Raw genomic sequence first — 115,343 nt, 5'->3', positions numbered from 1 at the left:
GATACGTCCTCAATGGTCTCTTCTCCTGTATCCCCCAACTCTGAGGTAAACACACTTAGATTGAGCGCAAGGTGTTCAATAAGTGCTTGATAGCCGTCAGTATCTACAACCACGACTGCTCTCCTAGCAATGACAATAATGACAAGATCTTCACCATAGCAAACCTAAGTCACGTTTGTAAGAACACAAAGGAAAATTCGGGTGTCACGTCAATGATTCTGTGCGCTGACAGTATGTTATGTAAGCAATATTGTTCTACACTAGCCATAGTGTTGGCAGGTGGGAGACGTTTATGTGGCAAGCAATTTCAGATCAGCTTTCAGAAACTCTAATGTTTGAGTTCAATATCTCCGAGCGCATTAAAATGAGCGGCGGGGACATTAATCAGTGTTACATGATCAGCGATGGTGATCAGCGTTACTTCGTCAAAATCAATGACAAAGACTTTATCGCGAAATTTGAAATCGAAGCCGACAATCTCACTGCCCTAAGAGAAACCAACACGGTTCATGTACCTGAACTGGTTCACATTGGTAAAACCAAAGAGTGTGCCTTTATCGTACTCAATTACATACCTGTAAAACCCTTAGATACTGGCCCTGCTAGTTACCAGCTTGGAGAGGAACTTGCCAAACTACACAAGTGGGGCGAGCAAAAGGAGTTTGGGTTCGATCAAGACAACTATATTGGCACCACACTGCAACCTAATCAGTGGCACAAAAAGTGGTCACGATTCTTCTCTGAGCAGCGAATTGGCTGGCAACTTCAGCTTCTAAAAGAAAAACAAATCACATTCACAGATATCGATGAATTTGTTGAACTGGTTAACGAACAGCTTTCCGGGCACAATCCCAAACCGTCTTTACTACACGGTGACCTTTGGTATGGCAATGCGGCTAATACCGCGTTTGGACCAATATGCTATGACCCAGCGAGCTATTGGGGTGATAGAGAATGTGATTTAGCAATGACAGAGCTTTTCGGCGGGTTTAGGCAGGAGTTCTACGACGGATACGAAAGTATTTTGGCGATCGAGCCTATGTACGAGTACCGCAAGCACATCTACAACTTGTATCATTTGCTCAATCACTGCAATTTGTTTGGTGGTGAATATTTGGATCAAGCAGAGAAGCTTATCACCACCATCCAATCATCGTAATAGCCACCTTTTAGTCGAGGTCAACCAAAGACATGCGGCTTTGCTCCCGATAGAGAATATCTTCTAATCGAACAAAGCCGTTTTCATTATGTGAAATAGAACTCACATTAAGCCAGTTCGTTCTCAATCCCGCACGCCTTGCTGGCAGTATATCTCGTTCAAGTTGATCTCCAGTCATTACGAGTTGACTGGTATCTGTATTGAGCTTAAAGGCAATGCGTGGGTAAAAATCCTCATCATCTTTGCCGACACCAAGGTTGCTGAAACAGAAGTACCCAGATAAGTATTCAGCAAGCTGCGCTCTTTCAAAGGCTCTTTTTACATCCTCTTCTGCAGAATCTTTGGCATTGGTTGCGACATAAATGGGGCAGTATTTTGCGAGCCCACTTAATAGCGCTTTCGCCCCCTCCACCTGCTGAATTTTTTGCCAATCGCACATCTTGCCACTTTGGCTGGGGTCATCGACCATGAGTGTATCGCCCCAATCAAACAAGTAAATATGATCACGTTGACGCCAAAGCTTTTCTAGTTCACGCCACTCCTCTCGCAGCACGCCATACTTAACGCTGTCGTAATAGTGCCCTTGATAGTAACGAACCTTGCGCAGGCGCGCTTCCTGGGTCATACCAAGTTTTAGCGCACACTTCATCATTCGCGGATTGCCGCTCCATGTAGTCAGCCCTACTCGCTCTATATCTAGAGTATTGAACAGATAACTCACCCATGGGATCAGCGCTTTCATGCCAATGCCACAGCCCCAAAGTCGGGAGTCATAAACCAGTACTCCAACTTCAAGCCAACGGGTTTTTTGGTCTTCCCAGTAACAACTTACCGTTCCGACGACTCTTTGATGATACTCAATAACAAGCGCTTCATTACCCAACATGAGTTTGGAGAAGTAACCCTCGCTAAACTGCTCACGCGTTGGACGCTGATAACCAAAGTAAGGACCATTAAGCTTCGTCCAAGCTTCATCCTCTGTCATAAGTTGATAGAGCGGTTCAAAGTCTTGCTCTGTAGCGACCCGAAGCGTGATATCTTGAAAACTCAACCTCTCTTGATTCATACCTTGCGCACCTCACTTTCATCAAGAAAACACCAAGACTCAGCTCCATCGAAATATTTAACCTGGGTAGATTTAAGGCCATCCGCCATTCTAAAGTTGATGGCCGTTCTCGGGGTCGATGAGCTATCAGCAGACTCATAATGAGTAACGCAACCACACACAGCGCAGTGATGAAAATCGATACAGCCATCCCCCCAGCGATAAGCTACTGTCTCTTTCGCTATTTCAACCATCACGTCTTTTGGTTGAAAATAACCCCAAAGCGCGGCATAGCGTCGACAAATTGAGCAATTACAGCAGGTGACCGATTCAGGCCAATGGTCAAAAGAAAGCTGCACATTTCCACAATGACAACTGAGCGCTTGTTGTTTCATACATTTGTTTCCTTACTTTCCGCCAGATACATCCACGAATGTGCCCGTCACAAAAGAAGCCTCTTCTGATATCAGCCATGAAATTGCATTGGCAACTTCCTCCGCTTCACCTCCCCGGCCGAGTGGGATCTGCGACTCTAATCGTTTAACTCTTTCTGGCTCTCCGCCATCGGCATGCATTTCCGTATTAATCAGTCCCGGGCGCACCCCGTTTACACGAATATTTCTACCGGCTAGTTCGGACGCTAACCCTCTAGTAAGAGTATCCACCGCTCCTTTACTGGCGGCATAATCCAGGTACTCAAATGGTGACCCGGTAACCGATGCGCGAGAAGAAACATTCACTATGCTTCCCCCATTCATGTATTTAATTGCTTCACGGGCGCATAGTAGTGTTCCAGTCACATTAGTCGCTAAGATTTGAGTAATACGCTCCGCGGTAATCTGCTCAAGGGTGCACTGCGTACTTAAGATCCCTGCATTATTCACTAACCCATAAATCTCGCCATGCTCTGCATAGATGGAGTCAAACATGGAAACAACTGAATCCTCACTGGCAATATTCACCTGATAACTACACGCTTCTCCACCATCTCGTCGTATATCACTAACCACCTGCTCTGCTCGCTTGGCGTTTGATAAGAAGTTAACGACCACTCTATAGCCTTTAGCCGCTAACAGTTTGGATGTAGCAGCGCCAATGCCTCTGCTTCCACCGGTAACCACAATTAATTTACTCATTTCCACCTAACCTGAAATCAAAGACAATGCAATCGCGAGCATGATAAAGCCCACTAGCCCCTCCAAAATCTTCCATGAAATAGGCTTATGAAAAATTGGAGTGAGGAGCCTGGCGCCATATCCTAGCGAAAAGAAAAAGACGAATGAGGCCGTTACCGCACCAAGGCCGAACGAGAATTGCTGAGGGGCATATTGCGTTGAGATAGAACCTAGAAGAACGACGGTGTCTAGGTAAACATGAGGGTTGAGCCATGTTAATGCTAAACAAATAAGCACTGTTTTCATCAGACTGGCGTTGCTATCCCCTTCAGGATCTAGCTGATGGTTGCTTGAAATTGCAGAGCGAAAACTCTGAAAGCTGTAGATAAAGAGAAATGCCGCGCCTGCATATCGAGCAACCGTTTCGACAGAAGGATAGGCTTCAATCACTGCTCCAAAGCCACTCACACCGGCGGTAATCAGCAAAGCATCAGAAACCGCACAGACCGCGCAAACTGCAAATACATAATGGCGTTTTAACCCTTGCTTTAAGACAAATGCGTTTTGTGCTCCGATCGCGAGAATTAACGATAAACCTAACGAAAAACCGGTAAAAAAGACCCCAATATCCAAACCAACTCCGAGTTACATCCATATAACAATCTGATGTTTTAGCGCGTAATTAGTTGAATTTCAATCTAAACCTCGTTCTCATGCCGTACAGTCACAAACACGTCTTCACTTTCTAGGGTAACTTCAAACAAAATTGGGCGACAGCAGACATAGCAGTCTTCAATATACTCCTGATTGTCCAACGTGCAATCAATAGAGGTCTCAAACGCCTCCCCGCAATAAGGGCAGTTCACCCGCCATTCTCTGATCGCTTCCATATTCCAATCCTGTTGCTTTTTATCAAGTTTAGAATTTTAACGAGACATTAACAAATCTTGTCCTAGCCTCTATGTGCACAAGCACATATAAGGAGATCACTGTGAATGTTCTAATCGACACCGACGTCGACTTCGATGACTACATGGCAATGCTGTATCTACTGCTACACCCCGAAGTCAATGTGGTTGGGATTTCCGTCACTGGTACAGGTGATGCACACCTCAGTCATGGGCTACACAACGTTAGCAACATGCTCTCGCTAACTGGAAAAGCGGCAGACTTACATATACCAGTCGTCAAAGGGTTTAATGCCCCCATGCGATACAGCAACACCTTTCCCGGAGAAGAACGAGAGGCTGCCGATAACCACTACGACACTCCGTTTCCACATCAAAACATGCATCGTGATTACATAGATGCGATTCCTTTTTTAGAAGAATACATCTTAAGTGCCTCAGAACCCGTTTCGCTACTATGTATCGGTGGTGGAACCACATGGGGGCGATTTCTTGAATACGCAAAAGACAAGCCTAGTTTGTCCAAAGCGTTAAAAGACAAAATCTCTCAAATCATAATGATGGGAGGCAACCTAACGAGTGAGTTCGTCGAGCCTGGTGCTGAAGGGAACATTCAACCAACCTTGTCAGAGCCACCTTGCTATTCCAACAAAGTGGCTGAATGGAACATTTTTGTCGACCCCTTAGGCGCTCAGACAATCATTGAAAGTGATTTGAATCTTACGCTCGTCGCACTCAATGCAACCCAGCAAGTTCCAATTACTCAAGCTTTTGTCGATGAGCTGAATCAAATAGAAAACAACAGTGCACGCTTTCTCACTCAGGTACTCAACAGCCAGTCTATTAAAAAAGGCATTGGCAAGTACCTCGACTTTTGGGACCCCCTCGCCGCTTCAGTCATCACTAATCCTCAATTGATTCAAACTCAATCTTTTCGAATTCGAGTCGAGCAAACCTTAAATGAAGAAAACGATACTTCGGGACAGATTTTGGTCGATCACAACAATGGTTCGTCAGTAAACATTGCCCTTTCGGCCGATGCTGACGCTACCTATTGCAATTATCTAAATACTATAAATAGTGACACCGTCACAAAATGAACCACATTTACGTCAGAACACTAGGAAGCATTATGATACAGATAAACATAAATCGCCTATTACTCACTCTGTGGCTAGCGACCACATCTTTCATAGCGTTTGCAGAATCCCCAGCATGGAATAATGCTGTAAACAAACCACCCACAAATTGGCAGGGGCCTACTTTCAAGCTTAGCGATCAATACCCCACTGAAATGCCAGCAGCCTGCACAGATGTCACGTGCCCTTGGCTAAACATCGACCTTTTCTCTGAGTCGAAAGGTGTCGACTTTAGCGACTCTAGTATTCCAGACTGGTCTAAAGAACCCAAATACAAGGATTATATAACCAGCATCCTCGACTACATCAAACAAGGTCAAACCCGCGACCTCAACAATGACCAAGGATTGATCGTCGACGTAGACGGTCAAACACGATGGTTTCACATACCATGGATGGCTTATGCAAAAGAAACCGGACGTGAATTTGTTCATGGACTCACTAATGAGCGTACCGCTCATTTAAGCGACTTTTATGGTGTAGGTGGCCCTAGCGATGGCGAAGGACGTGGCTTTGAAACGTGGGCTGTGGGTATGTACAACGATATCGGTGCGTACACAATTGGCCAAAGTTTTGATAAAAATGGCCAGCCTATCTTAGAGACAGTTAACGGAATCACCTCGACTAAAGGTATGCCGTTCAAAGAAGGCACTGTGGTCGTCAAATTCCTGTTTTCTAGTGTTACGCCTACTGATGTGGAGTACCTCAAAGGCTCTCCTAAATGGCAGGCTAACCGTCATAAAGAAACAAGTGACAATTATGATAAGTGCAGCCGCACAATTCAAGATGTTCACCTCGTTCAGGTTGATGTCGCGGTTGTCGATAGCCGCTCGCCTACCCGATGGGTCTACGGCACATACGCATACATCAACAACGGCGGAACGACGGTTTGGGATAATCTTCAACCAGTTGGGCTCCAATGGGGTATGGATCCTTGGACATTCCCAGCCGTACCAAAATCTGAATCCATTACTGCGCGTCAAAGCGTCCTCAACAAATCCATTGAGAAGTATGAGCACTTTGGTTGCGAAGACCGCTTAGCAGGCCCCGTAGATAACAAACTCAGCTCTTGCTTATCATGTCATGCTGGCGCATTTGCCAATGTAGATGATACCAACCCTCAAATGGGTGTCACTATTCCCCCTATTTTTGGTTTTGACGGTCTATGTAACCAATACAGCCAAGAGAACGTTAACTACTTCCAAACGACACAGTTCCCGCAAGCTTATAGCGGTGGAAACTATCCAAACCTACTTAATCTAGATACGTCTTTGCAAATGCAAATCGCCGTTCAACAGCATGCGATGTTCGCTGCTAACATGCCAAGAGAGTGTGAGGACAAGTAATGAAAGCGAACCTTATTGCATTAACTCTCTTTACATTGTGTGCAAGTCAAGCACTTGCAGAGAGTCAGGACGAGCTATACCACCATCTTGAACCCAAACTCTCTGGGCACTTGCTTGCCGAAGTGCCCTCGCAACCTTTTGCCGCTTCTGGTGTCGTCAAGAGACCATTCTTCGACTACTTCAACTGGCAAAACTTTATTGCGTTAATGTGGCCATCGAAAGCCAACTCCCATGGTGAACCATTTGAACCCAACAATACGGCCGTTTTTGGTCATTACTCTGATGGGAAGCTTCCCGTATGGCTTGGGTGGAAATCCGCATTTAACCTATTTCCACAAAATGGTGATAAGCCCGTAGCGTGGACAGCTCGCAATGGTACGGCTATTTGCAAAAGTGGAGATTACGAAGGACAACCGGTTTTGGTTAGCGGTTCCAAATTCAGTACGGTTGCAGATGAGTTAGACCAAGCCTTTGGAGGGCCTTTGGTCGATCAAACTGGTCTATTTACCCGCTACGAAGTAAGAGTAAACAAAGTTGAATACGACTTTATTCGAGAAAACGGCTATTACAATCGTAGCGAGTGGCCTAACGAGGCCATCATCATGCCATCAGGTAACGGAAAGGATAAAGAGGGTGTTATAGAGGTCAAAGCCGCATGGCGCGATCTCAGCAAAGTAAACCCGAAGTTCCATTCTCGTTTCTTTACGCTTGATAACGCTGTCGTATCCGTACCAGGTACCTGTGATGACGATAAAAATGCGATGATGCGCTGTGATTGTACTACGACCAAGGTTGGTCTTGTTGGTTTTCATATCGCCCAGAAGACGCCCAACTTCCCACAATGGGTCTGGGCGACCTTCGAACAAGTCGATAACCTAGGCGAAGACCCGTCCACACCCGCAGAGATGACGCCATCCTACTACGACCCTACCTTGTATCAGCGTGAAGCCTCAGTTTTAAGAGCCAATCCCGCGCAACACCCCGGAGCAAGCCGAGTACCAGAACCTGGAGACTTTTCTAATACGACACCCATCAATGTGGTTCGCCTTAGCCAAATTCCTGATACTCCTTTGCGCGAAGACCCTAACAAGCTTGGCTATTCGACCACTGATATGAATACTCGATACCGCAACCTGCTAAAAGGCACCGTTTGGGAGCATTATCAACTAATTGGTTCACAATGGCCTCAATTACCCTCTATTTCTGCCAAAACACCCACCGATGGAGACTTTGGATGTGAAGACGGTACACCCGTTCAAGCGGGCGGCATGCCATTTCCTGAGTGCCAATTGGCCAACATTACTATGGAGACGTATCACCAATACGATAGCTGTATGAACTGCCACCAAGGTGCACAAAGAGCTGGAGCTGATTTTAGCTGGATCCTCGCTACTCGAGCCTATGACGACACTAATTCAAAAGGAAATGACAATGACTGACAAGACAAAAACCAATAGCCCATCCTTAGCCAGTAGTACCGATTTTAGCCACACCAAAAAGCTAGAAAAGGAACTCATTGTCAGAGGGCAAGGTGTTGTCGCCGTAGCGGCGAGTACTGATTGTGAACTCAACTTCTTAGAATTTTGCTTTGGTGAAGGAAAGCGAGCAATGAAGCTCTCTGTAACCAGTATTTCGACAACGATACAAGGGTTAGATGGTTCTGGAGATTGGGTAATACTGGCTGCGAATCATCATGGCATCGATCGCGATCCGCAATGTCAATATTGGCTCAGTATCGATGGTAACAACGCCGTCGTTCGCTATGGTAAAGGTGAGATACGCGGTAATACCGTCTTGTTGGAATACGGGCTTAAACAAGATGAACAATATCTTCGTGCCAATGATATTGATAGCGAAGCTGAAAGCTGGCTTAAAGAAGTGAAAGACGTCGATATTCTGGCTTCAGATAACCGCCTTACCGATAAGGTTCTCATTGACCCCGTAACCATCGACCCTCCGCTGTTTGTCGCCAAAACAGACGATATCAGTATGGATGACATCGCCTTCCAGCACAAAACCGTTGCAGAGAACTTAACCCCAGCCTGTCAGCAGCTGTACGCCAACATCTCAGGTAAGCAATTTACCCTCAATACACAAGCCTTCCCGCAGTTTGAGCAGGCTATTAACGAGAGTATCAATGACGTCAATGGATGGTGTTATCAAACGCTAAAAGCCAAGGCAAACGAGTTTGGCTCCGATGCACCGGAAGAAACCTATTTGCGAATCACAATGGGGGTAAACCTCGGAGAATCACCGGGTATCCCTTTCGTTATGGAGATATGGCCAAGCGAGCATTACTCTCCTATCCACAACCACGGTGATGCTAATGCCATTATCAGGGTGCTGTCTGGTGAAATAACAGTGAAATTATTTGCGATGCTGTCTAAATTTCACGACGATCCGACACCGTTTGCCACTCAAGTGTTTAAACAAGGCGAAGTCACTTGGCTATCACCGGGTCTAAACCAAATTCACCAACTTAAAAACAAAGCGAGCGATGGTAAAGCTTGCATTACTATTCAATGCTACCAGTACAATCGTGATAATACTCAGCATTACGAGTATTTTGATTACCTTAACCCAGAAAAACGCACCATCGAGCAGTTTGCGCCTAACAGCGATATGGGTTTCTTAGAGTTTAAAGCGCGTATGTGGCAAGAATGGCGTGAGCGCCATGGAAGTGAGATTGATTAAGATAAACATGGTTAACCAGTGATGTGCAGGCATCACTGGTTCTTTTCCTGTAAACAAATTGAACTAAGAAAAAATCGACAGTGCAATCGCCATCAACATTGGCATCCCACCTGCAATAAACAGCGATAAACCAAAGCTGTAATTTTGACGATAGTGCTGGTGCTTTTCGCCTTGCAAGTCATGCCCAGTGACCATGCCCTTCATTTTATGCGTTACTATGTCTACATCGTAAGTACGACTGACCTTTCCACCATCCCAAACGAGAGCGGTGACACACCATATTGAAGCGGCATTAAAAAACGCCCCATCCATCAAGTTGGTGACTTTAAAAAACGGGATAAACAAACCTAGCCCAAAGACAGCTAACGCAGCAACGACTATAAGACAAATTAGGTTGAGCATCGTTTCTCCTAAAGCTGTTTGGTCATGAACACACTATTGGGATCGAGCACGTAATCAGCAAAAGGGTCGCATTCAACAAAACCATGGCCGGAATAAAGTGTGCGAGCCGCTGTAAAGTAGTCCTCTGTGCCCGTTTCTAAGCTTAAACGAGAAAAACCCCGCGCAGATGCCTGACTCACAAGATGATTGAGCAGTGTTTTCGCCACCCCTTTGCCTCTCGCATTATGAGCAGTGCGCATCGACTTAATTTCCGCGTGCTCACTGTCCAAAGCTTTCAACGCAATACACCCTAACAACTCTTGCTCGTTCCACGCCGTCCAAAATTCTACGTTAGATTGACGTAGAGCCTCTATATCAAGAGCGTGAACACTTTCCGCCGGTGACGTGGCATACATATCATCTAAGTGCTCTTGAAGTAGAGCTTTAATTTGGTGGCTTTGCAAATCGTCCTTAACAATATCCAACTATCTTTCCTTCGGTTACTAGCTTCAAGCTAACAATATACGACCCCGTATCATGAAATCCATATCTCGTTGAAAATTAACAGCCTTTGCTATGCTTTGTGAGGTTTAGATCTCAAAACTAGACCAGCATACAATCGTTGAAAGTATTGTAAGTCTTAAATACACCTAGGCAGGGATAAGGAGGGTTACAACATTGAATTTACTGTACTCTTCCTCGAAGCGATTTTGTTTGGCTCTTACGCTTTTTGCTATCAACACGTCGCTTTTGGGATGCTCTTGTCGGCTTAGTCGCTCTCCGCGCTTTTTGAACGACTGTCGCAGAAAGTATTATTTTCTTGAGCCGCTCGAGAGCATCTTCACGATTCTGCTCCTGAGTTCTAAATTGTTGAGCCTTTATGATGATGACGCCTTCTTTTGTAATCCTCGAATCGGTTAACGACAGGAGTCTTTCTTTGTAAAAGTCAGGCAATGTAGAACGTTTAATGTCGAAGCGCAGGTGTATCGCAGAGCTGGTTTTATTAACCTTTTGACCACCAGCGCCCATAGAGCGAATGGCTGTGAGCTCAATCTCCCAATCGGCAATCGTAACGGTATTTGAAATATGTAACATGATAGTTTAAAGAGAGTAGTCAAAGACAATAATGTCTTCGAGTAGTGGTCGAAACACGGCTTTGAGCGCGTCATGCTCTGGGTGCGGTAAGTAGTTTTGACGGCCTTGCTCATCGCGAAACGTCATCAACACAGAGTGAGTATACTGTTTATTTTTTCCTTCAAGGCTATCGTTGATGCCCCACTCCACCGCTTCTACTCCGTCAACTTTTGATGGTATTGCCTCAAATAATGACATAAGTGCCTCAACGTCAGCTTCCGTCGCCGTGGATTTGAATTGGATGAGTAATATGTGACGTATCATACCAAGTCCCTATTAATGAATTAACTTTAACGTAATGAATTCATTAGATAGTAACCAAGAAATGGAACCAGTACCACCTAGCATTACCTCTGACGCATCAGTGCTATGGCGAACCCTGAACCAAGAAAAGTAAGGCCAGCGCCGACATTAAGCCCAGACACCACCTTAGGTTTATTCTTGAGCCAAGTTACCAAACGGGATGCAAATACACCCATCAAAGCAAAGCCGACCGAGGTAAGTAATGCGAACCAGCAGCCATAAACGACCATTTGCCATGTCACTGAACCCAGCAATGGATTTACAAACTGAGGCACAAACGCGAGTACAAATAAGCCTGGCTTTGGATTGAGTGCTGCCGATAGAAAACCAGTCGAGAAAATGGATTTTAACGGTGTTGGCTTGGCCGGTTCTAGAGTAAATAAACTTCGCGATCTAAGCACCTTTATTCCTAACCAAATCAGGTACGTTGCGCCAATCAGTTTCACAGCGTAAAAGACCAACTCCGACGTTTGAATAAGTAAGGTCAGCCCAAATGTTGCCGACATCACATGAAACAAGATCCCACAACCAGAAGCAAGGCCAGACACCAAAGCCGCAAGCTTGCCTTGACTGAGTCCCCTGCCTATAGCAAGCAAGTTGTCTGGACCAGGAGATAACACCAGCAACACACATGCGGTGGTATACGCAATAAAGACTTCTATAGGGAACATCATCAACTCCATTTGTGCATCAGAAGCCCAACCGACAATCGGTTGAGAACTTTAATCATAGTCATCTAGTGAAATGTTGTACTTCGTCAGTACTTCTTGCATTTGCAATTTCTTCTGACCAGCAGCGACGGCCATCACTTTCGCTGTTACATCCGAAATCTCACCTTTGGTAATCCCTGCTTTCTTTGCCTCATGTAAATAGTAACGAGTACAAGGCAAACAGTTCATGGCCATTGCGGCGGATAGCCCAACCAAAAGCTCCGTTCTAGTATCGAGATGTTTGTTGTCGTGAGTGGAGCGATAAAAAGCGCTATAGGGTTCCTGATGTTTACCTAACATAATATGATTCCTTTCTATTGAAAATTTAATTCATTCAATACATTAAGAATGAATAAAGCCCAAGAGACGAGCTAAACATCCAACCGTTATGGTCGCACTTTAGCAGCTCTCTTGGGCTAGAAGTTTTGTGAATACAATCGCAATTCACTGTGTGAGTGAAAATACTAAACTCAGCTTATCAATCCGTTAGCTTGTCTTTAATCATATGCAAATGCACATCTTGTTGTGGGAATGGGATCGAAATACCTTCTTTATCAAAACGAAGCTTCACTTCCTTAGTAATGTCCCAATACACATCCCAATAATCGTCTGTTTTTACCCAAGGTCGGACAATAAAATCGACAGATGAAGTATTCAGCGTGTGCACCTTAATCATTGGTTCCGGTGATTTAAGTGTCGCAGGATGAGCCTGAACAATCTCAGTCAGAACCGTTTCTGCTTTTAGCAAGTCATCCCCATAACCGATACCAAAAACCATATCGACTCGTCGTGTGCGCTCATGGGTCACGTTCTTTATCACATCGCCCCAAATCTTGCTATTCGGCACTATGATAATTTGGTTATCAAACGTTCGAATCGTGGTATTCACCAGACTCATGTGGCTTACTTTGCCGTCTACACCTCCTGCAAATACAAAGTCACCAACATCAAACGGACGATAAATAAGTAGCATCATCCCAGCGGCAAAGTTTGACAGTGTATCTTGCAATGCGAAACCGATGATTACACCCGCAATACCGAAACCGGTTAGGATAGGCGCAAGGTTTAAGCCAATCTGAGACAAGCCAACCATAATACCGATCACCCAGACAATATTGCCTGACATCGATACAAAGAAGTTCTGCATTAGGTGGGACAGTTTGAGGTTTTTATTGATCACCGCTTTAGAAACCACTTTCCTCACTAGTTTAACGATAGCGCGAGTTACAAACAGGATTAATAGGAAAATCAACACTTGGAATAACTGTTGCGGCGCATTGTCAGCAAGCCAATCTACCGCCTGACTCCACCAATGGCTAATGAGTGACAGCATCACTTTTCCATCGAGAATGTCTTGGGTAATGTTCCCCGTTATCGAAAAGACTTGGCGCTTATATTCTGATGTGTCTATCCCGACTGCATCACCAAGTACAATAAGATTTCGTAGGCTTTTAGTCTCAATGTTCAAACGTTGCTTTAAAATGAGCTGGCTGGTTTGTAAACCCGCTTTATCCGCTTCTGGTGCGGAAGCAATTTGCGCGCTGATCGCTGTGGCTTGTTGACCAAAATATTCAATTGACGCCGAGGTTAGGCGTAATTTATTGCCAATTAGAAGCTTAAACTCTGCTTCCGCCTCTTCGTCTCGCACATCCAGTTTGTCGAGCCACTCCAAATTTTGCCAGCTAGCATCGTAGCTTGAATTCAAATAGTCTTGAAGCTCACTGTAGGAATTCAAAATTGAAAGCTTATTCTCCTCTTTCGCTCCGTTAAACTCCTCAGAGACGGCGTCGATTTTCTTCTCAAGGTACTCTTTTGCCCCAATAGTATATTGCTGTTGGACTCTCACTTGCTCAATCAACATCTCTTTGGGAAGTGATCCTGCATCAATGGCATTGCCTATTACTTCACGCAACTCATTGTTCTTGTTAAACAAACGAAACTGAATGGCATCTTTTTGATCGCCAGTTGTGACTTTTAATTGCTCAGATAAATCACGAATTTCGCCGTTGACACGTGTTAGAGCGGCTTCCGCTCTCGTTGCCGCGGGAGATGTTGTTTGCGCCGATTCACTCTCTGCAAAGAGAGCTCCACTAAAACAAAGCAAAAATAGCGATAGAAAAATGGCTGACCATCTGCTCTGTAAAGACGAGGCAGAAATAACCGAGGAAAAGGAAACACACATTCAAAACTCCTTGATGGTGCTAAGTTTTTTATTCGTTCCCTAATAATAGAACACTATCGCTTACTGCCCACCATCTCTAAATTGAGATTGTCTATAAGATCACCGTCTGCAACCAATAGCCAACCGTTGAAAATCTACCGATCGTCTATGCTTAAGAAAATTCTCACTTCAAAGGAGGTACACATGGGCATTTTCTCGTGGATTATTCTCGGGCTTATTGCAGGTGCTTTAGCGAAATGGCTGATGCCAGGGAATGACGGTGGTGGTTGGATAAAAACAATGCTCCTCGGAATTGCTGGCGCGTTTGTAGGCGGGTTTATCGGTGGTTTTTTGGGATTTGGCGGTGCAAGTGGAGTAAACATCGGCAGTATAATTACAGCGACGCTCGGTGCGTTCATCCTACTGTTCGTATACAACCGCTTCCTTAAAAACTAAACCGACAAAAACGGATATCAAATACTAACGAGGTAACCAACGCTGGCGTTGGTTACCTTTTATATGTTGGTTAAAGCTTCTTGGTGTTCTTAGAAAACGTAGTAAGGTTTGTGGTTATTACTTGCCCAGACTCCAACTGACAAATTGTGCCAGGTGCTCCACCATTTTCCGCTAAGCTGGAAAATGTTGCCAACATCAGACCTACAGCGATAAGTAGTGACTTCACTCTTCCTCTCCTTGATCATTAGAATGAATTACGGAAACACCGCTTTACTAGATCCCGCTCGCGTATGCTAGTAAGAGGATTGTCACTTTCAAATATGTTTATCAATAGGAGGAATGAGTTTGGCCGATCACATTCAGCAAAAGAGTGCATTAACTCCTATAGACACAGCCCGTTTATGTGTAGTCTCCAAACCCCTACAAGAATCGGTGCCTAATTAAGTACTCTACGAGAAAACTCAAAGGACTGATATCACGTTAAATATCCAGATTGGCTGATGAGTTAAACGAATACATCTTCACTTCCTGACGCACCTCCCACCCCATGGACTTATAAAACATCTGAGCTTGTTCATTTTCAGTGTTCACGAATAGATGGGTTTTACTGATGCCAATATGAGCGAAGGCGTCGGTTACTTTTTCAACCAACGTTTTTCCAATCCGTTGACCTCGATACCCTTCATCAACTGCGAGATGTTGAAGATAGCCCCGACGACCATCTGTTCCAGCAAGGACTGCCCCAACAACTTTGCTATGAACCGTCGCAACAAAACTCATGTTTGGGTTCTTGTCGAGATAAGCCGTCACATTTTCTCGGCTATCCGCTTCACGGATTAACATATGCTCTGTTTCATTCCACAATGCCATCACAGCATCATAGTCCGCGACCTGCATTTCACGATACGACACGTTCATTTGAGTAACTCCTTTATACCTCAACGACTTCAACGGTGTAATTTACATACCACTTCTCTTTACCTAGCAGTTGATTGGCGATGACATGCTTGCGTGATGCTAGCGTAACCCCTCAGAGTTTAAACGTTTTTGTATCTGTGGTCATAGAAATTAAAGATGTGTTTTAGAGTCCAATCTCGATAACGGTCAGCTTCTATCAAAATATCATGCCGAGCATGAGGGACACTCAATATTCGAGAAGTTAGACAGCGCTCGTTAAACAAGTCCTGAGCAGGATTGGATACTACGTTGTCCGCTTCTGGTTGGATGATGAGTATCGGTGTGGTGATCGATTTGGCGTAGTGCAAACATTGCTTTCCGGCTGCCATCGCTTCAGTGATCCATTTTGGGCTGACTCCGCCTAGCCGCAAGTGTGGATTACTGGTTAACAAGTTGCTGTACGCCTGAAAACGGACTTTACTCGTCGTATGGTCATTGTTTTCAAACGACTTAGTCACAAACGCTGTTTGTGTGGGTGCGTAGTGAGGTGTTTTTTGTAGCTGGCTGATGACTTTAATGGTTGCAGAATGAAGTCCACCAACAACTTTGGGTAACTTTAAACCAAACATAGGGCTTGTTAGCACACATGACTTTACCTTATTTGGTTTTGTAGCTAAGTATTGAGTCGCGACAGCACCGCCCATCGAATGAGCCAACATTTCAATGTCATCATGACCGCCTTGCTTATGAACAGCCGTTTCAATGAAGGTCGCTAAGTCTTCTACGTAGCGGCGAAAATCATCAATATGACCAAGCTCTGATTCCTCAACCAAGCGCTCAGACTCACCCTGACCGCGATGATCGTATGTGTACACACTGAAGTACTGGCTAAGCTCGTGAATTAACTCTTGATACTTCCAGAACGTTTCATTTCTCCCTTGTACCAACACAATCGCTCTTTGGTGACGATTGGGGTTGACGTTAATCCACTCTATATTGACACCAACCTCACCCTCAAATTGCCCTGTCGTGCGGGATGCCCATGTTGTTTCTATCCGTTCGCTGTTTTGCGCCTGTGATGCAAACTCTGAGGTCTGTATCTTATAGCGCTGATAAGGTTTGTAAGGGATATCAAGCTTTCTTCCCACGCTTTCAACAAAGAGACGGCCAAGGCGCACGCCATGCATATAATCAGAATCCAATTGCTTTTTGGTGCTACCAATGACAGAGGACTGCAGAGCTCTATCAGGGGAAATCTCATAGATTTCTACATCGTCCGGTGGAGAAGCAAGAAAACGTTGAGTCTGGCGATAGCTCTCTTCATGCTTAATCAGCATTGCCGACAACTCAGTAAGCGTTTTCGATGGTGCTCGTTTCAAAAACGCTTCGACCATGGGGTGATGATCTTCAAAGTCTATCGGCATGGTTCTGACAACGACAATATGCTTATAGCCTCGTCGGTAGGCTTCTTCCACCGGAATGGGCGCAGCGATACCGCCATCAAACCAGCGAGTGTCGTCAAAGACAATGGGGCGTTTGTGAAGCGCAGGGATCGCGCAAGAAGCGCTTAACACATGCTTCCAGTTCTCCCGAGTGACATCAAAACAAGCGCTAGTGAGTTCGGTTCCATGAGTCGCAACTGCAACGACTTGTTTGGTTCTAAGAAAGTCCGCACCTATATCCCAGTTAAGAGGTATTGTTGATTCGGCACTATCGACGAGGTAGTCCAGATCGAGTCCTTCACCGCTCAGCAGATACTTCGCTAAGGTGAAGAACTCTGGGTGGCGAGTGGCTTCTGCGATCATCTTGTAAGCATGACCTTGGTGACCGCAAATATAAGAGGCGAGATTCAACGACCCTGCTGACGTTCCAATAAGTAGGTCGAAAGGATTAAACTCCGCTCGTAAGAAAGCATCCAGCACTCCTGCGGTGAATATTCCGCGCTGTCCACCACCTTCAGTCACCAACGCAATCTTGTCGACGTGACGCTGTGCTAGCATGAAATTGTCATGATGCTTATTGCTTATTGCTTATTGCTTATAATGTATCGCTTGCCCATTTCGTTTCCACTTTCTTGATTCTATCGAGCTTCCCCGATTCCCCCATAGGTCTAAGGATAATATGGGGGCTACGGGGAAATAAATTCAAGAAAATTTAAGGCGCGTTAATGAACTCGAAACAATGAATCGATCGCAGTCATAGGTGGCTTATACGCAGTGGATAGAGAAAAATCGACCGTTTTAAATACTCGAAATAATGTTATAACATAACAATTATTTCAAACGATCCAGGAGCGAAATTTCATGTTACGCGACTCAATTGCCCCACTCACTTCGCCGACAGGCAGTATACAAACTCCCACTACCCAACAAACCACAGTGCGATTAAGTGCTTCTGGCGACCACCCAACCGTGTTAACCGATATCTATAAAGAATCAGTGAATATCGCTATCTGGAAACGTGAACTCGACGCCGATTTACAACATTTAACCAATGAGTTTCTTGCTAATAACCCTAAGTTTCAAAAATCTGTTTCAGTATCACCAAGTGACGCTTTTGCAGCATTGGAATACGCCACCGATGGCTTGGCTCCAAAAGCGCTGCTCCAAAATATCGCTGAACTGGTCGATATGTTTTGCTGCCTGTTTGAGCTTGATTACGCAGGGCTTCGGCTCGCCACACTAGAAAGCGCCATGTGCCCGCGCTTCCATACTGACAAAGTGCCTTGCCGCTTGGTAACCACCTACAGCGGTGTCGCCACTGACTGGTTAGAGCACGATGTCGTAGATCGCTCTAAACTCGGACATGGCAGCAATGGTCTTCCAGATTCAGAATCTGGGCTGCATCAAAGTGAAACGGATATTCAACGTCTGACTTGTGGAGATGTCGCATTACTCAAAGGAGAAAAATGGATCGGCAACGAAGGTGGCGGTCTGGTTCATCGCTCGCCCTCCGTTGCTTCTGGGGAGAACAGACTATTACTGACGTTAGATTTTGGTTAGCAGTAGCCACAGATACTCCTCTGGCTTAGAGTGTTTTCTGCCAATATCCAACATCGAGCCAGCGGTCAAACTTGTAGCCAATTTGTTTGAAATGCCCTACTTGCTCCATGCCCATTTTATGATGGAATCTGGTGCTCTGATCATTCGGCAGTGTAATGACACTCATGACGTTCCTAATTCCATCGTCACGTAATCGGCTAAACAATTGCTCGTAGAGTCTACTGCCCACCCCTTTTAACGGACACTCAGGCGAGAGGTAAACAGAGGACTCGGCCGTAAACCGATAAGCGCTTCTCGCGTTCCATTGCTTAGCATAACAATAACCGACCACTTGCCCTTGATGCTCATACACAAGCCAAGGCATCTTCGAGTCAATCAGCGTCTCAATACGCTCAGCTATTTGCTTCGCTGACACGATCTCTTCTTCAAATGTGCAAGTTGAATGGACTATATAGTGGTTGTATATCGTTGCGATAGCTTCCGCATCCGCTACGGTGACATTACGAATCAAAGGGCACTCCTCGTGACATTATCCACGATGAAAAATATGGTCATCAAATGTTTGACCACCTATTTGGTAGGCGTCTTTCTCTACCTTGGTCAGCACAAAACCGCATTTTTCTAACACACGCTCTGAGCCTCTGTTTCCTTTTGTCACAATCGCGGAAAACCTGTTGAGATCGAGATCGCGCTCCGCCCATTTGACTAAACCTTCTAACGACTCAGTGCCAATTCCACAGCCATGGAATTCTGGAAGCAACAAATAGCCAACTTCCGCATAGCCATTTGAGACTTTGAAGCCCGTCACACCAACGGCTTCACCAGTATGCTTGAGTGAAACAACCAAACAGAGCCACTCTTCTGAACATTTACACCATGTGGGTAGGCGTTCATCAAATCGCGCTTGAATGTCTTCATCGCTAGGTTTATCAAAGCAAAGCTCAATAACCTCATGCTCGGTCTGTAAGCGCTTAAACAAGTCAAAATCGACGTGAGTGATCTGCGCCATTGAGAGACGCTCTGTTTGGATTGCGATACTTTTCATTTAGCTTGGATACACCTTTTTAAAACGCTCTAGTACTAATTCACTTTCGGGCGAAAATACCACACCGATCTCATTGGCGTACCATTCGAAAAACTTAATATGTGCTTCTTTCCACCATGCGTATGTGCGATCGCCCTCGCCCTCTGCATAGGCGAACTCGTCACTCACTTGATCGAACGGACATACTTCAACAGACGTTAATTGAATCACACATACCGGATTTTGCTGCCAATCTAGGACAAGCGAATAGCTGCCTACTTGAGACAAGGGTTCATCTTCGATATCCCAACCCGCTTTTAATCCGCATGATGCGGTCTTGATACCTTCGTTAATCAGTCTGGCGCACTCGTTGGCATTGTATTCATCAGCGCAGTAATGCTCAGCAATGACGTTGTCGATATTGATGCTTTCAGGCGCCGACAACGTATTAAGAAACCGTTGGAAAAACTCTCGTTGGATAGGTGTCATATTATAGTTCCTTGACCATGACTATCACCTCACAGCCTTTATTATTAATTTGATGAAGCTTTCTCCATCCGAGTTCCGCATACAACCCACCAGATAGATCTTCCGTTTGCAAATAAAGCGCCTTAATGCGACGGGACTTTGCTTCTTCAATCACACCATTGACGACTGTTTTTGCGACGCCTTGACCTCTATATTCGGAGTCAACATAGACACCGCCAAGCCACATCTCATAATCCACGTAACTCGGAATTTCATGCTTTCGAATATGCGCCGTGGCAACTAGCCGTTCACCATCGCAAATAACAACGTGTGCCGGGATAGAGCCATCTTGCAAAAAGCTCTCGAGTTTTTCGGAATAGCTTTCTAGAGTGTTGTTAGGATCGCGCTTGCCCCAAGCATCAAAATACCAATCGATGACTGTGGACTTATGCTGAGGCGCATCTGTCAAAAGTGAATAGCCGCTTTCCTCGCTGCTAAGGCCTTTAAAGTTAGACATAGGCTTCAATTCCCTTTTTCTGCATCAAGAACTCCGGCTGTTGAATCGATTCAAACCCAAATTGCTGGTAGAGCGAATGCGCGTCAACAGTACCCAGCATGGTTCGTCTCAAGCCTTGCAGATCAGGGTGCTTTTCTATGGTGCTTAATATGAGCTTGGCAATGCCTTCACCTTGTTTTTCGTCGATGACAAAGACATCACTCAGATAGGCAAACGTCGCACGGTCAGTAATAATGCGTGCAAAGCCCACTTGGTTACCGCCACTGTCATAGGCGCCGAAACACAAAGAGTGTTCCATCGATTTTTCAACCACAGATAAAGGAACGCCCTTCGCCCAATAGCTGTTTGAGAGATAGCGGTGTATGAGTGTGATATCGAGGTGTTGTTTATCAGTAGATACCGAATACGGCATAGCGGCTTATCTCCATCATCCTTGAACTTGTTATAGAGATAAACAATTTAGGCTTTAATATCAATAGTCTATTTACATCGCAACAGGCTATTTGCGGTAATTTCGACGGATAGTCACAACCATCAAACCACCGAGTGATAAGGCGAAGACTATGGGCATTCCCCATAGGAGCATGTTTTTGCCGGTCAGTGCGGGTTGATAAAGGACGTGCTCTCCATAGCGATCGACCATGTAGTCTTTTACTTGCTGATTGCTTTTCCCTGATTTGACCAGTTCAAACACTCGTAATCGGATATCCTTTGCGACTGGAGAGTTAGACTCGATCAGATTTTGATTTTGGCACATGGGACAACGAAGCGTTTTGGCAAGTTCAATAGCTTGCTTCTGCTGTTTGGGAGTATCAAACTCAAACAGGTCAACAGAGTGGGCTTGTGTCGCGAATGCATGACTTGAGCATAGCAAGAGTGCAAACAACAGCTTGATTGGAGAGAAAGCCAAACGCAATTTATCAATCATTCGCAGTCTCCCTCAATGACGATATCAGTGACGCATTTTTTGAAGCTGCCACATTATTGGACGATCTCAGCAATACGGTACATGCAGAGATACACACCAATAGTGCACCGAACCAAATCCAACGAACAAACGCTTTGAATTGAATACGCACGGCGTAATCCGTTGTATCGACTTTATCACCCAAAGAGATATAAATATCACCGTGCCACAGTGGTGTCATGGAAGGCTCTGTCATGGTCATAACTCGCACCGAATAGTGACGTTTTTCGGGCGTGGCGGTTCTAGTATGTGGGTCGTTGTCTTTATCGGTGATCTCAATAACGGCTTGCTCGGCGGTAAAGTTTCGACCTACGTATAAATGGGTATCAACGTAGGTAACTTGGTAATCCCCAAACTCTGCTTGACTGCCAGGGCCAAGCCTTTTGGTAATTTCATAAGAATACTCAGCATTCATCACACAACCAAACGCCGCGATCGCAATACCAACGTGCGCAATACATGCCGACAGCGATGTCTGCTTAGTCTTGGCGAAGACTGTAGCAATATGTGACATTAACACCCAAAGGCTTGCCCAAACTGTAAAGAGCGCCCAGTTCGACCACTGCGCGCCGACTGGCTCATAGTGCATGGTGCAATAGATCACGATAACAAAAGCCAACATCAGTGAAACAACCAACAACATAACGGGCAGTCCAATTCTCAGCTTCTGGCTGGTACGCGACCAGCTAAGAAACGGTACAGCTCCCATGACAAATAAGCTCACTATCGCGATGGGACCAAACAACAAGTTAAAGTACGGAGCACCAACCGAAATATTCCCAAGTCCTGCAAGTTCGTAAACCATCGGGTAAAAGGTACCAAACACAACCACAGCGGTAGCCAATACAAACAAATTAGCTGAAATCAGAACTAGAAATGGCTTAGTCGCCAAGTTTGTAATACTGAGCGACTTGATAGAATCGACCCTGGCAATTAAAGCGACAAAGGCGAGAACAAACACTAAGGTTAGAATCGCCAGCAGGCTAAAGCCTTTGGTCGGATCGACGGCAAACGCATGCACCGATGTCAGCACCCCAGAGCGTACAATGAAGGTGCCAAGAATACTCAAACAGAAAGTGATAAACGCGAGAGCGTAGGTCCAAAAAACAAGCTGTTTGCTGCGAGCAACCATCATGGTATGCAGTAACGCAGTAGAGGTGAGCCATGGAAGCAAAGAGGCATTTTCAACCGGATCCCAAAACCACCACCCTCCCCAGCCTAACTCGTAGTATGCCCACCAAGAACCTAAAGCGATGCCTGCTGTCAAAAACAGCCAAGCCACCAGAGTGAAGATGCGTGCACGTGGGATCCAGTCTAGATCAACGTGCTTTGACAGTAGTGCCCCCAAAGCCATCGCGAGTACTGACGCAAATCCAACATAACCGACATACAGTAGTGGTGGATGGATAATAAGCCCAATATCTTGCAACATGGGATTCAAATCACGACCTTGTAATGGCATGACCGTGTTTAACTCGAACGGGTTCGATGCGAGCAGTGTAAACCAAGCGAAGATAGCGACTATAGACTGCATGACCAAGCTTGCATGACTCGTTGAATAGCTCGTTGAACGGTTTTTCGGCTTTGACCAAGCAATAATCGCACCCCAAAGTGACAATGTCACTACCCAAAATAGCATCGAGCCTTGGTGTCCACCCCAAGTGGCGGCGAGTTTGTAACCTAAATGGAGTTGTTGATTGGAGTTGTCTGAAACGTAACGAATAGAGAAATCGTCAACTGCGAATGCGTAAGCCAATACTAGAATAGAGCTTAACGAGAACAAGAAAGATATTGTGCTGAAGAATCGGCTTAGGCTAATTTCACTCGCAGCGAAACGCTGAGGCTTAGCGTAACAAATCAGGCCATGCAAAACTGCGCATGAGCTCGTCACTGCAACTGTGATTAATGTAAATAATCCTATGTAGCCGATCATGTAATGATTTGGTTCCTATTAAAAGCGTGCACCAAGCCTCCAGTAGATTCCTGTCTGCACAGGAATGACGGTTGTTGAGAGTCTTGTACTCTCTACTCATTCCTACTAAAGAAGCCGTCACCCCTGCGTAGGCAGGGGGCTACTCAAAGCGTGCACCAAGCCTCCGGTAGATTCCTGTCTGCACAGGAGTGACGGTTGTTGAGAGTCTTGTGCTCTCTACTCATTCCTATTAAAGAAGCCGTCACCCCTGCGTAGGCAGGGGGCTACTCAAAGCGTGCACCAAGCCTCCAGTAGATTCCTGTCTGCACAGGAATGACGGTTGTTGAAAGTCTTGTACTCTCTACTCATTCGTATTAAAGAAGTCGTCACCCCTGCGTAGGCAGGGGTCTACTCAAAGCGTGCACCAAGCCTCCAGAAAATTCCTGTCTGCACAGGAATGACGGTTGTTGAGAGTCTTGTGCTCTCTACTCATTCCTATTAAAGAAGCCGTCACCCCTGCGTAGGCAGGGGGCTACTCAAAGCGTGCACCAAGCCCTCAGAAGATTCCTGTCTGCACAGGAATGACGGTTGTTGAGAGTCATGTGCTCTCTACTCATTCGTATTAAAGAACCCGTCACCCCTGCGTAGGCAGGGGTCTACTTAAAGCATGCACCAAGCCTCCAGTAGATTCCTGTCTGCACAGGAATGACGGTTGTTGAGAGTCTTGTGCTCTCTACTCATTCCTATTAAAGAAGCCGTCACCCCTGCGTAGGCAGGGGTCTACTCAAAGCGTGCACCATGCCTCCAGAAGATTCCTGTCTGCACAGGAATGACGGTTGTTGAGAGTCTTGTGCTCTCTACTCATTCCTATTAAAGAAGCCGTCACCCCTGCGTAGGCAGGGGTCTACTCAAAGCGTGCACCAAGCCTCCAGAAGATTCCTGCCTGCGCAGGAATGACGGGGGTTAGGAGTCCGCATTAAACATCCCCCCCTAAACCACCGTCATCTGCCCCGCATACAAAACAAACGTACGCAGCATCAACACCCCAATCAAACTCAAAGTAGTGACCACAAGAATAAATCCGTGATTCAACTTCACTTCTCCTGGGCTAAAGTAGTTTAGCGCCAATGGCAACAACATCCCGATACCAATCACGCCATACCAGAACCAGCTAGACCAAAAACCACCGCCGATGGCACTCCATGCAGCGACTTCGTTTTGACCACCGCTGAAGATAAGGCCAGTAAAGAAGGTCACTATCACAAACAGCTCAAACAACACCACTGGACGCTCAAAGCTGTGCACCCACTTCACGCTTGGGCTATGTGAATCTTCTTTGAACACTAGAATGCCGAACAGCAAACTCGCTGCAGCACCCGAAGACAAGCTCGAGAACAAGAACAAGATTGGCAGTACTGGGTTATTTAGCATCGGGTACGTTTTTAGTGCGGACAGTAAGAAGCCCGTATACGCCGCCAATACGATAGCCAGAAAACCCAAAAACAGCTCTAGTCCGTTTTCAATTTTCTCAAGCTTGAGCAAAATGGTTTCAACAAAATCGAATTTGCTTCCCAACACATCCATGATTGGCTTTCTGAAGATCATACCAATCCAGACAAACAACACCGCCATATAAACTTGGAATAAGATGACACCCATCGACATCACCGAGGATGGGTTGTAGTAAATCATGATTTTCCAGAACTCTAACGGTTTGGTCAGGTGGAATACCAAAATAAGCAAACCAACAATGATGCCAAAAGGCGCGAGCCAAGCCATCGCCTTCATAATGCCGTTTTGCGCTGGGTCGCCTTCGATAACCTTACGCTTGAGGTAAATGGCAATTAGAGCGGAGCCTGCAGACATGCCTGCCAAGAAAAGATAGATCGCAATGATCCAGTCCCAAACAAGGGAGTCGAAATGAAAGGCTGTTTCCCACGTACTCATACTACACCTCCCTTATGGAATGCGGCTTTGAACAACTTAGGTTTCGTGCCTAGATGCTCCTTATCGCGATAAATCACTTTAATGCTCAGCATTTTGTTGATATCGCTATTGGGATCATTCAAATCACCGAACACCAATGCCTTGGTTGGACAGCTCTCTACACATGCCGGCAGTTTGCCCTGCGCCAAATTAGTATCACGGCAGAAATTACATTTGTCTGCAGAGTGATCCTCAGGGTGGAAAAAGCGCACTTGATAAGGGCAAGCTGCTAAACAGTAACCACAACCCACGCACTTCTCTTTGTGTACGTCGATAATGCCTGTCTTCTCATCTTTGTATGCAGCGCCCGTTGGACACACATAAACACAAGGAGGGTTCTCACAATGCTGGCAGGACTCACGAGTGAATCGGTACTCCACATCAGGGTACTCGCCGATAGGCTCTGAGCGGTGGATTTCCAGTCTGGATACCCCTTCAGGCACTTTATTGACCTCACGACAGGCATCGGTACAAGCAGTACAGCCAATACAAGCATTTTCGTCATGAAGCATGCCATAACGCACTGCTTTCTCAGTTTCTTCACTTGCCACTGAACTACGTGCAGTGATGACTGAAGTTGTTGCCACACCCGTGGTGAATATCACTGCGCCCGTGCCGGCAAGGAAATTTCGTCTTGAACAACTCATATTACTTGCCCTCCTCTTCACGTTTTTCGTTGAAGTCTTTATGGCAATCGACACACATCTTAATTTTTGCTTTGTGGTCGTAAGAGAGCACTTTGGCTTTCTCAGCATGAACTGAATGACAATTGGTACAGGTTAGATTCTTTGCGTGAACGTCATGCGTCCAACTATCTTTTTGTAGATATTGCGGTTGATGACAATCCGTACATCGACTGTTTGCTTTGAGAATGGCTTCTGGATCTAACCAGGTTTTATCTGTGCCAGGTTGAGACTGTGCAGCATGATATTTAATCACCGTCGACGCGCCATCACGATGGTCTGGGCCGATATTACTATGACAGTCTGTACAGCTTGGCGCCGTACCTCTGATCTCGATAACATTCTCTCCATGAGAGCCTGCCAGAGTTTGTTTCGAGTCTTTGTGACATTGGATACATTTGTAATCCTTATCACGTATCAACTCCACCTTATGCCGTGTAGAGTCCCCTTCTTGCACGAGGGCTGCATCGTCGGCAAAGGCATTGAGTGAATAACCACAGAGAGTAAATGCTAGGAGAGCCTGAAGCATTATCACCATGGTCAATTTAACATTGCCCATTTTATCCTTTCCTTAAACCCAATATTGCGAACCTAAACATTCACTTATCGGATTAATAACCAATGACTTTTCCTTTCAATCAGCGAACTATTTAAAATAAGTCCGAAATTACTCAGAAATGAAATCAATTCTTATTTAGGATGAGCCACAACGCTTCACGAATATATAATAGTACGACTATCTGTATTCCCCTAACAGCCAACGTTTAATTAGTGAGCAATATCACTATTATTGCTGTGTGAATTTTTACATAACCCATTGTTTTTAATGGATATGAAATTCATCCCCGAACCAAAAAACACTAACCCTTTAGGGTTAGATGGATATAGATGTGAGCTTCATCACCTAGTTAAATTGATCTAAAACAGTAAATAGGTCGAGCTGTAATAAAATATTTCTATCTATGAGTTAATATGAATACGTCTATCATTAGACATCTCCAAATCTTGTTTAGGAAATTTGCCCCACAACGCATTTCAAAAATTAGAATATGGAGATACCATCGTGAACAAGCACTGGATTATAAGTTCCGTTGCTGCATTAGCAATATTAGGCACCGCAAGTGTGCCCGCTTTTGCTGCCTCTGAAAAAGAGTTAATGGATCCAAGAAATCAGGCCTACGAACAAGACCATCCTGACCAATACCATTCTTGGAAACAAACGAGCGAGAGTGTCGAAATCGAAGACGCCCTTGCCCACGATCCTAACATGGTGATCTTATGGGCAGGCTACGGCTTTGCCAAAGATTACAACAAAGCTCGTGGACACTTCTATGCACTTGATGATGTACGTCAAACACTTAGAACGGGTGGCCCAACCGACCCTAAATCAGGCCCAATGCCAATGGCCTGTTGGAGCTGTAAAAGCCCGGATGTTGCGCGTGTTATCGATGAGCGCGGCGAAGACGGATACTTTGAAGGAAAATGGGCACGTTTAGGCGCTGAAATTTCAAACCCTATCGGCTGTGCAGATTGCCACGACACCCGCAGTGAAAAATTCAAGAACGGCGAACCTGAACTCGCGCTGACCCGCCCTTACGTTGAACGCGCCTTTGAAGCAATTGGTAAAAAATTTGATGAGCAATCGCGTTTAGATAAACAAGCTTCGGTTTGTGCTCAGTGCCACGTTGAGTATTACTTCACAGGGCCAACGAAAGCCGTGAAATTCCCTTGGGATATGGGCACCACCGTTGGAGAGATGGAACAGTACTACGACGCGCTCAACTTTAAAGACTGGCAACACGCCGTCTCTAAAGCGCCTATGCTAAAAGCTCAGCACCCGGGCTATGAAACTTGGCGTGACGGCATCCATGGCAAAAACGGCGTTGTTTGTGTCGACTGCCATATGCCGAAAGTAACCAAAGAAGATGGTACTGTTTATACTGATCATAAAGTTGGTAACCCGTTTGACCGCTTCGAAGACACCTGTGCAAACTGCCATACTCAGAGCAAAGATCAGCTACAAGGCATCGTATCGACTCGCAAAGCACAAGTACTGAACATGAAACTCACAGCAGAAAAGCAAATCGTAGCCGCTCACTTTGAAGCTGGAGCTGCATGGGATGCAGGTGCAACCGAGGAAGAAATGAAGCCAATCCTAACGGATATTCGTCATGCGCAGTGGCGTTGGGACTACGCAATCGCATCTCACGGCGTGCACATGCATGCACCGGAAATGGCGCTAGAAATTCTAGGTACATCAGTCGACAAAGCGGCTGACGCTCGTGCAAAACTGATTCGCTTACTCGCGAAAAAAGGCATCACCGACCCTGTCGAGATCCCAGACATTTCCACTAAAGAGAAAGCGCAAGCGGCGTTAGGGATGGATATGGATAAGATGAACGCAGAGAAAAAGCACTTCTTAGAAACAGTAGTGCCAGAATGGGATAAAGAAGCGGCTGAGCGTGAGGCGAACTACTAGGTTTACTCACTATTGAATGTGTGATCCATTCGAGATTAACGTAAGCCCCAACCCATCGGTTGGGGCTTTTTGCTAGAATCGTAAGTAGCTGAAACTACATTGTGTTTCCAAAAAACACAAACGGCACACATACACAAAAGGGATCTCATGAAAAAACGTCTTCTGCTTGGTCTATGTTTAGCCTCTACTTTCTCATTCGCCGGTACCTACAATAGTGTTTCGGTCGGTACCACCAGCGAAGGTGGCTTTGGTGTGGGCCTGTATTACGATAGAAATCTTAGTTATGGTTTCTACGCTAACTTGGCTGGAGGGACTGGGCCGAATAATGATGATTTTGGCCTTAATGTTGGATTGGTTAAATCGCTCAGCGATAACTTTGTTGGTTATGCTGGTATAGGCTTAGCGAATCGAAGTGAAGAAAAAATTACAGACGCGCCATTTAGAACCTATGAATCGGATTTGCGATTCAACGGTAATGTAGGCTTGCTGTTTAAAACTGGCGTTACAGGCTTCACCGCAGATATCGGTTACAACACCGGCTTAGAAGCGGCCTACTTTGGCCTTGGTTATACCTACTAGTTGTCACCAACAATTAATTATCACCAATAGTTTTCACTTGAAAAATGCCCTGGTTTTCTTCGCAAATGTTTTGTTAAACCAAGCTCTGTTAGCGCAGAGCTTGTGTCTTTTACCATGGCAGGGTTACCACACATAAAGACAAAGCTATGAGGTGCATTAAGTTCCATCTCCACATGCTTTTGTAACCGACCTTCCAGCAACAATTGAGGAATGCGCCCAGACAAGCTGGTTTGGTGATTTTCTCTGGAAACTACCGAGACAAACTCAAACTGCTTTCCCATCCGAGCCTGTGCACCTTGAACGGTCTTAGCATAAACAAGCTCTTCCGCTCGTCTCACTGCATGAACCAATACAATCTTATCAAACCGATCTACCAAACTGTCATCATCTAACATCGATAGAAATGGGCCAACGGCAGTGCCCGTCGACAACATCCACAAGTCACGCGCGTGCTCCGGTACCTCTTCGAGTGTCATAAAGCCGGAAGGTTGTTTACCTACATAAATAGTGTCTCCTGAAACAAGCTGATTAAGCTTCGGTGATAACTGACCATCACTATCTGCAATAATCAAAAACTCCAAATGTTGATGACCATAATCATGATTGGGATGATTGACCATCGAATAGGCTCGGCGTACCCACTCCCCGTTAGCATTGAGCAAACCGAGTTTAGTAAATTGCCCAGCCACGTACTCCTCAATTGGAGCGGTTACTTCAAGACTGAACAAGTTCTGAGTCCACTGCTTCTTTGCCAAAACTCGTCCTTCTACCAATCCATTTGGAACGTCTGTCATGTCTCATCTCCGATAAGTAATGCAATTTGACACTTTCAGCATAGAAGTAAATTCATCAGGATATAAACTAAGATTTAGATAAGAAGAATATGAATTTCGTAAAAAACTTTACGTAAAAGAAAGGAATTCGGCTTTACCTCGGTCTTGGTATGGTGTGTGTTGTAAAAGGATTTTGAGAGTGCCCATGAAACCATGTTTTCCCGCTGTTCCTTTTGAAGGTGTCAGTGAAAGTCCGGTTAAATACTGGCTTCACGAATATCGAAATACGATATTCGAATTTACACAGCCACAGAAAATTGCGCTATCTAGACTACTCCCTTTATTGGTGTGTGGAGAACAAAGCTCGCAATGGGTGTTCTACAACGAGTCACAACGTGAACTTCCACAAACACTCTCGTCAGCCCAAAGTGACTTTGAACGCATTGTCGCTGATGAGCAATACCATGAAGATGCACTTGAGTTTGTGCAATCTCAGCTAGAGCAACCTTCTGATGTCGTTGCGATAAAACGCCGCAGTCAGCGCTTTTTTGCTTCACTGGGTTCCAGAAACACTTTCGAAGAGCATTTTGCTCAAATCGCATGTCTTGACGCTTTGGTTTGTAAAATCATGCTGAACCTGGAGAAAGGTCGACTTGACCCGCATCATCCGTTTGTTTTGTTATGCCGCTCCATCAAACAAGACGAAGCACGTCATGTTACTGCCGCAAAAAAGCATGCTCTCGCTCTAGGATACGACCGTGCAAGATGGCAAGCACTCAACACACTGATTTCACAAAAGCTGTTTAAATTACTCAATACTGAACGAGAAGCGTTTGAAACGCTTGGTATTACGCTTGAGCACATCTTTGAAGCCAGGGAGAGCTAGTATGAGTGCAACGTTTCTGCCCGGTAGCGTATCACTGCTCGCCGCACACCATTTATTCCCAGAACAACATCTGAACAACGCACAACTGTTAGATGCGTTGGAAAGATTAGCAGGAAAACGCTACGCAAAAATCGCGTCTCGAATCGCACCATTTTTAGGTATTGAGGGACGCCATTTCTCGCGCAGCATCTATTCCCATACCAGCGCACCGACGCCAAGTAACTCTGATCTTGTGGTTAGTGTGGCGACACAACTGCTTGAACAATCGAACACTAGTTTAGACGCCGTCGACTACTTAATTGGCCACACCACGACACCGGACACTCAACTCCCCCCTAGCATCGCTTGGGTAGCAGAGAAGCTTCGCTATCACGGTCCTTTCATGGAGTTAAGACAAGCCTGTACTGGGTTTTCAAGCGGCTTACAAATCGCCATCCCACGAATGGCGATGCTAAACAAGCCTGTAATGATTGTCGGCAGTGAAACAGGGTCCGTGTACTTTGATTATCACCCAGAGTTTCTCGACCAATCACAGTTGGTCAATTACATGCAAATGGGTGATGGTGCCGGCGGGGTCATCATCGCTCCAGAAGACGTACCGGGAGTAGGTAAGATTTCAGACTGTTTTACAGGTCAAATTGGGGTTGAACAGTCACCGGGGTTATCGCTAGATGGCGGCTCAATGTCAGTATATACCCAAGACGGTAAAGCACGTTTTCACCATGATGCCAGCAACGTCAGAAAAAGCGGCGAAGCGTTATTTCAAGCCAGTATTCTAACTTTGAGAAGCCGTGGCTATGAGCTCAACGACTTTGACTACATCATTCCCCATCAAGCAAGCGGCCACATCGACACCATGCTGGCCGAAGCACTAGACATTGATCCAGCCAAGATCATTAACGACGCCAAACACTGGGGAAACCTAGGTTCTGCTGCTATTTGGTGCAGTTTTTCTAAACTCGTTAATAGCGGAGCGCTATCAAAAGGAAGCAAGGTGGTAATTCTCGGCGCCGAAGCAACCAAGTACATGTATGGTGGGTTTGTATATACGCACGCTTAGAAACGAAACCAACTTTATTAGCCGCTAGCGCCTTTAGCGGCTGTCGTTTATGGCCTTAAGTGATGAACTATCACATGCCTTTAGCTTGGTTAATTTTTTCAATAATCGCCGCTCTATCTATCCCCACTCTATTCGAATCTAAGATTTGAGTCCAAACGCGAATCGCCTCATCGTATTCTGCATTTAAAAAGTAGTCCGAAGCGATAAGTTGCAATGCCGTGTCATTGTCACTGTCGAGCTCTAGCGCTTTGTCTAGGTAACGCTGAATGTCAGGCGTTATCGTTTGTGAGGATTGATAGTAAAGCGCCGTAGCCAAAGCGGCATACTGCCCAGCATAAGGCATGCTAGAGAGGCGAATCGAGTAATTGAAACACGTTGCGGCGGAATCAAACTCCAGACTCTGCATATACAGCTGACCTAGCTTAAACCAAGACTCGGCATCGTTTGGAGATTCTGCTAGTGAATTTTGAAGATCAAGCATGACGCTTTGATGGTCTTGTACATTACTGAGAGGGGCTGGCTCTGGTAACGGTGTGCGAAACTGGCTCCATAGCAATAATGATATGCCAACAATGCTCGCACTCAACGCCGTGGAGTATCCAACTCTTTTTTTAAGTTCAGATACTTTGTTCAAACTCGCATAAGCGACAACAAAAACGACAGTGATGCTTAGCAACACGAAAATCAACATAGTAGGGCTGGGTTCTTATTCGAATGAGGTTAAGCACTATTGTAGCGGCTAGCCGCAAACAGCGCTGTGAGTCAGAGCGCTGTTTGAAGTCTTGTCATCGGTAACTTTTGGGGTTGGAAATGGGTCCTCTATTCCTAGAACACCCGGCGCTTCAATCCCGCTCGCTCTAATACCCGTGTTGAGATCTCCTCCACCGACAGTGACGTCGTATTGATATAAGGGATCGCTTCGCGTCTAAACAGCGCTTCTACACTCGCAAGTTCCTGCAAGCACTGTTCAGTACTAGCGTATTCACTGCCTGCTAAACGGTTTTCACGAATCTCAGTTAGGCGCTCTGGGTTGATAGTCAGGCCAAACAACTTATGACGGTGGATTTCAAACTCCGGCATTAGACGCAAGCGTTTAATATCGTCATCGATAAATGGATAGTTCACGACTCGCAAACCAAACTGCATAGCGAGATATAGGCTGGTTGGCGTTTTTCCACTGCGAGACACGCCGAGTAAAATTAGGTCGGCTTCCTCAAGGTTTTTGAGCGAGACGCCATCATCATGCGCAAGGGTATATTCAACCGCCGCGATACGATCAAAGTACTTCGCAGAATCTTTGCCAACACTGTGTGATCGCTGAAGTTTTGGCTTAGGTTCCAATTGTAAATCCGTTTTAACCTGAGCCACTAAACTTTCTAACACATCGTAACAAAACGCTTGTGACTCCAGTAATCCTGCACGAATTTCAGGCACAACAATGGAGAAAAAAACCAAAGGTTTTACTCCATTACGTTCATAGGATTGATTAATTTCCCTAATGAGTTCATCGAGCTTATGAGCGCTCTCTACAAAGGGAAATGTCTTTTCTTTGGCTTTGAATGGAAATTGACCGAGCACCACGTGCCCCAATGTCTCACAAGTAATCGCTGTACCGTCAGAAACGTAGAATACGTCACGACTTTGACCTAAAATATTCATTTTCTATTTAATTTTTCAAATTAATTTAAGTAGGATGCTTTACATAATATCGATAACAAACCCTAGCATTCAATCACGTTCCCCCACAGTTTGTAAAAATAGTTAAATATTTTTTCACTGAATACGTAATCGTTTGCTATATCCTACAGCTGCAATGTTTCTGGAGAAAGACATGCAAAACAACACCCTTTGGTTCAATGGTCTGTCAATGGACGATGTCGATAAGGTCGGCGGCAAAAATGCTTCGCTTGGCGAGATGGTATCTAATCTTGCTAACGCGGGTGTTTCCGTGCCAAACGGCTTTGCGACAACATCCCATGCCTTCAACCAATTCCTCGATTTCGAAGGATTGGATGAGCGCATTCACGGGCTATTAGACGAACTTGATGTTGATGATGTTGACGCACTGCGTAAGACAGGCGCGACCATCCGTCAATGGGTATTACAAGCCCCCTTCCCTGCTGATTTAGAGCAGGACATTCGAACTAACTATCTAGAACTCATTGAAGGCAATGAAGAGCTTTCTGTGGCAGTGCGCTCCTCCGCAACTGCTGAAGATCTTCCTGATGCCTCCTTTGCGGGTCAACAAGAAACCTTTTTGAACGTAAAAGGCATCGATGCGGTTCTAGAAGCTACTAAGCATGTCTACGCGTCTCTGTTCAATGACAGAGCGATTTCCTATCGTGTGCACCAAGGGTTTGACCATCGCGGTATCTCGCTATCTGCGGGCATTCAACGTATGGTTCGATCGGACAAAGCGTCTTCAGGCGTTATGTTTACTCTGGACACGGAATCTGGCTTCGACCAAGTGGTATTTATCACTTCGGCTTGGGGTCTAGGTGAGATGGTAGTACAAGGTGCCGTGAACCCAGACGAGTTCTATGTTCACAAGCCACTACTAGAACAAGGTCAAGCGCCTATCGTTAAGAAGACGTTTGGTTCTAAGCAAATCAAGATGGTTTACTCTGACAACCAAGAGATTGGCAAACAGGTAGATATCATTGATACGTCTGATGAGGAGCGCAACCAGTTCTCTCTAAACGACGAAGAAATCAAAGAGCTTGCGAAACAGGCGATGATCATCGAGAAGCACTATCAACGTCCAATGGACATTGAGTGGGCAAAAGATGGCATCGACGGCAAGCTGTACATTGTTCAGGCTCGTCCTGAAACCGTGTGCTCTCAAAGCGAACAAAACGTCATTGAACGCTTCCAACTGAACAACAAAGCAGATGTGTTGGTTGAAGGCCGTGCTATCGGTCAACGCATTGGTACTGGTAAAGTGCGTCTTGTTGATTCATTGGATCAAATGTCGCTTGTTCAAGAAGGTGACGTACTGGTTACTGATATGACTGACCCAGATTGGGAACCAGTAATGAAGAAAGCGGCGGCGATTGTTACCAATCGTGGCGGCCGTACTTGTCACGCAGCGATCATCGCTCGTGAACTTGGTATTCCAGCTATTGTAGGCTGTGGTAACGCAACCGACAGCTTGGAAGATGGCGCTGTTGTTACTGTGTCGTGTTCTGAAGGTGAAACGGGCTATGTGTATCAAGGTGAGTTAGACTTTGAGATCCGCCGCTCTGCTGTCGATGAACTGCCACTGTTACCAACGAAAGTGATGATGAACGTGGGTAACCCAGATCGTGCGTTCGACTTTGCTCAAATTCCTAACGAAGGTGTGGGTCTTGCACGTCTTGAGTTCATCATTAACAAGATGATTGGTATTCACCCGAAAGCGCTACTGAACTTTGACCAGCAGTCTCCGGAGCTGCAAGCCGAAATCACTCAGCGTATTCGTGGCTATAAAGATCCAATCGACTTCTATGTGAGCAAGCTTACTGAAGGTATTTCAACCATCGCTGCAGCATTCTGGCCTAAGCGTGTAATTGTTCGTATGTCGGACTTTAAATCAAACGAGTACAGTAACCTAGTGGGCGGTAAAGAGTTTGAACCACACGAGGAAAACCCAATGCTTGGTTTCCGTGGTGCGTCTCGTTACATCTCACCGGTGTTTGAAGACTGTTTTGAACTTGAAACGCAAGCGATTAAGCGCGTTCGTGATGAAATGGGTCTGAAAAACGTTGAAATTATGATCCCGTTTGTTCGTACGCCAAGCGAAGCGGCACAAGTTATCGACCTACTTGCTAAGTTCGACCTTCGTCGTGGTGAGCAAGGCCTTAAGGTCATCATGATGTGTGAACTGCCATCAAACGCCGTTCTTGCCGAAGAGTTCTTGAAGTACTTCGATGGATTCTCGATTGGCTCAAACGACATGACTCAGCTAACGCTTGGTCTTGACCGTGACTCTGGCGACGTAGCTCACCTATTTGATGAGCGTAACCCTGCTGTGAAAGCGATGCTGAAAATGGCGATAGACGCTGCAACCAAAGCCGGCAAATACGTTGGTATATGTGGTCAAGGACCATCGGATCACGATGATCTAGCAGAATGGCTGATGGAGCAAGGCATTAGCTCTGTATCACTTAACCCAGACACAGTGATCGATACATGGCTGAAGCTTGGTAACGTCGCTAAGTAACGACTGAATATCACCACTGTGGTAAAGAAAATGCCAGAGCACTCGCTCTGGCATTTTTATATTCATTTATTGGAATGACATCCCGTGTCCACTTTTATTAACCTTTATGGCTAATAAGCCAAGCTTCTTCTGCAAAACGAGTTAACCCTTGCTGAATTCGGCGGTGATTGCTGTCTGCATCATCACGCTCTAACAGGGTTACATCAAAGTCCTCTCCAAAATACTTTATCACTTCTGTGCTCGGAACGCTGTATGGTGGTCCAGTCATCTCACTTTGAACGTAATCCAACGTGATAAGAAGAATACGGCCGCCCGGTTTCAGCGTTTGTTTTAGCTTTTCAACGTAGAGCTCTCTCACCTCTTTAGGCATGGCAATCATCGCCGCGCGATCGTAAATCAACTCTACGGGCTGAATTGGCGCGGTAAAATAGTCACCGACATAAATGTTCAGCTCATCAAATTGATACAACTCAAACTGACCATTGATTGGAGTGACCATTGGCGTGTAAAAATGCTCTGAGAAAAATGAACGCACCGCGATTTGACTAAGCTCGACGCCTTGTACGTCATCGTGACGCTGCGCCAACCAAACTAGATCTTCTGACTTACCACAAAGGGGCACAAAGACCTTCTCGTCACGGCTTGGAGATATTCGCTCCCAATACTTAATAAGCAACGGGTTCACATCTTCCAAGTGAAAACCTATTTTGTTTGCAGCCCACTTATCGTGCCAAAGTTCAAAATCGTTCATTTATCGTTCATATTCGCTGTGGATAATGGTTAACGTAGAGTTTACAGAGTGCAGACAAAATGTCACACCTATTCACGTAGATTTTATTACGCGATAGGTATCACAGTTTACAAACTCTGTTACACAGTTTTTGTTGGGTTTTCCATAAGGAACCCCATATCATTGTTAGCAACACTCCTGCGCGTTAACGCCTTTTTTGTACCCGTTTTTATAACGTAACTAGGAGAGAGAATGAGCACGTTTCTTCGTACTGCAGCACTAATGCTATTGGTACTCAGCCGCGCACCTGCATTTGCGGCCACGCTTAATCAATCCGATTCCACCCCAACAAAAGGAAAGCAAGAGCAAAACGAAGTTTGTCCATCTGTATTCAAACACAGTCTTAGTGGCTTGTACGGTATTGATGCTGTTCAAGGCGCTGCCTTCCAACCCCATAACGATTTTGACATCTTGTACAGCAAAGCCCACCAGGCTCAACATGAGCTAGAAGCGCTTTGTAAAACCACCACCCTACTGACTGACACCGATGCGTACTTTGCAGGCGTAAAATCTGCTGAGCGAGCGAAAGTGAAGATTGACACCGAGCTCAACGGTCAGGTTAATCAGATCACAGACCTAGCTCGAGGCACTATCGTCGCCAAGGACGTAGAGAGCCTTGTAGGCGCTTATGAAGCGCTTAGCCGTGAAGCTCAGGTAGTAAGGGTTAAAAACCGCTTTAAAAGCCCAGCAGCGTCTGGATATCGTGACCTAAACATCTTGGTTAAATTACCTAAGACCGGAATTATCGCTGAAGTACAACTGCACCTTAAAGACATCGCAGATGTTAAGAGTGGACCTGAACACGATTTGTATGAAATTGTTCAGGGAATTGAGCGCAGAGCAGCCGCTGAAAACCGTGCTCTTAACGAGTTTGAGACAGCACAAATTGCCAGTCTGCGACGTCAGTCAATGGAGCTGTATCAAAACGCTTGGCAACCTTACATTACCACCAACATTCGAGCGGCCTAGGTCGCTCTATAAGGACAATGGCTTAGCATTCGATACCCTCTAACACCTAGCCCCTAAAACACAAAAAGACCACACTAGGTGGTCTTTTTGTTTAACAGTAGGACATTAATCCACTTTGATATTTTCGACTCGAGCCTTCAGTTTCTGACCCGGACGGAATGTCACTACGCGTCGAGCGGAAATGGGAATGTCTTCACCAGTTTTGGGGTTTCGACCCGGGCGTTCATTTTTGTCACGCAAGTCAAAATTACCAAAACCCGACAGTTTTACCTGTTCGCCACTTTCAAGTGATTTTCTAATTTCTTCGAAAAACACTTCTACCGTTTCCTTGGCATCCCTTTTACTGAATCCGAGTTTCTCAAATAGGTTCTCAGCCAGATCGGCTTTTGTGAGCGCCATAAAACTCCCCTCAAAGCTAATTCATACCTTGTTATCACAGTGATAACGCTTAAGATTTCGTTCGACCAATCAACAACATAACAGGCCAACTTTGAAAAGTGTAAGCCAACCTTCTGATTTTCGCCAACTTTTTTATTTCAGAACTATGTCAGGATTTTGCTTTAAGTTTTAGCAAGTTATCGTGTTTTTAGCATAATTTAGAGATATAGATTACCCAAAAACGATCGAGTAGAGTATTATTCTAAAAATTAAAACAAAAGCAGGTTTTAATAAAATTACAAACAAAATTGAAAATAGTGACCTTGATGCAGATGAGTTGTAATTTATTGTGTAAAAACAGAGAGTTGCAATATACATTCGATATGAAACTGGGTTTTTCTTCCCCATTATATCGAGGTATAAAAAAAGCGAGTTACTTTTCAGCAACTCGCTTTTTCAGGTAATTCACGTTGATACGCTAATCGCGATTAGTCACGCAGTGATGCACCAAATTTCTCAGAAATATGAGCAACAATTGCATCTACCGCACCTGCGATATCAGCATCTTCAAGCGTGCGCTCTAGAGACTGTAGAGTCAGAGCAATTGCTAGGCTCTTCTTGCCTTCTTCAACGCCCTTACCAACGTATACGTCGAATAGCTTCGCGTCTTTTAGGAACTCGCCCCCTTGCTCTAGGCAAGCAGCAACGATGTCACCAGAAGCTACCGCTTCATCAACAACAACGGCGATGTCACGACGGTTTGCAGGGAACTTAGAAAGCCCTGCCGCTTCTGGAATCACTTTCGTGTTGATCGCAGACCATTCAACTTCGAATACGATAGTACGACCGTTTAGACCGAACTTACGCTCTAGCTCTGGGTGAATAGTACCAATGACACCAACCTCTTTGCCATCTACAACGATTGCTGCAGATTGACCTGGGTGAAGTGCTGGATGTTTCGCCGCAGCAAATGAGTATGCTTTCTCGTTTGCAGACAGTTCTAGAATTGCTTCTAGGTCGCCTTTAAGGTCAAAGAAGTCAACCGTATTGGTTTCAATATCCCAATGCTCTTCGCTGCGAGTACCCGCAATCACACCAGCAAGCATAGGGTCTTGGCGCATGCCATTTTCAGCGCTCTCGCATGGAATGAAACGCAAACCGTATTCGAATAAACGAACGCGTGGTTGCTGACGCTTCTGGTTGTGAACAACCGTGTTTAGAAGACCTTGGATAAGACCAAGACGCATTGCTGACATGTCCGCAGAGATTGGGAATGGCAGAATCAGCGGCTCAACGTCTGGCACAACAAGCTTTTGCTGTTCTGGCTCAACGAAGCTGTATGTAATCGCTTCATGGTAGCCACGATCAACAAGTAGGTCACGTACGCGTTTAAGCGGAAGATTCGCTTCAACGTGGTTGTGCATCTTAAGTGTTGCGGCAGGGTGTTGATTTGGAATGTTGTCGTAACCGTAGATACGACCCACTTCTTCAATCAGGTCTTGTTCGATTGCGATGTCAAAACGCCATGTTGGTGCAACACCAGTCCAGCCAGTATCAGTCGTCGTTACTGTTAGACCTAAGCGTTCTAGGATCTCAACAACTTCAGCATCAGCGATGTGGTGACCAAGAAGTGAATCTAGCTTAGTACGGCGCAGTTCAACAGTGTTTGGCTTAGGAAGATCAGCGTCAGATTCAACAGCAACAACAGGTGCTACTTCACCGCCACAGATTTCAACCAGAAGCTCCGTTGCACGTTCCATTGCGCTTACTTGCAGTGCATAGTCCACACCACGCTCGAAGCGCATTGAAGAATCAGTGTGCAGACCGTAGCTACGAGCACGACCACGGATATGATCAGGTGCGAAGAACGCACACTCTAGAAGTACATCTTTGGTCTCAGTAGTTACACCAGACTTTTCACCACCAAAGATACCCGCGATAGCGAGTGCTTTGTTGTGGTCTGCAACAACCAGTGTATCTGCGTTTAGTTCAGCTTCAGTACCGTCTAGAAGAGTCAGTTTCTCGCCCTGCTCTGCCATACGAACAACGATGCCACCTTCAATCTTAGCAAGATCGAACGCGTGCATTGGCTGGCCTTGCTCTAGAAGTACATAGTTAGTAATGTCTACAACAGGGTCGATAGAGCGAATTCCACAACGACGCAATTTCTCTTGCATCCATAGTGGCGTTTCCGCTTGAACGTTCACGTTCTTAACGATACGACCTAGGTAACGTGGACACGCTTCCGTTGCTTTAACTTCAATAGAAGCTACATCAGCAATAGATGCTTCAACAGGGTTAACCGCTGGTGCTGTTACATCAGCACGGTTTAGAACGCCAACTTCACGAGCAAGACCACGGATGCTGAAACAGTCAGCGCGGTTTGCTGTTAGGTCTACGTCAACAGTCACGTCATCAAGACCTAGGAAGTCACGGAAATCAGTACCGATTACTGCGTCTTCAGCCAGTTCCATGATGCCGTCAGATTCAACATCGATACCTAGCTCAGTAAATGAGCACAGCATACCGTGTGAAGGTTGACCGCGTAGTTTTGCTTTCTTGATTTTGAAATCGCCCGGAAGAACAGCACCAACTGTTGCTACTGCTACTTTCAAACCTTCACGGCAGTTAGGCGCGCCACAAACGATGTCTAGCAGTTGCTTTTCGCCATTTTCGTCTTGGGCGCCAACATCAACTTTAGTTACGCGTAGTTTGTCTGCGTCTGGGTGCTGACCGCACTCAACCACTTTACCTACTTTAACGCCAGTGAAAGAACCAGCCACAGGTAGTACGTCGTCTACCTCTAGACCAGCCATTGTAATTTGGTGCGTAAGTTCGTCAGTAGATACTGAAGGGTTTACCCACTCACGAAGCCATGATTCGCTGAATTTCATTGTGATGAACCCTCTGGATTACTTGAACTGTTTTAGGAAACGTAGGTCGTTCTCGAAGAACGAACGTAGGTCATTTACGCCGTAACGAAGCATCGCTAGACGCTCGATACCGATGCCGAATGCAAAACCAGAGTATTTTTCAGGGTCGATGCCTACGCTGCGAAGTACATTTGGGTGCACCATGCCACAGCCTAAGATTTCTAACCATTTGCCGTCTTTACGCTTAACGTCCACTTCCATTGAAGGTTCAGTGAATGGGAAATATGACGGACGGTAACGAACTTCAAGATCTTCTTCGAAGAAGTTTGTTAGGAAGTCGTGCAGGATACCTTTCAGCTGTGCGAAGTTAACATTCTCGTCAACAAGCATGCCTTCCACTTGGTGGAACATCGGCGTGTGTGTTTGGTCGTAGTCGTTACGGTATACACGGCCAGGTGCGATGAAACGGAATGGTGGTTTGCCATTTTCCATCGTACGGATCTGTACACCAGACGTGTGGGTACGTAGCATCAGATCTGGATTGAAGAAAAAGGTGTCGTGGTCAGTACGAGCTGGGTGATCTTCTGCAATGTTCAGTGCATCAAAGTTATGAAATGCATCTTCAATTTCAGGACCAGACTCAGTGCTAAAGCCTAACTCACCAAAGAACTTTTCAATACGCTCAACAGTACGAGTAACTGGGTGTAAACCGCCGTTCTCGATACGACGACCTGGTAGGGTTACGTCGATAGTTTCTGCCGCTAGCTTCGCTTCAAGCTCTGCACGTTGTAGTGCATCTTTACGTGCCGCGATAGCTTGCTGAACCACGCCTTTTGCTTTGTTGATCTCTTGACCAGCACTGCGGCGCTCTTCTGGTGGTAGTTTACCTAGGCTTTGAAGTTGAGCCGTTAGCTCACCTTTCTTTCCTAGATACTGAACACGCACTTCGTCAAGTGCGACTAGCGAGTCTGCAGCGTCAATCGCTGTGCCCGCGTTAGCAATGATCTCTTCTAGATGTTGCATCGTTTCCTCGTCTACCGTCCGGTAGTATCCATAAGGGTGTTTTTTGATAGCTGTACATACTAATAAAACCCGCCGCTAATGCCAAATTGATTTGTAAATTGAACGGGTTATTGGGCAAAAAAAACACGTTTTTTGCCCTTTTGATGAAAAACTAGCAGGAAACGATGAGTAATCGCGGTTTTCTAGAGGCGATTATTTGGCTTGAGCTCGGATGAAGATGAAGTTTGGACGACGAGATAGTCGCTCAAATGTCTCAGGTGCCACCGCTTGCATCTCCGGTGCCGGTTTACCTTCAGAAAACTTATCTAAAATAAAACCAGTTTCAGATAAGCTATCAAATAAGTTAGTCAATGAACGTCTAAAAAACGAAACCTCCACTGGCTCACCGACGGTATCCCAGTGCTCAGTAATACGTTCTACATCAAAATAGTTATTGAAGGCATCATCTTCAAAATCAATGATCGGATGGTGAGTTGAAAACACAAAGGTTCCCCCCGTTTTCAGAACACGCTGAACTTCTGTAAACAAAGGTACCAAATCTTCTAAGTAATGAATCATCAGGGGGCAGACAACGATGTCGTACTGATCGCTGGATTCTTTGGGTAAGCCTTCTGTTAAATCTTGCGAATAACATGTGACAGCGTCACCCAGACGACGTTGAGTCAACTCTACCATTTCCTCTGATATATCAATCGCTGTGACAGTTGCGCCTTGCTTGACGAAGTGTTCCGCGTACACGCCTGGGCCACAGCCTAAGTCAAGCACCCGTTTATTGTTCACATCACCAACGAGCGCAAGCGTAGATGGGCGTTCATAGAGTGCATTATATGCATTGTTTTCAATCGCTTCGGCATATTTGTCCGCATGCTTGGTGTACATTTCACCCATCAGAGCCTCCTACTTTCATATTTATAAACTATGGCAATCGCGGGCAATTTCTGGATCCGCAATCAGAAGCAGATCTAACGGTAACTCATCATGTGTTAGTGATTTAACTTCAAACATTGAGTCCATTATCATCCAATCTCTTTTTCCATCAAAAAGTTTTTTAACCCTACACCACGAACATTTGCTTCATTTTCTCTAACGATATCAAACCCAAAATGAAGATAAAACGGCTTGGCCGTGATGCTTACAAAAGAGTAAAGCTTGGGTAAGGCCATCTCATTTGCCTTTTCATGAATGACATTCATCAAAGCACGGCCAACACCTTGCCCTTGAGATTTATGATGACAATAAAAATGATCAATAAGACCATCCGGCTGTACATCGCTGTAACCAAGGATACGTTCACCGTCAGTAGCGACAAATGGCTGCTTTAAATCAATATAGCGCTCAAACACCTCTATTTCCATGTCTAACGGAGCCCAGCAATCAACCTGCATCTTATTGTAATCTTTGCGATTTACAGTGCGAATTGTTTGTTGATAAAGTTTCAGTAGCCACCGAGCATCATGGGTTGTTGCTGGTCGGATAGTAATTTTGCTCAAAACAACTCCTTATCACCTAAACTGTCATGAATACATCCAGCCATTGATAGGTAAAAGTATTACCGTGGTCACTAGATGGTAACCAATTGAAAAATAGCTTGTTGTGTACTAAATATTAAGACTCATAGAAAACGTCAAGCGGAAGCTATTATGCCCGAAGATAACAAAAAAGTTCTTGTGCTTTACGCTCATCCTTCACAACGCCGATCTGAAGTCAACGCTCCCATGTTTCGAGACGCAACATCCGTCAAGGGCGTGACTGCAGTGGATCTCTATTACGAGTACCCTACGTACAACATCAACATTGATAAAGAGCAACAACGACTCATTGATCATGACATCATCATCTTCCAATTTCCTCTCTACTGGTATTCAACACCCTCTATTCTGAAAGAATGGCAAGACTTAGTCCTAGAATATGGATTTGCTTATGGTCAAGACGGTACTGCCCTGCATGGAAAGACATTTTTCTGTGCTATCTCCGCAGGCGGTAGAGCGGAAGCGTATCAAACTGACGGCTATAACCATTTCACAATCAGAGAGTTGCTCCAACCATTAGAACAGACTGCAACGTTGACGGGCATGATCTACCTTCCTCCATTTTGTCTGTTTGGCTCTCGTACGGCACAAGAAGAGCGACGCATACCAGAGCATCGGGAACGCTGGCGTGAGTTACTCACCCTACTCGTCGAAGATAAATTCGATATCCAACAAGCTATGCCAATGGAAAAACTCAATCACTATTGGCCTCAAGAGCAAACCGCTAAATCTGATGAGGGTACATCATGACCGAGTATTTTTTACAAGCATTCGTCTATTTGGTTGCCGCCGTCATTGCCGTACCTATTGCTAAACGACTTGGCCTTGGCTCTGTTCTCGGCTACTTGATTGCAGGCGTTGTCATAGGGCCGATTATCGGACTGGTTGGCGAAGAAACGACGACAATTCAACACTTTGCTGAATTTGGTGTCGTGATGATGCTATTTTTAGTTGGCCTTGAGTTAGAACCCAAAATGCTATGGGGGATGCGCCACAAGCTTATTGGCCTAGGAGGCATTCAAGTGGGTGGTACGGCCGCTGCTGTCATGGGTATTGCATTGGCACTTGGACAAACATGGAGTGTTTCATTAACCATTGGTCTTATTTTTGCGCTCTCTTCCACCGCTATTGTGCTGCAAACCTTTAATGAAAAGGGGTTAGCAAAAACGGAAGGCGGCCAAAGCTCATTTTCTGTGTTGCTGTTCCAAGACATTGCCGTCATTCCAATGCTCGCCTTCATTCCACTTTTAGCTATCCCGGAGTTGGTTGAGCAAGCCCAAAATGCAGTTGATCAAGCCGCAGAACATCATGAGCAGATTAGTTTGGTCGCAGGCTTGCCCGGCTGGGTCTATGGCCTAGTGATTACTGCGTCTATCGCCGTGGTTGTGGTTGGTGGGCACTTCTTAAGTCGGCCGCTATTCCGCTTTGTTGCGTCTTCAGGTCTTAGAGAGATCTTTACCGCTACAGCGTTAATGTTAGTGATTGGGATTGCCGCATTAATGAGCTTAGTGGGGCTATCTCCTGCTCTGGGTACGTTCCTTGCGGGTGTTGTTCTAGCAAACAGTGAGTTCAGGCACGAGCTTGAGTCTAATATCGACCCATTTAAAGGATTATTGTTGGGGCTTTTCTTCATCACTGTTGGTGCAGGCATCAGCTTCGAAATATTGTTTAACGACTTCTTTGTTATCATTGGTTTAACTCTCGGTGTCATGATGTTGAAAGCAGCAGTGCTCTACATTCTGGCCATGATATTCAAAATACAAAACAGCGCTCGCTGGTTATTTACATTAAGTTTGGCGCAGGCGGGGGAGTTTGGTTTTGTACTATTGAGCTTCTCGGTTCAAAACCATGTATTGCCAAATGACATTGCACAAACGCTTTCGCTGGTCGTCGCGCTCTCCATGTTCCTAACACCTGGCCTATTTATCTTATTTGACAAAGTCATCTTACCCCGCTTTGAGAAAGAGAGTAACGATAGAGAAGCAGACACCGTTGACGAACGTGGTAGCGTGCTAATTGCGGGTATGGGTCGCTTCGGACAAATCGTTAACCGACTGCTGGTCGCCAATCATGTAAGGACGGTGGCATTAGATGTCCGAGCTGACCAGGTGGATAACATGCGCCAAATTGGTACCAAAGCCTTCTTTGGTGATGCCTCCAAACCTGACATTCTTCATACCGCGGGGATCGAGGAAGTAAAACTGCTCGTCGTCGCCATTGACAATCAAGAAGCCAGTATCGAGCTTGTAAAGTATGTTAAACATACGTACCCTCACGTGAAAATTCTCGCAAGAGCATTCGACCGTGGACATGGCTACCAGCTCAGACAAGCTGGTGCGGACTACATTGAATCAGAAACCTATCATTCGGCACTAGAGCTTGGTGCTAAAACGATGAATTGTTTAGGCTTCCATCCTTTCTTTGTGGAACAACAAAAGACCACTTACAAAGTTATTGAAGACAAGCAATCAGACCGTCTCTATGAAGGTTGGAAAGGTGGCGCTGAGGGTGAGCGCTTTGATAATAACTACCGTGATCTATTTATAGAACTAGAGGGTTTTATTAAGGACGCGATGCAAATTGATCGCAACGACAAACACTCTCGTGAGCGTGGCTGGACACCACCTCCAAAAGGCTACGCCGACAAGTTTGAAGAATAGTAATTAAAGGTCTGTTCAATACAAAGACGGGCACACTGCCCGTCTTTGTTGTTTTATTTGCCCTACCCTTTACTAGCAGCATTAGAAACAAAACAAAGAGAACAACGTGGATAAAGATTCAAAACAGCTAGCTAAACAACTGTTTAATATGACATTACCTATGGTACTAGGTGTCCTATCACTCATGAGCTTTCAACTGGTAGACAGTGCATTTATTGGCCAGCTAGGTGTACTGCCACTCGCGGCACAAGGTTTTACCCTGCCGATGCAAATGGTGATCATTGGTATACAGGTGGGTCTTGGCATTGCAACGACAGCCATCATTTCCAGAGCACTTGGCGGGAACAATGATGAATACGCAAAGCAGTTAGGTGGGTTGATATTGGTGTTTGGCAGTGCTGGCGTGGCAATCATCGGCGTGCTGATCTGGTTTATCCGCCACCCAATTCTTGCCCTGTTAAGCGCCCCTGAAAGCGTTTATCCGGTCATTGATAGCTATTGGCCATATTGGCTATTGAGCTCATGGGTAGGTGCGGTACTTTACTTTTACTACAGTGTCTGCCGCGCCAACGGCAATACTGTGTTGCCGGGAATGATGATGGTCATTACCAGCATTATCAACCTTGCGCTTGACCCTCTATTTATTTTTACTTTTGACATGGGCATCAACGGTGCTGCCATTGCAACTATCGTTGCCTTTGGTATTGGCATTGCAGTCGTCGCCCCGAAAGTAGTGTCAAAAAACTGGGCATCATTTAATTGGTCTAATGTGGATATCGGCGAGAGTTTGCGCTCGATTTGGAAAATCATGGCACCCGCCATGGTCAGCCAACTACTACCACCGCTATCCTCTATGCTGGCAACAAAGTTGCTCGCGACTTTCGGCACTGCAGCCGTTGCAGCTTGGGCTCTTGGCTCACGTTACGAGTTTTTTGCCATTGTGACCGTGCTTGCCTTAACCATGTCGATGCCGCCTATGGTGGGCAAACTGCTTGGCGCAAAAAATCTCGAGGACATCAAAAAGCTGGTTAACATCGCCGTAGGCTACATTTTAGGATTTCAGTTGTTAGTCGCCGTCATTACTTGGCTATTTGCCACTCAGCTTTCCTCTCTCATGACCAGTGAAGACTATGTCTTTCAGATCTTGAACTATCACCTGATATTAGTGCCATTTAGTTTAGGCCCACTTGGCGTATGTATGCTTATGGTGTCTATCTCAAATGCTCTAGGCAAAGCCAAAACCGCTCTAACCATTTCGACTCTTCGATTGTTTGCATTTTTCTTGCCTTGTTTGTGGCTCGGTGCACAGTTTGGGGGAATTCAAGGGCTCTTTTATGGTGCGCTAATTGGCAACGTTCTAGCAGGAATAAGTGCTTGGTTCACATACAGTTATTCGGTTAAGCAGCTAGAGAAAACACTGTCTCAGTAACCCCTTGCACTCAAAGTGGTAACGGTAACGACTTTGTCAAACGCCCTCTCCTTTGCTAGGTTTAAAATACGTAGTGAAAGGAGAGGTGCAATTAATGAAAATAAACATTCAGACCCATCACGTATCGATCGGCGACGACTCAAGAGAAGAAATAGAAAGCAAGTTCGAAAAAATTGCGGATCACTTCCCACAGCTCATTAGTAGCGACATCATCATTAGAAAAGAGCATGACCAACATGAGGTGGAAGTATTCACCAACTATGAAGGCGTACGAGTCTCAGCCAAAGCCACCCACGACATCATGTACCCCGCTATCGCGGCATCGTTAAAAAAATTGGAAGCAGGACTTCGCACCCGCAAGGGTCAGCTTAAATCGGACATCCACTCTTAAATAAATTACCACGACATCATTGACGTGGTTTCTGCCTAACCAAGATTCCAAAGCCGACAAAATGTCGGCTTTTTTTGGTACTAAACCTTCCTACTGAAATCCAAGCTTAGTACTTAATCAGACAATTCCCGTTAACATTCTCTTACTCTGATATTGAGCAATAAAATACCTGCTTTATTGCCTTAACTATCGCTCGTCATTTCCCGCTCAGATAGTCTTTTCGGCTTTTCAAAGCCTGTGGCACAAAATGGCAACTTTACAATTTATATCTCGCTACTATGTGCTCCAGACAACGTGGAGCAGACATGATGACCTATAGAGAATTTCAACATACCGACGCATACAAACTTATGGTGGGCACGGGTGACCTGATCACTTCCATCGCCAACTTTAGCTTTACAGTAATCAAAGCCGTAGCCCAAGCCGGTTATTGGATTGCACGAAAAACTTACTTATGGATCGCCCAGCGATAAATCTGAAACTTATTAACTTCTGAGAAAGCGAATGAAAAGCAAACTAACCCTTGTTTTAGCATTGGTAATTGGAACTGCCCTACCCATTACGACTTTGGCTTCGGATAGCGTATCGTCAACCAACCAGACTTTAATGTCTCAGTCTGAAGCACTTATTCTCGACGTTGAACGTCTCAGTAACTACGCTGAGCTGAATCGATTTGAAGAGAGCATCGTCGATCGCAAGAACGATACCCTTCGACAATCATTGTCCGAGCGCTTAGTGAACAGCAAAGATGCGGAAACTAACAAACAAATTGTCGCTAGCCAGATAACGTTAATGCAAAACCTTCTTGCAGTAAATGAACAAGACCTAGAGCGACTCTTGAAAGAGTCAAAAAAGGCCATAGATGCAGCTAAAGACGAAGTTCAGTTCGCAATGCAAAAACGCATTACGACAATGGACGAATACTATGCGGATCTGTCCACGACTCTAAAATGGGCGTCTGACTTAGGGATAGATACAACTGAAGCACGCAACACATTGGAGCGTGATTTAAAAAAGCGTGCGGATTTTCTCTATAATTCTGTTTTGTATCTAGACAGTCAGTTAAGTGATGTTAATGACAGGCTGGCTTATCTTCCGGAAGAAGAAAAAGCCTCCCTGCAAAAAGATGCGATTCGAATTACAGGTCAAATCAACCTATTGATCTTAAGCCTAGAATCAAGCATTACTTTACTTGAGCAGTATGGTGTTGACACAACCGATTACAAGCAACTGCTGTTTACGATTACCGGAGATATTAGCACTGATATTCTTGATGTCAGCGTGATGATGGGGCTACTCACAGAGTGGCTGGGCGCTTTCAAAGACTGGGCAATGGAACACACTCCGTCACTTATCGTGAAGATCTTTGTCTTTGGTATCATCCTATGGTTATCGCGCTCATTCGCAAAAATTGTCGGTAAAGCAGTACGCAAGAGTGTTAGTCACTCAACCATGAAATTCAGTGTACTGATGCAAGACTTCTTTGTCTCGATGGCACAAAAAGGCGTCACAACCCTTGGTCTGCTTATCGCATTATCACAATTAGGGATAGAGCTCGGCCCGCTACTGACTGGTTTCGGTGTCGCAGGTGTGATCATCGGTTTTGCTCTACAAGATACATTATCTAACTTTGCATCAGGCATGATGATTCTTATCTATCGTCCTTTTGATGTGGGTGACCTTGTTAAAGTGGCTGGGATTTCAGGCACGGTGAATCATATGAGCCTGGTTTCTACCACAATAAGAACCGTTGATAACCAGCGCTTGGTGATCCCAAACAACAAGATTTGGGGTGACACCATTAACAACATTACGGCTGAGAAAACTCGACGTGTAGACATGACGTTTGGTATTGGTTATGGCGATGACATAGACAAGGCAAAACAGGTATTTTCTGACATTCTTGCGGCGCACCCAAAAGTGCTTAAATCACCAGAGCCGATAATCTATGTTCATACCTTAAACGAGAGTTCTGTGGATTTCATTGTAAGGCCATGGGTGAGAACAGAACACTACTGGGACGTTTATTGGGACGTTACTGAAGACGTGAAGAAACAGCTCGATAGTAACGGCATCAGTATTCCATTCCCACAACGCGATGTTCACGTATATCAGCATGCTGCAACATCAGAAGCCGACTTATTGGCTGTTGCTCAAGCCACAGCAAAATAACCAACCCGCGAGTATCCAAGCCCGCGGACACTCGCATTATTTTTTCTAATCAATAGATGAAATATTTATCGTGATTAACATCACGCTTTGTTATTGATGAAAGCCCAAACTGACACTAATATCTGCGCCCTAACACTGACAGGGCAAATCCTAGGCAGGTTTCATCACTCCCTATTGTTTACGAGATATTTGAGAAATGTCATCCAAATTTCCATTAGCAAAGCTGACCTTTTTGATCGCTATTCTGACCGCCGTAGGTCAAATGACTCAAACCATGTATGTCCCATCTATTGGGCAAATGGCGCAAGAGTTTCGCGTTAACCCCGCCATGCTACAAGCTGTAATGGCGTGTTATTTGATCCCTTACGGTTTATCCCAGTTCGTATATGGTCCTGTATCAGATAAATTAGGTCGTAAGCCTATCATTCTAGTTGGATTGGCTATCTACCTTGTCGGTGCTGTTATTAGTCTGTTCGCTCACTCATTCGAGCTATTTTTGTTGGGCAGCTTCATTCAAGGCGCTGGCATCGGTAGCGGCGGAGCGATGTCTCGTACACTCTCTCGTGACTGTTTCTCCGGGGAAGAACTGCACCGCGCAAACAGCATCATTAGTATGTGCGTGATTTTTTCACCACTGCTTGCACCCGTGCTTGGTGGCGTGTTTACAGAAACACTGGGCTGGCGCTCAAGCTACCTGTTCTTAACTTTGTTTGCCGTTGCCGTGGTGATTGTAATGGCATCGAAGCTGATGGAAACGCTACCTCAAGAACTTAGAAGTAAAAGCTCAGCAATGGACAACTACCGCTTTGTGCTGGCCGATCGTCGCTTTCAAGGTTACGTGATTTGTCTTGTAGCGACTTTCGCTGGAGTTGCTGTATTCGAAGCAGCGGCCGGCGTACTGTTTGGTGGTGTACTTAAACTATCCGCGCTGACTGTTAGCATTCTGTTTGTAATGCCAATCCCAGGCTATTTGCTGGGTGCTGGTTTCTCCTCCATGCTGGCCAGACGTTACGGAACACAAGCAGCATTCAAGTTTGGCTTGGCTGCTATTGTACTTGGCTCTGTGGTGGTGTTACTTCCAGGTCTACAAGGCGCAACCGACGCTTGGACACTGACATTTGGATCCACAGTCTATTTTCTAGGTGCTGGTGTCTTATTCCCAGCGGCGACAACAGGCGCGTTAACGCCATTCCCAAATCATGCGGGTACAGGTGGCGCAGTATTGGGTGGCATGCAGAACCTTGGAGCTGGACTTGCCACACTTGGGGCCTCAGTTATCCCTGCTAGCAGCCAACTTCCGCTCGGGGTAATTATGCTTATCATGGCACTGTTGGCGATGTGGGGACTTCATATTGCTAATCGTGATCGAGGTCATGACAACAGCAATGATGCCGTCATGGTCTAAAACAATCATTGACAGAATTACCTCACAAGGCGACGTTTCACGTCGCCTTTTTGCCGCAAAAAATTAGACTCAACTCGACATATCATTGCGTTTCAATACCATTTCTAGACTTCTATTTTGTTTTCAGTTGGTTAACATTGCAATATGGCATACAGCGGCTAGAATAGTGACTTACCTCTACCCAAAAATGCCATGGAAGGAGTCACTGGAGTTGAGAGTTCGCTGTATGCATCACCTTGTTGTCATTGTTTTCTCTACTGCTCTAGTCGTCATTAATGCCTTTCCAAGCGCACATGCCGCCAGCACGGAAAATAAAACCTTTCTAGTCTCCGCCCACGAGCGGGACTTCTTAGCGAGATTTATTTTTTCGACCATTGAGAGTCAATCAAACTTTCATTTTAAATATGTTGCGGTATCAGATTTTACTGAGCGACTAAATGCTGTTGAAAATCGCAAACTCGATTTTATCTCTAACATCACTTTTACTAAAGCTCGCTCCAAGCGATTTATTTTTTCGCCGCCGATCAATATAGAACCCACCTATTTGTTTACCCAATCAGGGCAAAGCTTTGACGAGCTGTCTGTGATTGGCACCACAATGGGGACAGCGTTTAACGATATTATTCAACGCTACTACCCCGAAAAACGGGTCTTAAGCTTTAACGACAATGACGTGGTGTTTGAAAGCATGCGCAGCGGAGATATCGATGGCTTCATTGGTACATTTTTGCAGCTAGAATGGTTTTTGAATGCTGGATTTAAAGCGGCTCTAATTAATGATAGAGTCTCAATACCGCCAGTTTCTATCATTACGAATAAACCAGAAAATGCACCGCTACTAGCGAAGTTCAGTCAAATAATCTCACAAGATACTGTTCAGAAGCAGATACGCAGCTATATCGAAAGCTACATCACCAACATAGCAATCAAACAGCTTAAAAGTGACATTGAATCTTCAGGCCTAGACCTGAGTGCACCGCTTGAGGTTCATCTAAATCACAGAAAGCCCTATGTCTATCAATCCCAAGATGGCCGTGTTCAAGGTGTTGCCGTTGAATTAGTTAAAGAAGTTTGTCGTCTTGGTTCATTACAATGTGAGCTTGTATATGAGCCAAACAAAGCCTGGGCGGCGTCACTGCAAAAACTAATGCTTGCCGAACACGACGTAATGACCCCTATTGCCGATCTCAAGCATCGTAAAAAACATATGATATTCAGTCGGCCTTTTGCTTCCATCGATGGAGTGATTGCAAAACGTGTTGGGTTTAAAGAAGAAGTCTATAGACATATCTCTGAGCTTTTTGCTGAGCGCGTAGGTGTTGTAGAAAATGATGTTTTTGCCACCATCACCAGACGATTGCTACCAAATAAAGAACTGGTTTATTTCAAAGACACCGAAGCTATGGTGCGAGGTCTAATTGCCGGTACCATTGACTACGCCGTCACTAACCGCGTCACACTCAATACCCTACTCTACGAGCAAGTTCTGTCAGAAATTACCGAAGACCACTACTTCAAACCCTTTTATCAGTCTCAGCTTAGTTTTGGTTTTCCGAAATCAGAGCGTGGTGAAACTCTGGCAAAATTGTTCAACCGTACGTTGGACTTTGTCGATACAGAAGCGATTCACCAGAAATATCAACCACCAGCAAACTGGCGAGAGCTCAATAAAAAAGAGCTAGATAAAAAGCGGCTGAATATAATCAATGTTCTGCTTGGATTGTTTATTTTAGTGACCATCGTGTTTGGCTATCTCACCAACCATAGAGCAAACCACGACGCCCTAACTAAGCTAAAGAATCGCTATGCTTTGAACCGTATTCGTAAACAATCATTGGGCAAAGGAAACGGACTTATTTATATTGACCTTAATGGGTTCAAACAAATAAACGACACTTACGGCCATACTGTCGGCGACCAAGTGCTTAGATGCTACGCCAAGCTACTGCGCCAAACGGTCAAAGGGACGAGCTATCGAATTGGTGGTGATGAGTTTGTTGCTATTACGTCTCTGAATAGAGATAAATTGTCGGAATTGCTACCACGATTAGAGAGTTTTGATTTTAAACTTCGTGGCCAAGATGAAACACTGCAGCTTCACGCAGCGGTAGGCGTGTTCTTACCAGACAGCAGCGAGCTAAGTATTAAGCAGCTACTCATCTATACTGACTTTGCCATGTATGAAGCGAAGAGAAACCAGGATCTTCGAAGTGTTATCGTAGACAAGGCTAAGTTGGCGGAGCTAATAGAAGCTAATGGTATTAATAAAGCGGCTTAAAGAGCGTTAAAACAGAAAGGAGGCTTGCACCTCCTTTGTTGTGGTAACTACACTTCAAATCGGCCAACCAATTGATCTAGCCTTGAGATGGAGTTTTGCATAAGTGATGTACGACGCGCCAACTGCTTAGACTGATATTGCAGTGAACTTGTCGACTCAGCAGCATGCTCCGCCGTCTGCGAGTTGGTGTTACTCATCTCCGCAAGCCCAGTGATTGCAGCAAACAACGAGTTCACAGATTGTTGTAGCTGTTCATTTTGCTTCGATGTATCCGCTAAATACGCATTGCTTTCAACATTTTCAATTCCCGCTCGCATGGTATTCACCGCCTTTTCAGACTGAAGCCTTAATTGCTCCATCAAATCACCAATATCCTTCGCTGCCGCAGCCGTTCTGTCTGCCAACGTTCGCACCTCATCTGCGACCACAGAAAAGCCTCTACCGTGCTCACCTGCCCTCGCCGCTTCAATGGCCGCATTCAGCGCGAGTAAATTGGTCTGTGCAGTAATGTCTGTTATCAATGTGACGATGTCACTTATCTTTTCCATTTCATTATTCACGTCATTTACACTGGTAGACGAGGATTGAACAATATCTTTAATGTTATCGGCGCTACTACGAGCCGTTTCATACTCCTGATGCGCACGTTCAACAGACTCCGTCATCAACACATGCATTTCTCTCGCATTATCATTAGCAGAACGGATTTCTTCAACTTGCTGCTCGGAAAGATCAATAAGCTGAGAGATGGATCCAGACGTATCCTCACTGGACTTGGACAATCGCTGACTACAACGAAACATAGATTCAGAGACATTGTTCACTTCACGACTCGCAAACACCAACTCTGATACAACTGTTTCTAAGTTATCAATGAAGCTGTTTGTCCACCTGCCTAAATCCCCTGTCTCGTCCGCTTTAAACTTGGAGGCATCAAGCCGCTGCTTTAGATTTCCATCTCCTTCGGCCAATACTTTCATCACACCTGTCATCTGTTCAAGGCTTCGCGACAAAGGTTTCGCTGTCCGTGATCGAAACAGTAGCGTTAATGCACCAGCACTTAGCAGTGATATGCCCGCACTCGAATACGGATCCCAACCCAAAAAGTGCTGAAGCGCCACTGGCAATAGTGTGACCAACATGGCTGAAGCCATAAAGCGACGAGTTAAGCGCCCCACCAGCGACCGATGGCGGTGCACTTCTTCCAAATCCGACTCACACATCATGCCCCATCGATCAATGGAGCCAGGCAACTGAAATGTCACGCCCTTACCAATCACCGGAATATGGCGATAGTCCGAGTATCCAGGATAATCAACATATACATTGCTGCCATTTTTGATCGTTTCGCGCACACCCGGGTGGAGTTGATTGGTCGCGGGATCATTAAACACCACTTCAAATTCGGTGTGATGACGAATTTGCACCGTTCCCCAATCCGTTTGAACCCCTTGCTTTAAGTTCTCTCCATGGGAAAAGGTATTATCTTCAAATCTAGAACGCGACAGTGCAACACCTTGTGTGATGGTTGGATCGAACTTCGACTCAACCATAAATAAGTAGTTATCCCCTGACTCACTATAGATATGCCCCGCCTCTCGCTGTATCAAATCTCCTAGTACATCATTTGGCACACGCCCGCAGAGCACTGGAGAGTTGGGTTGACTCGCATCAAGGGGTTGATAGAACATCAGGGTAACAACATCATGAAACTTGGATGATGACGCCCCTATCGTTAGCGTTCTCTGGTCAACGTAAGGGCCATGTAAAAATGGCCTCACTTGACCCAGTTCTAATGCTTTCGGAGCGGTAAGTTTTTGTCCATTATGCTCACGATAACTTGAGCAGGTCGTTACACCGGTGCTATCAACCAAAAAAAGCTCTGTGAAGTCTTTGCTGCGTTTAAGCAATAAATCGAGCGCCTCAGCTTGTTCATCTTGCGTCTTCGAGGAGAGATAGAAAGCGGCATCTTCTAAGAACCGCCATTGATTAAGCGTCCATGTTTCTAAGAGCTTCACCCGAGTTTGAGCAATGCTCTCGAACGTTTGCTCAAGCTCATTAATGCGACTGCGATTGGCAAAACAAGCCAGACGCATCGCGATTTTCCCCGTGCTCCCAAACCATGGTAGCCAGCGTTTTTCTGTTGTTGTTAAGTTCATGTTCAATCCCTTGAATCTAGTTTATTGATAATAAAGCAATTTATATACCCGTATTCTGTAGGGTTTAAACACTCGCAATTACAGGGAATGGGAAAATGAAAACAGTCCTCATCGCACCAAATGGCTTTGATTAGCACCAAGTCTGTGCATTACTAGCACCAAATGAGTGAATTGCCTTTTCGAGGGGCAAGACATATCTACTAACAATAAAGTTGCCAAGTTAACACTATGATCTTGATAACAAATAGCCCATTTCCGGACGTAAATAGTACACTGTAAGCATTACTTCAATGCCTTGTTGGGAGACCACATGACTGAAAATCGTAAAGCCAGCCAAATTGTTTCCATTCTCTCTACTGTCCTTGCCATCGGCTTAGCCATTTATCTTGGGTCACTGATCAAATCAGTCGATACCATTGAAGAAAAGCTGAGCCATCAAGCACAGCAAATCGAACGAACAACCATTGCTGCAAGTGGCAATGCAGATCGCAGTAGTTACGTCCCTGCTTACTCTCATATCTACACCGATGGAGGTAAACCCGTACTGCTAGAGACCACGTTAGTTGTGAGAAACACAGATCCAAAGCAGAGCATTCAAATCCATAGCATTGATTACTTTGACACGGAAGGAAAACTGGTTAGAAAATTCCTAGACAAAGGTTATGTACTCGAACCACTTTCAAGCTCTGAGTATCTAGTAGAAAAACGAGAAGTGAGCGGTGGGGTCGGTGCCAATTTTATTGTTAATTGGTCAAATCCGAATGACGCATCGGAGCCGATATTTGAGGCAGTGATGATAGGCTCCGGCCACGGAAAAGACATCTCGTTTACCAGTCGAGCCACGAACTAATACAAAACGGCCCATTTCAACCAGTGAAATAGGCCGTTTTTAATGCGTAATTAGATACGCTTCAATCAGACTTAATTTGTTTGCTCGTTCAAGTAAGCTTGCAGTGAGATGGTCGTCCATTCACGCATTTTATTTAAATATGACGCTTGTGAATCCAAGATTTCTTTTGCCAGTTCATCGTTCGCCGCTTGTTGCTTAAGCAGTTCACCGTTCGCTTGTTTTAGAGCATTAATCACTTCAGGTGGGAAGCTACGAACTTTAATGTCTGGGTACTCTGAACTCATCTTAGACCAGCTATTCGCATTTTCATGGAGCGCTTGAGTATACATATCAAACGCCGCGACGCGGAACGAGGTTTCTAGAATGATTTTTAGATCGTCAGGTAGCTCTTGCCAGACTTTTTTGTTTACTAGGAACTGTGTCTCGGATCCTGGCTCATGCCATGCGGTGTAGTAATATGGCGCAATTTTCTGAAAGCCCATTCGTAAATCAAACGCAGGTCCAACCCACTCTAGAGCATCAATAGTGCCACGCTCTAACGATGTATAAAGCTCTCCTGGAGCGATGTTCGTAGGTTTAGCACCAACCTGAGCCAACACTTCACCAGCGAAACCCGGGATACGCATTTTTAACCCTTTCAAATCATCGATGGTGTTGATTTCTTTTTTAAACCAACCACCCATCTGGATATCAGAGTTACCGCCCGGAAATGACAATAGGTTATGCGGTGAATACACCTGTTGCATCAACTCTAAACCGCCACCGTGATAAAACCACGAATACTGCTCCATGGTTGTCATACCAAATGGCATCGATGAGAAATACAGCGTGTTTGGAACCTTGCCTTTCCAGTAGTAAGAGCTGGAATGGCCAAGATCGTATTGTCCCGATTTCACCATATCAAAGACGCCAAGTGGTGCTTTGTGCTTGTTGGCCGAATCGATACGAATGATCAAACGTCCGTTCGACATTTCTTTCGCAAGCTTAGCCATATTCTTACTCGCATCCCCTAAGATGGGCGTGTTAGGCCCCCAGGTTTCTGCAAGTTTTAGACGATACACTTTGTCATCTGCTTGAACATGAGTTGCGGCAAGAGTGGTTAGAGATGCGACGATAAGAGTACTGACTCGACGAATGGTTTTTTTGAAGTCCATTTCTTAGATTCCTGTGTACGTTATTGGGTAGCTCACCAACAATGAATGTAAACACCTTGTATGTCAAAGTGTTATCATTTGACTTCATTCTGATCGTACAGGCAATCTGTCTATTATTTAACCACCGAGCCTTATTTTATCCTTTACGCCGCACTAACCCTTTATTTATCTCCAAGCCGGAGGCCGCTAAAAATATTCCATTCTGTTTAACAAAGTGATAGTTCTGTCACGGATTCTCTGATATTAATAGCCGAATTGTTCAATATTTTGAAAAGTAACACTATGGACTGGGCTACACTGACAATATTCATCCCCACCTTTTTCTTTGTATCTATTACTCCAGGTATGTGCATGACGCTCGCCCTTACTATGGGTATGAGCATCGGTTATCGTCGCACCTTGTGGATGATGATTGGTGAGCTTTTGGGCGTTGCGGTTGTTGCTTTAGCGGCTATTTTAGGTATCGCGGCAGTAATGCTGAGATATCCAGAAGTGTTCACTATTTTCAAAGCAGTAGGTGCGACTTACCTCTTCTATCTAGGCATTCAAATGTGGCGTTCACGCGGCAAACTCGCCATCACATCCGAAGTTGAGCAATCGTCACGTCACAACGATTGGGATCTTGTTGTACAAGGCTTTGTCACGGCCATCGCCAACCCTAAAGGCTGGGCTTTCATGATTTCACTGCTTCCACCCTTTATCGATCAATCCAAGTCAATGTTTGGCCAGGTCTCCATGATGCTTGCGATTATCTTAGTCAGCGAATTCGTTTGCATGACAATATATGCAACCGGAGGCAAAGGTTTAAAACGCACCCTGGGTAACGCCAACAATGTGCGAACCATGAATCGCATCGCAGGCACACTCATGTGTGGCGTTGGTGTTTGGTTGTTTTTTGGCTAAGTTGTTTTTAGATGAAAGAATGGGCTCTTTTTTGGAGCCCATTTAGTTTATTGCGTTAAACCGACACCAACCGCCAGCTCTCTTCTCACTTTGGTAAGCTCTCCCTGCTTCCTCCTTTCACCGCTCAGTCGAAACCAATGACTCTCCAAGTCTCAATAATGTTGGCAATTATTTTACTCAGTGAATTTATTTGTATGACTATTTAAGCAACCAGAGGTAAAGGTCTGAAACGTACACTGGGTCAGGCTTAACATGTCAAAACTATGAATCGTATTGCGGGCACTTTAATGTGTGGCGTAGATATTTAGCTGTTTATTAGTTAATTATATCAATATCAGGCCACTTATCACCATCATCCCCTGCTATTAACATTTATTCATAGTTAGAACACTTCAAGTGGTCTAAACTTTCAATTTCGTAATTAACTTGATTTTGTACTACAAATGAAACGATACACAACAAGTCTAAGTTACAAATCACCTCCTAAAAAATAACCATAATGACACGCGCCATTAACCCATCATTGTATTTTCCGATAGGTCATGTCGGTAAATATATCAACGCACGATATCTAACCACCCTACCTACCCCTTTAGGATAGTTTAATTCTGTAATTGATTTACATCATATTTTAATTTTCTTTCACATTTAACAATGCGCGTAGATTCGATAATAACCCTTAGGTACTAATAATGAGCAAGATGAAGCTTGTGGTTGTAGGAAACGGCATGGTTGGTCATCGCTATCTCGAAGACCTAGTCGAGAAAGCGGATATGGCAAACTATGAAGTGACTGTTTTCTGCGAAGAACCCCGCGTAGCGTACGACCGTGTGCACCTTTCCTCTTATTTTTCGCACCACACTGCTGACGAGCTCTCTCTCGTTAAAGAAGGTTTTTACCAAAAGCACGGCATTAACGTATTGATTGGCGAGCGCGCTATCAATATCAACCGTGAAAACCACATCGTTTACTCCAGCACTGGTCGTGAAATCAAATACGACAAACTCATCCTCGCTACTGGCTCTTTCCCATTTGTTCCGTCTATCAAAGGCAACGAAAGCAAAGACTGCTTTGTTTACCGCACTATCGAAGATCTGAAAGCTATCGAAGCGACCGCGAAGAAAAGCAAGAGCGGTGTTGTCATCGGTGGTGGTCTGCTAGGTCTTGAAGCTGCCGGTGCACTTAAAGCACTAGGTGTAGAAACTCACGTTGTTGAGTTCGCACCAAAGCTAATGGCAGAGCAGCTTGATCAAGCTGGCGGTAATCAGCTTCGTTCAAAAATTGAAAGCATGGGCGTGAATGTACACACCAGCAAGAACACCCTAGAAATCGCTCCTGAAGGCAAAACAGCACGTAACGTGATGCGCTTTGCCGACGGTACTGAGCTAGAAACTGACTTCATCGTGTTCTCTGCAGGTATCCGCCCTCAAGACAAACTTGCGCGTGAAATGAAGCTAGATATTGCACATCGTGGCGGTATTGCTATCAACGACTTCTGCCAAACCTCAGATGAAAACATCTACGCAATTGGTGAGTGTGCGTCTTGGAACGAAACGTTCTACGGCCTAGTAGCGCCTGGCTACAAGATGGCAACGGTTGCGGTTGACCACGTAGTAGGTAACGACAGCAAATTTGAAGGCGCTGATATGTCTGCGAAGCTTAAGCTTCTTGGCGTGAAAGTAGGCTCAATTGGTGACGCTAACGGTCGCACTCCTGGCTGTAAGAGCTACGTTTACCAAAACGAAGAGCAAGAAGTTTACAAGCGTCTTATCGTTTCTGAAGACAACAAGAAACTTCTTGGTGCGGTAATGGTTGGTGATACCTCCGACTACGGCGACCTACTTCAGCTAATGCTGAACGAAATCGACCTACCAGAGCACCCGGATGCACTTATCCTTCCAGCACACGCTGGTGCAGAAAAGCCGACACTAGGTGCAGATTCGCTTCCTGAGTCCGCGGTTATCTGTTCTTGTTTCGACGTAACAAAAGGCAAGATTGCAGAGGCGGTTGCTCAAGGTCACCACACAATTGGCGACATCAAAGCGGTGACTGGTGCAGGCACTGGCTGTGGTGGTTGTATCCCTCTTGTAACTTCGGTTCTGAATGCTGAACTTGCTAAATCTGGTATCGAAGTTAAGAACGATGTATGTGAGCACTTTGCTTATTCTCGTCAAGAGCTGTTCCACCTAGTACGTATTGGCGAGATCAAGACGTTCGAAGAACTACTTGAGAAACACGGTACAGGCTACGGCTGTGAAGTGTGTAAGCCACTAGCAGGCTCTCTCTTAGCGTCTTGCTGGGGTGACCACATTCTTAAGCCTGAGCTAGTGAAGCTGCACGATACCAACGATAACTTCCTAGGTAACATCCAAAAAGACGGTACTTACTCAGTTATCCCACGTATGGCTGGCGGTGAAGTCACACCTCAAGCACTAAAAGTGCTGGCTGAAGTGGCTGCAGAATACAACCTTTACACTAAGGTGACGGGTGCACAACGTATTGGTCTGTTCGGGGCGCAAAAAGACGACCTTCCTGCTATCTGGAAGAAACTGATTGAAGCGGGTTACGAGACAGGTCAAGCGTATGCAAAAGCACTTCGCATGGCGAAAACGTGTGTGGGCTCTACTTGGTGTCGTTACGGCGTTCAAGACTCTGTCGGTTTGGGCTCTCGCATCGAGAACCGTTACAAAGGCATCCGTACTCCTCATAAGATGAAGTTTGGTGTGTCTGGCTGTACTCGTGAGTGTGCGGAAGCGCAAGGTAAAGACCTTGGCATCATCGCGACTGACGCAGGTTGGAACATGTACGTATGTGGTAACGGTGGTATGAAACCTCGTCACGCAGACCTACTGGCTTCTGACCTAGATGAAGCGACACTAATCCAGTACATCGACCGCTTTATGATGTTCTATATCCGTACTGCTGCGCCACTACAACGCACCTCAGTTTGGATGGAAAACATGGAAGGTGGTGTGGACTACCTACGTGAAGTTATCGTGGATAACAAGCTTGGCATCAACGAACAACTTGAGGCTGACGTACAGCGTCTAGTGGGCGATTACAGCTGTGAATGGAAAAACACGATTGAAGACGAGTCTCAGCTTACACGCTTTGCTCACTTCATTAACAGTGACCTGCGTGATGACAATGTGGTTTTCGTTCAAGAGCGTGATCAACACCGTCCAGCGACATTCACAGAGAAACACCCTGAAGCGAAAGGCGACATCCTACACGTTGAGCTGGAGAAGTAATCATGGCATTTCAAAAAGTATGTGACATCCAAGATATCGTCCCTGGCACAGGTGTTTGTGCGTTGATTGACGGTCAGCAGGTCGCGGTTTTCCGCCCAAGTGCTGCAGAAGAAGTTCGCGCTATCAGCAACTTGGATCCGTTCTATCAATCTAACGTGCTATCACGTGGCTTGATTGTTGAACACCAAGGTGAGCTTTGGGTTGCAAGCCCACTCAAGAAGCAGCGCTTTAACCTAGCAACAGGCGCGTGCATGGAAGATGAGCGCTTTAGCGTGAAGGCTTACAAAGCTCGCGTGACTAAAGGTGCGGTAGAGATTTCTGCATAAGCCTACTCTAGGCCAAATATGAACTAGAGAATGAATAGCCTATAGGGGTTAGCCACCCTAGCCTCTATCACTATTCAATCTTAACTTTTTTATTTTTACACTTTGTTGGAGAGACATGATGTCTACTGATTTTAAACCTGCACAATTCGTTCAAACTATGATCGACGTTGGTGAAGCGAAGACCAAAACCAGCACTCGCGATCTACTTTTGCGCGGTACTATGGCAGGTATCATTCTGTCATTGGCGGTTGTTGTAGCGATCACGACCATTGTTCAAACTGGTATGGGCGTTGTGGGCGCGCTCGTGTTCCCTGTTGGTTTCGTTATTCTGAGCGTAATGGGCTATGACCTAGTTACAGGTGTTTTCGGTCTTGCGCCTTTGGCAAAATTTGAAAACCGCCCTGGTATCACTTGGGGTCGTATCATGCGCTGCTGGGGTCTAGTAGGTCTTGGTAACCTTATCGGTTCATTGATTGTTGCTTACCTTGTGGCTGTATCACTAACGGGTAACTTCTCTCTTGAGCTAAACGCGGTAGCGAAGAAGTTTGTTGCGGTTTCTACTGCTCGTAGCCTTGGTTTTGAAAACATGGGCATAGACGGTTGGATCACGTGTTTCGTGCGTGGCATCTTCTGTAACCTAATGGTTTGTCTGGGCGTAATCGGTAACATGACAGCACGTACTGTTGCAGGTCGTGTAGCTATGATGTGGTTCCCAATCTTCATCTTCTTCGCACTTGTGTTTGAACACACAGTCGTAAACATGTTCCTATTCCCACTAGGCATGATTCTAGGTGCTGATTTTGGTATCGCGACTTGGTTGAACTTCAACCTTATCCCAACAATCCTAGGTAACATCGTTGGCGGTCTAATCATGACTTGTATCCCGCTTTACCTAACTCACGCTAAAACTGCACCTTCAATCTCTGCTGAAGCAGAACAACAAGTGCAAGCTGAACCAGCGCTAAGCGCGAAATAATCTCGATAAGACCTCACCTTCGTGGTGAGGTCTTTTCACTCTTTGGTTATAAAAAGTCACATTGCCGAGTGTCACTCTTTATACCCAAATTTTGATTTGATAGGCGTAGCTTATGACCACCAATCACACATCTTTAAATGCCGGCTTTGTTTCATTAGTCGGTGCGGGGCCTGGAGACCCTGATCTTTTGACAGTGAAAGGATATCGCGTGATTCAGTCTGCGGATGTAGTCGTTTTCGATAGACTCGTCTCCAGAGATATCCTTTCGCTGGCAAAACCAGATGCAGAGATGATTTATGTGGGTAAGAAGCTCGACTATCACTGCGTTCCACAAGATCAGATCAACCAAATCTTGGTAGAAAAGGCGAAAGAGGGCCACAAAGTCGTTCGCCTTAAAGGTGGAGATTCATTTATCTTTGGCCGTGGCGGTGAAGAATTAGAAACGCTGGCAGAAAACGGCATCAGCTTTGAGGTTGTACCGGGAATCACAGCAGCCGCAGGAGCGACTGCGTATGCAGGCATTCCTCTTACCCACCGCGACCACGCGCAGAGCGTGCAGTTTATTACCGGTCATGTGCAAAAAGATGGACGTGAGATTGAATGGAGCTCGCTTGCTCAGTCCAACAATACACTCGTGTTCTACATGGGTCTGAAGCAAAGTGGTCGTATTACTGACAAGCTTATTACTCACGGTCTTGATGAAAACACGCCGTGTGCGGTCATAGAGAATGGAACGCGCAAAGAACAACGTGTTTTCCAAGGTGCGCTAAACACGCTACCTCAAATGGCTAGCGAAGCAGAAAGCCCTGCTTTAATTGTTGTTGGTAGCGTCACGCAGTTACACGACAAGCTAAATTGGTTTAGCTAAGCTTCCAACAATATGTTGTTGGGCAAAAGCATCGATGAAACACTCAAGCCAGCAAACGATGCTGGCTTTTTTATGCATCTTATCCCACAAGCCTTCATCCATATTCTGACAGCGTGTCTCACTTCTGCTATCCGCTGACAGAATGCTTTCCAAGCATAGAATAGCTCTGACATATTGTGACTAAACTTAACTAACCTGTACACGCTTGACGTGTCCCTCAACTTGCAAAGGTAGGTTAGTAATGAAAGCACTTATCTCATTAGCTCTTGGAGCTTTGCTTCCCCTTTCTGCGGCACAAGCAGATGTTACAATCAAAGGCGATCGCATGGAAATCAGTGACGATTGCCGAAAAATCGAAGGTGACGTGATGACACTACGTTCAGAGGATTGTGAAGACGGTTCGAAAGGTGGCAATAAAAACAAGGGTGATAACCGCAGCATCCATGGCGACGATAACCCAGGTAAAGGGCACGGCAAGGACAAAAACAACAAAGGTAAAGACCGCGACAAAAATGATGATTGATCACCGCGCTTTGCTAGAAGTGTAAATAAGGATTGAGTTATGAAGTATTTAAAACTTACCGCCGTTGCAGGTGTCGTGTCACTTGCACTCGTTGGGTGTGGTGGAGATTCAAGTTCTCCAGCAGCAACGACGCCTGTTACGCTTAGCGTTACAGACGCTCCAGTAGATGAGGTCAAAGAGGTCGTAGTGACCTTCGGCACAGTGGCGCTATTGCCGCAAGATGGAGGCTCACCACTCATCTATGACGTGTACTTAACGGACGATGAAGGTAACCCGGTTGATGAGAATGGTGACCCTATTCCTGACGGTGAAGACCCAGTACCACTGAGCATCAACCTACTCGACTATCAAGGCAGTAAGGTCATGCCGCTGATTAAAGATGAAGTCGTAACTGTAGGCAACTACAAACTGTGCGTGTTTGCTAACGATGGCGATCACCCGACCCACCCTTCCTACGTTATTGAAGACGACGATACCGAGCGCGAGTTATCAGTTAAAGGTAACGGCGCTTGCCCACAAGGCGTGGGCAAAATAGACAATACGGGCGTCCTGTACTTCAATGATTCGGTTGCGGTAAATCCGCAAAACAACGACTTTGCAGTAGAGTTTGATCTTCGACGAGGTCTAAAAAATACGTCAACATTCCCAGATTACAGCATTCAGCGTACCTCGGTAACTCTGATCAATACAGCTGTGACTGGCAATATCGAAGGCACAGTAGCAACCGCGACGTTCAACGCTTGTAACGACCCAGCGGATGCCAATGTAGCGCAAGCGGTCTACTTGTATGAAACCGGCACTACACAAGAAAACATGGCGCCTATTGGCGGAACCGATACCGTTAAGCCTTTGACCTCTGCTAACGTTAGTTATAATGAAACGCAGCAATTCTACGAGTTCTCATTCGGTTTCCTAGACCCAGGAAACTATAACCTTGGGTACACTTGTACCGCTCAACATGATGATGGCGAAGAAGGCTCAGATCCCGTGGCGGCTGGTTTTAACATCTTCAGTATTCAACCAAATGTATCAGTAGTAGGTGATCAAAACACCAGTGTCGAATTCTAAGTAACACTAGAGTTCTACTTATGTTCGAAACGCCCTTTGATTAAAGGGCGTTTCTTTTTGCCTGTAATTCTTTTTTACTTAAAAGAAAAACGGCCACCCTTCCATGGACGCGCCGCTTTGTGCTACGAGTTATAATTTAAAAGTAAGGCTAGTTGTTGGTAATGATAATTTCTTTGTTGCGTACCTCCGAAAGAGCACGATCAAGATTCTCGTTTGCCAACTTGTAGTAAGACGGTTTCGCGTCTATTGCCTGTTGGAAATAAGGAATAGCGCGCTCGGGTTTGCCTTTCAACATCAAGAAATAGCCCACGTTGTTAAGGGCTTCAGGTCTTTCTAGGTGACGGCTAAACATGTTCAAAGCTCGATTTTCATAACCTTGAGCTAAGTAGATAAGCGCCATGTTGTTTTGTGCTTTTTCACTATCAGGCTCTCGGTTCAGTGCTCGCTGGGTAAACGTACTGGCTTTAGTGTAATCTCCAGACATGTAGTAGGAGTAACCCATATTGAGAAGAACCTTGTTCTCAAACGGCAAGATTGAGCCCGCTTTATCATAAAAGGCACGTGCAATGTCGTATTCATTATCAACATCTGAAAGCACCCCTAACCCCATATATGCATAGCCAGGTGATGTTCGATCTGTGTTTAGCGACTCAATGAGACCGATGCTTACATCCTCTCGCTGAATCGTATGTTGCGACGAGAATCTCAGCTGGTCTGCATTTACCGCTCTTAAGAAGAAACTCTCACTCTCAGACACACGGCCTGTACTAGCGTAAAACATACCTAACTGCTCCAACGACTTACTGTTATTTGGGTTCGCATTTATTGACATATTCAGTGCGCGCTCAGCTAAGTCATTGTTGCCTCGAGACAGATGAATCTTACCGATCGTATATAGGGTCTGATCCTTGTATGCTAGGTTGTCAAAAGAAAGGGAGCGAATATATTCATATAGCGCTAGGTCAATGTTACCCGCATTGAGCGCCGCATCCCCCCTCTGAATTGCCTCAACCTCTGATTGAGGTGGAGGATCTTGAGTCAGGGTGTCAATAGGTCTTCCTTGGTATAAAGAAGTGTCATATTTGGAACCCGTATCGGTAGACGAGCAACCAAAAATAACGAACGTTAAAGCTAACATCAAAAGTGAGGTAAGTCGTTTCATCGTATTTTCCTTATTCGAATGCCGACACTATCGTTATAACCGCAGGTCCTATTGCCACGATAAAGAAGCAAGGCCAGATAAATAGCAACATTGGGAACAGCATTTTAGTCGGTATTTTGGCTGCAATTTCCTCTGCAGCTTGGTTTCTTCTATCTCGATAATCTTCATTATAGTCTCTTAAAGTATCGGATAGGCTGCCACCAATCCTAGAAGCGTGTGACAACATACTCACAAGCCCTTTAAGCTCGCTCAAACCGGTTCTAATTACCAACTCGTCGAAAGCTCTGGGTAACTCAACACCAGCTTTCACTTTGGCACAAATCGTTTCGAGCTCATCAGCTAACTCAGGGTGCGAGATAAATGTCTCACTCGCGACTCGTTTCATCGCAGCCAAAAAACCTAGACCGGACTCTGTACATACCACCAACAAATCCAAAGTGTCGGGTATTCCGGCTCTAATTCTTCTTTGTCTTTTAGATGCTATACGCGCCAATATAAAGTTGGGCGCGAATAATCCAATAAATACCAACAGTGCCGCAAATAGGATGCTTTGACTGCCGTTAGAGCTCAAAACAAACACAGCCACGGCTAAAACTGCACCTATCGTGAATGACAGCATTTTCAACGCGTAGAAGTTAGCAATAGCATTTTTATTGTGGAAACCAGCATGCATCAGCTTTAGCCGAACATTTTGCTGCTCTTTTTCGGAACTTGGTACATAGAAAGGAGCCAAAGACTCGAGTGTATCAATCACTTTGCTCTTTTCCTGTTTTTGCTCAGGAGAGGCAAGGTTATGAACTCTCCTATCTAACGCAGATTTGGCACCAACAAATAAGAAACCGATACCAAACACGAGTATTGTCACCGCCAACATTAGCACGGCTAAAAATACCCATTCACGCGGTATATCTAGAGTTGCAAGCACGTCCATGTTACACCTCGATGTTCACTACTTTCTTAATCCAAATAGCGCCAATCAGTAAACTTACCATTCCAAAAATCACTGATTTTATGCCTCGTGGATCCGTCCACAATGGCTCCACAAACTCTCTATTACCCAAGTAAAGAGCCATAAATAGCACAAACGGAGCCAAGACCAATATCCATGCGCCCATACGACTTTCTGCGGATAGTGTTTTGATTTTCCTTGCGAGTTTAAATCTGGCTCGTAAAACCACTGACACCTTCTGTAAGTTCTCCGCTAAGTTACCACCAGTGTCTTTTTGCAATAACACAGCTGATGAAAAAGCCAACATGGAGACAGTGGGAACTCTATCTGCCATTGAAAGAATGGCAATCTTCAGGTCATAACCAAAATTGAGAAGGTTGAAGGTATGTTTAAACTCTTCCCCTGCTGGGTTTGGCAGTTCATATCCCACCTCTCGAAAAGCCTGAGTCAAAGGTTGCCCTGCTTGCAACATTCGGCGCATGATATCTAGGGCTTCAGGAAGTTGCTCCTCAAATTTCTCTAATCGACTGTTTATCTTCCAGTTTATATAAAAGATCACACCAGAAATAATAATAACACTTGCTACTAGGCCTAAATACCAAGGGTAGTCCATCAACAACAAAGCAACCGTTATCAACAAGCAGATCAATATTGTGCGTGCCAATATATCTCCTAGCCCCATTTTTACACCTGCCAACTCAAGCATTTTCTTCATGTTTGCAAAATACTTGATTGATACTAGCCTTCTATCAATAGGCGATAGGGATTTATTGTAATAATCATTAAGCAGTGTGATGCTTTCACTATCAAGCTGGCCTTTTGCTTTATTTAGCCGCTTCGTGAGCTCTATATGTTTTACTTTTTTACCAGCCGCAGGAAGGATGAGTGCCTGTGAAATAATAAATACAGCCGTAAAAATCAGTACAAAAAACAGTGTCATACTCATCTTCAGTTCTCCCTAACACTCACTTTAAATCATTAAAAAGTTCAAACGGTACATCGATGCCCCGCTTCGTTAGGTGAGAATGGCAATCGGGTACCACTCCTGTCGCTACATACTTCCCTTTTACGTTACCTTCACTATCGACACCCTCTCGCTCAAACCTAAAGATCTCCGACATGGTTATAACTTCTCCCTCCATGCCATTGATTTCTTGAATTGACACCATTCTTCGTTTGCCATCTTCCTGACGTTCCATTTGAACGACAATGTGAATTGCTGAAGCAATTTGTGACCTCAAGTTTTTAGCCGATATCGTCCAACCTGCCATAGCAAACATGTTTTCAACCCGGCTCAATGCATCGCGAGGTGTATTGGCGTGAATAGTAGCGAGTGAGCCATCATGACCTGTGTTCATCGCAGACAACATATCGACCGCCTCACTGCCCCTCACCTCACCAACAACAATACGGTCAGGTCGCATACGTAGTGAGTTTTTAACTAACTCGCGCTGCGTGATTTCACCTTTGCCTTCTAAGTTGGCTGGTCTGGTTTCCAAGCGAATGACATGGGGTTGTTGGAGCTGAAGTTCTGCTGAGTCTTCAATTGTAATAATGCGTTGATCTGATGGGATGAAGCCAGAAAAAATATTAAGAGTCGTTGTCTTACCAGAGCCTGTACCTCCGGAAATCAATACGTTGAGCTCTCCTTTTACTGCTCCTTCTACGAACATTGCCATTTCAGGTGATACCGAATCCAGCTCCAACAAGTTGTCCATGGTGAGCCTATCAACGGCAAATCGACGTATCGACACTGATGGACCATCAATAGCAAGAGGTGGGATAATCGCATTGACCCTCGAACCATCGGTCAATCGAGCGTCGACCATAGGTGACGCTTCATCGATCCTGCGGCCCACAAGGCTTACAATCCGATCAATAATATTACGTAAATGCCGGTCGTCTAGAAACGTATACGGTGTTTTCTCAAGTCGACCGAAGCGTTCGACATAAACATTTTTGGCACCATTGACCAAGATATCCGACACCGAGGTATCTTTTAGCAGTGGTTCTAGAGGACCTAAGCCAAATACTTCATCTTCGATCTGAGATAAGACGCGCTGTCTACCCTCCAAACTCAAGGGATGCTCGTTATCGTCGTCCATCAATTGGCAAACAGCATTTTGAAGCTCAGTTCTCGCCGTTTTCTCTTCCAAAGACGCCAATAAACCCAAGTCCAGCGTGTCCATTAATTTTCTATGGAAGTAGTGCTTAACAGCAAGATCTTGTTCCAACTGCTTTCTTGTGTCTTCAATTGCTTTTTGTTTAAGGCTGACAACATCATGAACATCTTCAGTGTCTGACGTTGTCTCGACCTCGCTGATGGTTTTAACACTATCGATGGATTTAGAGTCTCGACTACCTTTTACATGACTTTCTAACTCATTGTTTGGACTGCTATTCTTCCTAAAAAACATACCATCCCTCCTTGGACTAGCTGAATAAGCGCGCTAGCCACCCTTTCTGTTTAGACTCTTCAGGCATCAGGTCTGAGCAGAGCTTATTTATCGCTTTACCAATAGCACTTTTTCTACGGTATTCGACGACTGGCTTGCCTAAGTTGGCACTCTCATTTGCGTTCTTGAAGTCATTAGGGATAACATCCACTTTAATGTTAGGAACGGTCGCTTCTACATCCTTGATGGAGATAGACTGACCTTGATCAAAACGGTTAATTACAATATTCAAACTATCGGTAACAACACCAAACTCTAGCTTTAGGCTCTTGACAAGATGACTGGTATTTTTAAGTGACATATAGTTTTGCTGCAGTACCAAAAATATCTTAGTTGCAGGCGTTACTAGTGGTGAAAAAATCGGATCAATGCCTCTCGAAAAGTCAATAATCACGTATTTGTAGTACTGCCTAAGCATAGGTATTAACTTTTGAACATCGGTTGATTTCGCGATAGCGATACTACTTTGTCCTCTTGTGAAACCGATGGTGTGCAGCTTACCGCCATACTTAGTCACAAGACTGCTTATAGAGGCTTCATCCATATCCTGGAGTGTCTCAATCGCTTCAACCAAACCATATTTGGGCGAGATATCTAAGTACTCATTGAGTAGCCCAAACTGAGTGTCAATATCGATTAGGAGCACTTGATTAGGAAATTTCTCTGCGAGCGCGACAGCGGAGTTTAATGCTAAAGTAGAAGCCCCATTACCACCTTTCGCATTCATAAACAGAAAAAGCTCTCCCATCTTCCTGTTTGCGATTTTACGCTCTGCTATCTCTCTTAGAAATGGGACGAATACCTCTATCTCAGCATGGCGGGAGTAATAGTCGGCGGCACCGAGCTTGAGTGCTAACTTGAGATTTCCACTGTCATTGTCATCACCGAAGACTAACAACGAGACCTCATTTTCACCGAAAGGTAGATTGTATTTTTGCAGATCCGCAATCTTCTCAGCCCAGTCCTCGCTCGCTTCTACAATGATGATGTCTGGTTCGTGAAAACTAGATAACCCTTCCTCGCTCACAGCTGAAAGTGAAATATACTCAACCACTGTGTTCTTGCTGCGAGCAAGTTCACTACGAATGTGACTTTTGAACTCATTCGAACTGTGTAAAGTCCAAATATGAAGGTTGGTCTTTAATGAAAATTGAACCCCAACACCTATATTGTTTTTGATCGGCACCGCTTCTCCCATGATCGCCTCCTAGCAGTCTTCAGTAGCACCGGATGGGGAGCTTTGGGTTGGTCTCACAACACCAAGGCTTTCCGCCGGTATAACCGTCTGGTAATTAGGTACTTTTATGCTTCCTGCATCCCCTAAAAATGATAGAAATCGGACAAACTGAAATTTATAATCGTCCGATACGAACGCTTGTACATATCTTACTTGTGCGAGCACATCATCTTTGTCATCAGTTGACATCGAACTAAACCCATCAACCGCAACTGCACTTCCATCTCGATCTAGGTAGGCAATTTCCAGATCACTGGCTGTGAAACCATAAGGACGGTTTTCGACAATCTCTGCGAGATCTTTAATATCGTCACGATCACCGATAGAGCACACCGCCGCTAATCGTGCCGCTTTTCTCGTCATTTCGTTTAGCATTTGCATTGAATATACATAGCGTCCAAATTCAAATGCAGAAAGAACCAGAAGCATTGAAACTAACACTGTCAAGGTGAACTCAAGAATCGTTAACCCTCTGGAAGAGTTTCTTCCACGCCCTTTTATATGCCTAGTCATCTCTCTTCTCCATTATTGCAGAAGCTGACATGGTGACGCTCAATGCCTGCGTCAAGAACGGTATCGTCGAATAGAGCGGAGAGTAGGTGTAGTTTGCACTGACCGTGATTAGACTTCCGGCTTCTACGACTGTTACATCGTCCACTGTTACACCATCGAGCAACGATTCCGTTCCGCCTGATCTCACTCCATAAACGACTAAATTCTTTATCTCATCTGTGTCTGCAATACCGCCCCCTACCGTACCGTACACCTCTGTAACCGCATGACGGGCACCATTGCGAACCATCTTATTGAGTGTCTGGTGGTCAATAAAGAAGCTACCTACTTCTAAAAACAGAGCCATAAAGATGATGATAAGTGGCGTCACTAACACTAACTCTATGACCGCGAGTCCACGCTGATTATCAGGTGCTTTATATCTCATGATTCACCACTCCCAGGATCTTTATAGAGCTGAATCTTAAACAAACCTTCAGTGCTTGGAACAGACCCAAAGCTACCGTTCTCGACTGTGCAGTCTTCTAAAAACTCACCAAACACCCCTTGTTTTGCCCCATTATTGTTCGGTGCTTTTTGCAGTAAGAAGAAGCAACCAATCGAGGTAATAGGTAGCGTCGTCGCCCCACCACCAGAACCGGTACAATCAACCATAGGTATTGGTAAAATGCGTCTACCTTTGTTTCCTGAGGTACAATCACCACTTGCCGAGCCGTCACATCCGGCCGCGCCTGCTAAATAATCGGAGTATAGGAATGAATTGTCATATACCACGTTACCATCGTTGTCAGTTGTCGCTTCTGTAGTGGGCTCTCTAACGTATACGTCAGGTGGGAAATCTACAGCATTTACCCCGCCACCAGAGTAATCCCCAAATCGCGTATTGAGACCCTGACCTACTGGACCGATGGTGTTACCCGGTTTCGTTGTTGCATTTTCAGTAATATCAATACAACCATCAAAACCACCTGCTAAGGCATCACGCACAGTACTAGCACCTGAACCAAAATCTAATAGTTGAAAGTTACCCGGGCCCATTTGAGATGCGTTGTGGTCTGCGACTTTCAGTTCATACACTTCATGGAAATTAAACCCCAAAAAGTCGTTGCTACCACTTATGGTCGCAGCACAGACAGCAATCGGGACAATGTTACAAGCAAAATTCAGGGATGAACTTGGCCCCGCAACAGCGCTGGCTGCACCCTGTTTGGAAGAACCAAAAAAGCCGATAAAAAAGCTGGTTAGTGGTACGTCCGCTACGGAGACTCTGACAAAGGTCACCAGCGTTGAGTCATAACTTCCCGAAAAATTTTGAGGGTCATTGGAGTATTGAACGGCAATGGACGCATCCGGAACCGTCACTTCGGTGTTTCCTGTAGAAGAAAATAGGGTTGCTATTGCCGTTTTAGCTGCTGCCGTTGCTACCGTCGTGTCAAAGCCATCACTGACCTTGACCGCAGCAGCGAGCGCCGCCGCATCAACACTGTTTTGTAATCGCGTTTTGTTCAAAGTGGCATGATTAAAATCGAATGCCAAACCAGCGAAAAACATAAAAACAATAAACACCAACGTAAAGAGGATCAGAGTTAATCCTTTTTGCCGTTTTGTTGATTTCGTCATTTTCCGAGCGCGATTCATACATCACCTCTATCTAGAACTTCTTCTTTGCTGGACTAAGTCTTTTCCAAGAACTTTTTCCGCTTTGCCATCGTAAGCGGACTGACCTGCGTACTCGTCATAGGCCACTTGCATCCTAGCCCCAGTGCCAGTTGGTACAACGCCTAAGTTGTTGGCTGTAGCGTTGTGATCGTAAGTTTGTTCATACTTGAGCCTGGCTACCGATTGTCCCAGTGGCGCATCATTTGCACATCCGAAAAGAACAAATGTCGCTAGCATAATTCCTAATGTTTGTCTGTTCATTGCATGTCCCTTATAGCGAGTGTCCAAATGAACCTTCAGAGCCACCTTGATTAGATGGAACTGTCGTAGTCGTTTGACTTTGTTGGTTAGGGTTGCTTGCGTCATCCATCTCTGCGATGTATGCCCCTTGCCCAAGCAGATAAAATTCAACATCATTGGGTTTAACAAAAGCATCCGTTGGCAAAAGCAATTTTGAACGATCCACAGGCGTCGCCAGTCTTGGTGTAACAAGGATGACCAACTCAGTTTCACCCGATATAAATTCTTGACTGTTGAAAAGCTGCCCTAGTACGGGTACATCGCCAACTCCCGGTAGCTTGCTAGAGACATCTCTTACGTTTTCACTAAGTAGCCCTGCAATCCCGATCGTTTGCCCGTCAGCCAGTTCCAATGTTGAAGCAGCTGTGCGCTTAGTAATGGGAGGAATAATGTAGGTTGCATTGGTCTCTATGGGGTCTAGAGTGAGTGAACCTGAGTTGGCTATTTCACTAACATCGACAGATAAAACCAGATTGATCTTTTGATCAGAAAGAATGGTTGGGACGAACTTGAGACCGACACCATACTCTTTATACTCGACTGTGATACCATCTCTGTTGGGAACCGGAATAGGAAACTCACCACCAGCCAAAAATTCAGCCTTAGAACCACTCAATGCTGTTAAGTTTGGCTCTGCTAATACCTTGGCCACACCATTCTCTTTCGCGATATCTAGTGCTAGCGTAAACAAAGTATTTCCGTCTAGGAAAGTCGCCAACAAGCCCGTTTCTTCGATACTAGGAACATTAAAGATTGGCCCGACACCGCCACCAATTGCATCGATGACACCACCACCACTAGTGGCACCCCAACCGAAGTTGCCATTTTGGTTGAAGAAGTGGAAATCAGAATCAAATCGTCGAACCAAACTGCGTTGCACCTCAGCTACCGTCACTTCGAGCATGACTTGCTGAGCGCCCCCTATCGACATTAAATTAATCACCTTGGTATCAGCTACCGTTTCATCTTTAGATTCCGTACCCTCGTCAGCCGGTGCACCAGCGGTGAAGGTTTCGGCTACTTTAACGGCCATGTTCATAACCGCTTGGTTGCTAACCTGCCCGCTGAGTATCAGCTTGTCTTGCGAACTGTGAACTTCAATGGTTTCGTTTGGTAAGAATTCATAGAGTTTGGACTTCACTCCATTGAGATCGTGAGTCACTTCGATATTGATGGACTCAATCAATCGTCCTCTAGAATCCCATGCCATCAGATTTGTTGAACCAAGCTTTTTGCCGATCAGAAACACTTCATTAGAGCGGAGCATTACAATATCAAGTACATCTGGATCTCCCAGAGAGACACGCTTCGCCTTGCCTGCAAGGATGACGTTCTTAGACTTGTGATGAGGAACACTAACTAACTTTCCAGCTTGAGTTGCTGCCAACGAAACTGTGCTAAAAAGATAAGCGATGAGTATACTGACAATCCATTTCATAGTATTACCTTAATCCCTTACTCTTATATTTGAGGATTGAGTCCCTTTAATGATCGTTACACTTGGTTGTGGAACGTAAGTCCTTTTCGCGACTGGCTTGTCTTTTTGGTGAGGATTTCGCAGCGCGAGTTGTATTTCGCCATTGCTTTTTGCGGTTAAAAGCTTTTCAGCTTCTTTTGGTGTCACTTCCAGCGTCACCGCTCTTACAATGACAGGCTTGTTGTCGTTGGTTCTGGCTGTTTGGTCTACTGCTAACACTTTAATGTTTTTCAACACGGTATTTGTCTTAGACCGAGTTTGATTAAACTTAACAGTGCTAAGAACATCTACTTTGTTCCCCGGAAGCAAAAAGCCTGCTACACCTATGACATCATTGACTCGAATCGTCACGGCTCGCTTATCATCTTCTATCACAGCCGCAAGTGTAGAGCCCTCCCCTGGAACAGAGAGTCGATAAGAATGAACAATTTCACCCGGAAACAACGATGTGCTGGCAACTTTTCCGACAACATCATCGACAGCAGAGAAATGGTCTTCATCGTCGACCCAATCAGTTTCTAATAACTTAACCGACAGATGTTTGCTCTCTATTATCGTACCTGCGATGATCTCCTGTTCGACAAAGACCACTGGCTCTCTTTCAACCGTCTCTGTGACAACCTGCGGCTGGTTCTGTTCTTCCATCCATTGCTTGGCGATATATACAGCAGCCAAGCCTAATACAGCAGATATCAACATCAACAAAAAGACTTGTGATTTACTCATTATTTCCTCCCATTCCATCGGAAGTGCAATATAGTCGCCATGCTGACTCCAATATAGATGGCGTAATTACGTGCGATTCTTGATTAAATTTTATAATATCACTACATATCCCAATAATGTCTTTAGGGATACAAGGGTAAAATGGTGTTCTATCTGTGCTATGTAGTCGCAATACCATTTCCCTAAACTCCGAATTTATAGTTAGCCCTCTACTTTCTGATACTTCTTCTATAAGAGTCATGTAATCTTCTTGGTTTAAAGGGAAGAACTCTATTTTGTATCCTAAACGACGTAAAAAAGCAGGGTCACCTATATCTAGGGGATTTAAATTCGTTGAGAAAGCTAAATTAAGCGTGAACGGAATAGCCGCTTGTTGTCCATTCGGCAACTGCAGATAATCCACGTAATATTCCATCGGCACAATCCAGCGATTGAGCAATGCTCCCACTGATATTTTTTGTCTACCTAAGTCATCAATAATAAGCAGTCCATTATTAGCCAGCATCTGAAGTGGTGCTAACCAAACACGGTTGTGTTGAGAGTGATTTACCTCCAGCATCTCCATCGTAAGTTCGCCACCTACTTGAATATTTGGCCGCTCACACAGCGCCCATCGTTTATCGTACTGCTCATTGAAGTGAATACGATTGGCCGTTGAGTTGTTGTCCAACATCTTATGGTGTGCGTCTGAAAAGACTCTAATAATGCTACCAGATGTGTATACTGCGAATGGTATATAGATCGACGATTCAAATGAGTTAATAAGTTGCGCTGCTACGAAGCTTTTACCTGTACCAGAGTTTCCATACAACAAAAGCGCTCGACCAGAATTGAGCGCCGGCCCGAGGATCTCGATCATTTTGTCTGCGCCAAAAACTCCTCGAAGAGCCCCAGCAATTTGCTCATGTCCGATACTGTTTACTCTAACATCTTGCAGAGCCACAACTCTTCGATAGTCATCCAACGACACTGGAGCTGGACCGACGTAAGCGTCTTTCATAAATGCTAAATCAGCCTCTTGCTCGCCAGAGGCTGACAACCCATAGCGCACATGATTGTTACTATAATCAGCTGAGCCACTAAGTCCCATAGGTTGGAACACTTCCAACAGCGAGCGCTTTCTAAGATAATTGAGTAACTCGTCGACAATATGTGTACTCACTCCCATTGCATCTGCCAGCTCAAGAACCGTAGCTTTGGTAAGGTGTGCAATATGCTTCAATACTAAGTTTTCCAGCACAACCACCGGTATATCAAGCTCCTTCAATGCAGAAGGCATTGGAGGCGGATCAATTTGAGGTGAAAGCAAAGGTTTGTTTGCTAAAGACGTAATGGCATTCATAAACTGTCCTTAAACCCACATCGGGTATAGCGCAAATCCAGTAATGATCGCTGGAGCGAATGGAAGGCGGAGCTTGTTGGAAATTCTGGTCGCTAAATGACGCCTCAAAACGATCTGCTCCCTAACGTACTTAAGAGCTTGATCCTTTACAGTTAGATGAGAACGTGAGATGTAACTGAAAAGATAGAAAAGACCATATACCGCGCCACACAGCACGGTTGCCATTAAAAACGTTGCCAAGTGTTCAAGCCCGGTTCCGAGAGCTAACACGGCCATGAGCTTAACGTCACCGCCAGCCATTACCCTCATACTAAACAAAACAAAACCCAACGCTAACATCAGGAAAAAAGCGATAAGATTAGATGCTGGTATGTTTGTTAACCCGTTATATTTTAAGGCAAGAGCCGCTACCATTGTAATTAGAGAAAGAATTACCCAATTGTTTGGAATTCGATTATCTCTAATATCAAACACTGCTACCGTTAGAAGTGGAAGCCATAACGCATACTCGATAAAATCCATTTTACCCCTCCAAGCCGTATGACCACGACCTAAAAATGAGGTCATGGTCACTCGCTTCAGACTTATAACGCCTCAACTTTGTCAATTTGTGAATCAAGTTCTGTTTTCAAGTCTCCCCAAATACCGCCGCCTGCGATAACGAAGACTGTGATAATTAAAGCTGCGCCAATGACATACTCTAATATTGTTAAACCTTCTTCATCTTTGATGAAATCCTTACACAATTTAGTTAGCGTCGACATAACAATCTCCTTTTGGTCTCTGTTTGCTTAACGCTCTTTCAAATTAGGAGAATATATGCTGTTTAGTTAGGACTTTCTTATTCAATTTGTGTAACTATTTTGACATCTACTACGATAAAACAATTCTGATTTTTTAAACATAAGTTAATTCACGGGTAAACTTATGTTTTAGCTATAGCATAAAATAGTCAACTCAGACTTAGAAATTAAAGCAATTGGTTGACTAATAAACATCACTTTCATAGTGTCCTACTGCTAGAACTCTAAATATAGAGGCCGTTTAAAATGCGCCAGTCAAAGAAAAATCATGCCTTTAACTGTATTGAGTGTATTAACAATGAGATTGTTTTAAGTTTAGGTGTCACTTTTATGATGTTTTTTGGTAAAAAAATCCTGTGCTACTAAGCTAATAATATAGTTTAAGCGGATTGTCGCACTTTTGAGAGAGAAAAATGGCGTATTGGATGGGGAAGCCGACTATTTTGCTTCCAAAGGTTATACGAGACTATTTAAGCGAAAAGATCACTGTGATTGAAGTTGGGGACGATGTTTCTGTAATCACCCAGCCCTCTCAACGGTTTTGTTTTTACTTTTCAGAAAGTTATGATAATGACACTACACTATTAACACTTTTGAAAATCTGCCAGAATCTCTCCAAAACCCTCGTACTGTTTCACGACTCGAGTATTCCTGAGGCTTATTTAAAGAGTGGGCTCGTCAAAGCACATGTAGATATCACATCCCCTCATGCACTTAAGAAAACCGCACTCGCGTTTGAACATGTTACGTCTTTGCTGGAAAAAAACGGAGACACCCAACCTACTGTATCAAGCGTAAGTGAAACACAAATAAGAAAGGAAGTTAATCAGCAACAAACGAGACCAGAACTCAACACCATTGATGCAGCGTTAGACTACATAGAGAAGCACTATAACGAAAACCTAAGAGAGGTTGATGTGGCAGCACACTGTCATCTATCTACCCAGCACTTCTCCCGCGTCTTCCATAAAAAAGTCGGTCGAAGCTTCAGAGATCATGTAAGCCAGTTGAGACTCGAACATGCCAAGCGTTTATTGCTCGCAAATGAAGTTAAACAAATCTCTGCTATCGCTTATCAAAGTGGTTTTAAAGATGTCTCTTACTTCTCGAGATTTTTTAAGAAGAAAACAGGCATGAGCCCTGGAACTTTTCGAAATTTTAAAGGGATACTTAAGATTAGCTGAGCGAATGCTAAACAGGCCTACACGAACCAAGAAACACCAATAGAGAAAGCCGTCAACTAAAAAGCCCAACTCCGATGAAATATCGAAATCAGGCCTCGAGAGTCACACAACCGTTGTGACCACTCTTGTGTTCGCTTCTCAAACAGGGAATATCAAGCTCGATAAAAAAACCGCTAATTCATGCTCACCATACAAATAAAGCGGTTAGTATCAAACGTCTTGTCAAATACATCTTTCTTCTGCGAAGAGTAAACGCGCCCTTCTGCTGTCCAATAATCACCCGGCTTTAGATCTGTATACAGCTCTAGGTACTTGTAAGCGGCTTTAGTTGGCAACTTAGACGACAGTTTTTGCTCACAATATTGTGTCGCGTCAGCGCGGCTTAAGAACACTTCTGCTGATTTATTATTACCGCGATACACTGGGTACAAATAGGTAAAGACTTCGTCTTTGTATACGACGGTATTAGAAAACGTGCCAACTTCCTGCTTTGGTAGTTTTTTCATTTCGGCCGATTTAGGATCATTTAGCACTTTCTTCGTGATTTGTGCCGCCTGGTTGTTTTTTGCACTATTGGCAGCAGGAGTAGCCTTTTTTACCGCAGGTGCTGATGATTTAGCGACAGATTTTTTCTGAGTTTTCTTTGCAAACGGGAAGAAATAATCCCCGTCGTTTTTCAAATTCAGACGCAGTGATTGTGTCTTACCATTATTCACGGCTTTGACACTATAAACACCGACGTAGTTACCGGACAGCTCAATCACGTCACCGCTGCCCACTTTTTCATCATTAATGTAATAATCTGTTTTTGCAGAGTTAGAGCGAAATACAAATCTGATTTTATCAAGATTCAGAGCCTTACGAATTTCACCTTCTAAGTTCGAGTTAAAGGCATTTTTATACTCAGCTGAGACAGTATAAGTCAGGTCACCATTCAACTTTTGCGTTGCATCGACCACTTTGTATGACGTCAGGTTAATACGCTCAGAACCGCCCTTTTCAAGTGCAAAAGCGTTTTTCATATAAGGCAGGTTGCGGTTCACACACGCAGACAAACTTTCAGTCACTTTACACTCAAGTTTGCCTGAGTAATTTTCTTGATGAACCACATTGGCTTCTTTTAAATGACGGTCTTTGATACTGCGATAAAGTGCCAATAATTGATCATTTTTATCACGCTCAATTTGCGTCACGCTAGCTTGATTAGAAGCGATGGTTTTATTGAGTTCTTTAAGCTTGGTTTCAGCATCCGCTAGCTCAGTGTTGAGCTTATTGATGGAGGTCGATACGCCACGTAATGCTAAAGCAATACCTTCATCGTATTCACCTTGCAGAAGCTTCTCTTGGAATACTTGAGAGTCCGCTTTGACGATATCAATACTGTTCAGCAGCTTAATTTTATTTGCTTCGATGCTTGAAGAAGTCTTGTTGTAAAGAGAGATGGTATCATCTAGGCCAACTTCGCCGTAACGAGACGAATATTCACTGTTAATAGTGTCTAATTCCGACTGCTCACTGCTATTAACCAGTTCAGAAGCCCAAGCGCCTGACATCATCGTCACGCCTGCTAACGTGATCAATGTTTTCGCTCTAAAATGTGGTAATAATTTTTCTAGATTCACAACAACCTCATAATCCTTCTTAACCGCCTGAACATTTCCATATTCCGCTTATTTTTATAAAATGAAGGGTTTCTTACTGATATAATTTTCTATTCTATCAAAGCCCCAAAGCAGTGTCGCTACAATGAAGCGCAATTGTGTGATCTTATTCATCAATTAAGAGGGAGTTCACCAAAGTAAAGATCAATCGCTCTCGTGTTGAGATGAAATATACACCTCAGAACGGCGGTTTAACGAACGATTTTGAGAACTATCGTTTGGGACTAAGGGTTGCGTCTCACCATAAGTACGCACTGTGATGTTATTTTTATCGACACCTATTTCTGTCAGTAAGTCATACACTGACAAAGCCCTTTTAAGTCCCAATTCCTGATTATACCCTTGTGAACCAACACTATCAGTGTGCCCCTCGATTGACAGGGTTTTATCGCTAAGTACCTGCTGGGTCGACAAAGTGTCAATGGCGCGTTTGGCCATCGGCGTAATAGCATACTTATCAAAATCAAAGTGAAGTCGCGCTATAGGTTCCCCGACAATCAAATTTGCAGTACCACTCACAATACGAGTTTGACACGGCGCCGATGCAGCAAAAACAGCAGCGTCATCAGCAAGACGACTCGCCAAACTTCTATCTTCGCTTAACTGCTCAATCGCCAGGAAGCCTCGTCGATGTTTACCTGTTCCTACCACATTGTCAACCGAAACACTATATTGAATCTCGCTATCTTTACTGTCACAGTAAACGCTTGGTGCCGCATAGACTTGAGAAACCGTCCAAGTCAGTGTCACGACTACAGTTAAAGTTTTATATGTCATTAGATCCCCTTAATACAGCTTGGTCGTTCCACTGCCTTTCGCTCCTTTGCGAATCAGTTCTTTGATTGTTTCAGTTAACAAATCTAAATTGTCCACACTAACAATCTTGTCGAGTGAGTCTTCGGAGTTTTGCCCCTCTTCCGTCACGCAAATCCAAAATGGATCACTGTCTCCACTACCCAAAGTGTACTGAATTCTGACAAAGCCGATGAATAAACCTGGAATAAACTCCCTCGCTCTATCACAGAGCCCTTTATCAACCAAGTTTTGAAAAATCTCTGGGTAAGGATCTTCTTTTCCATCACTCAAGATAATAATCATAGGGATAGTGTTATTACCTATCTCTATTTCTTCTTCCGTTGCATCTGGTTTGGGGAGCTCTTCGTAGAGCATTTGCATCGCTCTGAGTAAACCTTGATACACGGCAGTGCCACCATTTGGACTCATACTATCTATACGTTCTAATTCTGAGTATTTACTGGTAAACGGAATGGTTTCAAAGTTACCTTTGGCAATTGTTAAGTAAAGGTTGTTATTGTTCTGATCAAATGAAAAGTTACGAATCTTCCGCTTATCCACTGCGAAATCATCAATAGTTTTCTTAAAACGAATATAATCAGGATGCTCTAGGAGACTAAAACTCCGATGACTATCTATCACATGCTTTACTCGCTTTGCTTGTTCGAGCCTATCCGCTACTCCAACGTTATCAACCTGACAAGACTCCCAGTTTTCCTCAAGACAAGACTCTAAACCGGAATATGTCAAGGAACTCCACTTACCCCAGTCAACCTTCTCATACTTTACTGAAAACTCATCTTTTGGGTAGTTCCCTTTATATCTCAATTGACTATCAGAGTTACACGAACCTATCCCACCTGATAGACATCCGCTTCCGCTCACTGATGATTGAGTTCGAATATTAAACGGTACAAGCGCGATACGATTTTCAATTGAAGCCTCTCCTTCTCGCGCTACCAGTACTTCTTGACCGATACTCTTCACAGCCTTTTTAAGGCTATCGACTTTATTACCTTTCATGGAACCAGAAAAGTCCGCAACCAAAGCAAGATTGACCAGCTTGTCTCCTAAATATTCTGGGTACTTTCTAGCAACAGAGCTTGCTGTTATCTTCTGTTTTTCGTCAAAAGAAGGAATAAAATGGCTCTTGAACCAAGAGGCATGAGTGGTGGTTACGTCAACTGTATATTGAATATACTCTGTATCGTTTTCACTCTCTTCGTGATAGTAGCGCTCTGTTTCCACTTTACTACTCTCGATATCACGAATGTAACTATTGAAATAGCGGAGTGCCAAATCAGGTGCATTGGCCGATTGATCCTGAACAGTAATAGCGATGGCAGCGGCTTCAGCAGCATCACGAGCGCGACTGTGTTCTTGAACGTAACGAGTGCCCTCAACAGCCCAAAAACTAAAACCCATTATCGGTACCAAAGTCATACCCAGCCAAATAAAGGCGACACCCTTTTGACGACAAATTCTCTTAGAGTACGTTACTTTTTTCACAGGCTACCTCCCCGCGATAATGGAAGATGAAACAATGGTCGAACTGGGCTTCGCCCCAACGACAAACGAGCTAAACCAGGAGTCATGCTGCTCGCAAAGCGTTACGCGATAAAGTGGGTAAACCGTGCCCTTATCTTCAGGCGCTAAGTCGGCATAATCAACAATATCATCGGCTGCGCAACTCAGTATTTTAAACTCTTCAGTACTGTATTCTGCGGTAATACCTTTACCCTCTAGTGACTCGATTCGCAACGCCACTTTGTCAGCTGGCATCGCTAACATTCGACTCGCCACAGCCTTGAAGTCATTCAGTTCAGTGCTTGACACTGAAATATTTCGCTCTTCGGAAATATCGCCTTCAAAATATCTACTACGTTCTTTTAAAATATTAACCAGCGCAAAACTGGAACGATCTAATTTTGCTCGCACCAAAAGCTGATAGCTCAAATCGGTAGAAAAAAGATAGATCGCGCATAGACATACCAATACAAATGCAAGCTCGATGGCAAATGTGCCTCGCTGCGCATTTTCGGGGGCTAGCCTTCTAGAGCGTATCTGCATCATCCCAGCCCTCATGTTCTAAATTTAGTACCATAGTGCGTGATATCTGCTGCTCAGAAACACTCCAAATAGCTAAAATTGGCGTGTAACGATAATTAACCGTAATTTCAGCTAAATCGTATGTAAAAGTAAGATTTTGGCTGTCGTGACCACGATTTTGGACGAAGTCTTGATACGTCGCGAAGTAAGTTCCATCGATTGAGAAACGTTCATTATCAATCAAGAAGTTCCACAAGTTACTCTCATTTTCGATCAACTCCTTAAACTTACTCTCATACTGGTCATGTAGGCCACTTCCTTGATAAATCTTTGTGTTTCTGATGGTTTCTCTGAGCGCATATTCCGTCATATTGACGACGTATACTTGATAACAGGTTTCAAAAATGGCGAAGGTGGAAAACAGCAGCACCACTGCGCCAAGCGCGAACTCTATGCTAGTTGTCCCTAACACCTTCAGTCGTCTAGTCATGACTTAGCCCTCTAAAACTGCCAAATCGTGAACGATTTCTGCAAACTCTAGATCATCAAAGTCATCACTTAGGAGCTTTTTGGCTGCCTCAATACGGTCACTTTTAAGCAAAGCAATGGCAAGGTTGGTACGGACGGTCTTGTCCTTGGGATGGTTTTCAAGCACATGAGAAAGCGTTGTAACGGCTGCTTGATAGTCGCCTTTCGCCATGTGTATCATTGCAATGTTGTTTTTGACGACCTTATCATCATACCCACGCAACCTTGCAGTATTGAACTGAGTTTTTGCTTCGTCAAAACGAGTCTCATTAGCGTATGCAACACCAAGTAAAAGGTGTACTTTACCACTACTATTGCCACTTTTAATGGCGGCTAAATAATAGGTTATTGCTTGTTCGGTATTTTCCTGTGCCTCTGCCACTTGTCCAGCTAGTTGATACAGTGTAGGGCCTTTAAAGCCACTCTCAATAAGGTGCTGGACGTAAAAGTCTGCGGATTCAATATCGCCTTTATTAAAATATGCCCAAGCCAAGCTTTCCAAAACCTGCGGAGAAGAATTACCTTGCTCTAACATGCCTTGATATATGCGCACTAACCCATCATGATTGCCAACTCTTTCCATACTATTAATTTCTTGTTGTTGAGCGGTAATATCTTCGTGAGTTGTCTGGCAGCCTGAAATTGAAATACAAGACACAACCAACAATCTCAAAAACAATGGGTACACATTGTTGTTAACAGCCATCGCCATTACCCTCCCATATTAATTGACATTTGCATGATCCCGGGTGCAAGTATCAAAATGACGATCGGAAACATAATAAGCAAGATCAAGGGGACACTCATTTTTGCAGACAACTTACCGACTTTTTCTTCGACGGTAAGAAGCTGGATCTTGCGCATATCCTCAGCAAGCTGACTCAATGTTTGAGCAACCGAAGTACCGTATTGCAAATTCTGAATCAGCGTGAGAACGAAACTTCTCATGGCTGGCGTTGGAATACGCTCACTCAAGTTGTCGAGCGCTTTCTCAAGTCCATGTATTCTTGCTGAATCTGAGGTGCGCTTTACTTGATGGCACAAGTCAGCATCAAATTCTTTCAGCTCATCTCCCAAATACGCAAGACTTGCCTCTATAGTCATTCCCGTTTGAACACAAACTGACATCATATCGAGCAAATAAGGCAACTGAGATGAGGTTTTGCCGACTAAATATTTTTTGCGCATTGCCAATAAAAAATCGGGCCCCACTATAACGAGCACGACGGCAAAGAGGACTGCCAAAATAGCGTTCGTCATTGACAAATCTGCAAAGATAACCAGAGAGACTAGCCCCCCCAACAAAGCCAATTTGAAAGGGAAATAAAACTTCGCCCATTCTCTGTTGTAGTACCCTGCTTCAATTAACTTTTGCTCCAACTCATGTCGATGTTCCTTGCCAAACCGAACGAACAAACGTCCTACCTTAGAAGGACCGTTTTGGGTTGAGTGCGAAATAAGGCCATCGATACGCTTCTTACGCTGCTCTGCTTTCACAGATTCGAATATGAAATATATCGCAGCGAGAATGACGATTAACGTAGAGCCGAGAATAATCATGCTCTTACCCCTCGCACCAAGAACCATATAATGAACAAACCAATAAATTCACTCGTAACGACATAATAAAGAATGTACTGACCACTCGAGTCATTAAGTATAAAGTCTACGTTTTTAGGATTGATGTAGTTCAGAATGACAGCAAAGATAGCTGGTATGGCAGCGACTATTTTGGCAGAAATACGTGCTTCAGAAGTCATCGCCATTTTTTTCTTTTCCAATGTTCGCGCGTCAACTAGAACCCTAATTAATCGTGCAAGCACACCTTTTAACTGACCACCTCGTGAGATATTCGCTCGTAGAGTAACAGTAAAAAATATAAACTCAGGGTAAGGGTAGCTTTTACATGCTCGCTGTAACACAACCTCCGGCGTCTCCCCTAGCATAAGTCTTTCACCCATATACTTAAATTCGCGTCCCACCGGCCCATCCATGGTATTTCCAACATAAGTGATCGCCTTCATTAAACTATCACCAGCGGTAACCGCACTCATTAAGATATTCAAAGCATCGGGGAATGTATTTTCAAAGTTGGATCGGCGTTTACTAATCAAAAATCGGTAACCGAATAAAATGGCCAAAGACGCAAGGCCTATGCTCCAACCGTACGGCTTTATTGCAAGAACTTCATGGACTATGTACCATGCACCTACTAAACAGCAAGTAATATACAAGGTTATGTATAGTGAAAATCTTGGTCCTAGCACTTGTAGCGTTGGAGATAATGTACTTGCAAAGCTTTGCCATTTTTTTTTCCCAGCCAACGACTGAATGTTAACCGCGTTGAGCGATTCAGAGCTCACCGTCTGATCATCATCGAAAAAACGCTTCACTTTATTTTGCTTTGATGTGTGCATCAATAATAAAGCGATAGCAAAAAGAATAAGTGACAGCCATACCATATCGTTACCCCTTAAACGACGCCATCAAGTCATCATAGAGACCAAAGAACTGAGATTTCTTGACAAGTTCAGAGCGCCGCATAATTCCATTGGTCATATAATGACCCTTTACCGTCTCTCCAAATTCAGAATCGTCGTACTGAAAACGATATATTTCTTCCATCACGACACTGTCGCCCTCTAGCCCAATTACCTCAGAAATGCTGGTTATTTTTCTAGAGCCATCTCTTAACCTGTTTACCTGGACGATCATCTGCACGGCACTTACGATTGTTCTGCGAATCGCGTCCAGTGGTTGATTGAGGTTCGCCATCATGACCATTGATTCCACACGAGCGATCGCATCTCTCGGAGTATTGGCGTGCAATGTAGACATCGACCCATCGTGACCGGTATTCATCGCTTGAAGCATCTCAAAAGCTTCTGAACCACGACACTCACCAAGAATGATTCGGTCGGGTCGCATACGAAGTGCATTGATGACTAGGTCACGCTGCGTAACCGCACCGGTCTGCTCTATACTTGCTGCGCGTGTCTCCATACGGACTAAGTTAGGTTGTTGTAGTCTAAGCTCAGCAGCATCCTCGATAGTCACTATGCGCTCATCCTCCGCGACATATTGTGACAAAGCATTAAGCAAGGTTGTTTTACCCGAACCTGTACCGCCCGAGATCAAGATGTTCATTCTGCAACGGGCAGCGATCATTAGAACTCTTGCCATTTCAACAGACATAGAGCCAAACTCTATCAAGTCTTCAAAATCGATGTTTTGCTCACGAAACTTACGAATTGAAATAGAGGTGCCATCGAGAGCAATAGGAGGGATTACGATGTTGACGCGGCTTCCATCTTCTAACCGTGCATCTACGGTCGGTGAGAGTTCATCGACTCTACGTCCTACTCTAGAAGCAATACGCTTGGCAATTGCGAGCAATTGTTCTTCATTTACAAATGCGACATCAGATTGTTGAACCTTACCATGACGCTCAAAGAAGATATTGCTCGGCCCGTTCACCATAATATCTGTAATTGATTGGTCATCAACAAGCGGCTGCAAAGGGCCAAGCCCAAACAGCTCGTCCATCAAGCTCTTTACTAAACCAGATTTCATCATCGACGTTAGAGGACGGTGATAATTAGTAGCGAGCAGATCAACGGCACTCTGTATTTGTCTTTCGAGTTCACCGCGTTCCATTTTCTGGACCGCTTCCGCGTCTAACGCCTCAAATATTTGCTGGCGAAAGTCGATGTAGAGACTCTTATTGGCGCTCATTTCATCGCTCCTTTACTACGGAGCCAGTTCTTAAGGCGTCCTGATTCAATAGGCTGACCATTAATTAGCTTAACTAGATGCATGATGGAGCGACTGATGTTTCTATCATGCTTGTGTGCACGTTTTCCATCTAAAATGATGTGTGACAGTGATTTGCAGTAACCTAACTTTAGATCTGGCTCTTGACCTAAGTACTTTTTCACTTCTGTAGTTTGCAACACAAACGAATTATCGGGACGGTGATAATTCATCACCAAAATGATCCGCGTGCGAGTCGACAAGGTCAGTTGTAAGTTAGATATCTTGTCATAGATTCGCTTTGTTGCTCTGACTGATGATACAGAAGGATCAAATACAAGTACTACAACATCGAAGTTATCGACCAAGAGTTGATTTTCCACATCAAAACTAACACTGCGTGAAAAGTCTTCAATGATAAAGTTGGTGTTGCGAGTCAGCAAATCACAGAGTGTTTGGCTGTAATTAAGAATGTCACTCTGACTCATCTCTCCTTGCAGAGACAAAAGCCTAAATCCTTTTCTAACCTCAAACAAAAAGCCTAAGGCACCTTCTTCATCCATCTCGTGCAGTGGAGCTGTAAACTCATCGATGGCACGTGGCTTGAAGTTATCTAGAGCCAGCAGCACATCTACATTAGTATCTGCATACTGATGGTCAACCAAAATCGTATCGGTTCCCTGAGTAGACAACAGAGAGCTTAACTCTGCAGAAATAACCGATGTTCCAACGCCGCCTTTACTGCCCACAATAGCCACTCGTTTTGCTTTGCGCTTTTGGCTAACACCGGAAAATGTTCTTAAGTTCTTGTTAACATGGGTCAAAAAGTCGGCAAACTCTTGCTTGTTAACCGGCCAGAAAACATAATAAAAGCCCATCTCTTTTAGAGCACGCAATGTAGAAATCGCATCCTCTTTACCAATCACTACTACACCTTTGTGTGTCGGCAGTGTACTGGCAAATGCCCTTGCGTCATCAATAACACTCGATGATTCATTAAGCTCAAGCAAAACGATGTGACCACTCTGCTGGCGAGATTGATTAAAAAAGCCGTTAGCAACCTTCACGCATTCTGGTTCATTCCACCCCTCAAAACGGAATAGCTCTTTTACCATGTCCTTACATTCGTTCGACTGATAGTAAAGCGTGCAACCTGCGACGCCGCTCGCTGCTGGCTTTTCCTGTTTAGCTTTACTTCTCAGTGCCTTGGTTAAATCAAGCATCATCACTCCCCGACCAATCGAGCTTTATAGGCAACTTGCTTAGCACGCATCGTTTCAACAAAGCAGTCTCGTATCGCGAGCTCTTTTTGAATTTGAGCACCTTGGCATGGTTCCGTCTTTATCTTTTTAACCGTGACGTCCATTTTTAGATCTGCCAACAGGTTCTTGTTGTGTAAATAAACGACACGCTGAGGATCTACCTCATGTGTTTGATAAGATGCAAACAAGGTTTGTAGCAATTTCCTGGCATCAGAGGTTCGGTACTCAACGTGGTAGATTGCGGCTCGATCGATCGATTCAAAGTTATCGATAATGTTCGCCAACTGTGCTCTAACCGCCGGCTTGTTTTTAATTCGCACTTCGTAGCTGTGATGTTCATCATAAACTAACGCTTCAGCGCCGTTGCCACCAAAATAGCGCTCTGAGGAGCAGGCCGATATCGCCAAACACGTAAGTGTAAATGCAAATAACCGAATCATTGGATAAAGCCTCCCTGTGACAACAGTCGAATAGTCGCATCGGAGTCGCGAGTGTGCTTTCCTTGATCTTCTAGATTAAACCAACGCATCAAGGTTGAGGTTTTGCGGATATAAGGTAACTGAACATCCGTCGGCTTAATTGGTTCCACTAGATTAACTGTCGCAATGATAATCAACTCAGTACGCCTGCGTTCGGTAATCGATTTTCTAAATGCAGCCCCTAAGACCGGGATGTCACCCAACAATGGGGTTTTCTGCAATTCTTCAAAGTCCGCGCTGCTCATCAATCCACCCAAGATGAAACTGTCGCCATCAGCAAGCTCTATGGTGGTCATTGCACGGCGAGAAGCAAGTTGAGGGACTTTGGTGTCACCGATAGCCACGTAACCTTCTATCTCACTCACTTCTGGAAATAGTTGCATGCGAATACGCTCTGGGCCTTGTACATGTGCAGTAAGGTCAAGCTTGATGCCATATTCTTTGAACGTAATATTGACATTGCTATTCGTAGAAACCACTACGGGCACTTCCCCACCGACAAGAAAACTCGCTGACTCCCCAGACAAAACAGTCAAGTTTGGCTCAGCAAGTACTTCAGCAATAGAATCGTTCGCCAGGGCTGTAATCACTGTGCTAATGCTGTCAGCATCAAATTGGTCCAGTAAGAACTGACCAACGCCAATGCCTGCCCAATCAACACCAACGGTTTCTCCGAACGACTCACTTACCTGAGCAACGGAGATTTTCACATTCACTTGCTTGACCGTAGTCACTTCGATGCGCTCGATAATGCCTTCCCAAGTCATGTTACGGGCAAAGATCATACTTTCTGGTTCTTGTAGACTAACGCCTTCGGTTTCAAAGCTGAGGCGTTGAGTGTTCTCATAGCGGGCGACCTTTCCTCTGCCTAACAATGCCGCAACCATTCGGTAGATATCATTACGTGTTTGCTCGGTTTTTACTGTACCACTGACCGCAACCTGATCGCCGATGGACTCTAGTTTGACATTAGCATCAGGGAAGTGAAAAGCGAGTTGACGCCTAACTTGCTTGAGATCTAAGTCAACAATGATACGGTCAGACATAAGTACGCTATCGTCCGTTCCATAAATAATCAGCCTTGTTTGACCAATGCCTGCAGCAAAGACAACTAAAGTTGTATCACTAATAATCTTATAATCAGCAACATTAGGGTCGCTAATAAACACCTTGCCGATCGCAGAAGATAACTGAACATGCTGGCTTTCACTTAAAGTGATATAGCGTTCAGCAGCGACGCTCCCAAAAGCCCAAATGGAGCCGAATAATAACGTCGCTACACACAGCCACAATTTTTTAATTTGAGTTCTGTAGCTAGCCATTACATCGCCTCTCTCAACTGACTCGACTTACCTCGAAACTCTTGAATTCCGACGTAGTTATCAATTACGTTTCTAACCTCTGCCATCGTCGGCTTTGTATATTGCTGACTGCGGTAAATTTCGATATGCATAGTTCGCTGGGCAAGCGCTAGCCGAGCAAGATCGTCCGGTTCAACCTCAATTACGACTGTAATAGTGTCGTTTTGCTGACTCGGTGAACGAGCTTTAATGGGTTGCTGCGTGTCTGACCCAATATTGAGAACTTTAATGTTTTTAAGAAACATTTTGGCTCTCACACCCTGAAAGTGCCTTGGTTTATCAATGTTTCCAGACAGATTATCTTGTGGCGAGCTTACAGTTAGAATGTCGACATACGAACCTGGTCGAATGTAATCATTAATAAGGTTCTTTTCACTCACTACAAGGGGGTACAGGGTTTTGCCCTCTGTGATGAGTAGATCTACATACCCCGGTGTATCTTTCTTAGTTTGATATTCAGACATAATGGCTTCACCACGTGCAATATCGCGGTTAGTCAACGTACTCGGATTAAAATCTAGTTCGACATCTTCTTTAATACCGAGTGAAAGTGCCTGAGATAACAGCATCTGTGTCTTTGTGACCATTGAAGTTGTCAGCGGTTGCCCTTTTACAACGCCTTCTTTAGCAAGCCAAACCGTAATGTACTCTTCTTTTTCAACTTCAACGATTGGTTCAGGTTTCGGTGTACTGCGGTTGAGCGACTGCACGCCACCAACGACACCCAATACGAGTGCAACAATCGCAATTAAAAGGACGATTCGTGATCTCATTTAAATACCAACTGAATGTAGGTGAAAGGTAAATATCGTTAGGTAGAAGCCTCCACAAATCGCAACTCCGTAGGGCAATGTTATCGACTCACGAACCGCTATCAATCGATTCTTAATTAGGTAGACCAATGCCAACAAACCACCCAATATCAATGTTAACCAAATTGCAAAAAGCCATTGACTCCAAGGAAGGGCAAATGAGAGCGCCATAACCAGCTTTATATCACCGAAACCAAACCAACGTCTGAGTAATAATGATGATATTAGCGTAGCCGCTACTCCAAATAGTACACCAAACCCTATATTGCTAATAATTGCTAGATTGATTGCTATTAAGCTTAGAAGTAATATGTAGCTATTAGGTATCCGCCTAAACCGAATGTCTGACAAACTCACTAGCACGCACATGCCTAAGAGCGCAGTTAACACAATTAGCATGTACGTACCTAGCTCAACGTTAGTTATTCCGATGGAGCTGGAGATGCAGTAGTCACATCTCCAATTGCAGTTGCTATCGCACTATATGCTCCGAGTAATTGGTCGATAAATGTTTTATCAGTTGTACTACCTGACGTATACAAGATAGCACCTAGCGCCGTCGCCATCGCCACACCAATCAATCCATATTCAATCGCTGTAACACCGCGCTCATCACGTTTGAACTCATTAAAAAAAGTTACTGCATTTACATAAAGCTTAGTCATCATAATCTTAATCCCTTTGAACGTTATTCAACAATAAGCATGGTTTATTCTAAATTATGCTCAAAATATCAAAAAAATAGCTGCTATCGATTTTATCGATAGCCTACTCAAAGAAACCCCCTGTTTACAACTCTAACAATGCACCAACCCTAGTGTCGCGTCAGATATCATAAGTGTTTACTTTTTCTACATTAAGTTGCAGGGAGCACAGTTTTCGTTCGTATATCGATCTCTAAAGTGTGGCACAAATCACATTTCAATCTCGATATATTGCACAGGTTGCCGGGCGTTATTCGATACATAACTGATTGAGCGCACGAAACACGTTGTAAATCGAACTCAATGCATTGGTTTAGGTGCCACTATTGTAAATTACTTGAGAGCAAGCTAATGTATGCCGAAAAGCTTAATTTTTATAATTATAAGTAGTCAAATGGCATAAAGGTTAGTCAATCTATGAAGCTGCAATTCGATAACATTGCTTCGTTTGTTGCAGTGGTTGAGGCGGGGTCTTTTAGTTCAGCTGCGCGTAAGCTGGGTAAATCTCAATCCACGGTAAGCACCGCAATTCAAAATTTAGAGTCTGATTTAGGGTTTAGCCTTTTTATTAGACAAAACGCTAAAGTGACGTTAACTGACAAGGGCAAACGTTTATTTCACCTTTCTACTCCGGTAGTCAGTAAATATCGAGATTTGCTTACAGCAGTGAGTAAAATGAGCCACTCAGAACAGATCGTTTTTCGCGTCGGCATTGATCCTTTGGTTTATAACAGCAATGTGAAACAAACCCTATTTCAATTTTCCGAAGCGTTTCCTGAAATCGACCTCGAAGTCGTCACCAAACCAAGCTTTGTACTGAGTAACTATATTAGCCAAGGAAAAATAGACCTAGCGCTAGGCAATCCATACCACAAAACCGATAACGACTTTAATATGGATGAGTTGTTCAACGTCAATTGTTGGTGGGTGGGACATGCATCACTGTTGGAACACAAACCTAGTCTACCTCGCGTTCTGTTGATGGATGGTTTTGATGAACTGCTTAACCTATCCGATTTGGCAACACATCAGATATGGCGGTTGGATGATCTGTCCACCATTGTCGAACTATGCAAAGCCCAAAAAGGCATAGCGTTTTTACCTGAGCATATTGTGGAACCTTCACTAACAACAAAAGAACTTGCCATTATGACCGACAACTTAGAATTTTTTGGCAAAAAGGTTACCGCATCACTATTTTGGTCGACCCACTCAGACTTTAGTCTCTACAATCAGTGGATACGAAGCCAATTAAAAACCGTCATCGATCAACAAAGTACCTTTGTCGCTGCACTCGCCAACTAACCGTCTTCATCTTTTACAAGTCTCATTCATCACGCTTGGTGTTATCATAATTACACCAAGCGTGATTGCGATCTCTCAGCCTTGTTACTCCTCCCTAACAAATTCATCACATGGATGATTCGCCTAATGCTCATCTAGTAAATAATCAAAGATGCCCTATTGAGCTACAAAAATATAATAAGGACATCGTGTGAAACTGGTTAAATCCCTTATCTCTCTTTCCGTTGGCGCAACCCTACTGTGGGGCTGCTCTGGCGATTCTACCTCGCCAACAGACCAAGGTGGCACCACAACTAGTTATGCGTGCCGCGCTGATAACACTGCGCAAACTGATGACTTACGAATCTATCAAGTAATGGTTGAAAGCTTTGTCGATGGCAATCCTTCTATCGGCCATGGGACTGGTTACGGTACCAGTCACCATATGGGTGACATCCAAGGCATTATTGACTCGCTCGACTATATTCAAGACTTAGGCATGAATGCGGTATGGCTAACACCGATATTCAATTCAGTACCCATTAACGGCCAAGATCATTGGGCAGATAGACTGGATGCGACCGGATACTTCGCTACAGACTACTTTGCCATAGATCCTCGTTTCGGCACCATGGACGATGCTAAAAAGTTAGTTGAAGAGGCGCACAAACGGGGTCTTTACGTCTTCTTTGATGGTGTGTTCGGTCATCATAAAGACAACGTAATGGCTTCACCCACTGGGAATCAGCCAGTCGGTGCAAGTAACCCTGTAAGCTATCCAGAGAGTCTACCTTTCTTCAAAGAGGTGGCGGAATATTGGGTTAAAGAACTAAAAATTGATGGTTGGCGACTCGACCAAGCTTACCAAGTTCCAACGGATGCATGGGCGGAAATTCGTAAGGCCGTTGACGATGCGTCGCAGCAAGTCACCTATACCAATGCTGATGGTGAACTCGTTAACCCACTTGGCTACATGGTGGCAGAGATATGGCGTGGTGAGAGTGATATTGCTCGTGATGGCTACGGCAGCAAAGAAAACCCTGCTCTGTGTTCGGCATTTGATTTCCCTATGCGATATCGCTTAGTACAAACCTTTGCCGTTGAAGAATCAGGCTATGGTTCTAATCAAGGTGGGTTGAAGCTCGCTGAAGGTATGCGAACTCATGACGCCTACCCTGCCCACGCAAAGCCTAACTTGATGCTTGGCAACCACGACTTAGTGCGTTTGGGCGATCTTATTCAACGAGGAAACCTGGCTGAGCCAGAGGATGCTGAATATTGGCAACGACATAAAGCGGCCATCTCATTTCTAGGTGCTTATACTGGCCCCATCACGCTGTATTACGGTGAAGAAATTGGTGATGAGTTAGAAGGTTTTGCTGATCAAGTAACCAATGACTGCGCGATCGCTGGAAAATGTGATGACCATGTAGCACGCATGAGTGGCAAAATTGAGGGTGTCACAGGCATCACCTTAACCACAGAGCAAGCAGATCTTAAGAGCTACGTCAAAGAGCTAATGACGCTTCGCTCCCAGCACCCATCGTTAGCTCAAGGTACTCGCAACAACGTTGTCGCAACAACAAATGCCTATGCAGATCTAAAAACATCAGGTGAAGAATCGATTCTATATATAGTGAATACTACAGCATCGAGTCAAACCATTGCTATTTCTGCAGATAAACTGTCATTTAGTGGCAACCTTAATGATTTGCAAACGAATGACAACGTAACATTGGCTTCTGGTTTCTATAACATCGACCTAGCTCCGTTCCAAGCTAGGTTCCTATCACTTGAATAATAAACAGCGATAAGCCTAAAAAAACAAACCGCCTTCAATAAGCATTGAAGGCGGCTTTTTTCTATCTCATTTCGTTACTATTCCTAGACACTAACAGTCGTAAACCCTAACGGCTAGATAGAAAGACGAATTGTTATGCTAGCGCTGGGTAGGTCTTATATTTCACACTCATCATTTGTTCCATACAGTGTACCACTTGGCAGCTGTAACCAAACTCATTGTCATACCAGATATAAAGTACGCAGCGATTATCTTGTGCGATGGTTGCTTGGCCATCAACAATACCCGGATGACGTGCCCCTACTAGATCGGTAGACACCACTTCCGTCGAATCGGTATAGTCAATCTGAGCTGAAAGTGGAGATGTTAACGACACTTCGCGAAGGTAAGCGTTTAGCTCTTCTTTAGTAGTGTTGCTTTCCAGATTCAAATTCGCAACCGCCATTGAAACATTAGGGGTCGGAACACGAATAGCGTTACCACTCAACTTACCCGCAAGTTCAGGCAGCGCCTTGGCCACTGCTTTTGCTGCACCTGTCGAGGTCAGTACCATATTGAGTGATGCAGAACGTCCGCGACGATCGCCACTGTGGTAGTTATCGATCAGGTTTTGATCGTTGGTGTAAGAGTGCACCGTTTCGATATGACCAGACACAATGCCATATTTATCATTCACCGCTTTAAGCGTTGGTGTAATGGCGTTCGTGGTGCAGCTCGCTGCAGATACAATCGTATCTTCAGCCAAGATACTTTCGTGGTTGACACCAAATACGATGTTTTTGATGTCCCCTTTGCCTGGTGCTGTCAGCAGCACTTTCTCTGCACCATTACACGCGACGTGTTGACCCAGGCCTTCTGCATCTCGCCAAACACCTGTGTTGTCGACGACAAGTGCGTTGTCAATTCCGTAATGGGTGTAATCTACATCCTTCGGGCTGTTCGCGTAGATGATTTGGATGTAATTACCATTCACAATCAGGGCTTTGTTGTCTTCGTCAACTAAAATGCTGCCATTGAATTGACCGTGAACCGAGTCACGACGCAACAAGCTCGCACGTTTTTGAAGGTCACCATCTCGACCACCACGCACAACGATGGCGCGCAGACGTAGCGGATAGCCTGAGCCGCTCTTCTCAACCAAAATACGCGTAAGCAAACGGCCAATGCGTCCAAAACCGTACAGCACAACATCACGTGCTGCTAGTGAGCCATTGCTCTCAATGCTTTCGTTCAGAGTCGTCAATAAGAAGTCATCGATGTTTTGATGACTGTCATTGAGAGACCAGTATTGAGTCGCCAACTGACCTACGTCGATACAGCAAGGAGAAAGGTCAAGTTCAATTAGACGTTCAATGATTGGGGCAGTTTGAGAAATAGAGACGGAAGTAGAACTGTAATGGCGGGAAACACGGTGAGTTTTAATAATATCGATGGTGGTTGCGTTGACGAGTGTTTTACCAAATAAAAGCACTTCTACGCCTTTTTCTCGATATAGCCTGCCAAGAAGCGGCAAAATGGACTCGGCGAGTGTTTGATTTAATTGCCATTGATTTTGGTGGATTTCAGTTTGCGAGATGTTGCTATTACTCATAGTAACCGGGGGCCTCTCTAGGATTAAAGGCTCGCTATGTCTCGTATGTAGGGTACAAGAGATATTGAGCGACACAGGGATGTAATCGTGTTGTTATATTTTATGCCGCGCAGTGTAACAAACAGACACTTAATCTGCTAGTAAAAATAATTCAGCACAAGAGGACGGAAAAGTGTGACTTGAGTAGGATAATTTTTGGTTAAATCCTCGACCTTAGTCGTAGGAAATAGTCACCAAGATCGAGGTTATTTTATAGAAACAATCAAGAACGATGACAACTCTCTAATAGAATTATCATCGAATCGAATAAGTATATTAACAATAGTGGCTGCAAGTCACAATTTACTACTGAGATTCAAACTTATCATGGTCTTCTTTTTTAATAGCCTTGTGGCCGTCTTCAGCAACACCGCGTTTCCAATAACTACTAATATAAATCGCATCTCTCGGGATCGCTTTATCGTTTCTAAAATACTGGCGCAACGCTCTCATTTCATCGAATTCGCTAGCACACCATACAAAAGGTTCACCCGCAAGCCATGGTAAAGCTTTTGCTTCATTCGATAACGAACCCGTAGTCCAAATAATCTGCATGTCTTCAGGTACGTAAATCTCTTGTTTGTCTGCCATATCTTCTATCTGAACTACGGCATAGCCTTTCGCGCCTTGTGGCAGCATAGTGAGTTTTACTGACAGCGCCGGTAGGGCCGTCATATCTGCCGTAAAGAAGAACCAATCTTTTGTCACATTGACTTCTTGTAGAGCACCTGGACCAACAAGCGATACGTTGTCCCCTACTTCCGCGGCCATTGCCCAGCGCGCACCAAAGCCACAAAGCTTGTCTTCAGTGACATGAGTAACGAAATCAACATCAATTTCACCACGTAATGTGTCTAGGCGACGAATAGTATAAGTACGCATTTTCGGACGAGCATCAAATGGCTCATCATCAAGATCAGTACCGCCATGCTCGTTAAAAAGCAGCTTGATGTAACCGCCAAGGCTGTCCATAGGAAACTGTGTAAATGCCTCACTATGTAATGTGATGCGTATCATATTAGGAGACAAGGTCTGTTTGTGACTGACAGACGCCATTTTAGGAGTTGGCTTTTTCATTTGAATCTACTTAATGATTATTGTTTGCATTAAGTCTAACACAAGCTAAGGGTAACGAGGTGCTAACCAATGGCAAATTTTTTGATTTTACAGACTTTTACTGTATGGACAGTCAAAGAAAGCGAGTCATTCCCTGCTAACACAGCGCGCTCTTGAGTGTAGTACGCGAACTCCCCATATCACTCTTTAGTATATTTTTCTACAAAGCACTGTTCATAATTTGACCAAGGAAGAATTGACTTCTATGTTTGATAGACCGCTCACAACAACGGAGGTAAAACATGAAAAAAATGAGCAAGGCATACCGTATGCAAATCATCAAAGAAGTGGCAGAAAGAAAGCGGCGTGATCAGTTCGATGACCCGATGGCTGTTTATATTAATCACCTTTTGGATGAAAGCCCAAGCATCGACAATGTCGTTGAATACAAACAAGAATTTAGCGGAAGCTACTTTGATGAGAATATTGGGGGATGGATCAGTAAAACTTGGCAGAGCAAATAACAATTCAATTTAGTGTGACCACACAATAAAACCCGTCTAGATTTTGGGAATGAGCTGCGAGCTCACGATAAGGCGCCGCATTAGAGGCGCCCCCAAACACCAGCTAACCTCTTACAGCAATCACCTCAATTTCCACTTTGGCATCCATTGGCAGCCTTGCTACTTCTACACACGAACGCGCCGGAAATGGAGCATTCTGGCTGACAAAAAACTGCTCATACGCCTCGTTAACCTTAGCGAAATCATTAAGGTCTTTCACAAACACCGTGGTTTTGACAATATTGCTTGCCTCCAAGCCCCATGCAGAAATGATCGCGAGCGCATTTTGAAGAGACTGACTCGTTTGCTCAGCCACATCGTCTGGCATGACTTTAGTTTCAGGATTAATTGGCAACTGACCCGAGGTGATGACCATATCACCAAAGCTCACCCCTTGAACATACGAGCCGATAGCAAGCGACGCTTTATCTGTAGAAATTGCGTTCATTTTATTTTCCTAGTTGTCTATTGCGCTCAGAGTGAACCAGTAACACCGGGCTACTGGTCACAGTGAACATAAATAATGGCGGGTTTTAAAACTGGGAATAACGTTAGCCAGTAAAGTTAGGCAGCATTCCCAACATAGAAAGCACATGGAAGATTGCGGTCAATACCCCAAACCCGATGACGACAGAAATCATTGCATTGCCCCCAGGAGCCGTGAAGCCTCCTGCGCCTGCATGCACCAGACGTGTTTTGCGAGCTAATAATGCTGGGATAATACATGCCCACACCGTCGCAGCCGCGCCTGCATAACCAATGGCAATAACAAAGCCGAATGGGAACAGCAGTGACAGAACGAGCGGTGGCAAAAAGGTAACTAGCCACGTCTTAGTACGAGCTGATTTGTCATCGCTAAACTTGAAGAAGTCAGCTAAGAAATCAAATACACCTAGGCCAACACCAATAAACGATGACAATATCGCCGCCATAGAGAAGGTATTGATGGCGTTTGCAACCTGCTCCGATTCTATGACAGAGCCCAGCGCTTTGAGCAATGCATCAACATTCCCACCTTGTTCTATAACCGGGCCGAAATTCGCGCGCGGTAAGTTGCCGAAGATACTGAAAAGCCATAAGAAATAGAGGGTAAGCGCTATCACCGTGCCGCCCAAAATAGCGTATTTGGCTTTGGTTTCCTCACCGTAATAGGCACGCATAGATGATACCGAATGGTGATAACCAAACGATGTCAACGCGACTGGCAACATAGCCATAGCGTATGGCGCGTATGCATTTTCCTCACCGATGGTGTCAAACAGTACCGACATGTCGACCTTGACCGCCAGTCCCGACACGCCAAACACAAAGCTCAGTATCATGAAGGCGATCAAAACGACGGAGATTCTATCTACCGCTCGAGTGGAGTGCCAAACGAACGCTGAGAAAATGAGTACAAACAGTGCCGATGCCACTTTGGCATTCAGGCCTAACACATCCTGAAGGATTAAACCGGAAGAAGTAATGTAGGCGTACAGTAATATACCGCCAACAAAATAAACGGTAATGTTGTTCAGTAAGTTGACCTTGTTACCTAGTAAATCTTTGGTCACCGTATCGAAAGAGACCTTTAAATCATAATGTCTAAATGCTTCTAACAGCATCCATCCCGATATTGTCATAACAATCATGGTAATGGCGATCGCCAGCATTGACCACACGGTCCATGCGCCAGCTCCTGCACTGGGTAGCCCAAGCATGCCAGCGCCGACACAGACGCTAGCAATGATGCACGCGCCACCAATGAGCGACGGATTCTTTTTCATCATTCTGCTCTATTAAATTCACGTTATTGGATTAGGGTGATTTATCGTTATTATTTTGTTTTTTATTATGTTGTTTTTAGGAAAAAGAACGCAGCTCAAAGGCTGCGTTCTTTAGGTGTGACTAGGCTTCTTCGAGTTGCTTCTCTTCAGCCTTGTGAGCTTCGCCCTTTACGGCCACTTCCACCTCTTTCAGTCTGGCAGTAAAGTGACGCAACACCTCAGGCTCATAAGTAAAGTCGAGCCCTTTCACGTTGTGTGCGTTGGCTTTTACTTTCTCAAACGCTTCGATGACGTAATCCATGTGCGTTTGCGTGTAAGTTGCACGAGGAATCGTTAGTCGAAGTAGCTCTGCTGGACATGGGTGCTGCTTACCCGTTGCTGGATCGCGACCTAGCAATAGTGAACCAATCTCAACCGCGCGAATACCCGCCACTTTATACAGCTCACATGCCAGTGCGTGCGCAGGGAACTGATCCGCTGGGATATGTGGAAGAAGCTTACCGGCATCGACAAACGCTGCGTGACCACCAGCTTGCTGGCAAACCACACCAATCGCTTCCAATCCATCCACCAAGTATTGAACTTGATTGATGCGGTACTCTAGCCAGTCTTGACGCATACCGTCATAAAGACCAACAGCAAGGCGCTCCATCGCACCGCCTTCGAGACCACCATAAGTCGGGAAGCCCTCTTGAACCACACACAAGGTACGACAATCGGTATAGACATCCATAAATGAGTCGTCTTTAAAGCAAAGTAGACCGCCCATCTGCACCATAGCGTCTTTTTTCGCCGACATCGCTAGACCATCAGCATATTTGTACGACTCACGTGTGATTTGCTCGATCGTCCAGTCTTGATAACCAGGCTCACGTTGCTGAACAAAGTACGCATTCTCCGCGTAGCGCGCTGAATCCATAATCACTGGAATGTCATACTTCTGAGCTATCTCATATACCGCTTTCAGGTTAGCGATAGAGACTGGCTGGCCACCCGCAGAGTTACACGTAATAGTACTCACGATGTATGGTACGTTGGCAGGCCCCGCCTCTACAATCGCTTGCTCTAGCTTCTCAAGGTCAAAGTTGCCTTTAAAATCTGCATTCACAGCAGTATCGAACGCATCTTTTGTATAAACGTTTTTCGCCACACAACAGTTCACTTGAGTATGACCTTGAGTGGTATCGAAGAAGTAGTTAGACAACGCCACCATCTTACTGCGATCAAGACCTTTCTCTTTTTCACGCTTTTTAATTAGCACAGGAATATAGATTTGTTCTGCACCACGACCTTGGTGGGTAGGGATAGTGAGTTCATAACCGAAAATGTCTTTCACTGCATTTGACAATGCATAGTAGCTGCGGCTACCGCTATACGCTTCATCACCACGTAACATCGCCGCTTGCATTTCTTGTGTGATAGAACCAGTACCACTGTCGGTCAAAAGATCGATAAATACATCTTCACTATCTAATAAGAATGGGTTCATACCTGCTTTAATAATCGCCTGTTCGCGATATTCACGTGTAGTACGTTTTACAGGCTCAACAACACGAATGCGGAATGGTTCTGGTAGGTGTTTGAAGTTTTCCATTATTAATTACCCTATATATATTTATCTTCAAGCCTTTTATTTATAGTTAAGACTGAGATAAATTTTAATTGCAGATAACCCTATCTAGGAATATATCCAGATACGATTGAATTTGATTGTTTTATTTTATGACGCCGCTAGCACAGGCTACGATCATCAACACGGGTAAACTTTGGTTTGAGTACACAATGGTTTGAGTACACACTGGTGTAAGTATACCTAGTGTTGCAGTCAGCATGTTGCTGTCAGGCAGACGCACTGGACAGTGCGAGAGAGTTATCTCGAAGGGAAGAAGAAAGCGATTTTGTAGTCTAGTGTGAACCAGCTACTGATTGTGTTGAACTTATTCATTTATTTACCTACTTACAATACTCGACTTATCAAGCCTTGTTCGTTTTTTCAAACAAGACATTATCGAACTAACTAAGTGTATTATCTATAAGTTACCGTACATGTCATTACTATAGGATATAATTTGAGAACCTGCTAACAAAAAAGTTGAATGTTCTTTAATTGTAATTTGTTTATAAAAGAATATTTTGAAGCAGATCAATACAGCGTACTAGTTAATAAAGACACCAAGCATTGCCTTTATAAAATAATCAAGAGTTTATGCGGTCATTCAATTGCTAGTTTCTAGTTCGCCGTTTTCATAAACTTAACCACTCTTTCCATCATGGTATCGAAATAGGGATTCCAGCTTAGGCGAGCACTAATGCGATCTTCTTTAAGTAACCCCCAAGCGGTATAGGTCAATGTTGGCATACCAACACAATCTACCGTATAGACTTCTCCTTCCTCCGCTCCCCCACACTGTCGCATTAGCCCTCTTTCCCCATATAAAGGATTGTCGGCGCGATAGAGTACTGAGATATGCGAGCCACTCTCGATATTTTGCTTTGGAAGATCCATACTGAGCTTGATAACCCGTGCATCAGGATAGGACTTTTCGCCATACCACACCAAACGGCTGTTTGGGTTGACGAACTCGGTTCTAAACAGCGAATACACGCCTTCGGTATCAATCAGCTCGTCGTTTTCTGTCACCATCAACAAGGCGGGTACTTCTAGCTGATATTGCTGCAAATCCAACTCTACCTGAGTTGTCGTTTGGTAATAAAGCGCAGCACCATGCATGGCAAGTGAATCATAGCGGGTATAGTTTTGTTCCTTTGCGACGTTCACCCAGTCAACAAAGACGCTCGCTGTTCCAGCAAAACGCACGATGACATCATCAGGACTAAAGGCAGGTGAGAATAAAACCAACCCATTGACCGCTTTTGGATTTTGAGCAGCATAAGAAGTCACCAAATTAGTTCCGGTAGAAAACCCCGCTAACCACACTTCATCAACATCGCGCTTTAACAGCGTAACTTGATTGGCAACTGCTTCGTGCCAGTCTTTCACATTGGGCAGCATTAAATCTGCTGGCCTAGAACCATGTCCAGGCAGCAACATGACGTGCACTAAGTAACCTTGTTCAGCCAAGACAGGTGCGATATCAATAAATGAATAAGGCGAATCACCCAACCCATGTACCAATAGCACCCCCTGCCCGTTGGGATGATTTGGTATTAATCGATAAGGACTTACCGCTTTCATCTCAGCATCGTATCCAGCACCATGAAATACACGAGTCTCATCAAGCCACTTGGTGGTTTGTTCAATATATTGATTGAAGTTGGATTGCGAATAAGGGGCGAGTGAACCAGAGGTGGTATACATCTCTGGTTCTTGTTCAATGATAGGATTGGTGCAGCCTGTCATGCTTATCGTGAAAAAAACACTAACGCTCAGTAAAGCAAGATGGCTTAGGTAGCGACGAACAGCTGAAATTTGACTGTTGATCTTATCCACCAGCGCCACTCATTTGATGGTCACGAAAGTACTCTTCGGCATCCATGACTTTGCCATCTGGCAAAGCACACTGCTTCTTGTCTTCTATATAACCGCCACCCGTCGCTTCACAAAAACGTGCTGCGCTATCAGGGCCTTGCTGATGATGAGCTCGAAAATACTCCCATGCATCCACTTTTTCACCCGATTTTAAAGTACACATACCTGTTTCTAGATCGTAAACACCGTGTTTTTCACAGTAGACAGCGGCGGGATTTGCCATACCTACAGGCTCGGGATCGGATTTTGCGCACCCCATAAGCACTGTTGGCACTATCGCCGCCAAAGCAAAATAACGGATTAGATTTCCACCTTTCATAGGGATTCTCCTTTATTCGCCTCTTTCACCGACGCGCTATCTACACAAAGGGAAAGTGACTCACGTGTGTCTAATAAAGTTAGATGAAACTGTAAAATATGCAACAGATCAGATGGTTATTGTGGCCTGGTTGTTGTCAGCGGATGCTCTAGTTCGAATTTTTAATCCTTCAAGGTAACACGTCTTCGAATGTGAGAAGGTAACTCATAGTATGTTACTTGTATCTTGGTGCGGATACTTGAAAATTCATGAGTAAATTATTAGTAGAAGGTCACAACTTATGAAGGGTGTTCGTTTATGGCATTTTGCCCAAGCTTCACTTGGGATTGTCCAATGGGTAGGCATCGCAATTTTGCTCAATCCTATCATCATTGAAAGAACCGCCAGCGGTGCTTTGCTCGGCCAAGTCATGGCCTTGATTGGCGGAGCTGGATTACTCGCACCATTAATTGGCGGTCTGGCTGACAAACATTCTTGCCATCAGATCTTGCAACGCCTTGCTCTGTTGACTCACTTTATCGCACTGTTGACCCTCTACTTTGCCGATACCTCAACCACGACTTACTGGATTGTCGGTGCACTCATTGGCGTTGGGAGTGTCGCACTGCTCGTGCTTAATCCTACCTTTGTGATTGCCTCTAGCAAGAATCAAAAAGAAGAAGGTCGCGGATTGGCGAGTCTCTATCAATGTCAATTTTTCGGCATCGTTGTGACCGGACTCCTTGTCGCCCTCGCTGACTGGATGGCCGTTAGTAGCACCAATCAATTGCTGATTTTGATGGGTCTCGTCTTTGTTGTCCTCGTTATGGTAACCATTGCACCGCCTCCTCCAGTTGAAGCCAATCTGCAAGAAGCCCTATCGGGCGAGACACAAGAGCACAGCCCGAAGGCAACCAAAAAAGCAATGCCTTGGTTCCTATTTTTGCTTGCCGTGTTTTTCTCTATGTTTCTTTCCTCCAACCTCATGGAGCTCGGTCCACTGCTTATTAAAGAGGTGTACCACGTAGAGATTGGTAATTCTGCGCTTGGTATGGCGGTGTCTGCCGTGATCAGTATTTTCATGCTCGAATCTGCTGGGCGTTGGATGCAAAAAAGTGGACCATTTATGGTGTGGTATGCTGCTCAGGCAGTGTACTTGGTTGTCGGTTCATTATTCTGGTTAACGGCGGGTCATGATGTAAACACTATCTTACCCATCGCGCTGCTCGTTGTGCTTATGCAGGCTATGTCTTGGAATGACATGATTATTCCAGCAATTGCAGGAAGACTAAGCCCCAACTCGCCAGCCCTTACACAAGGTCTATTAATGCTTTGTATGGCTGGAGGCTTTGGCGTTGGGGCGATGCTAGCGGGTATGTCGATTGACAAGTTCGGTTATGCTTCTGTGTTTACACTGTCATTAGGCGGTATTGTTGTCGCCCTTGTGTGTATTGCCGCACTGGTTATGATTTCCAAGCCTAATACGTCTGAAGCCGCTTCAGCCTAACCCCATAGACTACGAGCACCATGGAGGCGGAACTCTCGCCTCCTTTCCCTTACTGCCACTCAAAATATCAAAATTGAGTACTGTGCCTCAAAGCACAAACGTCAAACCGACAATTCTAAGTAAAATCTACACTGGATGAACCAGTTAAACGATTTCTTAATATATAATCGCCAGCAATTGAGTTAATCCTAAGAGAATTATGTTTCTAACACCTTACGTATCAACAAGCGAAAGCCAATTTGAGTTCACCCGCAAGCAAGCGAGCCATTTCGCTAAAAAAGTCGCGGGCGATTTCAACCCTATCCATGACGAAGACAACAAGCGTTTTTGTGTACCGGGCGATCTGCTATTCGCAGTCCTACTTCAAAAAGAAGGCATTAGCCAAAAGATGCGCTTTAATTTCTCCGGCATGGTAGGTGACGGTGTTGCTCTGAACGTCGTCGAAAAAGGCGAGCACGAGAGTGCTGTTGTTGATACAGCGGGCAAAGAATACTTGCAAATGACTCACCAAGGTGAGGTTAGCCATGACCAAGCGTTCATCGAACATGTCGTGACCAACTATGTTCAATTCTCTGGCATGAACTTCCCTCACATCATGGTTCCATTAATGGAACAAGAGCAGATGATGATCAACTGCCAGCGTCCTCTGGTGATTTATGAGAGTATGGAAGTCGAGTTTGACCGCCTAGATCTTCAGCACCCAGAAGTTGAATTCACTGGAGCGACATTTGATGTTGAAGGCAAACGTGGTGTAGTCACACTTAACTTTGCATTTAAAGAAGACGGTGATGTCGTTGGTAAAGGCGTTAAACGTATGGTTGCAAGTGGTCTTAAGCCCTACGATACCAATGCGGTCGACGATCTTGTAGCTCGCTTCCATGAACGTAAGGATCTGTTTCTTGAGACGCTAAGCCAAAACGCTTAACAACTATCACAAGCCGTGTCACATTAACATGACACGGCTTGCTACTTTCTATTCAAATAAGCATCAAACCCAGCGCCTAACCTTATCTTTATATTGCTTGTAAGGCTCACCAAACATAGCCTCGAGCACTCGTTCTTCAGGTTTTATTTGGAATCGATTCATATAAGGAATAAACAGCCAACATAAGGTGAGCGCTAAGCCGTCTTCAAGCCAAAACCCCCAGCTGAGCAGCAGAACAAACAGTGCGAGATACATCGGATTTCGAGTTTTTGAAAAGATACCGCTATCCACTACGCAGCTGGCTTTGTCTGGCTTGGTCGGGTCGACCGTCGTTTGCGCCTTTCTAAACTCCAGCACACCGGACACACCAATAAAGCCACTAATGATAAACAGCCCCGCTGCCCAAACACTTTTCAGCGGAATATAGGTATACAGCCAACCATTGTCGTATCTAGCCACAAAGTACATCGAAGCGGCAACAAACAAAAAAACCAACACCGGCGGTATCTTCAGCTCTAGTGCTTTCACATCGACTCCTTGATTTTTCGAGAATACACATAATAAAGCGCCCGACTAGGACGCTTTAAAATGAGGTTAATTCAACAACTGCAACACAGCCTGCAATGGATGTTTGGTTGGCGCGTGTTCAAAACGCTTCACCTGGCTTCGGCAAGAGTATCCCGTTACTAAGCAACGCTCTGTCGGAAGCTTATCCAGATTTGGCGCCCAGCTAAGCCCATAAATATCTTTCGACATTTGCAGCTTATCTGATTCGTGACCAAACGTGCCTGCCATACCACAACAACCAACTGGAACTGTTGTGAGGCGTCCACCGAAGTGCTGGAAAATACTACCCCATTCTTTTTCAGCATTTGGCATTTTGGTTTTCTCAGTACAGTGCGCAAACAGATACCAGTCCGCCTCATCAATCACGTTGCTGGGTTCAATATCCTTGAGCATTGGTGTTAACCACTCATGTACTGTAAGGACATCAAAATCACCACGTGACTCAGCAAGAATCTCGGTATATTCATCGCGGTAACAAAGCACTAATGCAGGGTCGACGCCGACTAACGGTATATCAAGTGCCGCGACCTCCGCCAGAAAGTCCGCTGTATTTTGAGCAGACTTCGCAAATTGTGCCAAAAAGCCCTTAATATGGGTTGCTTTACCATTGGGTTTAAACGGCAAGATTACCGGCTTCTTACCCAGCTTCAAAATCAGCTTGGCGAAATCTTCCACCACTTGAGCGTCATAAAAGCTAGTAAACGGGTCTTGAACAATACACACATAGTCTTGACGCTGTGCAGTTGGAATGACTTGAAGCTGTTCTAAATTGAACTCTGAAACTGGCTGATGTTTAATTCTCGATTTCAGGGTTGGCACCGACAGCAACGGCGCATCAATATAGCCCACCGACTTTTCTGTCAGCTTCTGCACCAAAGGCTGCTTAAGCGCAAAGTTGACCACTTTTGGTACCTTCGCCATATAGGGCAGCATGGTTTCGATATTCGCAACCAAATAGTCTTTTGCTGGACGCTGGTATCGCGTGTAATACAAGTTGAGGAATCGAGATCTAAAACTTGGTACATCGACTTTGATTGGACATTGGCTAGCACACGCTTTACAGGCCAAACAGCCATTCATCGCCTCATACACTTCGTGAGAGAAATCGTACTCGTGGCGCTTGTTGAAGGTATTGCGCCACTTTTCGATCAATCCTTTCGCACTTGGTGATTTCTTGGTCTCATTTTCAAGCTCTATGACATCAAAGCCCTGCTCCGACAGCTGTCTTAGCCACTCACGCACCAAACCGGCACGCCCTTTTGGAGAATGGCGACGATCCGCCGTCACCTTCATCGACGGACACATTGGCGACGCCGTATCGTAGTTAAAACACAAACCATTGCCGTTACATTCCATCGCTTGAGAAAAGCTATCACGTACTTCAACTGGAATTTGACGATCGTAAGTGCCACGTTTAACGTCAGATACTTTCACCAGCTCATCGTCACTCCCTAACGGCGTACAAATCTTACCGGGGTTCATCTTATTGAGAGGATCGCACGCAGATTTAATCCGGCGGAGCTCATTAAACAGCTCATCACCGAAAAACTCAGGGCCGTACTCAGAACGAAAACCTTTACCGTGTTCACCCCACATTAGACCGCCGTATTTCGCCACCAATGCGACAACTTCATCGGAGACCTGGTGCATGAGCGCTTCTTGATTCGGATCGCACATGTCTAGCGCCGGTCTTACATGAAGTACACCGGCATCGACATGGCCAAACATACCGTAATTTAGATTGTGACCATCCAGTAGGACTCGAAACTCTGCGATAAAGTCCGCCAAATTCTCTGGCGGCACACAGGTGTCTTCAGCAAAAGCTATCGGTTTAGCGCTGCCTTTGACTGCGCCAAGCAGGCCAACGGCTTTCTTACGCATGTTATAGATGCGCCCAATGCTCGCCACATCATTGGTAATTTGGTAACCAATAATGCCGTCTTGTTCTGTTTTTAGTTTCTCATCCAAGCTATCGGTGAGTGCTTTTACTGCGCGAGCGACTTCCTGTTCATCTTGCCCTGCATACTCGACCATGTTTAGGCCTTGCATTTCTTTGCCCGGCACGTCACTAATCAAATCACTGACGGTATGCCAAACAATATCTTGTTTCGCAAGATTGAGTACCCTTGAGTCCACGGTTTCAACCGACAATGCATTGGCTTCAACCATAAACGGTGCGTTACGTAGCGCGGAATCAAAGCTGTTGTATTTAACGTTGATTAGAGTTCGCGCCTTAGGGATTGGTGTTAGGTTCAGCTTCGCTTCAGTAATGAAGGCCAGTGAACCTTCGGCGCCACAAAGAATACGAGTGAAGTCAAAGTCATCACTGTCTGGCTGATAAGCATTTTTCAGATCATAGCCTGTTAGAAAGCGATTAAGCGGAGGAAACTTTTCATCGATTAAGGTTCGCTGTGACTGACATACGTTCTTCGATACCGCGAGAGCTTGCTCAGCAAAGCTACCCGATGGAACTCCTGCACCCGAACCATCACTTTCCAGCAGCGAACCATCAGCAAATACTGCTTGTAAAGAAAGTACGTGATCAGAGGTCTTGCCGTACTTTAACGAGCCCTGTCCCGATGCATCGGTGTTAACCATGCCACCTAGAGTAGCGCGATTACTGGTCGATAGATCTGGTGAAAAGAAATACCCATACGGACGAATTGCATCATTTAGGGCGTCTTTAACAATACCAGTTTGTACTCGAACCCAACCTTCATCTTCATTGATTTCCAGTACTCTATTCATATAGCGGGACAAATCCACCACCACACCAGAGGTTAGAGATTGACCGTTGGTACCGGTGCCACCACCACGCGGGGAAAACGTCACTGAGCTGAACTTGTCTTGGCTAGCAAGCTCACCAATCAATTGAACATCTTGGGTGGTTTTCGGGTGCACAACGGCTTGCGGCAATTTTTGATAGACACTGTTGTCGGTCGCAACAGCCAAACGGCTAGAGTACTGAGTCTCTATATCGCCGCTAAAGCCATTCGCTTCTAGCTGCTGGAGAAACACCTGTACAGTGGGATGAATATCGGTTTGAGTATGTAATCTTGGTAACATTTAGCTTCCTGCCCCTTAAGTCTGCTGATCCTCTCAGCAAAGGAGTAAATTGTATGAATGCTCTTACGCGTACATAGAGACGTCACGGCTAACGTTATATACGTCGCTGAAAGCACATCGATTTTACTTATCCCGCCACTTTACAACAATTAAAAGTGTGATCAAATCGGAAACTCGCGGACAACACCTCTGTTTTATGCCTTTTCAACGAGTAAGCTTCGTGACACACTCCCAAACCTATGGAAGACATCATTAGATCAAGCGGTTCGCAATGAAAAAAACAAAAGTAATCACTACAGAAGATATTCTGCTTAAACTATGTCAGTCGGTCTCTACCGTCCTCACTTCAGCAACACAATCGAGCGTCACCTATTCCGCGATGGTGCAGAAGATAACAAAAACCACACTAAAGCCTGACTACGGCTGCTTTGTTTTGTTTGATGGTGGTTTTTCTGGACTGGTGGTGATTAACTTTACCTCTAAAGCAGCACTTGAACTTTATACCAACTACATGCGCAACATGGGTATGCCTGAAGAAGAGCTAGCGATTCACCATAACTCAGACGAAGTGGGCGATGTTCTGGGCGAGCTGATGAACCAACTCGTTGGCGACTTCACCAACAAAGTACGTAAAGAGCTACAAACCAACATTACTCAGAACCAACCGAAAATGCTGTCTATCAATAAACAGGTCGTTTTGTCGGTCGACACCAATCTAGAGCGCCCTCAAGCACGCCGTGTGACGTTCTCCACCGAAGACAACAATATTTTCTATCTTGAGTTTGCAATGGATAAAACCGAATTCATCCAAATGGAAGAGTTTGAAGTTCAGCCGGACGAATGCCCAGACGCGATTATTGAACAGGCGCGTTCCAAGCAAGCGGAGAAAGACGCTTCAAAGTCAGAAGCGGTCGACAACAGTCAAGATTTGCTCGACGAACTCGGTATTTAAGCCTCCCATTTCCTTTATCGCATGCCCAAGTGACTCTATAGTCACTTGGGCGACAACATAGCGACTTTGGCAACCACATAGCGACTTTGGCGACTCGCTTCGTACGAATTTCCATCCTTCCTTGTTTCATCAACATACAGTCTGACTGTGACACTCTTCCCCTTTAGCGTAAAAGTCGCTAAAATAAGCGCCCGTTTTTTCTTCCGCGGTATAGAGACTTCAGGTTGTCGATGGATAAACAAAAAGCCCTTAAAAAGATTGCTAAGTGCCTAGAGCTTGGTAACTCTGCAAACGTCAATGAAGCAGCAAACGCCATCAAAATGGCGCATAGACTGATGCTTAAGTATGGCCTCGATAAAGACGATATCGAGTTCATTAAAATGGGCAAAACACAATCGACACATCTACTGCCAACCACCATCAGTTCTACCCTACTTCGCGTCATTCGCGGTATTAACACTAAGTTTGGTGTTGAAGCGGTATTACTGAACCACAAAGGCCTTAAGCGCGTCGAGTTTATTGGTGAGGCAGATCGCGCCATTTTCGCCGCATTCGCGTTTGATATCATCTACCGTGAAATGAATGAGCATACAGGTCAATTCCGCAATAGCTTTGCTGGCTCCGGTACCGCGAATACTGAAGTAACAAGACGCGTGAATTCATTTGTCTCTGGCTGGATTGAAGGCGCGCTTGAAAAGCTTCCTGTTATCGCGCCAGATGATGAGTCCAACAATAAGATCAATAACTACATTGATAAAGAGTTCAAAAATATCGATCGCGAAACGTTCAAGCAGCAGCTCAAAGAAGCGATGAAGAACATCACAGCAGACTACGAAGTCGGCTTGAAAAAAGGTCGCAAGATCTCAGTAAACCGCCCGATTGATGGTGCCCAAGCGCCAAAACTGCTTAAATAAGTCTCCAATTTCACTAGCGCGACCTTCATGCTCGCGCCTACCCGGAGTGTATCTTTGATGCCAAGACGCTTACTTAACGTTGTATGTTATGTGCTGCTTTCCTGTGCTTGGTTTTCCGCTCCGGCGTGGTCTTCGCTTTCTCACCTTGAACAGCAAACTCACCTTGAACAACAGGCCACACTCAACAACGCCGATGCTCAGTATCAGTTGGGACTCGCTTATGAAACGGGTGAAGGAGTCAAACGCGATCTTGGTAAAGCCACGTATTGGTATCAGCAAGCCAGTGAAAACAATCACGTTGCAGCGACCTTCAATTACGCACAAGCATTGGAGTTTGGTCGAGGCGTACAAGCCAATCCCGCCAAAGCGTTACTGCTTTATACTAAGCTGGCGGTAAACGGTGATGTAACCGCACTGGGGAAAGTCGCTAAACTCTACCAGCAAGGTTCACCTGCGATTGCAGACGAAGACCAAGCCGTACTTTGGTACTCACTTGCTAAAGATGCCTCTGATAGCTACCAAAATGCCTACGAAGAGGCTTTGCAGGCACAATACAATGCACAGCAATTGCGGCAAATCGAAGCACTTAAACAGCAAGAGCAAGCAAACCAGAAAAATACCAACTCTACTAATACTGCAACATCGCAAGAAGGTGATTCCGGATTCAGCAGCTGGTTACATCTGGTTTATCTATTCATCATCGCAGCATTGCTCGCTCTACTATTTTATAGACAGCGCCAAGCTCAGACGCTTGAACAAAAGCAAACGCACAGCACTAATCATCGGAACCATACAGACCAGTTGCAAAGCCAACTTACCAAACAGCAGCTTTATATTCAGCAACTGCAGCGCCAACTCAAACTCGCCAACGATCAACTGCGCACGGCTCCGCCTACTGCGCAACCTACATCCCCTCTTAGAGACGCCTATTTGCGCTTTGGACTTGAGCCGAACCAGCCCTTGAACGCGAAACAGCTAAAAACTCGCTACAAACAACTGAGCCGCGTCTATCATCCTGATGCTCAGGGCAGTGAAGAAGAAATGAAGCAGCTTAACCTCGCTTTAAATACACTGACTGCCAACCTTCAGTCTAGGCACTAAAGCTATTAAAAATGTCTAAAATATAACCAAAAACGTCTAAGCACTCTTTTTCTGAAACATTAATTTAACAAAAGCCTTGTTTTTGTGTCATAATAAGCCCCGAAAATAACACCCGTACCGAGTACAACTCCGTACTAACGTACATATAAGGGTGGGGAGTAAACATGTATACATTCACCAAACAAGATATCTGCGATTGGTGCCATGCACCTAGCTTTGTCACCAAGCACGAGTACATTGATGGCAAACACCATCATTCATGTGAAAAGTGTTTGAGTTTCGCCATCATGGACGTCAGACAGTTCAACCAAGCAGAAATCGAATTTAGAAATCGAGCAAACGCTCAGCAATAACCGCAATGCGCCTCTGCCCTCAGAGGCGTTTTAGTTTCCGCCTCCCAAATGCTACGCGCTCAAAGGCTCTCGACTCCTTTCTTATCCTAGTTTCGATTGTATTGCCCTAGCTTCTATTCACAATGAGCCGTGTTTTTATACAGGTAGTTTATACAGTGTTTTTTTTGGCTAGTACTGGATAACAGGAAACCATTACCAAACCTGCTATTCTGTAGAAAATAAATCCAAATAAAAACAAATACTTAAATTCAATTGAAGAATTAGCGCTCAGAAAGTGCTTGATCTTTACCCTACAAAAAACTACTGTATATACATACAACATGTATAAAGGAACAGGGTTATGTTAATCAACAATTCAATGCAGTCTAGATACAATGTTTCACGCTCATACACCTCATTTGACAGTGCGGCTGCACAACGTGGGATCCAGGATGAGATCCTTGAAAAGTTGTCTCAATTAACATCTAGACCTCAGTGGATTTTGTTAACAGCAGAATGCCCTCGCCCTTCTACTAGCCAAGTTCTGCATTTTCATAAGCTTGGCAATCACATGGTACAAATGAAGCCATCGGCAAGTCTCAACCAGTATCAGGTAGTAGAAAAAGCCATTCGCTCTGGTAATGCCTGCGCCATCATCGCTAATGGCTCATTCACTACTCAGCAGCAAGCCACTTTAAATGCATTGGCGCTAGGCCATCAATGTGAGGTGATTTTCCTCTCTGGTGAGCATTACCTGCACTAATTCTTGGATTCATCGTCCCGCATCTAAGAATTCACTGCCTCTTATTCACTGCTACTTAGGTGCCGGACGATGGACTATCGCTCATCGTTCTTGTTTATCTTAGTCTTCTTGTACTTAGCTCTCTAGAACGTCACTTATTACCACTCTGTTACGTAA

Annotated in this window: 116 protein-coding genes (1 of these 116 cut by a window edge); 40 read left to right on the top strand and 76 right to left on the bottom strand. The window is 44.8% G+C overall.

Annotation, left to right across the window (positions count from 1 at the left end; all coding sequences use genetic code 11):
- On the bottom strand, window positions 1-113 hold the beginning of the coding sequence (locus L4C42_RS02835) for a DUF3802 family protein (RefSeq protein WP_042498691.1). The gene continues 232 nt to the left of window position 1, outside the view; only the first 113 of its 345 coding nucleotides appear in the window; its start codon is at window positions 111-113; its stop codon lies beyond the left edge, outside the window.
- Between the two features lie 179 nt (window positions 114-292).
- Here L4C42_RS02835 and L4C42_RS02830 point away from each other — a divergent pair, with 179 nt between their 5' ends.
- Window positions 293-1,159, top strand: coding sequence for a fructosamine kinase family protein (locus L4C42_RS02830; RefSeq protein ID WP_353496124.1), 867 nt, complete (start codon window positions 293-295; stop codon window positions 1,157-1,159).
- A gap of 10 nt (window positions 1,160-1,169) precedes the next feature.
- On the opposite strand, the gene L4C42_RS02825 is transcribed toward L4C42_RS02830, so the two are convergent.
- The 5 genes from L4C42_RS02825 to L4C42_RS02805 form a co-directional block, all read right to left on the bottom strand.
- Window positions 1,170-2,225 carry a GNAT family N-acetyltransferase gene (locus tag L4C42_RS02825; protein WP_353496123.1) on the bottom strand — a complete coding sequence of 352 codons (1,056 nt, stop codon included), beginning with the start codon at window positions 2,223-2,225 and terminating at the stop codon, window positions 1,170-1,172.
- A complete protein-coding gene (locus L4C42_RS02820) occupies window positions 2,222-2,599 on the bottom strand; it encodes a GFA family protein (protein WP_353496122.1) in 378 nt (125 codons plus the stop codon). Before L4C42_RS02820 ends, L4C42_RS02825 begins: the two co-directional genes overlap by 4 nt.
- Before the next feature lie 12 nt (window positions 2,600-2,611).
- Entirely contained in the window at window positions 2,612-3,340 is a 729-nt protein-coding gene (locus tag L4C42_RS02815) for an SDR family oxidoreductase (RefSeq protein ID WP_353496121.1), read from the bottom strand.
- Between the two features lie 6 nt (window positions 3,341-3,346).
- Entirely contained in the window at window positions 3,347-3,946 is a 600-nt protein-coding gene (locus tag L4C42_RS02810; protein ID WP_353498689.1) for a LysE/ArgO family amino acid transporter, read from the bottom strand.
- A 71-nt stretch (window positions 3,947-4,017) separates the two neighbouring features.
- The gene (locus tag L4C42_RS02805) at window positions 4,018-4,209 is read right to left on the bottom strand and encodes a CPXCG motif-containing cysteine-rich protein (RefSeq protein ID WP_353496120.1); all 192 of its coding nucleotides are present in this window, start codon (window positions 4,207-4,209) and stop codon (window positions 4,018-4,020) included.
- A gap of 101 nt (window positions 4,210-4,310) precedes the next feature.
- Here L4C42_RS02805 and L4C42_RS02800 point away from each other — a divergent pair, with 101 nt between their 5' ends.
- From L4C42_RS02800 to L4C42_RS02785, 4 genes are read left to right on the top strand one after another with little or no spacing between them, the layout of a single operon-like run.
- Window positions 4,311-5,327: a nucleoside hydrolase gene (locus L4C42_RS02800; protein ID WP_418642237.1), complete on the top strand. Its 1,017-nt coding sequence runs from the start codon at window positions 4,311-4,313 to the stop codon at window positions 5,325-5,327.
- Between the two features lie 32 nt (window positions 5,328-5,359).
- Window positions 5,360-6,712, top strand: coding sequence for a hypothetical protein (locus L4C42_RS02795; protein ID WP_353496118.1), 1,353 nt, complete (start codon window positions 5,360-5,362; stop codon window positions 6,710-6,712).
- Window positions 6,712-8,151 (top strand): hypothetical protein, encoded by a 1,440-nt coding sequence (locus L4C42_RS02790; protein ID WP_353496117.1) that lies wholly within the window; start codon window positions 6,712-6,714, stop codon window positions 8,149-8,151. Before L4C42_RS02795 ends, L4C42_RS02790 begins: the two co-directional genes overlap by 1 nt.
- Entirely contained in the window at window positions 8,144-9,406 is a 1,263-nt protein-coding gene (locus tag L4C42_RS02785) for a cysteine dioxygenase (protein ID WP_429759244.1), read from the top strand. Before L4C42_RS02790 ends, L4C42_RS02785 begins: the two co-directional genes overlap by 8 nt.
- Window positions 9,407-9,469: 63 nt before the next feature.
- Here the strand turns inward: L4C42_RS02785 and L4C42_RS02780 are convergent, their stop codons facing one another.
- The 7 genes from L4C42_RS02780 to L4C42_RS02750 form a co-directional block, all read right to left on the bottom strand.
- Window positions 9,470-9,808: a hypothetical protein gene (locus L4C42_RS02780; RefSeq protein WP_429759242.1), complete on the bottom strand. Its 339-nt coding sequence runs from the start codon at window positions 9,806-9,808 to the stop codon at window positions 9,470-9,472.
- An 8-nt stretch (window positions 9,809-9,816) separates the two neighbouring features.
- The gene (locus L4C42_RS02775; protein ID WP_353496114.1) at window positions 9,817-10,272 is read right to left on the bottom strand and encodes a GNAT family N-acetyltransferase; all 456 of its coding nucleotides are present in this window, start codon (window positions 10,270-10,272) and stop codon (window positions 9,817-9,819) included.
- 199 nt (window positions 10,273-10,471) lie between these two features.
- Window positions 10,472-10,882 carry an alternative ribosome rescue aminoacyl-tRNA hydrolase ArfB gene (gene arfB, locus L4C42_RS02770; RefSeq protein ID WP_353496113.1) on the bottom strand — a complete coding sequence of 137 codons (411 nt, stop codon included), beginning with the start codon at window positions 10,880-10,882 and terminating at the stop codon, window positions 10,472-10,474.
- A gap of 6 nt (window positions 10,883-10,888) precedes the next feature.
- Entirely contained in the window at window positions 10,889-11,185 is a 297-nt protein-coding gene (locus L4C42_RS02765) for a Dabb family protein (RefSeq protein ID WP_353496112.1), read from the bottom strand.
- Window positions 11,186-11,268: 83 nt separating this feature from the next.
- On the bottom strand, window positions 11,269-11,895 hold the full coding sequence (locus L4C42_RS02760; RefSeq protein ID WP_418642240.1) for a LysE family translocator: 627 nt from the start codon (window positions 11,893-11,895) through the stop codon (window positions 11,269-11,271).
- Window positions 11,896-11,946: 51 nt separating this feature from the next.
- Entirely contained in the window at window positions 11,947-12,234 is a 288-nt protein-coding gene (locus tag L4C42_RS02755; protein WP_418642241.1) for a carboxymuconolactone decarboxylase family protein, read from the bottom strand.
- A 178-nt stretch (window positions 12,235-12,412) separates the two neighbouring features.
- Entirely contained in the window at window positions 12,413-14,116 is a 1,704-nt protein-coding gene (locus L4C42_RS02750; RefSeq protein WP_429759238.1) for a mechanosensitive ion channel family protein, read from the bottom strand.
- Between the two features lie 183 nt (window positions 14,117-14,299).
- Between L4C42_RS02750 and L4C42_RS02745 the strand changes: the two genes are divergently transcribed.
- Window positions 14,300-14,551, top strand: coding sequence for a GlsB/YeaQ/YmgE family stress response membrane protein (locus L4C42_RS02745; protein ID WP_353496107.1), 252 nt, complete (start codon window positions 14,300-14,302; stop codon window positions 14,549-14,551).
- 70 nt (window positions 14,552-14,621) lie between these two features.
- On the opposite strand, the gene L4C42_RS02740 is transcribed toward L4C42_RS02745, so the two are convergent.
- The 3 genes from L4C42_RS02740 to L4C42_RS02730 form a co-directional block, all read right to left on the bottom strand.
- Window positions 14,622-14,777: a hypothetical protein gene (locus L4C42_RS02740; RefSeq protein WP_429759236.1), complete on the bottom strand. Its 156-nt coding sequence runs from the start codon at window positions 14,775-14,777 to the stop codon at window positions 14,622-14,624.
- 254 nt (window positions 14,778-15,031) lie between these two features.
- Complete coding sequence (locus tag L4C42_RS02735) at window positions 15,032-15,469, bottom strand: GNAT family N-acetyltransferase (protein ID WP_353496105.1); 438 nt, start codon at window positions 15,467-15,469, stop codon at window positions 15,032-15,034.
- 119 nt (window positions 15,470-15,588) lie between these two features.
- Window positions 15,589-17,448, bottom strand: a complete 1,860-nt coding sequence (locus tag L4C42_RS02730; protein ID WP_429759234.1) for an alpha/beta fold hydrolase — start codon at window positions 17,446-17,448, stop codon at window positions 15,589-15,591.
- A 303-nt stretch (window positions 17,449-17,751) separates the two neighbouring features.
- Here L4C42_RS02730 and L4C42_RS02725 point away from each other — a divergent pair, with 303 nt between their 5' ends.
- Complete coding sequence (locus tag L4C42_RS02725) at window positions 17,752-18,450, top strand: DUF1826 domain-containing protein (RefSeq protein WP_353496103.1); 699 nt, start codon at window positions 17,752-17,754, stop codon at window positions 18,448-18,450.
- 25 nt (window positions 18,451-18,475) lie between these two features.
- Here L4C42_RS02725 and L4C42_RS02720 read toward each other — a convergent pair whose 3' ends face one another.
- The 10 genes from L4C42_RS02720 to nrfB form a co-directional block, all read right to left on the bottom strand.
- Window positions 18,476-18,961 (bottom strand): GNAT family N-acetyltransferase, encoded by a 486-nt coding sequence (locus tag L4C42_RS02720; RefSeq protein WP_353496102.1) that lies wholly within the window; start codon window positions 18,959-18,961, stop codon window positions 18,476-18,478.
- Between the two features lie 18 nt (window positions 18,962-18,979).
- Window positions 18,980-19,495: a GNAT family N-acetyltransferase gene (locus L4C42_RS02715; protein ID WP_429759231.1), complete on the bottom strand. Its 516-nt coding sequence runs from the start codon at window positions 19,493-19,495 to the stop codon at window positions 18,980-18,982.
- Window positions 19,496-19,963, bottom strand: a complete 468-nt coding sequence (locus L4C42_RS02710) for an ASCH domain-containing protein (protein WP_429759229.1) — start codon at window positions 19,961-19,963, stop codon at window positions 19,496-19,498.
- Window position 19,964: 1 nt separating this feature from the next.
- The gene (locus L4C42_RS02705; RefSeq protein WP_429759227.1) at window positions 19,965-20,459 is read right to left on the bottom strand and encodes a GNAT family N-acetyltransferase; all 495 of its coding nucleotides are present in this window, start codon (window positions 20,457-20,459) and stop codon (window positions 19,965-19,967) included.
- Window positions 20,452-20,871: a GNAT family N-acetyltransferase gene (locus tag L4C42_RS02700; RefSeq protein ID WP_418642243.1), complete on the bottom strand. Its 420-nt coding sequence runs from the start codon at window positions 20,869-20,871 to the stop codon at window positions 20,452-20,454. The genes L4C42_RS02705 and L4C42_RS02700 overlap by 8 nt, the downstream gene beginning before the upstream one ends.
- Window positions 20,872-20,958: 87 nt before the next feature.
- Window positions 20,959-21,387, bottom strand: coding sequence for a cytochrome c-type biogenesis protein (locus tag L4C42_RS02695; protein WP_429759224.1), 429 nt, complete (start codon window positions 21,385-21,387; stop codon window positions 20,959-20,961).
- Entirely contained in the window at window positions 21,380-23,359 is a 1,980-nt protein-coding gene (locus L4C42_RS02690) for a heme lyase CcmF/NrfE family subunit (protein ID WP_429759222.1), read from the bottom strand. Before L4C42_RS02690 ends, L4C42_RS02695 begins: the two co-directional genes overlap by 8 nt.
- 969 nt (window positions 23,360-24,328) lie before the next feature.
- Complete coding sequence (nrfD, locus tag L4C42_RS02685) at window positions 24,329-25,285, bottom strand: cytochrome c nitrite reductase subunit NrfD (protein WP_353496095.1); 957 nt, start codon at window positions 25,283-25,285, stop codon at window positions 24,329-24,331.
- The gene (gene nrfC / locus L4C42_RS02680) at window positions 25,282-25,971 is read right to left on the bottom strand and encodes a cytochrome c nitrite reductase Fe-S protein (RefSeq protein ID WP_353496094.1); all 690 of its coding nucleotides are present in this window, start codon (window positions 25,969-25,971) and stop codon (window positions 25,282-25,284) included. Before nrfC ends, nrfD begins: the two co-directional genes overlap by 4 nt.
- 1 nt (window position 25,972) lies before the next feature.
- On the bottom strand, window positions 25,973-26,566 hold the full coding sequence (gene nrfB / locus L4C42_RS02675) for a cytochrome c nitrite reductase pentaheme subunit (RefSeq protein ID WP_353496093.1): 594 nt from the start codon (window positions 26,564-26,566) through the stop codon (window positions 25,973-25,975).
- Between the two features lie 504 nt (window positions 26,567-27,070).
- Here nrfB and nrfA point away from each other — a divergent pair.
- Both nrfA and L4C42_RS02665 read left to right on the top strand, forming a co-directional pair.
- A complete protein-coding gene (nrfA, locus tag L4C42_RS02670) occupies window positions 27,071-28,486 on the top strand; it encodes an ammonia-forming nitrite reductase cytochrome c552 subunit (RefSeq protein ID WP_420884599.1) in 1,416 nt (471 codons plus the stop codon).
- Window positions 28,487-28,633: 147 nt separating this feature from the next.
- Window positions 28,634-29,065, top strand: coding sequence for a hypothetical protein (locus tag L4C42_RS02665; RefSeq protein ID WP_353496092.1), 432 nt, complete (start codon window positions 28,634-28,636; stop codon window positions 29,063-29,065).
- 20 nt (window positions 29,066-29,085) lie between these two features.
- Here L4C42_RS02665 and L4C42_RS02660 read toward each other — a convergent pair whose 3' ends face one another.
- Window positions 29,086-29,859, bottom strand: a complete 774-nt coding sequence (locus L4C42_RS02660; protein ID WP_429759218.1) for a ferredoxin--NADP reductase — start codon at window positions 29,857-29,859, stop codon at window positions 29,086-29,088.
- 184 nt (window positions 29,860-30,043) lie between these two features.
- Here L4C42_RS02660 and L4C42_RS02655 point away from each other — a divergent pair, with 184 nt between their 5' ends.
- Together L4C42_RS02655 and L4C42_RS02650 are read left to right on the top strand one after the other, a co-directional pair.
- Entirely contained in the window at window positions 30,044-30,724 is a 681-nt protein-coding gene (locus L4C42_RS02655; RefSeq protein ID WP_353496090.1) for a hypothetical protein, read from the top strand.
- Between the two features lies 1 nt (window position 30,725).
- The gene (locus L4C42_RS02650) at window positions 30,726-31,784 is read left to right on the top strand and encodes a 3-oxoacyl-ACP synthase III family protein (RefSeq protein ID WP_418642252.1); all 1,059 of its coding nucleotides are present in this window, start codon (window positions 30,726-30,728) and stop codon (window positions 31,782-31,784) included.
- A gap of 70 nt (window positions 31,785-31,854) precedes the next feature.
- Here L4C42_RS02650 and L4C42_RS02645 read toward each other — a convergent pair whose 3' ends face one another.
- Together L4C42_RS02645 and ppsR are read right to left on the bottom strand one after the other, a co-directional pair.
- The gene (locus L4C42_RS02645; RefSeq protein ID WP_429759216.1) at window positions 31,855-32,475 is read right to left on the bottom strand and encodes a TPR domain-containing protein; all 621 of its coding nucleotides are present in this window, start codon (window positions 32,473-32,475) and stop codon (window positions 31,855-31,857) included.
- 134 nt (window positions 32,476-32,609) lie between these two features.
- A complete protein-coding gene (gene ppsR, locus L4C42_RS02640; protein ID WP_418642254.1) occupies window positions 32,610-33,443 on the bottom strand; it encodes a posphoenolpyruvate synthetase regulatory kinase/phosphorylase PpsR in 834 nt (277 codons plus the stop codon).
- A gap of 154 nt (window positions 33,444-33,597) precedes the next feature.
- Between ppsR and ppsA the strand changes: the two genes are divergently transcribed.
- Complete coding sequence (gene ppsA / locus L4C42_RS02635) at window positions 33,598-35,985, top strand: phosphoenolpyruvate synthase (RefSeq protein ID WP_418642255.1); 2,388 nt, start codon at window positions 33,598-33,600, stop codon at window positions 35,983-35,985.
- A 97-nt stretch (window positions 35,986-36,082) separates the two neighbouring features.
- On the opposite strand, the gene L4C42_RS02630 is transcribed toward ppsA, so the two are convergent.
- Window positions 36,083-36,736 (bottom strand): thiopurine S-methyltransferase, encoded by a 654-nt coding sequence (locus tag L4C42_RS02630; protein WP_353496085.1) that lies wholly within the window; start codon window positions 36,734-36,736, stop codon window positions 36,083-36,085.
- Window positions 36,737-36,967: 231 nt separating this feature from the next.
- On the opposite strand from L4C42_RS02630, the gene L4C42_RS02625 reads away from it, so the two are divergent.
- Window positions 36,968-37,744, top strand: coding sequence for a RelA/SpoT domain-containing protein (locus tag L4C42_RS02625; protein ID WP_353496084.1), 777 nt, complete (start codon window positions 36,968-36,970; stop codon window positions 37,742-37,744).
- A gap of 105 nt (window positions 37,745-37,849) precedes the next feature.
- Here L4C42_RS02625 and ihfA read toward each other — a convergent pair whose 3' ends face one another.
- The 5 genes from ihfA to L4C42_RS02600 form a co-directional block, all read right to left on the bottom strand.
- Window positions 37,850-38,143 (bottom strand): integration host factor subunit alpha, encoded by a 294-nt coding sequence (ihfA, locus tag L4C42_RS02620; RefSeq protein ID WP_006074250.1) that lies wholly within the window; start codon window positions 38,141-38,143, stop codon window positions 37,850-37,852.
- A 467-nt stretch (window positions 38,144-38,610) separates the two neighbouring features.
- Complete coding sequence (gene pheT / locus L4C42_RS02615; protein WP_418642256.1) at window positions 38,611-41,016, bottom strand: phenylalanine--tRNA ligase subunit beta; 2,406 nt, start codon at window positions 41,014-41,016, stop codon at window positions 38,611-38,613.
- An 18-nt stretch (window positions 41,017-41,034) separates the two neighbouring features.
- Window positions 41,035-42,018, bottom strand: a complete 984-nt coding sequence (gene pheS / locus L4C42_RS02610; RefSeq protein WP_112461716.1) for a phenylalanine--tRNA ligase subunit alpha — start codon at window positions 42,016-42,018, stop codon at window positions 41,035-41,037.
- 192 nt (window positions 42,019-42,210) lie between these two features.
- The gene (locus tag L4C42_RS02605) at window positions 42,211-42,906 is read right to left on the bottom strand and encodes a class I SAM-dependent DNA methyltransferase (RefSeq protein ID WP_429759211.1); all 696 of its coding nucleotides are present in this window, start codon (window positions 42,904-42,906) and stop codon (window positions 42,211-42,213) included.
- 128 nt (window positions 42,907-43,034) lie between these two features.
- On the bottom strand, window positions 43,035-43,508 hold the full coding sequence (locus L4C42_RS02600; protein ID WP_418641428.1) for a GNAT family N-acetyltransferase: 474 nt from the start codon (window positions 43,506-43,508) through the stop codon (window positions 43,035-43,037).
- A gap of 150 nt (window positions 43,509-43,658) precedes the next feature.
- Between L4C42_RS02600 and L4C42_RS02595 the strand changes: the two genes are divergently transcribed.
- The 8 genes from L4C42_RS02595 to L4C42_RS02560 all read left to right on the top strand — a co-directional run bounded on the left by L4C42_RS02595 (window position 43,659) and on the right by L4C42_RS02560 (window position 53,882).
- On the top strand, window positions 43,659-44,297 hold the full coding sequence (locus tag L4C42_RS02595) for an NAD(P)H-dependent oxidoreductase (RefSeq protein ID WP_353496081.1): 639 nt from the start codon (window positions 43,659-43,661) through the stop codon (window positions 44,295-44,297).
- A complete protein-coding gene (locus L4C42_RS02590; RefSeq protein WP_418641429.1) occupies window positions 44,294-46,207 on the top strand; it encodes a monovalent cation:proton antiporter-2 (CPA2) family protein in 1,914 nt (637 codons plus the stop codon). The genes L4C42_RS02595 and L4C42_RS02590 overlap by 4 nt, the downstream gene beginning before the upstream one ends.
- 148 nt (window positions 46,208-46,355) lie before the next feature.
- Window positions 46,356-47,636 (top strand): MATE family efflux transporter, encoded by a 1,281-nt coding sequence (locus L4C42_RS02585; protein WP_418642282.1) that lies wholly within the window; start codon window positions 46,356-46,358, stop codon window positions 47,634-47,636.
- A gap of 94 nt (window positions 47,637-47,730) precedes the next feature.
- Window positions 47,731-48,027, top strand: a complete 297-nt coding sequence (hpf, locus tag L4C42_RS02580; RefSeq protein WP_353496079.1) for a ribosome hibernation-promoting factor, HPF/YfiA family — start codon at window positions 47,731-47,733, stop codon at window positions 48,025-48,027.
- Window positions 48,028-48,332: 305 nt separating this feature from the next.
- Window positions 48,333-48,500, top strand: coding sequence for a hypothetical protein (locus L4C42_RS02575; protein WP_353496078.1), 168 nt, complete (start codon window positions 48,333-48,335; stop codon window positions 48,498-48,500).
- Window positions 48,501-48,531: 31 nt separating this feature from the next.
- The gene (locus L4C42_RS02570; RefSeq protein ID WP_429759207.1) at window positions 48,532-50,199 is read left to right on the top strand and encodes a mechanosensitive ion channel family protein; all 1,668 of its coding nucleotides are present in this window, start codon (window positions 48,532-48,534) and stop codon (window positions 50,197-50,199) included.
- 196 nt (window positions 50,200-50,395) lie between these two features.
- Window positions 50,396-51,604, top strand: coding sequence for a multidrug efflux MFS transporter EmrD (gene emrD, locus L4C42_RS02565; RefSeq protein WP_418641430.1), 1,209 nt, complete (start codon window positions 50,396-50,398; stop codon window positions 51,602-51,604).
- Between the two features lie 226 nt (window positions 51,605-51,830).
- Window positions 51,831-53,882: a diguanylate cyclase gene (locus L4C42_RS02560; RefSeq protein WP_429759204.1), complete on the top strand. Its 2,052-nt coding sequence runs from the start codon at window positions 51,831-51,833 to the stop codon at window positions 53,880-53,882.
- Between the two features lie 47 nt (window positions 53,883-53,929).
- On the opposite strand, the gene L4C42_RS02555 is transcribed toward L4C42_RS02560, so the two are convergent.
- Complete coding sequence (locus L4C42_RS02555) at window positions 53,930-56,041, bottom strand: methyl-accepting chemotaxis protein (protein WP_429759202.1); 2,112 nt, start codon at window positions 56,039-56,041, stop codon at window positions 53,930-53,932.
- 310 nt (window positions 56,042-56,351) lie between these two features.
- Here L4C42_RS02555 and L4C42_RS02550 point away from each other — a divergent pair, with 310 nt between their 5' ends.
- Entirely contained in the window at window positions 56,352-56,891 is a 540-nt protein-coding gene (locus tag L4C42_RS02550) for a DUF3124 domain-containing protein (RefSeq protein ID WP_353496073.1), read from the top strand.
- 71 nt (window positions 56,892-56,962) lie between these two features.
- Here L4C42_RS02550 and L4C42_RS02545 read toward each other — a convergent pair whose 3' ends face one another.
- The gene (locus tag L4C42_RS02545; protein ID WP_353496072.1) at window positions 56,963-58,045 is read right to left on the bottom strand and encodes a TRAP transporter substrate-binding protein; all 1,083 of its coding nucleotides are present in this window, start codon (window positions 58,043-58,045) and stop codon (window positions 56,963-56,965) included.
- A gap of 282 nt (window positions 58,046-58,327) precedes the next feature.
- Between L4C42_RS02545 and L4C42_RS02540 the strand changes: the two genes are divergently transcribed.
- The 7 genes from L4C42_RS02540 (at window position 58,328) to L4C42_RS02510 (ending at window position 65,960) form a co-directional block, all read left to right on the top strand.
- Window positions 58,328-58,948: a LysE family translocator gene (locus L4C42_RS02540; protein ID WP_353496071.1), complete on the top strand. Its 621-nt coding sequence runs from the start codon at window positions 58,328-58,330 to the stop codon at window positions 58,946-58,948.
- Between the two features lie 692 nt (window positions 58,949-59,640).
- Complete coding sequence (gene nirB / locus L4C42_RS02535; RefSeq protein WP_353496070.1) at window positions 59,641-62,199, top strand: nitrite reductase large subunit NirB; 2,559 nt, start codon at window positions 59,641-59,643, stop codon at window positions 62,197-62,199.
- Between the two features lie 2 nt (window positions 62,200-62,201).
- Entirely contained in the window at window positions 62,202-62,525 is a 324-nt protein-coding gene (nirD, locus tag L4C42_RS02530) for a nitrite reductase small subunit NirD (protein WP_353496069.1), read from the top strand.
- Between the two features lie 118 nt (window positions 62,526-62,643).
- Window positions 62,644-63,501, top strand: coding sequence for a formate/nitrite transporter family protein (locus L4C42_RS02525; protein ID WP_353498685.1), 858 nt, complete (start codon window positions 62,644-62,646; stop codon window positions 63,499-63,501).
- A 112-nt stretch (window positions 63,502-63,613) separates the two neighbouring features.
- Window positions 63,614-64,369, top strand: coding sequence for a uroporphyrinogen-III C-methyltransferase (gene cobA, locus L4C42_RS02520; RefSeq protein WP_353496068.1), 756 nt, complete (start codon window positions 63,614-63,616; stop codon window positions 64,367-64,369).
- A gap of 241 nt (window positions 64,370-64,610) precedes the next feature.
- Entirely contained in the window at window positions 64,611-64,892 is a 282-nt protein-coding gene (locus L4C42_RS02515) for a CG2 omega domain protein (RefSeq protein WP_353496067.1), read from the top strand.
- 39 nt (window positions 64,893-64,931) lie between these two features.
- A complete protein-coding gene (locus L4C42_RS02510) occupies window positions 64,932-65,960 on the top strand; it encodes a DUF4382 domain-containing protein (protein WP_429759198.1) in 1,029 nt (342 codons plus the stop codon).
- 148 nt (window positions 65,961-66,108) lie between these two features.
- Here the strand turns inward: L4C42_RS02510 and L4C42_RS02505 are convergent, their stop codons facing one another.
- The 14 genes from L4C42_RS02505 to L4C42_RS02440 form a co-directional block, all read right to left on the bottom strand.
- Window positions 66,109-67,122 (bottom strand): tetratricopeptide repeat protein, encoded by a 1,014-nt coding sequence (locus tag L4C42_RS02505; RefSeq protein ID WP_353496065.1) that lies wholly within the window; start codon window positions 67,120-67,122, stop codon window positions 66,109-66,111.
- Window positions 67,123-67,132: 10 nt separating this feature from the next.
- Window positions 67,133-68,053: a type II secretion system F family protein gene (locus tag L4C42_RS02500; RefSeq protein ID WP_353496064.1), complete on the bottom strand. Its 921-nt coding sequence runs from the start codon at window positions 68,051-68,053 to the stop codon at window positions 67,133-67,135.
- A gap of 1 nt (window position 68,054) precedes the next feature.
- A complete protein-coding gene (locus tag L4C42_RS02495) occupies window positions 68,055-69,023 on the bottom strand; it encodes a type II secretion system F family protein (protein WP_418642283.1) in 969 nt (322 codons plus the stop codon).
- Between the two features lie 13 nt (window positions 69,024-69,036).
- Window positions 69,037-70,488 (bottom strand): TadA family conjugal transfer-associated ATPase, encoded by a 1,452-nt coding sequence (locus L4C42_RS02490; RefSeq protein WP_353496062.1) that lies wholly within the window; start codon window positions 70,486-70,488, stop codon window positions 69,037-69,039.
- 16 nt (window positions 70,489-70,504) lie between these two features.
- Window positions 70,505-71,725, bottom strand: a complete 1,221-nt coding sequence (locus tag L4C42_RS02485; protein ID WP_353496061.1) for a CpaE/TadZ family protein — start codon at window positions 71,723-71,725, stop codon at window positions 70,505-70,507.
- 9 nt (window positions 71,726-71,734) lie between these two features.
- Window positions 71,735-72,277 carry a TadE/TadG family type IV pilus assembly protein gene (locus L4C42_RS02480; protein WP_353496060.1) on the bottom strand — a complete coding sequence of 181 codons (543 nt, stop codon included), beginning with the start codon at window positions 72,275-72,277 and terminating at the stop codon, window positions 71,735-71,737.
- Window positions 72,270-72,704: a TadE family protein gene (locus tag L4C42_RS02475; protein WP_353496059.1), complete on the bottom strand. Its 435-nt coding sequence runs from the start codon at window positions 72,702-72,704 to the stop codon at window positions 72,270-72,272. The genes L4C42_RS02480 and L4C42_RS02475 overlap by 8 nt, the downstream gene beginning before the upstream one ends.
- Window positions 72,701-73,915, bottom strand: a complete 1,215-nt coding sequence (locus tag L4C42_RS02470; RefSeq protein WP_353496058.1) for a TadE/TadG family type IV pilus assembly protein — start codon at window positions 73,913-73,915, stop codon at window positions 72,701-72,703. Before L4C42_RS02470 ends, L4C42_RS02475 begins: the two co-directional genes overlap by 4 nt.
- A gap of 9 nt (window positions 73,916-73,924) precedes the next feature.
- Window positions 73,925-74,197, bottom strand: coding sequence for a hypothetical protein (locus L4C42_RS02465; protein WP_353496057.1), 273 nt, complete (start codon window positions 74,195-74,197; stop codon window positions 73,925-73,927).
- 10 nt (window positions 74,198-74,207) lie between these two features.
- Entirely contained in the window at window positions 74,208-75,674 is a 1,467-nt protein-coding gene (locus tag L4C42_RS02460; RefSeq protein ID WP_353496056.1) for a type II and III secretion system protein family protein, read from the bottom strand.
- A 9-nt stretch (window positions 75,675-75,683) separates the two neighbouring features.
- Window positions 75,684-76,439 carry a Flp pilus assembly protein CpaB gene (gene cpaB, locus L4C42_RS02455; protein ID WP_353496055.1) on the bottom strand — a complete coding sequence of 252 codons (756 nt, stop codon included), beginning with the start codon at window positions 76,437-76,439 and terminating at the stop codon, window positions 75,684-75,686.
- Window positions 76,432-77,781, bottom strand: a complete 1,350-nt coding sequence (locus L4C42_RS02450) for a DUF8689 domain-containing protein (protein ID WP_353496054.1) — start codon at window positions 77,779-77,781, stop codon at window positions 76,432-76,434. The genes cpaB (L4C42_RS02455) and L4C42_RS02450 overlap by 8 nt, the downstream gene beginning before the upstream one ends.
- A 9-nt stretch (window positions 77,782-77,790) precedes the next feature.
- Window positions 77,791-78,303: an A24 family peptidase gene (locus L4C42_RS02445; RefSeq protein ID WP_353496053.1), complete on the bottom strand. Its 513-nt coding sequence runs from the start codon at window positions 78,301-78,303 to the stop codon at window positions 77,791-77,793.
- A gap of 62 nt (window positions 78,304-78,365) precedes the next feature.
- On the bottom strand, window positions 78,366-78,545 hold the full coding sequence (locus tag L4C42_RS02440; RefSeq protein WP_353496052.1) for a Flp family type IVb pilin: 180 nt from the start codon (window positions 78,543-78,545) through the stop codon (window positions 78,366-78,368).
- 452 nt (window positions 78,546-78,997) lie between these two features.
- Between L4C42_RS02440 and L4C42_RS02435 the strand changes: the two genes are divergently transcribed.
- On the top strand, window positions 78,998-79,768 hold the full coding sequence (locus L4C42_RS02435) for an AraC family transcriptional regulator (RefSeq protein WP_418641437.1): 771 nt from the start codon (window positions 78,998-79,000) through the stop codon (window positions 79,766-79,768).
- Between the two features lie 173 nt (window positions 79,769-79,941).
- Here L4C42_RS02435 and L4C42_RS02430 read toward each other — a convergent pair whose 3' ends face one another.
- The 15 genes from L4C42_RS02430 to L4C42_RS02360 all read right to left on the bottom strand — a co-directional run bounded on the left by L4C42_RS02430 (window position 79,942) and on the right by L4C42_RS02360 (window position 93,136).
- Window positions 79,942-81,390, bottom strand: a complete 1,449-nt coding sequence (locus tag L4C42_RS02430; RefSeq protein ID WP_353496050.1) for a hypothetical protein — start codon at window positions 81,388-81,390, stop codon at window positions 79,942-79,944.
- Between the two features lie 183 nt (window positions 81,391-81,573).
- Entirely contained in the window at window positions 81,574-82,206 is a 633-nt protein-coding gene (locus tag L4C42_RS02425; RefSeq protein WP_429759191.1) for an OmpA family protein, read from the bottom strand.
- A 9-nt stretch (window positions 82,207-82,215) separates the two neighbouring features.
- Complete coding sequence (locus L4C42_RS02420; RefSeq protein ID WP_429759189.1) at window positions 82,216-83,733, bottom strand: pilus assembly protein TadG-related protein; 1,518 nt, start codon at window positions 83,731-83,733, stop codon at window positions 82,216-82,218.
- A 3-nt stretch (window positions 83,734-83,736) separates the two neighbouring features.
- Window positions 83,737-84,294: a tight adherence pilus pseudopilin TadF gene (gene tadF / locus L4C42_RS02415; RefSeq protein ID WP_429759295.1), complete on the bottom strand. Its 558-nt coding sequence runs from the start codon at window positions 84,292-84,294 to the stop codon at window positions 83,737-83,739.
- The gene (locus tag L4C42_RS02410; protein ID WP_429759187.1) at window positions 84,278-84,763 is read right to left on the bottom strand and encodes a TadE family protein; all 486 of its coding nucleotides are present in this window, start codon (window positions 84,761-84,763) and stop codon (window positions 84,278-84,280) included. Before L4C42_RS02410 ends, tadF begins: the two co-directional genes overlap by 17 nt.
- A 3-nt stretch (window positions 84,764-84,766) precedes the next feature.
- On the bottom strand, window positions 84,767-85,513 hold the full coding sequence (locus L4C42_RS02405) for a tetratricopeptide repeat protein (protein ID WP_429759185.1): 747 nt from the start codon (window positions 85,511-85,513) through the stop codon (window positions 84,767-84,769).
- On the bottom strand, window positions 85,513-86,361 hold the full coding sequence (locus L4C42_RS02400; RefSeq protein WP_429759183.1) for a type II secretion system F family protein: 849 nt from the start codon (window positions 86,359-86,361) through the stop codon (window positions 85,513-85,515). Before L4C42_RS02400 ends, L4C42_RS02405 begins: the two co-directional genes overlap by 1 nt.
- A complete protein-coding gene (locus tag L4C42_RS02395; protein ID WP_429759181.1) occupies window positions 86,358-87,263 on the bottom strand; it encodes a type II secretion system F family protein in 906 nt (301 codons plus the stop codon). Before L4C42_RS02395 ends, L4C42_RS02400 begins: the two co-directional genes overlap by 4 nt.
- A 4-nt stretch (window positions 87,264-87,267) precedes the next feature.
- Window positions 87,268-88,536 carry a TadA family conjugal transfer-associated ATPase gene (locus L4C42_RS02390; RefSeq protein ID WP_429759179.1) on the bottom strand — a complete coding sequence of 423 codons (1,269 nt, stop codon included), beginning with the start codon at window positions 88,534-88,536 and terminating at the stop codon, window positions 87,268-87,270.
- Window positions 88,533-89,777 (bottom strand): CpaE/TadZ family protein, encoded by a 1,245-nt coding sequence (locus L4C42_RS02385; RefSeq protein WP_429759177.1) that lies wholly within the window; start codon window positions 89,775-89,777, stop codon window positions 88,533-88,535. The genes L4C42_RS02390 and L4C42_RS02385 overlap by 4 nt, the downstream gene beginning before the upstream one ends.
- A 2-nt stretch (window positions 89,778-89,779) precedes the next feature.
- On the bottom strand, window positions 89,780-90,256 hold the full coding sequence (locus L4C42_RS02380; RefSeq protein ID WP_429759175.1) for a hypothetical protein: 477 nt from the start codon (window positions 90,254-90,256) through the stop codon (window positions 89,780-89,782).
- Complete coding sequence (locus tag L4C42_RS02375) at window positions 90,253-91,617, bottom strand: type II and III secretion system protein family protein (RefSeq protein WP_429759173.1); 1,365 nt, start codon at window positions 91,615-91,617, stop codon at window positions 90,253-90,255. Before L4C42_RS02375 ends, L4C42_RS02380 begins: the two co-directional genes overlap by 4 nt.
- Window positions 91,617-92,429, bottom strand: a complete 813-nt coding sequence (gene cpaB, locus L4C42_RS02370) for a Flp pilus assembly protein CpaB (protein WP_429759171.1) — start codon at window positions 92,427-92,429, stop codon at window positions 91,617-91,619. Before cpaB (L4C42_RS02370) ends, L4C42_RS02375 begins: the two co-directional genes overlap by 1 nt.
- Window positions 92,430-92,837 (bottom strand): A24 family peptidase, encoded by a 408-nt coding sequence (locus L4C42_RS02365; RefSeq protein WP_429759293.1) that lies wholly within the window; start codon window positions 92,835-92,837, stop codon window positions 92,430-92,432.
- A 53-nt stretch (window positions 92,838-92,890) separates the two neighbouring features.
- On the bottom strand, window positions 92,891-93,136 hold the full coding sequence (locus L4C42_RS02360; RefSeq protein WP_429759169.1) for a Flp family type IVb pilin: 246 nt from the start codon (window positions 93,134-93,136) through the stop codon (window positions 92,891-92,893).
- Between the two features lie 453 nt (window positions 93,137-93,589).
- On the opposite strand from L4C42_RS02360, the gene L4C42_RS02355 reads away from it, so the two are divergent.
- Both L4C42_RS02355 and L4C42_RS02350 read left to right on the top strand, forming a co-directional pair.
- Window positions 93,590-94,477 (top strand): LysR family transcriptional regulator, encoded by an 888-nt coding sequence (locus tag L4C42_RS02355; RefSeq protein WP_429759167.1) that lies wholly within the window; start codon window positions 93,590-93,592, stop codon window positions 94,475-94,477.
- Window positions 94,478-94,667: 190 nt separating this feature from the next.
- Complete coding sequence (locus tag L4C42_RS02350; protein WP_429759165.1) at window positions 94,668-96,257, top strand: alpha-amylase family glycosyl hydrolase; 1,590 nt, start codon at window positions 94,668-94,670, stop codon at window positions 96,255-96,257.
- Window positions 96,258-96,390: 133 nt separating this feature from the next.
- Here the strand turns inward: L4C42_RS02350 and L4C42_RS02345 are convergent, their stop codons facing one another.
- Window positions 96,391-97,848, bottom strand: coding sequence for a glyceraldehyde-3-phosphate dehydrogenase (locus tag L4C42_RS02345; protein ID WP_429759163.1), 1,458 nt, complete (start codon window positions 97,846-97,848; stop codon window positions 96,391-96,393).
- A gap of 345 nt (window positions 97,849-98,193) precedes the next feature.
- Entirely contained in the window at window positions 98,194-98,964 is a 771-nt protein-coding gene (locus L4C42_RS02340) for a siderophore-interacting protein (protein WP_429759161.1), read from the bottom strand.
- A 281-nt stretch (window positions 98,965-99,245) separates the two neighbouring features.
- On the opposite strand from L4C42_RS02340, the gene L4C42_RS02335 reads away from it, so the two are divergent.
- Window positions 99,246-99,467, top strand: a complete 222-nt coding sequence (locus tag L4C42_RS02335; protein ID WP_353496034.1) for a hypothetical protein — start codon at window positions 99,246-99,248, stop codon at window positions 99,465-99,467.
- A 103-nt stretch (window positions 99,468-99,570) separates the two neighbouring features.
- Here the strand turns inward: L4C42_RS02335 and L4C42_RS02330 are convergent, their stop codons facing one another.
- The 6 genes from L4C42_RS02330 to L4C42_RS02305 all read right to left on the bottom strand — a co-directional run bounded on the left by L4C42_RS02330 (window position 99,571) and on the right by L4C42_RS02305 (window position 105,081).
- Entirely contained in the window at window positions 99,571-99,954 is a 384-nt protein-coding gene (locus L4C42_RS02330; protein WP_429759159.1) for a Rid family detoxifying hydrolase, read from the bottom strand.
- Between the two features lie 103 nt (window positions 99,955-100,057).
- Complete coding sequence (locus tag L4C42_RS02325) at window positions 100,058-101,272, bottom strand: aromatic amino acid transporter (protein WP_429759157.1); 1,215 nt, start codon at window positions 101,270-101,272, stop codon at window positions 100,058-100,060.
- A gap of 121 nt (window positions 101,273-101,393) precedes the next feature.
- Window positions 101,394-102,866, bottom strand: coding sequence for a tryptophanase (gene tnaA / locus L4C42_RS02320; protein WP_353496032.1), 1,473 nt, complete (start codon window positions 102,864-102,866; stop codon window positions 101,394-101,396).
- A gap of 276 nt (window positions 102,867-103,142) precedes the next feature.
- The gene (tnaC, locus tag L4C42_RS02315; RefSeq protein WP_112461785.1) at window positions 103,143-103,217 is read right to left on the bottom strand and encodes a tryptophanase leader peptide; all 75 of its coding nucleotides are present in this window, start codon (window positions 103,215-103,217) and stop codon (window positions 103,143-103,145) included.
- A gap of 285 nt (window positions 103,218-103,502) precedes the next feature.
- Window positions 103,503-104,723, bottom strand: a complete 1,221-nt coding sequence (locus tag L4C42_RS02310) for an alpha/beta hydrolase (protein WP_429759155.1) — start codon at window positions 104,721-104,723, stop codon at window positions 103,503-103,505.
- Window positions 104,716-105,081, bottom strand: coding sequence for a DUF333 domain-containing protein (locus L4C42_RS02305; protein WP_353496030.1), 366 nt, complete (start codon window positions 105,079-105,081; stop codon window positions 104,716-104,718). Before L4C42_RS02305 ends, L4C42_RS02310 begins: the two co-directional genes overlap by 8 nt.
- Before the next feature lie 280 nt (window positions 105,082-105,361).
- Between L4C42_RS02305 and L4C42_RS02300 the strand changes: the two genes are divergently transcribed.
- On the top strand, window positions 105,362-106,567 hold the full coding sequence (locus tag L4C42_RS02300; protein ID WP_353496029.1) for an MFS transporter: 1,206 nt from the start codon (window positions 105,362-105,364) through the stop codon (window positions 106,565-106,567).
- Window positions 106,568-106,766: 199 nt separating this feature from the next.
- On the top strand, window positions 106,767-107,492 hold the full coding sequence (locus L4C42_RS02295) for a DUF3581 domain-containing protein (RefSeq protein WP_353496028.1): 726 nt from the start codon (window positions 106,767-106,769) through the stop codon (window positions 107,490-107,492).
- 63 nt (window positions 107,493-107,555) lie between these two features.
- Here L4C42_RS02295 and L4C42_RS02290 read toward each other — a convergent pair whose 3' ends face one another.
- Both L4C42_RS02290 and ydiJ read right to left on the bottom strand, forming a co-directional pair.
- Complete coding sequence (locus tag L4C42_RS02290) at window positions 107,556-108,020, bottom strand: methyltransferase family protein (RefSeq protein WP_353496027.1); 465 nt, start codon at window positions 108,018-108,020, stop codon at window positions 107,556-107,558.
- A 66-nt stretch (window positions 108,021-108,086) separates the two neighbouring features.
- The gene (gene ydiJ, locus L4C42_RS02285) at window positions 108,087-111,125 is read right to left on the bottom strand and encodes a D-2-hydroxyglutarate dehydrogenase YdiJ (RefSeq protein WP_429759151.1); all 3,039 of its coding nucleotides are present in this window, start codon (window positions 111,123-111,125) and stop codon (window positions 108,087-108,089) included.
- A 271-nt stretch (window positions 111,126-111,396) separates the two neighbouring features.
- Between ydiJ and L4C42_RS02280 the strand changes: the two genes are divergently transcribed.
- The 5 genes from L4C42_RS02280 to L4C42_RS02260 all read left to right on the top strand — a co-directional run bounded on the left by L4C42_RS02280 (window position 111,397) and on the right by L4C42_RS02260 (window position 115,187).
- Window positions 111,397-112,077, top strand: coding sequence for a DUF3334 family protein (locus L4C42_RS02280; RefSeq protein ID WP_418641457.1), 681 nt, complete (start codon window positions 111,397-111,399; stop codon window positions 112,075-112,077).
- Window positions 112,078-112,307: 230 nt separating this feature from the next.
- The gene (locus L4C42_RS02275; protein ID WP_353498622.1) at window positions 112,308-112,991 is read left to right on the top strand and encodes a DUF2786 domain-containing protein; all 684 of its coding nucleotides are present in this window, start codon (window positions 112,308-112,310) and stop codon (window positions 112,989-112,991) included.
- 57 nt (window positions 112,992-113,048) lie between these two features.
- On the top strand, window positions 113,049-114,092 hold the full coding sequence (locus L4C42_RS02270) for a J domain-containing protein (RefSeq protein WP_353498621.1): 1,044 nt from the start codon (window positions 113,049-113,051) through the stop codon (window positions 114,090-114,092).
- Between the two features lie 164 nt (window positions 114,093-114,256).
- The gene (locus L4C42_RS02265) at window positions 114,257-114,445 is read left to right on the top strand and encodes a hypothetical protein (RefSeq protein WP_042498447.1); all 189 of its coding nucleotides are present in this window, start codon (window positions 114,257-114,259) and stop codon (window positions 114,443-114,445) included.
- 340 nt (window positions 114,446-114,785) lie between these two features.
- Window positions 114,786-115,187 carry a hypothetical protein gene (locus L4C42_RS02260; RefSeq protein WP_353498620.1) on the top strand — a complete coding sequence of 134 codons (402 nt, stop codon included), beginning with the start codon at window positions 114,786-114,788 and terminating at the stop codon, window positions 115,185-115,187.
- Window positions 115,188-115,343 lie beyond the last annotated feature (156 nt).

This window comes from Vibrio wakamikoensis, from assembly GCF_050337275.1.
In the GTDB taxonomy this organism is placed as follows: Bacteria; Pseudomonadota; Gammaproteobacteria; order Enterobacterales; family Vibrionaceae; genus Vibrio; species Vibrio chaetopteri.
This window is presented reverse-complemented; position numbering and strand designations above follow the sequence as displayed.

Excerpts from the sequence above, each read along its gene's own strand:
- L4C42_RS02830 (WP_353496124.1), top strand. The coding sequence starts at position 293 with ATGTGGCAAGCAATTTCAGATCAGCTTTCAGAAACTCTAATGTTTGAG.
- L4C42_RS02825 (WP_353496123.1), bottom strand. The coding sequence starts at position 2,225 with ATGAATCAAGAGAGGTTGAGTTTTCAAGATATCACGCTTCGGGTCGCT.
- L4C42_RS02820 (WP_353496122.1), bottom strand. The coding sequence starts at position 2,599 with ATGAAACAACAAGCGCTCAGTTGTCATTGTGGAAATGTGCAGCTTTCT.
- L4C42_RS02815 (WP_353496121.1), bottom strand. The coding sequence starts at position 3,340 with ATGAGTAAATTAATTGTGGTTACCGGTGGAAGCAGAGGCATTGGCGCT.
- L4C42_RS02805 (WP_353496120.1), bottom strand. The coding sequence starts at position 4,209 with ATGGAAGCGATCAGAGAATGGCGGGTGAACTGCCCTTATTGCGGGGAG.
- L4C42_RS02795 (WP_353496118.1), top strand. The coding sequence starts at position 5,360 with ATGATACAGATAAACATAAATCGCCTATTACTCACTCTGTGGCTAGCG.
- L4C42_RS02790 (WP_353496117.1), top strand. The coding sequence starts at position 6,712 with ATGAAAGCGAACCTTATTGCATTAACTCTCTTTACATTGTGTGCAAGT.
- L4C42_RS02785 (WP_429759244.1), top strand. The coding sequence starts at position 8,144 with ATGACTGACAAGACAAAAACCAATAGCCCATCCTTAGCCAGTAGTACC.
- L4C42_RS02780 (WP_429759242.1), bottom strand. The coding sequence starts at position 9,808 with ATGCTCAACCTAATTTGTCTTATAGTCGTTGCTGCGTTAGCTGTCTTT.
- arfB (WP_353496113.1), bottom strand. The coding sequence starts at position 10,882 with ATGTTACATATTTCAAATACCGTTACGATTGCCGATTGGGAGATTGAG.
- L4C42_RS02765 (WP_353496112.1), bottom strand. The coding sequence starts at position 11,185 with ATGATACGTCACATATTACTCATCCAATTCAAATCCACGGCGACGGAA.
- L4C42_RS02760 (WP_418642240.1), bottom strand. The coding sequence starts at position 11,895 with ATGTTCCCTATAGAAGTCTTTATTGCGTATACCACCGCATGTGTGTTG.
- L4C42_RS02755 (WP_418642241.1), bottom strand. The coding sequence starts at position 12,234 with ATGTTAGGTAAACATCAGGAACCCTATAGCGCTTTTTATCGCTCCACT.
- L4C42_RS02750 (WP_429759238.1), bottom strand. The coding sequence starts at position 14,116 with ATGTGTGTTTCCTTTTCCTCGGTTATTTCTGCCTCGTCTTTACAGAGC.
- L4C42_RS02745 (WP_353496107.1), top strand. The coding sequence starts at position 14,300 with ATGGGCATTTTCTCGTGGATTATTCTCGGGCTTATTGCAGGTGCTTTA.
- L4C42_RS02735 (WP_353496105.1), bottom strand. The coding sequence starts at position 15,469 with ATGAACGTGTCGTATCGTGAAATGCAGGTCGCGGACTATGATGCTGTG.
- L4C42_RS02730 (WP_429759234.1), bottom strand. The coding sequence starts at position 17,448 with ATGCTAGCACAGCGTCACGTCGACAAGATTGCGTTGGTGACTGAAGGT.
- L4C42_RS02725 (WP_353496103.1), top strand. The coding sequence starts at position 17,752 with ATGTTACGCGACTCAATTGCCCCACTCACTTCGCCGACAGGCAGTATA.
- L4C42_RS02715 (WP_429759231.1), bottom strand. The coding sequence starts at position 19,495 with ATGAAAAGTATCGCAATCCAAACAGAGCGTCTCTCAATGGCGCAGATC.
- L4C42_RS02710 (WP_429759229.1), bottom strand. The coding sequence starts at position 19,963 with ATGACACCTATCCAACGAGAGTTTTTCCAACGGTTTCTTAATACGTTG.
- L4C42_RS02705 (WP_429759227.1), bottom strand. The coding sequence starts at position 20,459 with ATGTCTAACTTTAAAGGCCTTAGCAGCGAGGAAAGCGGCTATTCACTT.
- L4C42_RS02700 (WP_418642243.1), bottom strand. The coding sequence starts at position 20,871 with ATGCCGTATTCGGTATCTACTGATAAACAACACCTCGATATCACACTC.
- L4C42_RS02695 (WP_429759224.1), bottom strand. The coding sequence starts at position 21,387 with ATGATTGATAAATTGCGTTTGGCTTTCTCTCCAATCAAGCTGTTGTTT.
- L4C42_RS02690 (WP_429759222.1), bottom strand. The coding sequence starts at position 23,359 with ATGATCGGCTACATAGGATTATTTACATTAATCACAGTTGCAGTGACG.
- nrfD (WP_353496095.1), bottom strand. The coding sequence starts at position 25,285 with ATGAGTACGTGGGAAACAGCCTTTCATTTCGACTCCCTTGTTTGGGAC.
- nrfC (WP_353496094.1), bottom strand. The coding sequence starts at position 25,971 with ATGAGTTGTTCAAGACGAAATTTCCTTGCCGGCACGGGCGCAGTGATA.
- nrfB (WP_353496093.1), bottom strand. The coding sequence starts at position 26,566 with ATGGGCAATGTTAAATTGACCATGGTGATAATGCTTCAGGCTCTCCTA.
- L4C42_RS02665 (WP_353496092.1), top strand. The coding sequence starts at position 28,634 with ATGAAAAAACGTCTTCTGCTTGGTCTATGTTTAGCCTCTACTTTCTCA.
- L4C42_RS02660 (WP_429759218.1), bottom strand. The coding sequence starts at position 29,859 with ATGACAGACGTTCCAAATGGATTGGTAGAAGGACGAGTTTTGGCAAAG.
- L4C42_RS02655 (WP_353496090.1), top strand. The coding sequence starts at position 30,044 with ATGAAACCATGTTTTCCCGCTGTTCCTTTTGAAGGTGTCAGTGAAAGT.
- L4C42_RS02650 (WP_418642252.1), top strand. The coding sequence starts at position 30,726 with ATGAGTGCAACGTTTCTGCCCGGTAGCGTATCACTGCTCGCCGCACAC.
- L4C42_RS02645 (WP_429759216.1), bottom strand. The coding sequence starts at position 32,475 with ATGTTGATTTTCGTGTTGCTAAGCATCACTGTCGTTTTTGTTGTCGCT.
- ppsR (WP_418642254.1), bottom strand. The coding sequence starts at position 33,443 with ATGAATATTTTAGGTCAAAGTCGTGACGTATTCTACGTTTCTGACGGT.
- ppsA (WP_418642255.1), top strand. The coding sequence starts at position 33,598 with ATGTTTCTGGAGAAAGACATGCAAAACAACACCCTTTGGTTCAATGGT.
- L4C42_RS02630 (WP_353496085.1), bottom strand. The coding sequence starts at position 36,736 with ATGAACGATTTTGAACTTTGGCACGATAAGTGGGCTGCAAACAAAATA.
- L4C42_RS02625 (WP_353496084.1), top strand. The coding sequence starts at position 36,968 with ATGAGCACGTTTCTTCGTACTGCAGCACTAATGCTATTGGTACTCAGC.
- ihfA (WP_006074250.1), bottom strand. The coding sequence starts at position 38,143 with ATGGCGCTCACAAAAGCCGATCTGGCTGAGAACCTATTTGAGAAACTC.
- pheT (WP_418642256.1), bottom strand. The coding sequence starts at position 41,016 with ATGAAATTCAGCGAATCATGGCTTCGTGAGTGGGTAAACCCTTCAGTA.
- pheS (WP_112461716.1), bottom strand. The coding sequence starts at position 42,018 with ATGCAACATCTAGAAGAGATCATTGCTAACGCGGGCACAGCGATTGAC.
- L4C42_RS02605 (WP_429759211.1), bottom strand. The coding sequence starts at position 42,906 with ATGGGTGAAATGTACACCAAGCATGCGGACAAATATGCCGAAGCGATT.
- L4C42_RS02595 (WP_353496081.1), top strand. The coding sequence starts at position 43,659 with ATGCCCGAAGATAACAAAAAAGTTCTTGTGCTTTACGCTCATCCTTCA.
- L4C42_RS02590 (WP_418641429.1), top strand. The coding sequence starts at position 44,294 with ATGACCGAGTATTTTTTACAAGCATTCGTCTATTTGGTTGCCGCCGTC.
- L4C42_RS02585 (WP_418642282.1), top strand. The coding sequence starts at position 46,356 with ATGACATTACCTATGGTACTAGGTGTCCTATCACTCATGAGCTTTCAA.
- hpf (WP_353496079.1), top strand. The coding sequence starts at position 47,731 with ATGAAAATAAACATTCAGACCCATCACGTATCGATCGGCGACGACTCA.
- L4C42_RS02575 (WP_353496078.1), top strand. The coding sequence starts at position 48,333 with ATGATGACCTATAGAGAATTTCAACATACCGACGCATACAAACTTATG.
- L4C42_RS02570 (WP_429759207.1), top strand. The coding sequence starts at position 48,532 with ATGAAAAGCAAACTAACCCTTGTTTTAGCATTGGTAATTGGAACTGCC.
- emrD (WP_418641430.1), top strand. The coding sequence starts at position 50,396 with ATGTCATCCAAATTTCCATTAGCAAAGCTGACCTTTTTGATCGCTATT.
- L4C42_RS02560 (WP_429759204.1), top strand. The coding sequence starts at position 51,831 with ATGCATCACCTTGTTGTCATTGTTTTCTCTACTGCTCTAGTCGTCATT.
- L4C42_RS02555 (WP_429759202.1), bottom strand. The coding sequence starts at position 56,041 with ATGAACTTAACAACAACAGAAAAACGCTGGCTACCATGGTTTGGGAGC.
- L4C42_RS02550 (WP_353496073.1), top strand. The coding sequence starts at position 56,352 with ATGACTGAAAATCGTAAAGCCAGCCAAATTGTTTCCATTCTCTCTACT.
- L4C42_RS02545 (WP_353496072.1), bottom strand. The coding sequence starts at position 58,045 with ATGGACTTCAAAAAAACCATTCGTCGAGTCAGTACTCTTATCGTCGCA.
- L4C42_RS02540 (WP_353496071.1), top strand. The coding sequence starts at position 58,328 with ATGGACTGGGCTACACTGACAATATTCATCCCCACCTTTTTCTTTGTA.
- nirB (WP_353496070.1), top strand. The coding sequence starts at position 59,641 with ATGAGCAAGATGAAGCTTGTGGTTGTAGGAAACGGCATGGTTGGTCAT.
- nirD (WP_353496069.1), top strand. The coding sequence starts at position 62,202 with ATGGCATTTCAAAAAGTATGTGACATCCAAGATATCGTCCCTGGCACA.
- L4C42_RS02525 (WP_353498685.1), top strand. The coding sequence starts at position 62,644 with ATGTCTACTGATTTTAAACCTGCACAATTCGTTCAAACTATGATCGAC.
- cobA (WP_353496068.1), top strand. The coding sequence starts at position 63,614 with ATGACCACCAATCACACATCTTTAAATGCCGGCTTTGTTTCATTAGTC.
- L4C42_RS02515 (WP_353496067.1), top strand. The coding sequence starts at position 64,611 with ATGAAAGCACTTATCTCATTAGCTCTTGGAGCTTTGCTTCCCCTTTCT.
- L4C42_RS02510 (WP_429759198.1), top strand. The coding sequence starts at position 64,932 with ATGAAGTATTTAAAACTTACCGCCGTTGCAGGTGTCGTGTCACTTGCA.
- L4C42_RS02505 (WP_353496065.1), bottom strand. The coding sequence starts at position 67,122 with ATGAAACGACTTACCTCACTTTTGATGTTAGCTTTAACGTTCGTTATT.
- L4C42_RS02500 (WP_353496064.1), bottom strand. The coding sequence starts at position 68,053 with ATGGACGTGCTTGCAACTCTAGATATACCGCGTGAATGGGTATTTTTA.
- L4C42_RS02490 (WP_353496062.1), bottom strand. The coding sequence starts at position 70,488 with ATGTTTTTTAGGAAGAATAGCAGTCCAAACAATGAGTTAGAAAGTCAT.
- L4C42_RS02485 (WP_353496061.1), bottom strand. The coding sequence starts at position 71,725 with ATGGGAGAAGCGGTGCCGATCAAAAACAATATAGGTGTTGGGGTTCAA.
- L4C42_RS02480 (WP_353496060.1), bottom strand. The coding sequence starts at position 72,277 with ATGACTAGGCATATAAAAGGGCGTGGAAGAAACTCTTCCAGAGGGTTA.
- L4C42_RS02475 (WP_353496059.1), bottom strand. The coding sequence starts at position 72,704 with ATGAGATATAAAGCACCTGATAATCAGCGTGGACTCGCGGTCATAGAG.
- L4C42_RS02470 (WP_353496058.1), bottom strand. The coding sequence starts at position 73,915 with ATGAATCGCGCTCGGAAAATGACGAAATCAACAAAACGGCAAAAAGGA.
- L4C42_RS02465 (WP_353496057.1), bottom strand. The coding sequence starts at position 74,197 with ATGAACAGACAAACATTAGGAATTATGCTAGCGACATTTGTTCTTTTC.
- L4C42_RS02460 (WP_353496056.1), bottom strand. The coding sequence starts at position 75,674 with ATGAAATGGATTGTCAGTATACTCATCGCTTATCTTTTTAGCACAGTT.
- cpaB (WP_353496055.1), bottom strand. The coding sequence starts at position 76,439 with ATGAGTAAATCACAAGTCTTTTTGTTGATGTTGATATCTGCTGTATTA.
- L4C42_RS02450 (WP_353496054.1), bottom strand. The coding sequence starts at position 77,781 with ATGAATGCCATTACGTCTTTAGCAAACAAACCTTTGCTTTCACCTCAA.
- L4C42_RS02445 (WP_353496053.1), bottom strand. The coding sequence starts at position 78,303 with ATGGATTTTATCGAGTATGCGTTATGGCTTCCACTTCTAACGGTAGCA.
- L4C42_RS02440 (WP_353496052.1), bottom strand. The coding sequence starts at position 78,545 with ATGTCGACGCTAACTAAATTGTGTAAGGATTTCATCAAAGATGAAGAA.
- L4C42_RS02435 (WP_418641437.1), top strand. The coding sequence starts at position 78,998 with ATGGCGTATTGGATGGGGAAGCCGACTATTTTGCTTCCAAAGGTTATA.
- L4C42_RS02425 (WP_429759191.1), bottom strand. The coding sequence starts at position 82,206 with ATGACATATAAAACTTTAACTGTAGTCGTGACACTGACTTGGACGGTT.
- tadF (WP_429759295.1), bottom strand. The coding sequence starts at position 84,294 with ATGCAGATACGCTCTAGAAGGCTAGCCCCCGAAAATGCGCAGCGAGGC.
- L4C42_RS02410 (WP_429759187.1), bottom strand. The coding sequence starts at position 84,763 with ATGACTAGACGACTGAAGGTGTTAGGGACAACTAGCATAGAGTTCGCG.
- L4C42_RS02405 (WP_429759185.1), bottom strand. The coding sequence starts at position 85,513 with ATGGCGATGGCTGTTAACAACAATGTGTACCCATTGTTTTTGAGATTG.
- L4C42_RS02400 (WP_429759183.1), bottom strand. The coding sequence starts at position 86,361 with ATGATTATTCTCGGCTCTACGTTAATCGTCATTCTCGCTGCGATATAT.
- L4C42_RS02395 (WP_429759181.1), bottom strand. The coding sequence starts at position 87,263 with ATGGTATGGCTGTCACTTATTCTTTTTGCTATCGCTTTATTATTGATG.
- L4C42_RS02390 (WP_429759179.1), bottom strand. The coding sequence starts at position 88,536 with ATGAGCGCCAATAAGAGTCTCTACATCGACTTTCGCCAGCAAATATTT.
- L4C42_RS02385 (WP_429759177.1), bottom strand. The coding sequence starts at position 89,777 with ATGCTTGATTTAACCAAGGCACTGAGAAGTAAAGCTAAACAGGAAAAG.
- L4C42_RS02380 (WP_429759175.1), bottom strand. The coding sequence starts at position 90,256 with ATGATTCGGTTATTTGCATTTACACTTACGTGTTTGGCGATATCGGCC.
- L4C42_RS02375 (WP_429759173.1), bottom strand. The coding sequence starts at position 91,617 with ATGGCTAGCTACAGAACTCAAATTAAAAAATTGTGGCTGTGTGTAGCG.
- cpaB (WP_429759171.1), bottom strand. The coding sequence starts at position 92,429 with ATGAGATCACGAATCGTCCTTTTAATTGCGATTGTTGCACTCGTATTG.
- L4C42_RS02365 (WP_429759293.1), bottom strand. The coding sequence starts at position 92,837 with ATGTGCGTGCTAGTGAGTTTGTCAGACATTCGGTTTAGGCGGATACCT.
- L4C42_RS02360 (WP_429759169.1), bottom strand. The coding sequence starts at position 93,136 with ATGATGACTAAGCTTTATGTAAATGCAGTAACTTTTTTTAATGAGTTC.
- L4C42_RS02355 (WP_429759167.1), top strand. The coding sequence starts at position 93,590 with ATGAAGCTGCAATTCGATAACATTGCTTCGTTTGTTGCAGTGGTTGAG.
- L4C42_RS02345 (WP_429759163.1), bottom strand. The coding sequence starts at position 97,848 with ATGAGTAATAGCAACATCTCGCAAACTGAAATCCACCAAAATCAATGG.
- L4C42_RS02340 (WP_429759161.1), bottom strand. The coding sequence starts at position 98,964 with ATGAAAAAGCCAACTCCTAAAATGGCGTCTGTCAGTCACAAACAGACC.
- L4C42_RS02335 (WP_353496034.1), top strand. The coding sequence starts at position 99,246 with ATGAAAAAAATGAGCAAGGCATACCGTATGCAAATCATCAAAGAAGTG.
- L4C42_RS02330 (WP_429759159.1), bottom strand. The coding sequence starts at position 99,954 with ATGAACGCAATTTCTACAGATAAAGCGTCGCTTGCTATCGGCTCGTAT.
- L4C42_RS02325 (WP_429759157.1), bottom strand. The coding sequence starts at position 101,272 with ATGAAAAAGAATCCGTCGCTCATTGGTGGCGCGTGCATCATTGCTAGC.
- tnaA (WP_353496032.1), bottom strand. The coding sequence starts at position 102,866 with ATGGAAAACTTCAAACACCTACCAGAACCATTCCGCATTCGTGTTGTT.
- L4C42_RS02305 (WP_353496030.1), bottom strand. The coding sequence starts at position 105,081 with ATGAAAGGTGGAAATCTAATCCGTTATTTTGCTTTGGCGGCGATAGTG.
- L4C42_RS02300 (WP_353496029.1), top strand. The coding sequence starts at position 105,362 with ATGAAGGGTGTTCGTTTATGGCATTTTGCCCAAGCTTCACTTGGGATT.
- L4C42_RS02295 (WP_353496028.1), top strand. The coding sequence starts at position 106,767 with ATGTTTCTAACACCTTACGTATCAACAAGCGAAAGCCAATTTGAGTTC.
- ydiJ (WP_429759151.1), bottom strand. The coding sequence starts at position 111,125 with ATGTTACCAAGATTACATACTCAAACCGATATTCATCCCACTGTACAG.
- L4C42_RS02280 (WP_418641457.1), top strand. The coding sequence starts at position 111,397 with ATGAAAAAAACAAAAGTAATCACTACAGAAGATATTCTGCTTAAACTA.
- L4C42_RS02275 (WP_353498622.1), top strand. The coding sequence starts at position 112,308 with ATGGATAAACAAAAAGCCCTTAAAAAGATTGCTAAGTGCCTAGAGCTT.
- L4C42_RS02270 (WP_353498621.1), top strand. The coding sequence starts at position 113,049 with ATGCCAAGACGCTTACTTAACGTTGTATGTTATGTGCTGCTTTCCTGT.
- L4C42_RS02265 (WP_042498447.1), top strand. The coding sequence starts at position 114,257 with ATGTATACATTCACCAAACAAGATATCTGCGATTGGTGCCATGCACCT.
- L4C42_RS02260 (WP_353498620.1), top strand. The coding sequence starts at position 114,786 with ATGTTAATCAACAATTCAATGCAGTCTAGATACAATGTTTCACGCTCA.